80 protein-coding genes and 1 pseudogene are annotated in these 86346 nt (G+C 45.3%); 45 read left to right on the top strand and 36 right to left on the bottom strand.

The window, feature by feature from the left end:
* The first annotated feature begins 103 nt into the window (after positions 1-103).
* The 3 genes from QUA36_RS14170 to QUA36_RS14160 are packed head-to-tail and all read left to right on the top strand — an operon-like array spanning position 104 to position 1805.
* Positions 104-493 carry a type II toxin-antitoxin system RelE/ParE family toxin gene (locus QUA36_RS14170; RefSeq protein WP_333458126.1) on the top strand — a complete coding sequence of 130 codons (390 nt, stop codon included), beginning with the start codon at positions 104-106 and terminating at the stop codon, positions 491-493.
* Positions 486-815 (top strand): helix-turn-helix transcriptional regulator, encoded by a 330-nt coding sequence (locus tag QUA36_RS14165; RefSeq protein WP_333458125.1) that lies wholly within the window; start codon positions 486-488, stop codon positions 813-815. Before QUA36_RS14170 ends, QUA36_RS14165 begins: the two co-directional genes overlap by 8 nt.
* Positions 816-848: 33 nt before the next feature.
* Positions 849-1805, top strand: coding sequence for an alpha/beta hydrolase (locus QUA36_RS14160; protein ID WP_333458123.1), 957 nt, complete (start codon positions 849-851; stop codon positions 1803-1805).
* Between the two features lie 40 nt (positions 1806-1845).
* On the opposite strand, the gene QUA36_RS14155 is transcribed toward QUA36_RS14160, so the two are convergent.
* Together QUA36_RS14155 and QUA36_RS14150 are read right to left on the bottom strand one after the other, a co-directional pair.
* A complete protein-coding gene (locus tag QUA36_RS14155) occupies positions 1846-2130 on the bottom strand; it encodes a type II toxin-antitoxin system mRNA interferase toxin, RelE/StbE family (protein WP_333207244.1) in 285 nt (94 codons plus the stop codon).
* Positions 2127-2354: a hypothetical protein gene (locus tag QUA36_RS14150; protein WP_333458121.1), complete on the bottom strand. Its 228-nt coding sequence runs from the start codon at positions 2352-2354 to the stop codon at positions 2127-2129. The genes QUA36_RS14155 and QUA36_RS14150 overlap by 4 nt, the downstream gene beginning before the upstream one ends.
* A 111-nt stretch (positions 2355-2465) precedes the next feature.
* On the opposite strand from QUA36_RS14150, the gene QUA36_RS14145 reads away from it, so the two are divergent.
* Positions 2466-2654 (top strand): DUF433 domain-containing protein, encoded by a 189-nt coding sequence (locus QUA36_RS14145; RefSeq protein WP_333365724.1) that lies wholly within the window; start codon positions 2466-2468, stop codon positions 2652-2654.
* Between the two features lie 50 nt (positions 2655-2704).
* Here the strand turns inward: QUA36_RS14145 and cysS are convergent, their stop codons facing one another.
* Both cysS and QUA36_RS14135 read right to left on the bottom strand, forming a co-directional pair.
* Positions 2705-4213, bottom strand: a complete 1509-nt coding sequence (gene cysS, locus QUA36_RS14140) for a cysteine--tRNA ligase (RefSeq protein WP_333458119.1) — start codon at positions 4211-4213, stop codon at positions 2705-2707.
* 430 nt (positions 4214-4643) lie between these two features.
* Positions 4644-4775, bottom strand: coding sequence for a hypothetical protein (locus QUA36_RS14135; protein ID WP_333179782.1), 132 nt, complete (start codon positions 4773-4775; stop codon positions 4644-4646).
* Between the two features lie 236 nt (positions 4776-5011).
* On the opposite strand from QUA36_RS14135, the gene QUA36_RS14130 reads away from it, so the two are divergent.
* From QUA36_RS14130 to QUA36_RS14070, 13 genes and pseudogenes are all read left to right on the top strand, one after another.
* Positions 5012-6361: a DUF4912 domain-containing protein gene (locus QUA36_RS14130; protein ID WP_333166226.1), complete on the top strand. Its 1350-nt coding sequence runs from the start codon at positions 5012-5014 to the stop codon at positions 6359-6361.
* Positions 6362-7057: 696 nt separating this feature from the next.
* Complete coding sequence (locus QUA36_RS14125; protein ID WP_333450641.1) at positions 7058-8374, top strand: ABC transporter substrate-binding protein; 1317 nt, start codon at positions 7058-7060, stop codon at positions 8372-8374.
* 190 nt (positions 8375-8564) lie between these two features.
* Positions 8565-9458, top strand: coding sequence for a sugar ABC transporter permease (locus QUA36_RS14120; RefSeq protein ID WP_333458117.1), 894 nt, complete (start codon positions 8565-8567; stop codon positions 9456-9458).
* Positions 9459-9556: 98 nt separating this feature from the next.
* On the top strand, positions 9557-10420 hold the full coding sequence (locus QUA36_RS14115; RefSeq protein WP_333458115.1) for a carbohydrate ABC transporter permease: 864 nt from the start codon (positions 9557-9559) through the stop codon (positions 10418-10420).
* A 209-nt stretch (positions 10421-10629) separates the two neighbouring features.
* Positions 10630-11712 carry an ABC transporter ATP-binding protein gene (locus tag QUA36_RS14110; protein WP_333458113.1) on the top strand — a complete coding sequence of 361 codons (1083 nt, stop codon included), beginning with the start codon at positions 10630-10632 and terminating at the stop codon, positions 11710-11712.
* 333 nt (positions 11713-12045) lie between these two features.
* The gene (locus QUA36_RS14105) at positions 12046-12393 is read left to right on the top strand and encodes a hypothetical protein (protein ID WP_333450635.1); all 348 of its coding nucleotides are present in this window, start codon (positions 12046-12048) and stop codon (positions 12391-12393) included.
* 375 nt (positions 12394-12768) lie between these two features.
* Positions 12769-12912, top strand: a complete 144-nt coding sequence (locus QUA36_RS14100) for a hypothetical protein (RefSeq protein ID WP_333458111.1) — start codon at positions 12769-12771, stop codon at positions 12910-12912.
* 12 nt (positions 12913-12924) lie between these two features.
* Positions 12925-13062: pseudogene (locus QUA36_RS14095) on the top strand (DUF3574 domain-containing protein); the annotation flags it as partial.
* Between the two features lie 243 nt (positions 13063-13305).
* Positions 13306-13572 carry a hypothetical protein gene (locus tag QUA36_RS14090; RefSeq protein WP_333458109.1) on the top strand — a complete coding sequence of 89 codons (267 nt, stop codon included), beginning with the start codon at positions 13306-13308 and terminating at the stop codon, positions 13570-13572.
* A 331-nt stretch (positions 13573-13903) separates the two neighbouring features.
* Positions 13904-14416 (top strand): hypothetical protein, encoded by a 513-nt coding sequence (locus QUA36_RS14085; RefSeq protein WP_333229961.1) that lies wholly within the window; start codon positions 13904-13906, stop codon positions 14414-14416.
* A gap of 219 nt (positions 14417-14635) precedes the next feature.
* The gene (locus QUA36_RS14080) at positions 14636-16669 is read left to right on the top strand and encodes an ABC transporter ATP-binding protein (RefSeq protein ID WP_333458107.1); all 2034 of its coding nucleotides are present in this window, start codon (positions 14636-14638) and stop codon (positions 16667-16669) included.
* Between the two features lie 643 nt (positions 16670-17312).
* Positions 17313-20750: a PAS domain S-box protein gene (locus tag QUA36_RS14075; RefSeq protein ID WP_333458105.1), complete on the top strand. Its 3438-nt coding sequence runs from the start codon at positions 17313-17315 to the stop codon at positions 20748-20750.
* Positions 20751-20951: 201 nt separating this feature from the next.
* On the top strand, positions 20952-22253 hold the full coding sequence (locus tag QUA36_RS14070) for a cytochrome P450 (RefSeq protein ID WP_333458103.1): 1302 nt from the start codon (positions 20952-20954) through the stop codon (positions 22251-22253).
* Between the two features lie 158 nt (positions 22254-22411).
* Here the strand turns inward: QUA36_RS14070 and QUA36_RS14065 are convergent, their stop codons facing one another.
* A complete protein-coding gene (locus QUA36_RS14065; RefSeq protein ID WP_333458102.1) occupies positions 22412-23017 on the bottom strand; it encodes a chorismate lyase in 606 nt (201 codons plus the stop codon).
* Between the two features lie 185 nt (positions 23018-23202).
* Here QUA36_RS14065 and QUA36_RS14060 point away from each other — a divergent pair, with 185 nt between their 5' ends.
* Positions 23203-24822, top strand: a complete 1620-nt coding sequence (locus tag QUA36_RS14060; protein ID WP_333458101.1) for an NAD(P)/FAD-dependent oxidoreductase — start codon at positions 23203-23205, stop codon at positions 24820-24822.
* Between the two features lie 7 nt (positions 24823-24829).
* Here the strand turns inward: QUA36_RS14060 and QUA36_RS14055 are convergent, their stop codons facing one another.
* The 3 genes from QUA36_RS14055 to QUA36_RS14045 are packed head-to-tail and all read right to left on the bottom strand — an operon-like array spanning position 24830 to position 26126.
* Positions 24830-25168: a XisI protein gene (locus QUA36_RS14055; RefSeq protein WP_333458099.1), complete on the bottom strand. Its 339-nt coding sequence runs from the start codon at positions 25166-25168 to the stop codon at positions 24830-24832.
* Positions 25156-25572, bottom strand: a complete 417-nt coding sequence (locus QUA36_RS14050) for a XisH family protein (RefSeq protein ID WP_333458097.1) — start codon at positions 25570-25572, stop codon at positions 25156-25158. The genes QUA36_RS14055 and QUA36_RS14050 overlap by 13 nt, the downstream gene beginning before the upstream one ends.
* A 2-nt stretch (positions 25573-25574) precedes the next feature.
* Entirely contained in the window at positions 25575-26126 is a 552-nt protein-coding gene (locus QUA36_RS14045; RefSeq protein ID WP_333166191.1) for an acireductone dioxygenase, read from the bottom strand.
* Between the two features lie 226 nt (positions 26127-26352).
* Between QUA36_RS14045 and QUA36_RS14040 the strand changes: the two genes are divergently transcribed.
* The 5 genes from QUA36_RS14040 (at position 26353) to QUA36_RS14020 (ending at position 31179) form a co-directional block, all read left to right on the top strand.
* Positions 26353-27318, top strand: a complete 966-nt coding sequence (locus QUA36_RS14040; protein ID WP_333365655.1) for a M48 family metallopeptidase — start codon at positions 26353-26355, stop codon at positions 27316-27318.
* A gap of 260 nt (positions 27319-27578) precedes the next feature.
* The gene (locus tag QUA36_RS14035; RefSeq protein ID WP_333365652.1) at positions 27579-28004 is read left to right on the top strand and encodes a DUF4359 domain-containing protein; all 426 of its coding nucleotides are present in this window, start codon (positions 27579-27581) and stop codon (positions 28002-28004) included.
* A 227-nt stretch (positions 28005-28231) separates the two neighbouring features.
* Complete coding sequence (locus QUA36_RS14030) at positions 28232-28798, top strand: TerD family protein (protein ID WP_445299880.1); 567 nt, start codon at positions 28232-28234, stop codon at positions 28796-28798.
* A gap of 33 nt (positions 28799-28831) precedes the next feature.
* Positions 28832-29032, top strand: coding sequence for a hypothetical protein (locus QUA36_RS14025; RefSeq protein ID WP_333365646.1), 201 nt, complete (start codon positions 28832-28834; stop codon positions 29030-29032).
* Between the two features lie 173 nt (positions 29033-29205).
* Positions 29206-31179, top strand: a complete 1974-nt coding sequence (locus tag QUA36_RS14020; RefSeq protein WP_333365643.1) for a TerD family protein — start codon at positions 29206-29208, stop codon at positions 31177-31179.
* Between the two features lie 12 nt (positions 31180-31191).
* Here QUA36_RS14020 and hpsP read toward each other — a convergent pair whose 3' ends face one another.
* The 8 genes from hpsP to hisH all read right to left on the bottom strand — a co-directional run bounded on the left by hpsP (position 31192) and on the right by hisH (position 38416).
* The gene (gene hpsP, locus QUA36_RS14015) at positions 31192-32370 is read right to left on the bottom strand and encodes a hormogonium polysaccharide biosynthesis glycosyltransferase HpsP (protein ID WP_333458094.1); all 1179 of its coding nucleotides are present in this window, start codon (positions 32368-32370) and stop codon (positions 31192-31194) included.
* Between the two features lie 47 nt (positions 32371-32417).
* On the bottom strand, positions 32418-32597 hold the full coding sequence (locus tag QUA36_RS14010; protein WP_333458092.1) for a hypothetical protein: 180 nt from the start codon (positions 32595-32597) through the stop codon (positions 32418-32420).
* Positions 32594-32941, bottom strand: coding sequence for a hypothetical protein (locus QUA36_RS14005; RefSeq protein WP_333458090.1), 348 nt, complete (start codon positions 32939-32941; stop codon positions 32594-32596). Before QUA36_RS14005 ends, QUA36_RS14010 begins: the two co-directional genes overlap by 4 nt.
* Before the next feature lie 41 nt (positions 32942-32982).
* Positions 32983-34152, bottom strand: a complete 1170-nt coding sequence (hpsO, locus tag QUA36_RS14000) for a hormogonium polysaccharide biosynthesis glycosyltransferase HpsO (RefSeq protein WP_333458088.1) — start codon at positions 34150-34152, stop codon at positions 32983-32985.
* A 31-nt stretch (positions 34153-34183) separates the two neighbouring features.
* A complete protein-coding gene (gene hpsN, locus QUA36_RS13995) occupies positions 34184-35158 on the bottom strand; it encodes a hormogonium polysaccharide biosynthesis glycosyltransferase HpsN (protein WP_333458086.1) in 975 nt (324 codons plus the stop codon).
* A 186-nt stretch (positions 35159-35344) separates the two neighbouring features.
* The gene (gene glmM, locus QUA36_RS13990; RefSeq protein WP_333458084.1) at positions 35345-36805 is read right to left on the bottom strand and encodes a phosphoglucosamine mutase; all 1461 of its coding nucleotides are present in this window, start codon (positions 36803-36805) and stop codon (positions 35345-35347) included.
* A 255-nt stretch (positions 36806-37060) separates the two neighbouring features.
* Positions 37061-37603 (bottom strand): 16S rRNA (guanine(966)-N(2))-methyltransferase RsmD, encoded by a 543-nt coding sequence (rsmD, locus tag QUA36_RS13985; protein WP_333458082.1) that lies wholly within the window; start codon positions 37601-37603, stop codon positions 37061-37063.
* A gap of 177 nt (positions 37604-37780) precedes the next feature.
* Positions 37781-38416 (bottom strand): imidazole glycerol phosphate synthase subunit HisH, encoded by a 636-nt coding sequence (hisH, locus tag QUA36_RS13980; protein WP_333458080.1) that lies wholly within the window; start codon positions 38414-38416, stop codon positions 37781-37783.
* Here hisH and QUA36_RS13975 point away from each other — a divergent pair.
* The gene (locus QUA36_RS13975; protein ID WP_445301436.1) at positions 38406-38969 is read left to right on the top strand and encodes a pyroglutamyl-peptidase I family protein; all 564 of its coding nucleotides are present in this window, start codon (positions 38406-38408) and stop codon (positions 38967-38969) included. The two genes, hisH and QUA36_RS13975, sit on opposite strands and share 11 nt — an antisense overlap.
* A gap of 91 nt (positions 38970-39060) precedes the next feature.
* Here QUA36_RS13975 and QUA36_RS13970 read toward each other — a convergent pair whose 3' ends face one another.
* From QUA36_RS13970 to lgt, 4 genes are all read right to left on the bottom strand, one after another.
* The gene (locus tag QUA36_RS13970; RefSeq protein WP_333166147.1) at positions 39061-39543 is read right to left on the bottom strand and encodes a flavin reductase family protein; all 483 of its coding nucleotides are present in this window, start codon (positions 39541-39543) and stop codon (positions 39061-39063) included.
* A gap of 152 nt (positions 39544-39695) precedes the next feature.
* Positions 39696-40532 (bottom strand): dienelactone hydrolase family protein, encoded by an 837-nt coding sequence (locus tag QUA36_RS13965; RefSeq protein ID WP_333458078.1) that lies wholly within the window; start codon positions 40530-40532, stop codon positions 39696-39698.
* Positions 40533-40610: 78 nt separating this feature from the next.
* Positions 40611-41447: a precorrin-4 C(11)-methyltransferase gene (gene cobM / locus QUA36_RS13960; RefSeq protein WP_333458076.1), complete on the bottom strand. Its 837-nt coding sequence runs from the start codon at positions 41445-41447 to the stop codon at positions 40611-40613.
* Between the two features lie 120 nt (positions 41448-41567).
* A complete protein-coding gene (lgt, locus tag QUA36_RS13955; protein ID WP_333458074.1) occupies positions 41568-42461 on the bottom strand; it encodes a prolipoprotein diacylglyceryl transferase in 894 nt (297 codons plus the stop codon).
* A 349-nt stretch (positions 42462-42810) separates the two neighbouring features.
* Here lgt and rlmN point away from each other — a divergent pair, with 349 nt between their 5' ends.
* The 5 genes from rlmN (at position 42811) to QUA36_RS13930 (ending at position 50586) form a co-directional block, all read left to right on the top strand.
* Positions 42811-43920 carry a 23S rRNA (adenine(2503)-C(2))-methyltransferase RlmN gene (rlmN, locus tag QUA36_RS13950; RefSeq protein WP_333458072.1) on the top strand — a complete coding sequence of 370 codons (1110 nt, stop codon included), beginning with the start codon at positions 42811-42813 and terminating at the stop codon, positions 43918-43920.
* Between the two features lie 124 nt (positions 43921-44044).
* A complete protein-coding gene (locus tag QUA36_RS13945; protein ID WP_333458071.1) occupies positions 44045-45496 on the top strand; it encodes a DUF3375 domain-containing protein in 1452 nt (483 codons plus the stop codon).
* 13 nt (positions 45497-45509) lie between these two features.
* Positions 45510-46094, top strand: coding sequence for a DUF4194 domain-containing protein (locus tag QUA36_RS13940; protein ID WP_333089358.1), 585 nt, complete (start codon positions 45510-45512; stop codon positions 46092-46094).
* Positions 46087-49425: an SbcC/MukB-like Walker B domain-containing protein gene (locus QUA36_RS13935; protein ID WP_333458069.1), complete on the top strand. Its 3339-nt coding sequence runs from the start codon at positions 46087-46089 to the stop codon at positions 49423-49425. Before QUA36_RS13940 ends, QUA36_RS13935 begins: the two co-directional genes overlap by 8 nt.
* Positions 49426-49437: 12 nt before the next feature.
* Positions 49438-50586 (top strand): Wadjet anti-phage system protein JetD domain-containing protein, encoded by a 1149-nt coding sequence (locus tag QUA36_RS13930; protein ID WP_333458067.1) that lies wholly within the window; start codon positions 49438-49440, stop codon positions 50584-50586.
* Positions 50587-50704: 118 nt separating this feature from the next.
* Here QUA36_RS13930 and QUA36_RS13925 read toward each other — a convergent pair whose 3' ends face one another.
* From QUA36_RS13925 to QUA36_RS13915, 3 genes are all read right to left on the bottom strand, one after another.
* On the bottom strand, positions 50705-51814 hold the full coding sequence (locus QUA36_RS13925; protein ID WP_333458065.1) for a class I SAM-dependent methyltransferase: 1110 nt from the start codon (positions 51812-51814) through the stop codon (positions 50705-50707).
* Positions 51807-52478 carry a phosphoribosylglycinamide formyltransferase gene (purN, locus tag QUA36_RS13920; protein ID WP_333455721.1) on the bottom strand — a complete coding sequence of 224 codons (672 nt, stop codon included), beginning with the start codon at positions 52476-52478 and terminating at the stop codon, positions 51807-51809. Before purN ends, QUA36_RS13925 begins: the two co-directional genes overlap by 8 nt.
* A gap of 130 nt (positions 52479-52608) precedes the next feature.
* A complete protein-coding gene (locus tag QUA36_RS13915; RefSeq protein ID WP_333167253.1) occupies positions 52609-53184 on the bottom strand; it encodes a GNAT family protein in 576 nt (191 codons plus the stop codon).
* Between the two features lie 59 nt (positions 53185-53243).
* On the opposite strand from QUA36_RS13915, the gene QUA36_RS13910 reads away from it, so the two are divergent.
* The gene (locus QUA36_RS13910; protein WP_333455719.1) at positions 53244-54134 is read left to right on the top strand and encodes a sugar ABC transporter permease; all 891 of its coding nucleotides are present in this window, start codon (positions 53244-53246) and stop codon (positions 54132-54134) included.
* A 273-nt stretch (positions 54135-54407) separates the two neighbouring features.
* Here QUA36_RS13910 and QUA36_RS13905 read toward each other — a convergent pair whose 3' ends face one another.
* A complete protein-coding gene (locus QUA36_RS13905) occupies positions 54408-55001 on the bottom strand; it encodes a DJ-1/PfpI family protein (RefSeq protein ID WP_333458062.1) in 594 nt (197 codons plus the stop codon).
* 78 nt (positions 55002-55079) lie between these two features.
* Here QUA36_RS13905 and QUA36_RS13900 point away from each other — a divergent pair, with 78 nt between their 5' ends.
* A complete protein-coding gene (locus QUA36_RS13900; RefSeq protein ID WP_333458060.1) occupies positions 55080-55445 on the top strand; it encodes a hypothetical protein in 366 nt (121 codons plus the stop codon).
* Positions 55446-55740: 295 nt separating this feature from the next.
* On the opposite strand, the gene QUA36_RS13895 is transcribed toward QUA36_RS13900, so the two are convergent.
* Both QUA36_RS13895 and QUA36_RS13890 read right to left on the bottom strand, forming a co-directional pair.
* Positions 55741-55887 carry a photosystem I protein PsaX gene (locus QUA36_RS13895; RefSeq protein ID WP_333107338.1) on the bottom strand — a complete coding sequence of 49 codons (147 nt, stop codon included), beginning with the start codon at positions 55885-55887 and terminating at the stop codon, positions 55741-55743.
* Positions 55888-56013: 126 nt separating this feature from the next.
* A complete protein-coding gene (locus tag QUA36_RS13890) occupies positions 56014-56988 on the bottom strand; it encodes a lipoyl synthase (RefSeq protein ID WP_333458058.1) in 975 nt (324 codons plus the stop codon).
* 198 nt (positions 56989-57186) lie between these two features.
* Between QUA36_RS13890 and QUA36_RS13885 the strand changes: the two genes are divergently transcribed.
* A complete protein-coding gene (locus QUA36_RS13885) occupies positions 57187-57738 on the top strand; it encodes a response regulator (protein WP_333167264.1) in 552 nt (183 codons plus the stop codon).
* 286 nt (positions 57739-58024) lie between these two features.
* On the top strand, positions 58025-59116 hold the full coding sequence (locus tag QUA36_RS13880) for a PfkB family carbohydrate kinase (RefSeq protein WP_333167266.1): 1092 nt from the start codon (positions 58025-58027) through the stop codon (positions 59114-59116).
* 86 nt (positions 59117-59202) lie between these two features.
* Here QUA36_RS13880 and QUA36_RS13875 read toward each other — a convergent pair whose 3' ends face one another.
* The gene (locus QUA36_RS13875) at positions 59203-60957 is read right to left on the bottom strand and encodes a CapA family protein (RefSeq protein WP_333453910.1); all 1755 of its coding nucleotides are present in this window, start codon (positions 60955-60957) and stop codon (positions 59203-59205) included.
* Positions 60958-61863: 906 nt separating this feature from the next.
* On the opposite strand from QUA36_RS13875, the gene QUA36_RS13870 reads away from it, so the two are divergent.
* The 5 genes from QUA36_RS13870 to QUA36_RS13850 all read left to right on the top strand — a co-directional run bounded on the left by QUA36_RS13870 (position 61864) and on the right by QUA36_RS13850 (position 67227).
* Positions 61864-63054 (top strand): HEAT repeat domain-containing protein, encoded by a 1191-nt coding sequence (locus tag QUA36_RS13870; protein WP_333167270.1) that lies wholly within the window; start codon positions 61864-61866, stop codon positions 63052-63054.
* A gap of 107 nt (positions 63055-63161) precedes the next feature.
* Positions 63162-64238: a glycosyltransferase family 4 protein gene (locus QUA36_RS13865; protein WP_333458055.1), complete on the top strand. Its 1077-nt coding sequence runs from the start codon at positions 63162-63164 to the stop codon at positions 64236-64238.
* Positions 64239-64282: 44 nt separating this feature from the next.
* On the top strand, positions 64283-65044 hold the full coding sequence (gene map / locus QUA36_RS13860) for a type I methionyl aminopeptidase (RefSeq protein WP_190659689.1): 762 nt from the start codon (positions 64283-64285) through the stop codon (positions 65042-65044).
* Positions 65045-65349: 305 nt separating this feature from the next.
* Positions 65350-66279, top strand: a complete 930-nt coding sequence (locus QUA36_RS13855; RefSeq protein WP_333458053.1) for an LD-carboxypeptidase — start codon at positions 65350-65352, stop codon at positions 66277-66279.
* Positions 66280-66444: 165 nt separating this feature from the next.
* Positions 66445-67227 carry a hypothetical protein gene (locus QUA36_RS13850; RefSeq protein ID WP_333167276.1) on the top strand — a complete coding sequence of 261 codons (783 nt, stop codon included), beginning with the start codon at positions 66445-66447 and terminating at the stop codon, positions 67225-67227.
* 906 nt (positions 67228-68133) lie between these two features.
* Here the strand turns inward: QUA36_RS13850 and QUA36_RS13845 are convergent.
* The gene (locus QUA36_RS13845; protein WP_333458051.1) at positions 68134-68739 is read right to left on the bottom strand and encodes a YetF domain-containing protein; all 606 of its coding nucleotides are present in this window, start codon (positions 68737-68739) and stop codon (positions 68134-68136) included.
* A gap of 214 nt (positions 68740-68953) precedes the next feature.
* Between QUA36_RS13845 and hemE the strand changes: the two genes are divergently transcribed.
* The 3 genes from hemE (at position 68954) to QUA36_RS13830 (ending at position 73323) form a co-directional block, all read left to right on the top strand.
* Positions 68954-70018 carry a uroporphyrinogen decarboxylase gene (gene hemE, locus QUA36_RS13840; protein ID WP_333046489.1) on the top strand — a complete coding sequence of 355 codons (1065 nt, stop codon included), beginning with the start codon at positions 68954-68956 and terminating at the stop codon, positions 70016-70018.
* A gap of 279 nt (positions 70019-70297) precedes the next feature.
* Positions 70298-71263 (top strand): NAD(P)-dependent oxidoreductase, encoded by a 966-nt coding sequence (locus tag QUA36_RS13835; RefSeq protein ID WP_333455658.1) that lies wholly within the window; start codon positions 70298-70300, stop codon positions 71261-71263.
* A gap of 467 nt (positions 71264-71730) precedes the next feature.
* On the top strand, positions 71731-73323 hold the full coding sequence (locus QUA36_RS13830; protein WP_333458048.1) for a B12-binding domain-containing radical SAM protein: 1593 nt from the start codon (positions 71731-71733) through the stop codon (positions 73321-73323).
* Positions 73324-73423: 100 nt separating this feature from the next.
* Here QUA36_RS13830 and QUA36_RS13825 read toward each other — a convergent pair whose 3' ends face one another.
* The 3 genes from QUA36_RS13825 to vapB form a co-directional block, all read right to left on the bottom strand.
* Entirely contained in the window at positions 73424-73948 is a 525-nt protein-coding gene (locus tag QUA36_RS13825) for a hypothetical protein (protein ID WP_333167284.1), read from the bottom strand.
* 30 nt (positions 73949-73978) lie between these two features.
* On the bottom strand, positions 73979-74422 hold the full coding sequence (locus QUA36_RS13820) for a Tse2 family ADP-ribosyltransferase toxin (protein WP_333167286.1): 444 nt from the start codon (positions 74420-74422) through the stop codon (positions 73979-73981).
* 90 nt (positions 74423-74512) lie between these two features.
* Positions 74513-74734 (bottom strand): type II toxin-antitoxin system VapB family antitoxin, encoded by a 222-nt coding sequence (gene vapB / locus QUA36_RS13815; RefSeq protein WP_333167288.1) that lies wholly within the window; start codon positions 74732-74734, stop codon positions 74513-74515.
* 315 nt (positions 74735-75049) lie between these two features.
* On the opposite strand from vapB, the gene QUA36_RS13810 reads away from it, so the two are divergent.
* Positions 75050-75949, top strand: coding sequence for a M48 family metalloprotease (locus QUA36_RS13810; protein WP_333458046.1), 900 nt, complete (start codon positions 75050-75052; stop codon positions 75947-75949).
* A 157-nt stretch (positions 75950-76106) separates the two neighbouring features.
* On the opposite strand, the gene QUA36_RS13805 is transcribed toward QUA36_RS13810, so the two are convergent.
* A complete protein-coding gene (locus QUA36_RS13805; protein ID WP_333458044.1) occupies positions 76107-76310 on the bottom strand; it encodes a hypothetical protein in 204 nt (67 codons plus the stop codon).
* Positions 76311-76469: 159 nt separating this feature from the next.
* On the opposite strand from QUA36_RS13805, the gene QUA36_RS13800 reads away from it, so the two are divergent.
* Positions 76470-78932, top strand: a complete 2463-nt coding sequence (locus QUA36_RS13800) for an NACHT C-terminal helical domain 2-containing protein (RefSeq protein ID WP_333458042.1) — start codon at positions 76470-76472, stop codon at positions 78930-78932.
* A 127-nt stretch (positions 78933-79059) separates the two neighbouring features.
* Here the strand turns inward: QUA36_RS13800 and ftsH4 are convergent, their stop codons facing one another.
* The 4 genes from ftsH4 to QUA36_RS13780 all read right to left on the bottom strand — a co-directional run bounded on the left by ftsH4 (position 79060) and on the right by QUA36_RS13780 (position 83864).
* Entirely contained in the window at positions 79060-80928 is a 1869-nt protein-coding gene (gene ftsH4, locus QUA36_RS13795; protein ID WP_333458040.1) for an ATP-dependent zinc metalloprotease FtsH4, read from the bottom strand.
* Positions 80929-81158: 230 nt separating this feature from the next.
* Complete coding sequence (locus QUA36_RS13790) at positions 81159-81632, bottom strand: tryptophan-rich sensory protein (RefSeq protein ID WP_333451115.1); 474 nt, start codon at positions 81630-81632, stop codon at positions 81159-81161.
* 68 nt (positions 81633-81700) lie between these two features.
* The gene (locus tag QUA36_RS13785; protein ID WP_333451113.1) at positions 81701-82888 is read right to left on the bottom strand and encodes a transposase; all 1188 of its coding nucleotides are present in this window, start codon (positions 82886-82888) and stop codon (positions 81701-81703) included.
* 130 nt (positions 82889-83018) lie between these two features.
* On the bottom strand, positions 83019-83864 hold the full coding sequence (locus QUA36_RS13780; protein ID WP_333458038.1) for a M48 family metalloprotease: 846 nt from the start codon (positions 83862-83864) through the stop codon (positions 83019-83021).
* Between the two features lie 293 nt (positions 83865-84157).
* Here QUA36_RS13780 and QUA36_RS13775 point away from each other — a divergent pair, with 293 nt between their 5' ends.
* Positions 84158-85525 carry an ATP-binding protein gene (locus QUA36_RS13775; RefSeq protein ID WP_333458128.1) on the top strand — a complete coding sequence of 456 codons (1368 nt, stop codon included), beginning with the start codon at positions 84158-84160 and terminating at the stop codon, positions 85523-85525.
* Positions 85526-85698: 173 nt separating this feature from the next.
* A complete protein-coding gene (locus QUA36_RS13770) occupies positions 85699-86265 on the top strand; it encodes a hypothetical protein (RefSeq protein WP_333458036.1) in 567 nt (188 codons plus the stop codon).
* The last annotated feature ends 81 nt before the right edge of the window (positions 86266-86346 follow it).

The raw sequence follows: 86346 nt of genomic DNA, 5'->3' as shown, positions 1-86346 counted from the left end.
CAGATTGCACTCACTTTTTTCACTTCTCTATTTTATTGTGATCGCATTCCTCTTTAAAAACTGTCCGGAGTATTGATATGATATAAATAATATAATTAAGATTATGAATTCGCTATTAAAACCCGTTGAATGGATCGGCAGTTCCCGTGACGACTTGCGCGACTTTCCTGAAGATGTTCAGCAAATTATGGGTTTTGCTTTGTACCGCGCTCAACTGGGTAAAAAGCATCCTGATGCTAAACCGCTTAAAGGATTTAAAGGTGCTGGCGTTCTAGAAATTGTTGAGAATTTTGATGGAGACACTTACCGAGCGATATATACCGTAAAATTTGAAGGAATAGTCTATGTTCTTCATTCTTTTCAAAAAAAATCAAAGCAGGGAATTGCTACCCCCAAGCAAGATATAGATTTGATTGAATCTCGACTTAAGCGTGCCAAAGAACACTACAAAAAATATTTAGAACAGCAAGAATTGGAGGAACAAAATGACTGAAGAAATAAAAGTGCATTCCAGTATTGGAAATGTTTTTGCTGATTTAGGGCTACCCAATCCAGAGGAATTACTGATTAAGGCAGAACTAGCTCATCAGATTAGTGAATTAATTTCGGAACGCCAACTAACCCAGAACCAAGCAGCAAAGCTATTAGGAATCGATCGACCTACACTCTCAGCATTGATGCGCGGTAAATTATCCGAGTTCTCTACAGAACGCCTATTTCTTTTTCTCAACGCACTCGGCAGCAACGTAGAGATTAGGATTGCCCACTCGCCACCAAATGTTCAAGCTAAAACTCACATTGTCGTAGCATCATAAGTAAACAAACAAGTAAAAAATTAAAAGATTAATATGCAATCACCACCTTCAAATAAAGATTTGTCAACCATGTCGTCTATAAAATCACCAACGCTGTTTTACGAATGGCAAAATTATCGATGTGCTTATGATGTTTATAAACCAACTACTGCGACAGAAGATAGCATCCCTTTGTTATTAATTCATCCGATAGGAGTTGGTTTGTCAAGAATCTTTTGGCATAGATTTTGTGAGAGTTGGTACAAAGCAGGGAACACTAATCCGATTTACAATCCCGACCTTTTGGGCTGCGGCGATTGCGAAATGCCCGCTGTGGCTTGCTATCCTGACGATTGGGCAGCACAGTTGCAGTATTTCTTGGAAACTGTAGTCAAAAAACCTGCGATCGTCCTCGTACAAGGTGCTTTACTATGTGTAGCCTTGGCTTTAGCAAAAAGGCAGCAGGAAAGCGGCTCAAATTTAATTCGCGGCTTAGTCCTCGCGGGGCCTCCCGCTTGGGCGGTGATGAACAAACATTCGACAGAAAGACAGCAAAGAATTGTCTGGAATTTGTTAGATTCTCCCTTGGGAAACGCTTTTTATCGCTACGCCAGACGCGCTGAATTTTTGCGTTCTTTTTCTGTGAAACAACTGTTTGGCGATGCGGCAAAAGTTGACAGCGAATGGTTGGATGCTTTGCAGGCTGGGGCGGCAAATCCTGACAGCCGGCACGCGGTTTTCTCGTTTTTAGCAGGGTTTTGGCGGCAGGATTATAGCGGTACGATTCAAAAGTTCGATCGACCCGCACTCATTGTGATGGGAGAAAAAGCCTCAAGCATCAGTCAAGCGGGTAAGGAAGAGAAACCGGATGAAAGATTAGCGCAATATTTAGCCCATTTTCCCAATGCGGAAGGTTTATTAATGCCGGGGCGCAATGTTTTGCCCTACGAATCCACCGCAGAATTTGTCGCGGCTGTTGCCGAATTTGTGAACAAGTTAAATAAAAATTAAATCTCTTCCTGAAGTTGTCGTCTAATAATGACTGACACAGTTAATAGACCTCATCATGTGTCCCGATGTCGAGTAAAACAATGACTTCAGTATTTGTTTCCGTATCCTCTTCAATCGAGAACACGATACGACAATCATAGCCGCAAGAGCAGGACTGAAGACCGTCAAGTTTGCCGCCTAGTTTATGGGTACCTAAGTTAGGAAAAAATACATCTGCTTCCATTTGTTGAAGAGATTCTTCAATACGTTGCTGGAGCTCAGGATTTCGTTTGACCAACTTGCGAAATGCTCGTTTGAATTTGGGAGTCAGAACCAGTTGTCTCATGCTTCGGGCTCGTCCAAAGAGTGGCGTAATGTTGCAATAACATCCTCGGCTGACTGGTGTCGAAATTTGCCTGTACGGAAATCAGCTAAGGTTTGTTGGGCATCAGCAGCTATTTCCGCGCGGACACTCTCGCGGTGACGGTTTTGCAGGATTTTTATCAGCATTTCCTGCTGTTCGTAGGACAGTTGTAAAGCAGTTTCTAGCACTTGGTCGAGGGTATTCATAGAGTTAGGCTATTAGCTCCAAGGTTGAACAAATTGCGAAGTTGAGTAAATTGTATCGCTTATTCCAAGACTAGGCTACACTAAAAAAAATGTACTAAAGTCGGTCTTGTCATGAGCGATAACATCATTACGATCGAACCAGGTAAACGCAGTGGAAAGCCTTGCATCAGGCGAATGCGAATTACCGTTTATGATGTGTTGGGTTGGCTGGCTGCGGGAATGTCTCATGCACAGATTCTAGACGATTTTCCTGAGTTGACGGAGGAAGACATTAGAGCGTGTTTAGAATTCGGCGGTTGAAACCGCTTCTTGTCAAACAAAGTCTGCCTCCGCAGACTATGAATTTAGTTTCAACCCCGATGCCAGATCGTGGTACCATCCTTTTGATCGATCAAAGTAATCCCATTATCCTTAAGTTCGTTGCGAATACGATCGCCCTCAGCGAAATTCTTAGCTTTCCGGGCATCTTTCCGCTGCTGAATCATCACCTCAATTTCCCCATCACTCAAACCGCCAACAGCATCATTGCTATCACTTTCCGGCTGAACTTCTAAACCCAAAACCTCCGCCAAACTCACCAATGTCAGCCATTTTTGCGGCAACAAATCCGGCGCAGTTTCTGTTTTGCCTTGATGCACTAAAACATTGCCTTCCTTGCCCAATTCCTTGGCTAATTCAAACAGCACAGTCAAAGCAGCGGGAGTGTTGAAATCATTATCCATAGCTGCTTGAAATTGCTGGACTGATTTGTTATCTTCTCCAGCCAATTTATCAATTTTATCAACATCCCAACCCAGTTTAGAGCCGTGTTGACTGCCAAAAAGTAAGCCTTCCTTAAGAGTATGCCAGCCATTTTTAGCGGAGGCGATCGCCTCTTCGGTAAAATCAATTTGACTGCGATATTGCGCCATCAACACAAACAGCCTCACCGCCATCGGTTCCACCGCTTTTGACTTCTCGCTTCCTTCCAAAGCTGTATCACCCGACCAATTCCCCTCCAACAAATCGCGAATTGTAATAAAATTGTGCAAAGATTTCGACATCTTTTTGCCATTGACAGTCACAAAAGCATTGTGCATCCAATAATTAGCCAGGGACTTGCCCGTCGCGGCTTCAGATTGAGCAATTTCGTTTTCGTGGTGCGGAAAAATTAAATCGGAACCGCCGCAGTGAATGTCAATAGTTTCGCCCAAGCAATCGCGCACCATCGCCGAACATTCGATGTGCCATCCGGGGCGACCTTTTCCCCAAGATGAATCCCAAGCAGGTTCTCCCGGTTTAGCGCTTTTCCACAGGGCAAAATCTGACGAATCTTGCTTTTTTTGAGCTTCTATTTCTGCGGTTTCCAATCTACCGCTAGCCCCTGCCTGCATTTCTTCCAACTTGCGGCCGGAAAGTTTTCCGTAATCGGCAAATTGCCTCACGTTGTAGTAAACGTCGCCGCCGGAAGCATAGGCATAACCTTTATTTTCTAATTCGTGGATCAGCCGTTTAATGCCGTCCATTGTATGGGTGGCGCGGGGATATTCATCGGCCCTGAGAATATTCAGCTTGTCCATATCTGCAAAATATTCATCGATGAAGCGTTGCGCCACGGCTTCCATTGTTGAATTTGTTTCGCGGGCGCGATCGAGAATTTTGTCGTCAATATCTGTAAAATTCTGCACGTAGCGCACATCGTATCCCCGCCACATCAGATAACGCCGCACCATGTCCCACACAATGTAAGCGCGGGCGTGGCCGACGTGGCAGTAATCGTACACCGTAACGCCGCAGCAGTACATCCGCACCTTTCCTGGTTCGAGGGGTTCAAAAGGTGATTCGCGACGGGTCAAGCTGTTGTAAAGCGTTAAAGTCATTCGATTTTAGATTTTAGATTTTAGATTTTAGATTTTAGATTTTACAAGATTTACGCAGAACGTCTATGTGTAGGGTGTGCAGTGCCTCACCTTATCTGTATCAGTTGCGCGTCAAACCATTTTTGCGTTCAGGACTGTTGGTTTGTAGTTGCGATCGCCCGTTAACGAAGCTTGCACAAGAGGATCGCCCAACTGCCAGCCGAGGAAATTGGGTACTAAATCTCCTCTATCTATAGTACCGCCCCAGCCGACTCAATCTCACATCTAATTCATGTCAGGGAATCTTGACAATAATTTCCGGGACGATCCCCGTCAGCGCCGTTTTGTCAAGATTCCCTGACATATTGATCCCCAAAATCACGAAAATGCGTATAAGTACCCATAATTGAGGGAAAAGACCCCTTGACCCGATCGCAACTTGTCTGCAACATTAAGTCATGACAAAGCGATCCCAAAGAAATGCTTCGATTAAGCAGCCTTGGGAGTCGAATAGCGCGTGTGCTGCAAGCACAGCGTTGCTAGCAGCACCGATCGCACTCACAAAATCGATCTTGTCAATCAAGAATCGACAGATAAAGCTTTATTTAGATCGAACGGTGCGCGCAGAAGCCAATAAGTCCAAACCCCCGATCGCATGGGGACAAGACAAGCTAAAAACAAGCAAGGCTTCAAAGGTTGGAGAGATTTGGAAGCTCGATAATATGTAGATTTAAAAGAGTTTCTAACTCAAAAAATCAACACATTTGTGTTGCAAGAAAAAATCTAACCCGCCATCCTAAATTAGTGGAGAACAAACTCATGGCAAAAGAACGCCCACCATTAGAAGAGATGACTTTGCGACAACTCCGCAGAGTTGCTAGCGAATGTGGAGTCTCTCGCTACAGCCGGATGCGGAAATCGCAACTTCTGGCATCAATTCAAGAAATTCAACGCACCAAATTTTCCTACACCCCATCTCGCAAACTAGAGGCACAAGAAGCAGTGGAAGCAGCAAAGTTTGAACTCGGTCAAGAAGATAGAACAGGCGGTTCTTTGTCGTCTGTAGATGAAGGTTTAGCAGATTTGCCCAACGGCTACGGCGAAAGCCGGGTGGTTTTAATGCCCCGCGACCCTGAATGGGCCTACACTTACTGGGACATTCCCAACGATCGCAAAGAAGAATTGCGTCGCCAAGGAGGACAGCAACTCGCCCTGCGGATCTACGACGTTACAGATGTTAACCTCGACATTCAAAGCCCACACAGCATTCAAGAATATCCCTGCGACGAACTGGCGCGGGAATGGTACGTGCCAATCCCCGTGAGCGATCGGGATTATGCGATCGACATCGGCTACCGCTGTGCAGATGGCCGCTGGCTGGTATTAGCTCGATCGGCCCAAGTCCGCGTTCCTCCCGTCTATCCCAGCGACTGGATTGAAGATCAATTCATCACCCTCGATTGGGAAGAAGAGTTGCAAGGCAAAACCTTCGCCGAACTGGTTCCTCCGGCCAAGAAACTCGCACAAGCAGCCAATGGCGGTGGTTACAGCACCAGCAACGCCATCTACGAACAAATCTTCGGCATGGCAGAATCTGCTGAATCCCTGCGCGTAGCGGGTTCTGTCTTCGGTTCCATGCAGCACGTCGCCGGTTCCGTCCAGCAAGTCGGCATCCACGAACAAGCTCTAAGTTCCTACGTGTTCCCCTCCGGCGTCGGAATGTGGGCGGCTCCCACCATGTCCGGCCTCACCGCGTCGGGTGTCGGTATGTCCGGCCTCACCATGTCGGGTGTCGGTATGTCGGGTGTGGGTATGTCCGGCCTCACCATGTCCGGTTTCGGTATGTCCGGTGTCGGTATGTCGGGAGTTGGCTTCGCCGCCCCGATGCGCCCCCGCCAGTTCTGGTTAGTTGCTGATGCCGAACTGATCGTCTACGGGGCCACCGAGCCTGACGCTACCGTCTACGTAGGCGGACAGCCGATTAAACTCAATCCGGACGGCACTTTCCGCTTCCAGATGTCCTTCCAAGACGGCTTAATCGACTATCCGATTTTTGCAGTAGCAGCAGACGGCGAGCAAAACCGCGCCATCCACTTGAAATTCAACCGCGAAACCCCAGAACGGCGCACCAATACCAAGGAAGATGCTGTTGTGGAATGGTTGGGCTAATCGCTCGCGGTCGATCGAGCAACGGGCGATCATGCAGGTTTGTGCCAATTTTTTAACCATCACAAGGCATAGCCTCAACAGATCATGATTTGTTAAGGTTAATGCCAGACAACAACCCATAACACCCCCTATACACCGTTCTCCTGTTTTGAGGAGCGGTGTTTTTTGTATTTAGGACTTACTTAGAAACCGACGTTTTATAGCAGAATAGCTTGTGGAGCGGGCGAGCAAAAAAAGTTATACCCATTCTTAAAAGTAGGGATAAATATAGATGGGATGCCAGCATCTGTAGGCACTTAGACCAAGCCTAAGTCGGGCGCGGGACTCTCCGAATTTTAATAATTGGTATAAATTTGATGATGGTAGCAAGACTTTTTTAAATTGGTATAGCCGTTTTCAATTGAGTGAATTACAGATATCCGGCCCATGACACGACCTTGCCGTGCTCATACTTTATTGCATCCGATTGACAACTGCTAGCTTAGACAATTGTCTCAATATCTCTCTATAGATAGATGTCTACTTAACTCCCCTTCGACCTACTTAAATCAAAATTTGCATTCTGCACTCAAGCATTATTAAGTAAGCTAAAGTTTACTTAAACTTTTATTGCACAAACTCGCTAAATGCAGCGAAACAAAAGAAAGCGAGTTATGAGAGAAATAAGGCGATCGCACCGCCATTTCTCAAAAACAAATGCAAAAAATAAACTCCCCGCAGCAACGAAGCCAGAAGCGTCCCCGTCTTTTAGCGTTATTCGCTGCCACATTAACCGCCGTCTTGCTTTTATTTATTCTGCCGGCACTGACTCAACAGCCAGTCGTGCTCACCATGTTAATGCAAGGCCAAGACATTGTTAACTGGAGACCCTTTGTCAAAGAATTTGAACAGAAAAACCCCGACATTCGCATCAACCTCATAGAAGGGCCTTTTGACACCAACCTCATAGAAAATCTTTACACATCTGCCTTTCTTTTAGGCGAATCGCCCTACGACATCATCAACATGGATATTGTCTGGGTTCCCAAATTTGCAGCCGCAGGTTGGGTAAGGGATTTGACAGACAAAATTCCCCCCGAACAACTTTCCAAATTCATCCAAGGTAACGTCGAAGGCGGGCGGTATCGGGGCAAACTTTACCGCATTCCCCACGCTTCCGATGCCGGAATGCTTTATTACCGCAAAGACATTTTAGAACAAGCGAAAATTCCAGCCCCGAAAACCTTTGAAGAGATGGTAAAAATCTCTCAAAACTTACAAAAACAGGGAAAAGCAACTTGGGGTTATCTGTGGCAAGGCAAACAATACGAGGGAGTCTCTGCGATGTTTGTCGAAGTGCTCTCCGGTTTCGGTGGCTTCTGGGCAAACCCGCAAACTTTTGAAGTTGGGTTAGATAAACCGGAGGCAATTAAAGCAGTGGAATTTCTCAAAAATACGATCGCCTCCGGCATTTCTCCTCCGGGTGTCACCACCTACGGCGAAGAAGAAACCAGGCTGTTGTTTCAAAACGGCAAAGCGCTATTTTTACGAAACTGGCCCTATGTTTGGAAGCTGGCAAATGCCGAAGGATCGAATGTTAGAGGCAAAATTGCGATCGAGCCAATGCTCAGCAGTACGGGTGAAACAGGCGGTTCCTGCTTGGGCGGCTGGGGCTGGGGAATTGCCAAAACCTCAAAACATCCAGAACAAGCCTGGAAAGCAATTCAGTATCTTACCAGCGAGGAAACCCAGCGCAAATTTATTTTAGAAACTGGTTTAATTCCAAGTTACAAATCCCTATTTACCAACAAAGAAATAGTCGCCAAATATCCCCACTACCCGCAACTGCTAAAAGTAGTGGAACGCCCAGCGTTGCGCCCGCCCATAGCACAATACGCTCAAGCTTCTGATATTTTGCAGCGTTATTTGAGTTCAGCTTTTACCGGGAGAATGAGTGCAGAACAAGCAATGAAAGCAGCAGCTAGCGAAACTCGCAATTTATTAGGCAGTTTGAAACAACCCCAAGCTTCGTAAATTTGACATCTTGCCTCTGTCAGAAACAGGCTTTCCGGCCTGTTCCACAAAGAGTGAATTTTTATATTGTGGGGAGTAGGGGTTGGGCATCTTGTCCGCCCCAACAGGCATCTTGCCTGTTCCACAAAAAGTTAATTCAATTGTGGGATGGGCATCTTGCCCGCCCAAAAATAAATAAAAGCTGAACAATATGCAATTAGACAAGATGCGACAGCGCGAACAAAAAACCGGGTGGATATTAGTAGCACCAGCTTTGATAATTCTGATGCTAGTATTTGCTTACCCAATATTGCGCGCTTTTTGGCTGAGTTTATTCACCCAAAACCTCGGTACAGAATTAAAACTCGTTTTTTCCGGTTTTGCTAACTACAGTCGAATGTTAGGTGACGGGCGTTTCTGGCAAACTTTAGGCAACACCACAGTATTTACTGTCGCCTCTGTTTTACTGGAATTAATTCTCGGCATGGGCATTGCTTTAGTCTTAAATCAATCCTTCGCAGGACGCGGCATTGTTCGCACAATCTCCCTGCTACCTTGGGCGCTGCCGACGGCATTGATGGGAGTAGCTTGGGCGTGGATTTTTAACGACCAATACGGCGTTATTAACGACATTTTGAGGCGATTAGGATTGATTCAAAATAGCATTAGCTGGCTGGGCGCTCCGACTTTGGCAATGATGGCAGTGATTACAGCAGATGTGTGGAAAACTACGCCGTTTGTCAGCTTGCTTTTGCTAGCGGGATTGCAATCGATTCCCGGTGATTTATACGAAGCCCACGCCATTGACGGCGCGAGTAGCTGGCAGAGTTTCCGTCAAGTTACCGTGCCCCTGCTGATGCCGCAAATTGTGATTGCTGTGCTGTTTCGATTTGCCCAAGCTTTCGGCATTTTTGACTTAATTCAGGTGATGACGGGAGGGGGGCCGGCGGGGGCAACGGAGACGGTTTCTATCTACATTTACAGCACGGTAATGAGGTATTTAGACTTTGGGTATGGGGCGGCTTTGGTGGTGTGTACTTTTTTGATGTTAGTGGCAGCAGTTGCGATCGCCGCTTACCTGTTATCGAGAGCCCGCATCAATTGATTTTAGATTTTAGATTTTAGATTTTAGATTTGAGGATTGTAGATTGTAGATTTTAGATTGCTGAACGGTTTGATTTTTTCCTTTCATTGGTATAAATTATGTCGATCGCCCGCGAACAACCCACGAAAAAAGCCTTTAACATCCGGCAATTAATCTTGCCAATCTCGGCGATATTAATCGTCGCATATTTTCTCGCACCCATTATCTGGCAAGTGTTAACATCTTTCAAAGTAAATGCGGATATTTCAGCGATTCCGAACGTCTACATTCCCAAACGAATTACTTTCGAGCATTACCTGTCCCTATTCCAGCGCCGCCCCTTTGCACTTTACATTTTAAATAGCGCTTTTGTTTCCATTACTTCAACATTGCTGTGTTTAGCAGTAGGCGCTCCCGCAGCTTACGCTTTAGCCCGGTTGCGGCTGTGGAGCGAGAAAATCATCCTGGCAAGTGTGACCATTGTAACGCTATTTCCGGCGGTGCTGCTATTTTTGGGACTGCTGGAAATTGTCAAAGCTTTGGATTTAGGCAATAATTATTTAGCATTAATTATTCCTTACACCGCGATCAATTTGCCGCTGACAATTTTGGTGATGCGGAGTTTCTTTCAACAATTGCCAAAAGATTTGGAAGATGCCGCTAAAGTTGACGGATACAACACTTTTCAAATGCTGTGGCAAATCGTCCTACCGATGACATTTCCAGCCTTAGTCACAACTGGAATTTTAACATTTATTTCAGCTTGGAACGAGTTTATTTTTGCACTAACATTTATGACTCGCGAATCTTTAAAAACTATCCCCGTCGCAACTGCCCAACTCAGCGGGGTGTCAGTATTTGAGATTCCTTACGGGCCGATCGCCGCAGCTACCGTTTTGGGAACTTTGCCCTTGGTTTTGCTGGTTTTGGTGTTCCAGCGGCGCATTGTTCAGGGTTTAACAGCCGGGGCGGTAAAAGGATAAATCGATTTTAAATTTTAGATTTTAGATTTTAGATTGAACTGGTTCCTGGGCTCTGGCTGGGAACGAGTCAAACAACACAGTCAACAGTCAACAGTCAACAGTCAACAATCAACAGTCAACAGTCAACAGTCAACAGTCAACAGTCAACAGTCAACAGTCAACAGTCAACAGTCAACAGTCAACCGTCAACAGTCAACACTTTAAAAATCATGGCAAAATTGCAACTCAAAAACCTCAATAAAACCTACAGCCCTAAAGTAGTTCCCGTAAAAGACATTAGTTTGGATGTCAGCGAAGGAGAATTTCTGACCTTGCTGGGGCCGTCGGGGTGTGGAAAATCTACGACGCTGCGGTTAATTGCAGGGTTGGAACAGCCAACTAGGGGCGAGATTAGAATTGGCGATCGCAATGTCACTTATCTCAGACCGGGCGATCGCGATATTGCAATGGTTTTTCAAAGTTACGCGCTGTATCCGCACATGACAGTATACGAGAATATGGCATCGAGCCTCAAACTTCGCAAAATCTCCTCCGGTGAAATCAATCGGTTAGTGACGGAAGTTGCCACATCCCTCGGATTGACGGAATTAATCGATCGCAAACCCGGAAAACTATCAGGCGGACAGCGGCAGCGAGTCGCCCTCGGCCGCGCTTTAGTGCGCCAACCGGAAGTATTTTTGCTCGACGAACCTTTGAGCAATCTCGACGCATTATTACGGGAAAAAGTTAGGGCCGAACTCAAACAATTATTTTCCTCCCAAAAAGCTCCTGTAGTGTACGTAACTCACGACCAAACCGAAGCAATGACCCTTTCTACGAAAGTCGCAGTTCTCAACAGCGGCAACGTGCAGCAACTAGACCCGCCACACTTAATTTATACTCGTCCGGCAAATCAGTTTGTAGCTGGTTTTGTGGGCAGCCCGCAAATGAATTTGCTCGTGCTTAAATGCCAGGGAAATTTTGCGATTTTGGGCGATTTTCGAGTTCGACTACCAGATATGCCGACTGTGCCGCCAGAAATTGTGTTAGGAATTCGCCCGGAACACGTCGGCTTTACAGATGTAGAGGCCGGCAATATGTCGGCCCCAGAGGCAATTAAAGGTGAGGTTTTTTTAGTGGAAAACTTGGGGATGCAAAATTTAGTTAGCGTCCGAGTTAAAGGTTTGGAGTCAGTAACGGTGCGGGCTTTGCTGCCAAATGACGGCCACTGGAACTCAGAAATTGTAGAGCTGGTTTTTCCGCCTCAGTTGCTGCACTGGTTTGACGTGAAAACGGGCGATCGCTTGCAATAAGAATTTGCCCTGCATACCATGCTTGATTAAAAATTGTCTAACCATGTGTATAAAAATATGTTTTTTGCTTCTAACTAAGTTATGACTTTAGTTAGAGGTATAACTATTTGGCTGCTGTTAACGTGATATTCATGTGTAAAAAAGCTAATTGGCTGACACATAGGTTGCGTGTTTACCAGATTTTATCGCTAACCTATAACTCTATTTAGGTGGTTAATCGCAAGTTAAAGCTAAGTTGGCTTTCCCTCGCATTAGCTGCTAATTTTGGAGCGAGTCAATTAGATGAAAAAATGTTGAAAATTATCACCAATCAACTTAGGGAGTATTACTGAGATGAATTTGATTTCCACAGCCATTGCTCGCATCAGTTCCCTGCTTAAGGGCTTTCAAATCAAGAGTTTTTTGAGTGTTGTCCTAGTCGGTTTTCTGGTGCTGACAACCACTGTTGATTCGGGACGCACTAACAAAGGTTTTGGCACGCAAGCAAGCTCAAACTCTGAGCTAAACAATCCTGAAAGACCCCAAACAACGCGGGAATGGAGGCAAGAAGCTCGCGAAACCTCAGACTCTCCCGGCGAACGAGCTCAGAAGATTGGGCAAGAGGCAGGAGCAGCCGTGAAAGAAATGGGGGAGATGTACCAAGACACTGCTAAGAGAAGTATCCGCGAATTAAAGGATTAGTAGCTCCACCTAAAAAAATATAACACTTTGAGAAACCTGATTGCTTTCGGGGCGCAGCCAAGAGTGCTCGCCCTTCCAGGTTTCTGAACACCTGAAAAGTTTGACGTTTAAATAAGTTGAGCTACTTAATACGGCAGACGCAATCAAGTAGGCGAGCATAAATAAACTAGAACAGATGTTCAAAAACCCAGTTTCACCTGACAAACTGGGTTTTTGAGTTGGAAGTCTTTTATGTTAAATTAAATCAAATTCCGATTAAAAAACCGTTAATCAGACTCGGTGGTTAAAACTGAGATATTGCAGTATTCTCAATCAGCAGTTCAAGGGTACGCTAGCAACAACGGCCCACAATATAGAATTTTCCCGTAATTCCTGATGAATAAATATCTTAACAGTCTTTGCTTAACTGGCCTGCTGTTCATCCTGCCTGTTTGTCATGCGACAATTGCCCACGCTCAACTTCCCGAAACTTCGGATACTAATGCCAAGCAAACAAATCTCCTTAAAGATGAACTGTAGTTTGGCTTAACAAAACCGGGAGGCGAGACAATTTCTCAATCAGAATGGCAGGAGTTAGTCAAGGCAGTTATTACCCCTCATTTTCGGGAATGGCTAACCGTATTAGACGGCTCCGGGCACTTTCTAAACAGCTCGGGAATTCGGATTTGAGAAAACTCTAAAAGAGTTATTTTAATTTATGAAAGTAGTCATGAAAAAAATCAAGTTATTCATAAAGATATCGTAACTTACAAGCGCACTTTCCTGCAATAGTCAGTGCTGCGGGCTACCAGCGAAGTTAAGGTTTCTTTCTGATGCGGTCATCGAATCAGCGTATTTATGATATTATTCGTGGTAATCAAGGTCATATCCTCAAAGATAAGTAGGGTGCAGGTGCAAGAAAAATCATAATTTGTGGGTATCGATCGCAGATTGCAAAAAATCGCTAGAAAAACCTGCCCAGGAGAAAACAAAAACATGATAAACGATGGCAACCAAAAAGCTGAAGCGCCTGAAACCGAAGATGCACAAAATTTGTCCGCCATGGCGAAAGCTTTTCTTGTTAACGTGGCTTGGTCTTACGCAGAGTCATTGGAGCGCATGAAACGAGCTCGAAATCCACAGGAACCCGCGCCGGAATCTCCGAAAGAACAAGTCGAACCTGATCCTGAAAAAAATTAATGAAAGACTATTAATGCGAGCGATTTGCCCAACTATCTGGGGGTGCGATCGAACGCAATAGTCAATTAGCTGTTTTGAGTGAAGAACAATCTACTCAGAACAGCGAACTGTTCAGCTTAAGCCGAGTTTGTATTGGATTTTACAATAAACAAAAACTGAAAGCCCCGTGACGCTTCAACAAGCTCAGGAAAAGCTTTAGTCGGGGGATGACAACTGCGTTGCAGGTTGGAACCGCAACCTATATCTATCCATCAAAGAGATTTAAACTAAACAAAGTACGGTTTTACCGCTACAGTGTACAAAACAAATAACCAATTTTTAGATCGGTCTCATGTCTAATTCAAAAATGATTGGTAAAGCGATCGCAGGTAGCCTTTGCTTGGGCATCCTCATTAGCTTCAACGCCTCACTCGGCCCAGCATCCGCAGCAACACCAACAATTGCCCAAGAAACAGCAGCCCCGGCCGCTAGCAGCCTCGACCAGCAACTCCTAGGCCAATGGCAAGGCACAGTCCCCTCCGGTCAGTCTTTCACCTTCGTCTTTGCCCCAGAAGGCAAATTGTTTCTCATGGCTAAAGGCCCCGACGGAGCCGCCCGCGCCAAAGAAATGAGGTACAAAGTTAATCTCGGTGAAAAGCCGATGCACATTGATGTCGGCCTCAGCAGCACAGAAACCGTTGAGACTGTTTTTGAGTTGACTCCCGAAGGTCAAATGCGCCTTCAGTTGCAAGGCACTAATCCCGGACAGGCCAGACCTAATTCCTTAAACGAGCAGGCAACCGTGTTTAAAAAGGTTTCCGAGGCCACTGCACTGCCTGCTGACACTCAAGTCATCGGTTTTTAAGGAAAATTGCAGGCAGAAGGCACTCCAGTAGTTCTGAGTTTTGAGTTTTAAGTTATAAACAATTTAAAATTCAAAACTCACCCACAGCGAAGCGTTGCGAGGAATGTTAGCTTTGGCCATCTGTTATGCAAAGCAACCTTAAAATCTTCCCCGTGCCTTCTGCCTTCAACAGGCCCTGCTACAATCCACTTAATCTCCATTTAACTGCCATAGACTTCCATGAGTGAAACCGTCCTAGAAGTTCGCAACCTGCGGGTTCAATTTCAATCTGCGGACGCAGGCGATGCGTCTGCAACCGTCAAAGCGGTTGACGGCATTTCCTTTGAGGTCAAGCGAGGGCAAACTCTGGGCATCGTGGGAGAGTCGGGGTCTGGAAAATCGGTAACATCCCTGGCTGTTATGGGTTTGCTGTCGAGTTCGTCAACGAAAATCGATGGCGAAATTTGGTTTTCTCCGAGAAAAGACGGCGTTAGCAATGGGCCTGTGAATCTGCTGGAAATGCCGGACAGGGAAAAACAAACATACCGGGGCAGCCAGATTGCGACAATTTTTCAAGAGCCGATGAGTTCGCTAAATCCCGTTTATACGATCGGATTTCAACTCACAGAAGCCATTTGTTTGCACCAACAGGTGTCGCAGACAGAAGCGCGACGCCAAGCTGCTTCTCTGCTGCAAGAGGTGAAGCTGCTACCGGGCGACGATGAGATCAGGCAGCGGTGTTTGGCTTTGCGGCAAGAGCATTCCCGGGCTGCTGCGGGGAATCAAGCAGGTATGGAGGACGATCGCGATTTGATGCAGCTCGTCAACGGCCAAAAACAAGCTATGCTCGATCGCTATCCCCACGAACTTTCAGGCGGTCAAATCCAGCGCGTGATGATTGCAATGGCCATTTCTTGCAATCCAACTTTATTAATTGCTGATGAACCTACCACGGCTTTGGACGTAACCGTGCAGGCAACAATCTTAGCTTTGCTGCGGGAGTTGCGGGACTCTAGGGGCATGGCAATGATTTTTATTACCCATGATTTGGGCGTCATTGCTGAAATTGGCGATACGGTGGCGGTGATGTACCGAGGTAAGATTGTTGAGTGCGGTGCGATCGAACAAATTTTCAGCAATCCCCAACATCCTTACACAAAAGGTTTATTAGCTTGCCGCCCAACTCTCGATCGGCAAAGGCGTCGCTTGCCGACAGTTTCCGATTTTATGGATGTCACCACAAATGCTAGCGGCGAATTAGTAATTGTCGAGAAAAATGCCGATTTAGACGGCGACAACAGCGGGGGAAATCCCGCTTTTGCAACAGGAAAACCGCCTCGGCTGCCGCATATTTCCGAGCCTTTGCTAGCTGTTAATAACTTGCGCGTCGGTTTTCCAGTTCAGGGGATGTTTGGCGAAACTAAACGCTTTTTTATGGCGGTCAACGATATTTCTTTTGAGGTTTACCCGGGCGAGACTTTGGGTTTGGTGGGCGAGTCGGGCTGCGGCAAATCTACTTTGGCGAGAGCTTTGCTGCAATTAATTCCGACAGCCAGCGGTAAAGTGTTTTTTGAAGGTCAAGAAATTACGCCTCCTACGAGAAGTAGCTCGGCATCGCAGTGGATGGCTAATTATCGGATGAAAAAAGACTACGATCGCAAATTGCGGTGGCTGCGGCGCGATATGCAAATTATTTTTCAAGACCCTTTTAGTTCTCTCGATCCGCGCCTAAATGTTGGGGATGCGGTGATGGAACCGATGGTGATTCACCGCTTTGGTAAGAACCAGAAAGAACAGCGCGATCGGGCTGCTTATTTGTTGGATAGAGTGGGTTTAAATCCCGATTTTATGCGGCGCTACCCTCACGAGTTTTCGGGCGGACAGCGGCAGAGAATTTGTATTGCTAGAGCTTTGGCTTTGAATCCTAAGTTTATTATTTGCGACGAGTCGGTTTCGGCATTAGATGTGTCGGTTCAGGCGCAAGTTTTAAATTTGCTGAAGGAGTTGCAGACAGAGTTTGGGCTGACTTATATTTTTATTTCTCACGATTTGAGCGTGGTCAAGTTTATGAGCGATCGCGCGATCGTCATGAACAAAGGTAAAATCGAGGAAATTGGCACTGCTGAGCGCATTTACCGCCAACCGCAGCAAGCTTACACGCGGCAACTCATAGCTTCTATTCCTGCGGGGAATTTGGAGCGAATTCGCCAACAGCAACTAGGTCGCCAAGCTGCTTGGCCCCCATCGCCTGCGGATGAATCAGAACAAAATTGATATCTAGTGTTTTTAACTCGCATCAAGTACCAATTGCCTGTTACCAATTACCAATTACTAATTAGCCATTACGTGCGGACATCTCGTGCAAGGAAAAACTGCTACGAAGATTTTTTTCCTTTTATCGTCACAAATCAGCAGTTTATATTTATTTTAACTTCATAAGTTATGCTCAAATTCAACCTGTTTGAACTTGACTAATATTCCGGGCTGTTTAACCCACAGCCAGTGATATCCACGCAGTATTTTCGTACATCCAACGCGGTCATTCCTGGACGCAAAAAGTGGTATAACACACTACTATAACGCGGTAAGGAGCTTCATGTGCAGCGTACATAATTAGGTTCTGCGTTCAGGACTACCTAAATTAGGCTAAATGTCCAATGACTAACAACAATAAGTAGCGTAGTATTATAGATAAACTCTCTCTATGAGCCGGAAAAAGTAGAAAATGCCCACCCCAGCTAAAAAGAGATTGCTCCCTAATTCCGTAAATACACTTAATTATCTGGTAGGGTTGCGTAGATTTACGCAAAGTTTAAAAGGCTAGATTTCGCAAGCTAGGAAAGTTTTACAATATTTAAACATCTTTATTCTTGTAATTTTGGCTCATCAAAAGTAAAACGGGATCAAGAGTAAAAAAATGAAATCTTCTGTTCGTATCGAAGAATCAAAAAGCACTAAATTCTCGAACTTAATGCAAGTGTTGTGGACAAAAATTACGGCAGCAGTCACCAGAATAGAAAAGGCAGAAGGCAGCAAGGAGTATGAAAAAAAAATTAGCGTAGCGACGATCGCCCCTGGCAGTTTATTCTCAATTTTGATAATTGTACTGCTGGTGTTAAATGGGTGGCTCGTAGCTGGCAGCGGCGATAATTTCTATGCCCGCCAAGTCGCCCTGGGATTTTTGGTAATAGCAAATATTGTGTTTTTGGCGGTATCGGGGCGCTCAAAAGCTTCTGCTGTCGCAGCCCAAAACGATCGCCCATCCAGCGAACCCAACGGGGGCGATCGCTTTTTCAACCTCTCGCTAGATCTGCTGTGCGTCCTTAGCTTTGACGGTTATATAACACTCATCAACCCAGCAGCAGAAAAAATCCTCGGCTATTCCCCAGGAGATATGATTGGCCAACTCTTCATTGAATTCGTGCATCCAGACGATCGCGAAACTACTTTAAAAGAAGCTGAAAGTTTTGCTGCGGGGAATAATACCGTTGGGTTTGAAAACCGCTGGCGCTGTCGAAACGGCTCTTACAAGTGGATAGCCTGGACTGCTACCCGTTTTTGCGAGGAAGAATTGATCTATGGTGTCGGCCGCGACATTTCCGCTCAAGAACAAGCAGAAGCAGCGCTGCAAGAGAGTCAGCGTTTTGTTGAGCGAATTGCCAATACCAGTCCGAATCTTCTCTTTGTTTACGATGAAAGCGAGCAGCGAAATGTCTACAGCAACCGCGAAATCAGTGACATCCTCGGCTATACGAGCGCAGAAGTTGAAAACATGGGCAGCAATCTGCTGCCCACCATCATCCACCCTGACGACTTAGCTAAATTTCCCGGCTATTTTAAGCAATTAGAAAATGCTCCCGACGGCGAAGTTATTGAGTACGAATATCGGGTACGCGACAAACATAATTGTTGGCACTGGTTAGTCAGCCGGAATATTGTATTTAGCAGAACAAAGGAGGGAAAAATTCAGCAGCGTCTCGGTGCTGCTACGGACATTACAGAGCGCAAAATAGCAGAACAAGCTTTAGCAGAACAATTGAAACTTTCTTTATTCACAGCAGATGTGGGAATTGTTCTAACTCAAAACCAGGGTTTGCGTACAACTTTGCAATATTGCGCCGATGCAGTTGTGCGCCATTTGGATGTTGCCTTTGCTCGGATTTGGACATTGAATGAAAACGGAAGTGTATTGCAACTGCAAGCAAGCGCGGGGATATATACTCATATTGACGGCGCTCACAGCCGCATTGCTGTCGGCGAGTTCAAGATTGGTTTAATCGCCCTGGAGCGACAACCTCACATCACTAATTCTGTAAAAGAAGATCCCCGAATCCAGGACAAAAAATGGGCCTCACGAGAAGGAATGGTGGCTTTTGCTGGATATCCGCTAATTGTTGACAATCAGTTGCTGGGAGTAATAGCAATGTTTGCTCGCCAGGAGTTGAACGAATCAATGCTGATTGCTTTGGCGTCAAGTGCCGATACGATCGCCCTGGGAATTAAGCGCAAACAAACAGAAGAAGCTCTCGCCAGACAACAGCAAACTTTGAGGGCAATTATTGACAACGCTCCGATCTGGGTATGGCTGACAAATGCTAGCGGGCGGATGTTATTAATTAACAAAACTTTCTGCGAAGATGTGGCTATACCTGAATCAAGATTTTTAGCAGCATCTCACTATTCCGAAGTTTTGGGATTAGAAGCATCTGCTACGTGCATGGAATCTGACACGCAAGCGTGGAGCCAAGATATTCCCTGTTATACTGAAGAAGTGATGCAGCTTGCTGATGGTAAAGAATATTATTTGGAGACAATTAAAACTAAGGTCAAAGATGATTTTGGAAACGCTATCGGCTTAATAGGTTTGGGTTTGGACGTTACAAAACAAAAAGAATCTCAAAGACAGTTGCAAAAGTCGGAAGCAAGATTCCGGAAATTAGCGGAGCAGGAAGCGCTACTGAACCAGCTAGCTAGCAATATCCGCGAATCTCTAGATTTAGATACTATTTTGGCAACAACTGTGCAGCAGATTCGCGACTTGCTGCAAGTCGATCGCTGTGTGTTTATCTGGTATTTGCCCGACGCTTCGCCACCTGCTTGGGATGTCGTCCACGAATCTAAAAATGATGATTTGTTCTCGCTTTTGGGTTATTACCCTGCTGACATAACGGGTACGCTGCCGCAAAAAATCGCTAAGTTGGAAGTTTATCAAATAGATGATGTTGCAACTTTCAGCAATCCAGTAGAAAGGGAATTCTTTTTGCAGGTGGGTTACAAGTCTGTCTTGGATTTGCCGATTAAAAGTGCCGGAGGTTTAACTGGTGTTGTTAGCTGCGTTTCTTGCAGGGAGGTTCGTAAGTGGACAAAAGAGGAAGTGGAGTTAATGGAGGCAATTGGCGATCAATTGGCGATCGCCATCAGTCAATCCGAACTCTACACTCAAAGCGTCGATTCAGCCCGGATAGCGCAAGAACAAGCTGCCAAACTCGAAGTAACTCTGTGCGAACTCCAGCAAGCTCAAACTCAGCTCGTGCAGGCAGAAAAAATGTCGAGTCTCGGTCAGATGGTAGCAGGAATTGCCCACGAAATCAATAACCCGGTCAGCTTTATCTTCGGCAATCTTACCTACACAGAAGAATACGCCAGAAACCTGATGAAACTGCTGCAAATGTATCGAGATGAATACCCGGAACCTTCTCCAGCGATTCAGGAGGAAATAGAAGTTTTAGAGCTGGATTTTGTGCTAGACGACTTGCCGAAAATGCTGTCTTCTATGCAGGTGGGAGCTACTCGCATCCGGAATATCGTGCGGAGTTTGCGAAATTTCTCTCGCCTCGATGAATCTGACATGAAAAAGGTTAACATTCACGAAGGCATCGACAGCACATTGATGATTTTAGAACACCGTCTGAAAGTTCAGCCCGTTAATGTAGCGGCTACGGAGTACCATCGCCCAGCAATTCAAATCGTTAAAGAATACGGAAAATTGCCACTGGTGGAGTGCTACGCCGGACTATTGAATCAGGTGTTTATGAATATTATTGCTAACGCTATTGACGTGTTACAAGAACCGCTCGAAAATCCGGGAATTATCCGCATTAGTACAGAGGTAGAAGGTACTCTCGCTGTGATTAAAATTGCTGATAACGGTGCAGGTATTACCGATCAAGTCAAGCAACGGATATTTGACCCCTTCTATACTACCAAACGGGTCGGTTCAGGAACGGGGATGGGTTTAGCGATTTCCCATTCAATTATTGTAGAAAAACATAAAGGTGAAATTAAGTGTTTCTCGGTGGTGGGGAAAGGCACTGAATTTATAATCGAGATTCCGATTAAAAGGACAGACAAGTAAATTTATTTTTCGACGAAAATACTAAGGTGCATCAGTTGGAAAAACCATATTTTTTTGTACTAACCTTAAGAATGACGCACCCGACAGGCTACAAACAGAGAAAAGTTATTTTTCCATAAATTTGTCTGGTGCGTATTGCCAGCCCTCCAACTAAAATTGATATGATATTAAAAATCTAACATCTCAAATCTCAAATCTCAAATGGCATTACCTCCCGGCAGTTTCGGTTTACCCCTAATTGGCGATACCCTCAACTTTTTGCAAGATGCCCAATTCGCCAAAAAACGCCAGCAGCAGTACGGAAATATTTTCAAAACCCGCATTTTCGGACAGCCTACCGTGTTTATGTGTGGCCAAGAGGCTAATTTGTTTGTTTTAAGCAATGACAACCAATATTTTGCTGTGACTTGGCCTCCCAGCACCAAAGCGCTTTTAGGGCCGCTTTCTTTGTCGCTCCAAACGGGTGCTAACCACCAAAATCGCCGCAAGTTGCTGTACCAAGCATTTCAGCCGCGAGCTTTAGCCGGCTACATCGGCGGGATGGAAAATATCACTCAGTGCTATTTGGAAAAATGGGCCAAAATGGAAACGCTGACTTGGTATCCCGAACTGAGAAATTATACTTTTGATGTGGCGGGTAAGTTGTTAGTAGGGATTGATAATGGTTCGGAAACCGCGCTAGGACATTATTTTGAAACGTGGTGCAATGGTTTATTTTCGATTCCTTTAGATGTGCCTTGGAGTCTGTTTGGCAAGGCGAAAAAGTGCCGAAAGCTGCTGTTGGCAGAACTTGAAAAGATTATTCTCAATCGCCAGCAAGGAACCCCTAGTGGCAAGGATGCTTTGAGTTTGCTGATTTCGGCTCGCGATGACGAGGGAAATAGTTTGAGTTTGGATGAGTTAAAAGATCAAGTGCTGTTGCTGCTGTTTGCGGGACACGAAACTTTAACTTCGGCGATCGCCTCTTTTTGTCTTCTCCTAGCTCAACATCCCGATGTGATGGCAAAAGTGCGGGCCGAACAGCAGCAGTTCCCCGCAACTGAACCGCTAACCTTGGAACAACTCAAACAAATGACTTATTTAGAACAGGTGCTGCGAGAAGTGCTGCGGTTGGTTCCACCGGTGGGAGGCGGCTTTCGGCAGGTAATTAATGCTTGCGAGTTCGGCGGCTACGAAATTCCCAAGGGTTGGATGGTACTTTATCAAATCAATCAGACGCATCAGGATAGTGCAGTTTATCCCGAACCCGATCGATTCGACCCCGATCGATTTAACTCGGATCGATCGGCTAAACCTTTCAGCTACGTGCCATTTGGTGGAGGTTTGCGAGAATGTTTGGGCAAAGAATTTGCCCGGTTAGAGATGAAGTTGTTTGCGGCAAAGATTGTTCGGGAGTTTGAATGGGAGCTTTTACCTGATCAAGATTTGGATTTAATCAGAGTACCGACTCCGCATCCCCGCGACGGTTTGCGAGTGAAATTTCGTCGAACAACTATGAAATAAGTAGAAGCTTCAGTTTTACACCCTCCTTATTTTCCTCTTCTTCTTGAGAACAGGCTTTCCGGCCTGTTCCACAAGAGATGAATTTTATTGTGGGGGGTAGGGGTTGGGCTTCTAGCCCGCCCTGAAAGCCTGATTGATAATGGTGCAAGATCTCAGTCTCAATCAACATCCAATTGCATCGGCCCCAAATACTTAGTTAAATAAGGAGAAAAAACCTCATAAATCAGCGTCAGTGGCTTGCCGTGATGCCAAAACAAATAGTGTCGCCCCCAAAAAGGCCCCGACTGTTCAAAAGCTGACTCCAAAGCCACGGAATCACCGCAATAAATGCCCTGCACATCGCGATACAATTCTGTCCGCAGCCTCGCTAAACTAGCCCAAATTGGCAAAGATTTATTTTGTAAATATTCATCTACGTGGCTCGCTTCCCACCAAGAAGTAGCATAGGCCAGGCGCTGTCCCGAAGCTGTCCGCAGCCACACTTGGCGGCGCAGGCGCGGCCCCGGAACGGCGACAATTTGCTGGGGCGCGCCGTCTGCGTCTTCACCCACTAAAGACATATCGATGACATCAACTTCTGTGGGTTCCCCTGTCAGCAGTTGCAGGTGACGGGTGGGAGAACCGTCACCCAGGAGCAGTATTTGCCACGCCGGTGCGAGCTTGGCGTGGGGCAAACCCTTCTGTACTGCGTCTTCGGCTCCTTCCCACAGGGGGTTGAGAGCGTGCCAGGTGCGGCTGTTTTTGGGTGTGAATGTTGCAGTCAAGGGTCTTTACAAAACTTAATTTTTTGTTTATTATAACGCTTCTTCAATTATCCACTCAAAAATTAAAAATTGATCGACCGAGGACGATCGCCCGTAGGAGCTCCGGTTAAATAGTTATAATACTTCTGTTCGGGATTTTTATTCTTTCTTCTTCCTCTTTCCTTCTTCCTTCTTCCTTCCACTATATGTTACGAATAACAGAAATAAAACTCCCCCTAGATCATCCTCAAGATGCGATCGCCAGCGCCATTCTCAAAAAGCTGCAAATTCCCCCCGAAGAATTGCTCGGCTATTCCATCTTCAAGCGCAGCTACGATGCTCGTAAAAAAGCAGAAATTCTCCTTGTCTATATTGTGGATGTAGAAACGACACAGGAAAAGCAACTTCTTCAACGCTTCAAAAAAGATCCTCATGTAATGGTGACACCAGACACGAGTTATCGCTATGTAGCCAAAGCCCCCAGCAATTTGACGATTCGCCCCATTGTGATTGGTACAGGGCCGTGCGGTATGTTTGCAGGTCTAATGCTGGCACAAATGGGGTTTCGCCCCATCCTTTTAGAACGCGGAAAAGCAGTGCGCGATCGCACGGTTGACACGTTTGGATTTTGGAAGAAAAAAGCAGAATTCAATCCAGAATCTAACGCCCAGTTTGGCGAAGGTGGTGCGGGTACTTTTTCCGATGGCAAGCTCTACAGCCAAGTTAAAGATCCTCAACATTATGGACGGAAGGTGTTGACGGAACTTGTGAATGCAGGAGCTTCACCGGAAATTTTATATATTAATAAACCGCATATTGGCACCTTCAAACTGGTGGGAATTGTCCAAAGCCTACGCGCCCAAATAGAAGCATTAGGTGGAGAAATTCGGTTTCAAAGTCGTGTGGAAGATATCCAGATCGAAAATGGAAAAGTGCAGGGACTTACCCTCGCCAGCGGAGAATATATTGCTAGTAATTATATAGTTCTGGCGGTGGGACACAGCGCCCGCGATACTTTTGAAATGTTGTTTTCGCGCGGGGTTTACATCGAGGCTAAACCTTTTTCTATTGGTTTTCGGGTGGAACATCCGCAGACTATCATCGATCGCTGTCGTTTTGGCGATCGCGCGGGCCATAAGCTTTTGGGTGCCGCCGATTACAAACTGGTTCACCATTGCCAAAACAATCGTTCTGTGTATAGTTTCTGTATGTGTCCCGGTGGTTTGGTAGTGGCGGCTGCGTCAGAACCGGGGCGACTTGTTACTAATGGGATGAGTCAATATTCTCGCAATGAACGCAATGCTAACAGCGGGATTGTGGTGGGTATCACGCCGGAGGATTATCCCGGTCATCCCTTAGCAGGAATTGAGTTTCAGCGTCGTCTAGAAGAACGGGCATTTGAGCTAGGAGGTGGCACTTACAACGCCCCTGGGCAGCTTGTGGGTGATTTTTTGGCGAATCGCCCTTCCACGGCACTAGGCGCTGTGCAGCCGTCTTATACGCCGGGAGTTGTGATGACTGATTTGAGCGAAAGTTTGCCAGATTATGCGATCGCAGCCATCCGCGAAGCACTTCCGGCTTTTGATAAACAGATTAAAGGATTTGCGATGGATGATGCGGTTTTGACTGGGGTGGAAACGCGCACTTCTTCACCAATTCGGATTAAACGCAAGGAAGATTATCAGAGTTTGAATACAGAAGGCCTTTATCCTGCTGGGGAAGGTGCAGGATATGCGGGTGGAATCCTGTCGGCGGGGATTGATGGGATTAAGGTGGCGGAGGCGGTTGCTTTGAGTATTTTGCGATCTTCAAACCACAAAATTTGAGGCTGGATCAACCAACTGCAAATTCGGTGTATTGTCGGACATGAGGTGCGTGATAGGCTAGCACAATTTCCTGGGATGGGACGCCTCGTGCTACTAACTGATCGGCGATCGCTTCTTCAGTCCCGTCATGCTGCACCCAAATTTTCCCATCTTTAATATCTACATGAATCACACAGCCATAAATCCGAGTGCTACCGTTTTTCCAACCCACATTTACAAGTTGATAGCGATCGCTTACCCGATCGAAAATCGTCTCGCTGGAAACTGGATCGTTAGGCGATCGTCGCTGGGATCGTTCAGTTAGCAACTCCTGAATATATTGACGATACAAACTTACTTTATCCATTGAGAAATCTCCTCTTTTTCTGTATCGTAAACTAAAAGCGGAATTTGATTGCGTTCAATCACCCTTTGAATAAATGAGTAGTTGAAAAATCTAGTGTAAACATCTAAGGGAACTGCCAAGTAGAGAGTTCTCTCTGGATCGTCATATTCTAATGCAATCCGATAGTTAATAAATTGTCCCACTGCGGTATGAAATTCTGAAATCGTCGATGGTGCCAAAAACGTTTTGATTTCAACCGCAATTTTTTCATTATCCTTTGTAGCTGCTAATAACGGTTCTGCACCCAGATCGATATAAAAATCAACAAATCCCAGATCGATATGATAAGGATCATGAGTAATTGTCCAATCCTGATTTTGGAGGGCAATCTTGACGAGTTCATGAAACTTATCTTTAGCTGGCATATTTAAACAGCAGCTAAACGCGATCGAATTTCCGTATCGGTATACTCCGGCGTCCAGCCTTCTTTGGTGATAAAATAGCGCACCGCTTTAATTTTCCGGGCTGCTGTCAAATAAAACCAGTGTTCTGTATTCGCCGGCACGTTGATAAATTCTTCCGGCTGCACAGTGAGTTCGACTTGGCTGCCGTCGGGCCGCACAAAGCCGAAAATGCCCTCGCCTGCTACGATATAGCGGACTTCATCATCGACGTGGATGTGGCACTTGTTGAATTTGGACAACATGGTGTCGATGTTGGGGATGTCTGGATGCAGTACGATTAAGTCGCGATCCTGATAGCCTGCACTTTCGGACAACTGTTGAAAGTAGCCGTCGAGGGCTTGTAACACTTGCTCTTTTTGATTGTCGTCAAGAGCATCTTTAGCTAACAAATTTTGAATTTCAGGGCTGTCACCCACGGGCCAGCGGTTGAGTTGAATGTTTAAGGAAGCGAGTTCTCGGGTAATGTCGCTTTGTTGAGTGTAGGTTGTACCGTTTTCGAGTTGCAGGATAGCCATTTTTGCACGTTCCAATTTTTGGGTGAGGGGATACACAGGCACTTTGAAAGATGTTTGTCGATCGCGCCTGTACCAGAATCACAATTTTAACGCTAATTTGAACAGGCTTTCCGCCCTATTCCACAACAGTTGAATATTTGTCGCGATAATATTATAAGTTAGGCGCCAGCTAGCACCAGCAGCGATCGGCAATCCTGATATCTTGAATGTAACTTTTGCAACAACTATGCCTACTTATACGGGAATTTCTAGCGAAGCATTTCAGCATCCCCTCGATCGCCAAGCTGAGGAAGCGTTACGCAGCGTGCCTGGATTTGACTTAATTGCCAGCAAATTTGTAGAATTTGTCTACGAACGACCGCAATTCGTTTACCTAATGGGAAATAGCATTCAAGTCGGGCCACGCCAATATGCCAGCATTTATCATATATTTCGGGAGTGCGTGCAGGCTTTAGATGTTTTTCCAGAACCGGGTTTGTTTGTTTCTCAGAATCCCTCAGTTAACAGCTATGCCCTGGGAAAAAACCAACCTTATGTAGTATTAAACACTGGTCTTTTAGACTTGTTGGACGAGGCGGAACTGCGGGTAGTCTTGGCTCACGAGTTGGGACACATTAAATGCGGTCATCCAACTTTAAATCAAATGGCGATGTGGGCGATGAGCGTCGCATCGACAATTGGCGAGATGACTTTCGGGCTGGGAAATATGGTCGGTAGCGGTTTAATTTTCGCTTTTTACGAGTGGCGGCGCAAGGCTGAATTGTCGGCAGACCGGGCGGCTTTGTTGGTAACGGATGACTTGAACAGTGTGATGAAGACGATGATGCAACTGGCGGGAGTTAGCAGTAAATATGCTGACCAATGCAGTTTGCAAGAATTTATCCGCCAGTCTGACAACTATCAAGAGCTCGATCGAGACAATCTCAACCAAGTGTATAAATTTTTACTTTACAACGGTGGTCAGGGCGTGATGCTGAGTCACCCTTTCCCGGTGGAACGCCTGCGGTATTTGCGAGACTGGGCCAGTTCCGAGGAATACCGCCAAATTAAGCTAGGGAACTACAAGCGGGCTGTAGCTGAGGGTGCGGTTGATGTGAAGTCGCAAACGCCTAACAGTGAGACGGAGGCTTTGCGCCGTCAGATTGAAGAGTTGCAGCGGGAGATCGATCGGCAAAAATCAAAGCGAAACTAAGTTTAAATTCCTCGTTTCCAGGCTCCTCGTCCCCACGCTTTGCCTGGGAACCAGCTAAACCAGCTAAAACCAGCTAAATGTTTTGTTGAAGATTTACCGGATTTGAGGGAGGGGGAAACGTAAAAGGAAGGTAAACCAGTGAGAGACTTACTCGCAACTGGCCTCCAATCTAAAAACTGTCCCCTCCTTTCGGAAATCGGTTTCTGAAGAGGTGTAGTTTAAATCAAGAGAAGCTTATAAATCAACGGGGCTAAAAAAAAATGAATATTGATAACGCAATGAATACTAACAAGTCAACTTCTAATTTTTTCGGCAATGTGGGAAAAGTCGCGATGGCTCTGACTCTTCTAGCCGCCGGCATGGCATTTACGAATCCTGCGAGAGATCAATACCTAACTTATGCTTCCGGCGTACTCGAAAACGAGTTGGAAAGCACTGTGTGCAAAGATTCTCGCGTGCCGAAAGCTTTGGGCGGCATTACAGATACTTTGATCGGCAGTTGCAAGAATTTGCTGACTTCGCAGCGGGGCACGATCGAAAGCTTGCTAGACAATACAACGCAGCGTCAAAATTATGGTGTTGTCAGTATTTACACAACTGAATTAGGGAAAAAAAGCTATCAAACGGTTGGAGCTTTTGGGAATTTTGTGACCTTGCCACCTAGTTCAGAAAATGTTCAAAATTAGAGTCAAACTAAGTTCAATTGTTGAAACCGGGTTTTGTAGAAAGCCCGGTTTTTGCTTAGGTAATTCTCTATGAGTAAATCTCAATAAATTCGGAGAGCGGCAGCACATATTTTTAATGAGACCCGCTATTAGAGACAAAATATTAAGTTTTCTTAAAGAACAAAAGTAATTGTCTCACTTAATATTAACATGAACGCTATAAAGTTTGATGTTTAACAAATAAGCAGATGGTAATGCAATTAAGTAAGGGTGAGAGATTTAATATATCTAAAGAAGCGCCCGGTTTGAAAAAAATGGCGATCGCCCTCGGTTGGCAGGTGACAGAGGCAGGACAAAGCTACGAGATAGATGTCTCTGCCTTTATGCTAGGTGCTGACGGCAAAATACCTAACGATAAATATTTTATCTTTTACAATAATCTGCAATCCGGTGACAGTTCGGTACTGCAATTGATTCGGGATAAAAGCAACCGAAGTCAAGAGAATAAAACGATTTACGGCGTTATCTTAAAAAGACTTAATCCTGAAATTGAGGAAATAACTTTTGTTGTCACTATTCACGAAGCAGAAAAGATTAATGCAAATTTTAGCCATATAAAAAATGCTTTTATCAAGATTTACAATTTGGATACAGAAAACGAACTTGTTCGCTATGAATTAAAAGAGAATTTTTCGCGAGAGACTGCTGTAGAATTTGGTCGTTTGTATAGAAAGAATGGAGAGTGGAGATTTCAGGCGGTAGGAGCAGGATATCAGGCAGGATTGCAGAGTTTTGTTGACAAGTATTGCAGCTAAAATCGTAATAATATTGCTCCCATTACTCACGACTTGGCAGCGGGAACTGCCGATTATTTGCAGTTTCCGGCTGGGGAGTTGGAGGTGAAGCAAGAACCGGAAGCGGAACAGTCTCGTCTGGAGATTTTAGTAAATTTGTTACCTTGTTACCTAGTCCTGAAAATGCTCCAAACCAATGTCAAATTAAGTTCAATTGTAGAAACCGCTTGGGAATCAAGCCCGGTTTTCACTTAGGTAATTCTCTGTAAGTAAATCTCAATAAATTCAGATACAGGCAGCAGATATTTTTAATCAAGCCCGCGATTAGAGAAACTCTGTTAAATTTCATTAATTAAATAACTTATTGTGCCACTTAACATTAAGATTAGGAGTATAAAATTTTATGTTTAACAAATAAGCAGATGGCAATGCAATTAAGTAAGGGTGAGAGATTTAATATATCTAAAGAAGCGCCCGGTTTAAAAAAAATGGCGATCGCCCTCGGTTGGCAGGTGACAGAGGCAGGACAAAGCTACGAGATTGATGTCTCTGCTTTTATGCTAGGTGCTGACGGCAAACTACCTAACGATAAATATTTTATCTTTTACAATAATCTGCAATCCTGTGACGGTTCGGTACTGCAATCGATTCCTGACAAAAACAACCGAGGTCAGGAGAATAAGACTATTTACGGAGTTATTTTAGAGAAAATCAATCCTGAAATTGAGGAAATAACTTTTGCGGTCACTATTCACGAAGCAGATAAAATCAATGCCAATTTTAGCAATATCAAAAATGCTTTTATCAAAATTACCAATTTGGATACGGGAAGCGAACTGGTTCGCTATGAATTAAAAGAAAATTTTTCGCGAGAGACTGCTGTAGAATTTGGTCGTTTGTATAAAAAGAATGGAGAGTGGAGATTTCAGGCCGTAGGAGAAGGATATCAGGCAGGATTGCAGAGTTTGGTTGACAAGTATTACAGCGGAAATAGCCATAATATTGCTTCCATTAGTAGGGAGTTGACAGCGGGAACAGCAGCAGATGATTTGCAGTTGCCGGCTTGGGATTTGGAGGTGGATTCAGAACCGGAATCGCAACAATCTCGTCAGACTCGAAGGGTACAGCAATCACGAATTAACAATCAAGTTAATAATTCGCGAAGTCGCAAAATACCCGCAGCTTTATTAGCAGGTTTAGGGGTTTTGGTGTTGGGGACAGGTGTAGGGACGATCGCCTTTATGCGATCGGGAAATGAAACGCTGAAGCAAGCTAAAATACTGGCAGTTGAAACGCAGAATGCAGGGAAAGCCACCGATGTAAATCTGCTCAGAAGTTTCGATCGACGACTTAAAGAAACGATCGCCAATTTAGAGAAAATTCCTAACTTCCCCGGCTTTGGGTATCAGCAAGCTAGAGCAGATTTGCTGCAACTGCGCCCGAGTTTGGTTCCAGTAGCGCAAAATTTACAGGCGGCAGAAAGTCTAGCAACGGCTCAAAAATTGGCGATGGAAGCTGCTGTGGTTGTGCAAAAACCGCCTCATCCGATCGAAGTTTGGCAGCAGTCGCAAAGTAAATGGCAACAGGCGATCGCACTTTTAGAAGCGATCGATTCACGTACACCTGTTTATAATCTAGCTCAAAATAAGTTATCTAATTACCGAGCCAATCACGCTGTGATCAGTCAAAGAGTTGCGATCGCTCAAAAAGCTGCAAATTTCAGCAACCAAGGTTCTTTAAAAGTTCAAAAGGGAGATGTTCCGGGGGCGATAGCCAATTTTACTCAAGCTTTAGCGCTGAATCCGAACATACCTCAAGCTTACCTCGGATTGGGAATTGCTACTGGCCAACAGGGAAACAAGCAGCAGGCAATTTACAATTACGATCGAGCGCTGCAATTTAATCCTAACTTGGCAGAAGCTTATTTCGGTCGCGGTCAAGCATACTATGAATTGGGAAACAAGCAAAAGGCGATCGGGGATTACGAACAAGCTATTCGCATTAATCCTAATTATGGTTTGGCTTATTTGGAACGAGGTGCTATTCGCTGTATGTTGGGAACTAAATCGCAAGCTGTATCAGATTTTCAGCAAGCTGGAGAACTTTTCTCAAAGCAGGGAGACGGCAAGAATTACCAATTAGCACAAAGCTTTATTAATGATTGTCAAGAACCGATTGCAGAGGCGGCAATCTGCGATTATCGAAGGAAAATAGATTCCTTCGGCAGACCCTGCGGTCGCTCTGTTAATGTTCCGATTATAATTAGAAGAAAATCCGCGACTGCTACCTCAAACTCTGAGTCTACTGCTGTTAAAAGTAATAGCAGCGTTGAAAAAATCTCGCCTGCAAATTCTGATAGCAGCGGCACAAGAAGTCGAAGCAGGAGAAGAAGTAAAAGGTAAACGGCTGTTGCATTAGTTAAGAGATGACAAAATCTCCTGGTAAGCATCGATGGTTTGCTGGGCGATCGCATCCCAGTTATAATGCTTTCTTGCATACTCTTTGCCATTCAATCCCCGGCGTTGACGTTCCTGTGGATTCAGAAGTGCTGATTTGATTGAATTGGCGATCGCCTCTACTTCCAAAGGTTCTACCCAACCAGCTTCTGCTTGCTGTATGTCTTCCGCAATATGTATGCGATCGGAAATTACGACAGGTACACCGGCGGCCATCGCTTCTGCTACAGCAATGCCAAAGTTTTCGTAATAAGAAGGTAATACAAATAAGTCGGCTTTTTTCAATAGTTCAACTTTTAAATCACCACTCACAAAACCAGTTATTGTTGTGTATTTTACTAAGCTTGAATTATTAATTTGTACTTTAATTTGTGTTTCATAATCAGCATCTTGGGGATTTGAACCAGCTAAAATAAAGTGAAACTCTATGCCCGATCCTAAAATACTTTCTAATGCTGGAATTAGCAAATAAAGCCCTTTCTTAGGTGCAATTCTCGACATAAATAAGATGATTGGCACTTGAGATTCTCGCAATCTCTTAGGAAACAAACCTGCTGTCACCCCCAATGGAATCACCAAATCCCGTGGTACAGGCACCTTGTCTGTGCTGCCCAAACCAAATCTTTCTGAGATTTTAGCCTCTTCTTTACTTGTGAAATGAATTGCGGCGGCCCCTGCTAAATTAGGGCGTTCTAAAACTGCTGCATAAATCTGTTTCAAGCGCTTTTTTTTCTGCAAGTCGGCGGGGTCAAGCATACCGCAGGGACGGATAATGTACGGCAAATGATGATATCTTGCAATTGTAGCCGCCAGGGTAGTTACTGGCGAAAAAAGAGCGTGAATGTGAGCCAGGTCAAACTGTCGCGCATTTTCATTTAACCACTGCAATAAACTCAGAGAAAACTTATATCTGCGCCAGGGAGAACAGCGGAAATAAATAATTTGATAACCGCTTTGTTTTATTGGTTGATTTAGAGGAACATCTAAGGAAAGTTGACCGATATCTCCGTTAGAATCTGTGGTGATAATGGTGACATCAATGTTTTTTGCTGCGAGGGCCACAGAAAGTCCGAGTACCATTTGACTCGGCCCGCCGTAGACGAGGGAAATTGAGGGGATAATTTGGAGAATTCGCATGGGGGATAGTTATTTAAATCCACATACCAACATCTCCCATTACAAATTTAATTATCTGCAAAAGGCTTCCCATCTAGCTGTTCAGCTTCCTCTCTCTTTGTTGCTGTAATTTGAGTCTTGTGAGCCATTGTCTTGGAAAATTCATACATTTCACTGGCTTTTGCTTCCGCAGCTTTCACAATTTCAAGGATTTCCAGGAGTAGGCTTTCATCCGGTAATTTTTTCATGGCAATGCTTCTAATCTCTCAACTACTTTGTTTATCATAGTTCTAGATTCTGGAGCTATATGTAGCAAAGCTGCTAAATAATCTCCGGCTTTTTGAACATCTTCATCCGGCACACCAGCCATCAACACATTGCCCACAATGTGCTCTGCTTGTAAGCGAGTACCTGCTACGTTGAATTGAAAATTGGTTATGGAAGAAAAGTATTGCATCAGTATTTCATTCTGAGGAAAAAGAGACATTGCTCTTCTAAGTGCAAAAAGTCCCTGGGTTGCTTGGCGCTCGCTATCGTCTAGTACCTGGTAGAGTTCGTTAATCAAAGAGCGTATGTCGGGAGGAATAGACATTTACCACAGTTTTTATTTAACACTTGCATTATAGCTAAAAGTTACAACAATTCTTTGTAGAAGTCCAATAACTGCTCAGCTAAAGCTTTATTTGTATAATTGCTCATCGCTCTATGATAACCCCGATCGCCCAAATCGGCCGCCAACTCCTGCCGCTCCATCAATTTCTGCAAACACTCTCGCAAAACCCCAGCATTTCCTTCTGGGAATAATAAGCCCGCATCGCCGATGACGTGGGGAATTTCCCCGCAGTCGGAACCAATAACCGGAATGTGACAGGCCATCGCTTCAATTAAAACGTGACCGAATTGTTCTTTCCAGCCCACCGTGGTCAAAGTTTTGAATTTATAGCTGGTTTGCGAGGGCAATACCAAACAGTTCATTAAGTTAATGTAGGGGGGAATTTCTTCGTGGGAAACGCTTTCTACCCAGATTATTCGGTCGCTGATTCCCCATTCAATACATTTTTCGGCGAGGTGCCTCCGCAATTTTCCTTGTCCTACTAACAACCACTTCCAAGAGCTTTTTTTCAACCCTGCCAAGGCTTCAGCTAAAGTCAACAATCCTTTTTCTTCGACAAATCGCCCTACAAATCCTACTACAAAATCGGTCGGTTCAATACCGAACCTGCGCGATAAATCAGCGTCTTTACCAGTGCGGCAAAACAAAGCTTCATCTACTCCGAGTTGTGGCATTACTTTTACCGCACCTTGATAGCCCCGCTGCCGCAAAATTTTAGCTCCATCTAGGTTGCCTGCAATAATTCCGTCAGTGCGCTGAAGATTGTAATTTTCTAAGACTGAAACCGGCCAATTCAATTGATAAGGCAGATTCCACCAAGTAAATAATATATTTTTTGCTTGCAGTTTTAGCAGTTTATTTAGTAAAATTAACTGAGCGCAAGCGAGAGACTTTGCGCCTTGTTCAACTTGAATTATCTGCGGTTTAATTTCTTGCAGAAGTTGAATTAAATCTGTACCAAAAGTTAGCAAGCCTTGATTATTTTGACTAAAGTTGGAGACTGGGACTACTTTAAATGAGTCTTTTTGATAAAATTGCGTTTCTATAATTTTATTTTGTACGCCTCCGGGTTTCCAACGCTGCGGCACTACAACTGTTACTTCAATATCGGGTTCTAGGTTAGCTAATATCTTGAATTTTTCCCGATTAATGTCCACAATATAGGTGTGACTAGCCACGAGAATTCTCATTTATTGGGAAGGGCGAATGGGGAATAGGTAATTATTGATCGTTAATCTTGTCTTGATGGCTATAACTTTGTCCATCATTCCACAGAGATTGAATTACTGTATTTATAGCACTGAGAAAACCCAGGATATAAAAAGCAAATCTAGTTATAATTTTAATGGGCGAGGCGCTTTTATAACAAGGTGGATTTCCCAAAACGTGGCAGTCAAAAAGTTTGGCGAAAAATCGCAGGCATTGAAAGGCTGTTAAATTTTTCAATCCCATGAGGAAATGGTTGTGATAAAATGTGACTTGATATTCGATCGATCGCGTGCTGACATCGTGACAGCCCCCGCTCTCTTCCCCCAAGTGAACTAAACACGCATTGGGATCGTACCAAATTTTCATGCCAGTCGATCGCAATCTCAAACAAAAATCCGACTCCTCCCGCACCGCACTCCCTGCAAACCGCTCGTCAAACCTCAGCCCGCACTCGGCAAAAACCTGCCGGCGAAATGACATATTACAGCCTCTAGCCGAGAGTACCTGCTGCGGTTTTACTGTATGCACCAAATCGATAAAATACCAGGCAATGCTCGCATCCATCGCTTCTGAGGGCAAATATTCGATCGCCAAATCGCCTCCAGAATTATCCAGTTTCATTCTGTCAAAAACCCTGCCCGCCACACATCCCACATCTGGTTTTTCTAAATAATTGCCAGCGTGAGCCGCCAAAAAACCATCGGGCAATTGTACATCATCATCAATAAATAAAATAATCTCTCCAACTGCGCGCCGCACTGCATAATTTCGAGCAGCCGGCAAACTCGCCCAATCTACTCTAAACCAGCGAATTTTGCCAGCATTTGCCAATTCCTCTAAATAAACTTGAGTTTCTGATTCGTGGGTGCGAGTTTGATCGATTACCAGCACTTCAAAATTCGGGTAATTTTGCCCAATCGCATCAGCCAATGTCTCTCGCAGAGGTTGCTCGCGGTTGTAGGTGGGTATCACAACAGAAATCATCATCACACAATTGAGTGAAAATAAAGTTAAGGGTAGGCAGGATGCCTGCCCCCCTCGTTATTTTTGGAGAAGTTGATTAAAACTCGAAATTAATAGTTAGAAATTTTGATTTATGAATTTTGACTTAAAGGATTTCAACTCAAAACTCAAAACTCAAAATTCAAAAGTTTTAGCAATTCCCCATTTCCATCAGATAGCTATATGTTGCTGAACTGCTAAAACTAAATTTTCAGTCCAGAAATTAGCCAATTCGGCGCTGGCCGCTTCCACCATAACTCGGATTAGCGGTTCAGTGCCAGAAGCGCGAACCAAAACCCGTCCCTGTTCTCCCATTGCTGTTGTAGCACGTTCGATCGCACTTTGCATTGCCTCGCACTCGTGCCATTTTAGACGTTTTTCGCGATCGTCCACCCGAATATTTCGCAGCAACTGCGGATAAGTTTGGAAACTGCCACTTACCAATTGTGCCAAAGATTGCCCGGACTGGCGCACCAGCGAAGCCAAATGCAAAGCTGTCAGCAAACCGTCGCCGCTGACACCGTAATGCGGGCAAAGAATGTGTCCAGACTGTTCGCCGCCCAACATCGCACCAGTGCGCTGCATTTCAGCGTGAACGTACTGATCTCCGACGTTCGTTCTAGTTAGTTTGCCCCCCAATTCTTCCCAAGCTCGCTCGAAGCCGAGGTTAGCCATTACAGTAGAAATAATTAAATTGGACGGTAACTGTTCGGAGTCGCGCAACTGCCGACCCCACAGATAAAGAATGTAATCGCCGTCAATAGCTCGACCTTTGTTGTCAACACCCAAAACTCGATCGGCATCGCCGTCAAAAGCAAAGCCCAAATCAGCATTGTGTTCCAAAACCGCCGCTTGCAAACTTTCGAGATGAGTAGAACCGCAGTTAACATTAATGCGAGATCCATCAGGAGAGTCGTGCAAACAGATCACATCCGCTCCCATTTTCGCGAACACCGCCGGCGCCAAACCCGCGGCCGCCCCCCAAGCCAAATCCAAAACTATCCGCATTCCCTCCAAATTCATCTGTTGCAGCGAATCACAGAGGGAAGTGGCATAATCTTTAACCAACTCAGACCGATGGTAGTGGTGTCCCCAAGCCAAGCTAGCAACCGGAACCTTTGCCCCCCGGATTCCCGCTTCGATTTGTTCCTGCAACTGCTGCGACAACTTCGAGCCGTTTGAGTCGAAAAACTTAATGCCGTTGTCTTCTGGGGGATTGTGAGAAGCCGAAATCATCACTCCGCCGACCGACTCCGAAACGCTTGCCAGATAAGCAACGCAGGGAGTGGGACACAATCCCAAATTCCACACTTCCAAACCGGCGGCCGTCAAACCCGCTGACAGTGCCATTGCCAGCATATCGCTGGAATTCCTGCTGTCTTGCCCCAAAATCACAGGCCCCTGGTTGGGGGAATGTTGCCGTAGAACTTGTCCAGCCCAGAAGCCCACTTGCAGGGCTAAGGGTGCATTCAGCAATTCTCCAACTTTCCCGCGAATGCCGTCTGTGCCGAAGAGTTTGGTATTTGGCAGGGAGAGGCTATTTCCCAGCAGAATCGTATCCAGTTTGGCTGGCTGTGCCGAGTTAACAGCTTGAAAGTCGCTGCCACGAGGGCGCGAAGGTGTCTGAACCATATTCACTCCTTTAGGAATATTCACACTCACACTTTGGGTTCATGTTACAACTGAAAGCTTTATTTTCAGCCTAAACTCCATTTATTTCGTCGATTGCTAAGGCAACTTGCTCTGACAACCTACGCACAAAGCTTAACCTCATCGGAAAAATTTGTATTTTACCCAAGGGAAAAACTTGGAGTCCCGGGCGCGCCAACGCCATGAAACCCGGTTTTTTTCTGCCTCCAGGAGTGACGCTGCTGCTGTTTTAGCCTGTCAGGCACTGCGGGTATAGAAGGTTAATGCTGTATTGCCGTATATTTTATGGCGGCAAATTTCTAGGCCGGAAATCGGTTGTATCGATCGCTCAGGGCTGTGTTCGATCGCGATTTCGCCGTTTGGTGCTAGCATTTCTTGGCTGGCGATCGTGTTTAACACAGGCTCGTACAAGTCGCTGGCGTAGGGCGGATCAAAGTAGATGCGATCGAACTGCTGCCCCGCTAGTGCCGCCAATTTCGCCGTCGCGTTTCCCCGCAGTATTTGGAATGTTTGGGACGAGTCTGCTACTTGCTCCCAGTTTTCGCGGATAATCGCACAAGCTTTCGCCGACTGTTCGATGCCAGTGACACTCGCGGCTTGCCGACACAAAGCTTCTGCACCCATCGAACCGCTGCCGGTACAAATGTCAAGCCATCTGCAATCTGCGATCGTCCCTTGCCAAATATTAAATAAAGCTTCTCTGACTCGCGAAGGTGTAGGGCGAGTGGCGAGTCCCGGCAGGGTTTTGATTTGGCGATTGCCAGAGATTCTTAAACTCATTTAGGAAGAAGGAAGAAGGAAGAAGGAAGAAGGAAGAGGGAAGAAGGAAGAAGGAAGAGGGAAGAAGGAAGAAGGAAGAGGGAAGAAGGAAGAGGGAAAAAGGAAGAAGGAAGAACACTTTTAAAAATGTCAAACCCGGTTTCGGCAATTTACCGGGTTTTTCAATATTCATGCCACCTAAGCAGGTACTTTTTCCCGAACCAGACTGACAAAATTTGACAGCATTTGCAATCCCGTACTCGAAGACTTTTCCGGGTGAAATTGCACGGCCATCAGATTGTCTTTAGCTATAGCCGCCGTCACGTTTTGACTACCGTGAGTCACAATTGCAGATCGCACTTCCAAATCCACCGGATCGACATAATAAGAATGCACGAAATAAACCCAAGGATCAGACGGTAAATTTTGCCACAGCGACAAATCCGGCTGAGTAAATTGCAATTGATTCCATCCCATGTGGGGAATTGTCAAACCCGGTTCCGAGCGAAATCGGCGCACTTTTCCCGCAATAATGCCCAATCCCGGTTCTACACCTTCTTCGGAACTTTCAAACAGAATTTGCAAACCCAAACAAATGCCTAAAAAAGGTTTTCCCGAGGCGATCGCCCTTTTTATCGGTTCTATCAAATTGCGCGATCGTAAATTCTGCATTGCCGGGTCAAACGAACCAACTCCCGGCAAAACCACCGCATCAGCCTGCTCGATTATAGCAGGAGAATCTGTAATTTTTGGCACTGCACCCACATTTTCCAAGCCTTTACAGACCGAGTGCAGATTGCCCATGTCATAGTCTACTACTGCAATGACAGACATTGACTTACTTGCCTTATATTATCAATATCAGTATTATTGCACAAATATGACGGCGAAAATCCTGCTAACTTCATTTGATACTTGGCTTCCCCATCAGCAATCTAACTCTTCGGACGACTTATTAGCCAAGATTTCCCAGATCAAATCTTTGCCGGATTCCCTGACTTTTTTGAGGAAACTGCCAGTAGATTTCCAGCTAGCACCTAATTTAGCGATCGCCGAAATCAACCATATCCAACCTGACACTATTATCTGCTGTGGCATGGCCGAAAGCCGGCAAAAATTAACCATAGAATCTTGCGCTTGCTGCGATCGCGACATTCTGAAAACAGCAGTTAATCTCGAACCGCTAGTCGCTGATTTAGCTGCAACAGAAATCAGTCACGAAGCCGGAAAATTTGTTTGCGAAGCCCTGTATTATGCGGTTTTAAAACACCTTGCACATTCTAAACTTAGCACCAAATGTATTTTCGTACACGTACCAATTTTAACTGATGAAAACACCGACAAGATTGTCGCCGATTTTTTATTAATTTTAACTCGCCTCCCTTAACAACTGACAACTAACAACTAACAACTGACAACTGACAACTGACAACTGCCAGTTGCCAACTGACAACTGCCAGTTGCCAACTGCCAACTCTTTAGCCGCCGTAATTCCAACCCGTGCTTTCTAGCAGCAACGGATTGCCTTCTCGGTGGACGCCTGCAGCCACAACTTCTCCCACATAAACCGTGTGATCCCCGTGTTCCACAGCGCCGACAACTTTGCACTCGATGTAACCCAGAGAATCCGAGATAATCGGACAACCAGTTTCCGCGCCCGGATAAAATTCTACATCCTCAAATTTATTGCCAACGCGGCGCTGCTGCTTAAAGAATGTCTGGGCTAACTCTTTCTGTCCCGCTTCTAGGAAACTCAAAGCAAAGACACCGCTGGCTTTGATCATGGCGTGGGATTTGGAGTCTTGCTTAACGCAGTTGACAACTAAGGGAGGGGTAAAGGAAGATTGCATCACCCAGCTAGCGGTGAAACCGTTGACTTCCTCCCCGTCTTTGACACCGCAGATGTACAATCCGTGAGGGATTTTCCGCAAGATGGTCTTTTTAGCTTGTTCGTCTAGCACGGGCTTACCTGTTCGATCGATAATTCTACACCGCTCAGTTTACCAATGTCGGGCCCACAAACCCACCTGTCTTAAGGGCTATTCGCTAATATTGCCTTTTGCGATCCCAAACTTGACACCAGTTTTAAGTGAAAATTAACAACTCACAACTATTATGAAACTCCATACTTTTTAAACCAATCTTGCATCCGTTTCCAAGCATCCTGAGCTTCTTTTTCCCGGTAACTGGGCCGATAGTCAGCGTTAAAACCGTGCGGCGCATCTGGATAAAGCACAATTTCGGAACCGCTGCTGCCAGTTTTGAGAACTTCCTGCATTTTCTCAACTGTATCGTTGGGAATTGACTGGTCTTTGCCCCCGTAAAGCGCCAATACGGGCACTTTCAAACTGGCTGCAATGTCGATCGGCTGTTTGGGAGTTAAAGCCGTAGAATCGCCAACCAAACGCCCGTACCAAGCCACTCCAGCTTTGACTTTTGGGTTGTGAGAAGAGTACAGCCAAACAATTCTGCCACCCCAGCAAAATCCTGTAATTCCCAACTTATTAGTATTGCCTTTTCCTGACTTTTGTGCCCACTCTACGGTAGCATCTAAATCGGACATAACTTGCTCGTCAGGAACTTTCGAGACAACTTTACTAATAATTTCTTGAACCTCGGTGAGTTTAGAAACATCACCTTGACGGGCAAACATTTCTGGGGCGATCGCTAAATAACCTAATTTTGCCAAACGGCGGCAAATATCTTGAAGGTGCGCGTGAACTCCGAAGATTTCTTGAATTACTAAAATTACTGGAAAATTGCTGCCGCTGGCTGGCATGGCTCTGTAAGCTGGAATTGAGCCGTCTTTTACAGGAATTTTTACCTCACCTGCAACTAAACCAGCAGCATCCGTATTGATAACGGCAGCCGCAATAGGATGAACTGCTAAGGTAAATCCGGCGCTTAATGCGGTGACAATGATAAATTGTCTGCGAGTTAAATCAGTCATGGCGATTTTAGATTGTAGATTTTAGATTTTAGATTGGGGAATTGAGAATTGGTAATTGGGAATTGGTAATTGGTTATTTCATAATTGCTCCTTCTTCCCTCTTCCTTCTTCCTTCTTCCTTCTTCCTTCTTTCTTCGAGGGTCGGAAAAGCCGATCGTGCTCTGGATGGTACAAGCGCGATCGTCCTTCTGCTGATTTTCCCAACGCCGGACTAATCACATACATTGTCGTTCTGATCAAATTATTTTCGCGCGTAGCAACGGCCATTTTGTCAAGGGGAACTAGCACAATTTTTTCATCGGGCCAGCCCAACCGATAACAAATCGCTACAGGCAAATCCGATGGATAATGTTCCATCAATTTAGCTTGAGCTTTTTCGACATGGCGGGCGCTCAAATACAGACACAAACTCGCTTGATGAGCCGCTAAACTCGCCAATTCTTCGCGTTCCGGTACTTCTGTTCTGCCGCTAATTCGCGTCAAAATAATTGTCTGCACAACTCCCGGAACTGTCAACTCAATTTTAAGTTTAGCCGCCGCAAGTTGGAAAGCGCTAATTCCCGGGATTACCTCAAAAGCAATTCCTGCGGAAGCCAAAGCTTGCATTTGTTCGCCCACGGCCCCGTAGAGACAGGGATCGCCCGAATGCAGACGGACGACGCTTTTTCCGTCGCGCACTCGTTCCACCATCAAAGGTACAATCTCTTCGAGGGTCTTATCCGCAGTTTGGATCACTTCAGCATCTGCGCGTACCCCCTGCAAAATTTGCTCTGGGACTAGCGAATCAGCAAATAATATGACATCGGCAGCAGCCAGTAATTTTTGAGCCTTAACAGTCAACAAATCCGGGTCTCCCGGGCCTGCACCTACAATGTATACCCCTGGAATTAGGGCTTCAATCTCTGTCAAACTCATGGCTGCTAAAAAATTTGCTAAATTTACGGACGCTTCCGGATGTACCTATTTTGATTGGAAGTAAGGGATGGTAGATGCACCCTGGTTTTGAACCCTAGAGACTAACCTCTCTGGGGTTTTTTATTGATCCTCTGGCAATTTCGGAGTGATCTTTGCCCGATCGCTATTCGGGGAGACAACATCGGGTAAAGGTCGATCGAGCAAATAAAGCCAAGCTAACCCGCCCAACCCTAAAACAATCCCAGTCAAGCTTACCATCTGTGCCGTCCGCAGCGGTCCGAACATCAAACTATCAGTTCGCAACCCTTCAATCCATACTCTACCGGAACTGTAAGCTGCGATATAAACCAAAAATAAAGCACCTGTTTTCAAGCGAATTTTGCCCTGCAAATCGCGGAAAAATAAAGTCAGAAGCAACCCAAATACTGTCAGATTCCACAGGGATTCATATAGAAATGTGGGGTGGAAATATTCAAAATTAGCGTAGGCGGGCGGGCGGCTATTTGGCGGAATATATAGTTTCCAAGGCAAATCAGTAGGACTGCCAAAAGCTTCCGAATTAAAGAAATTTCCCCAGCGTCCGATCGCCTGACCAAGAATTGCCGAAGGCGCGATTAAATCTGCCAATTGCCAAAAAGAAACTCGCTGAATTTTAGCAAAAATTAAAGCTGCGATCGTGCCACCCAAAATCGCCCCGTGAATGGCAATTCCGCCTTTCCAAATCGCAATAATATCTTCAGGTCTCTGGGCGTATTGCGGCCACTCGAAAGCCACGTAATAAATTCGAGCACAGGGAATAGCGCCCAGAACCAGCCAAATTGCCAAATCACCCAGCAATTCCGGGTTGACGCGGCGTTTTTGGGCCAAGTATTGGGACAGACTGACCCCAATCAAGACGGCAGAAGCTATCAACAGCCCGTACCAGCGGATGGTGACGGGGCCGAGTTGAAAGATAATTGGGCCCGGCGATGTAAATTGAAAGCCTAAAGGCAGCGCAAGAATATTTAGCACCATAAAAGTTGCATTAATTGTGATGGAAAGCTGTCAAATTTGCATACCCTTTAACAAACTCCAGAGTTTATTTTAGGTGGCTGCGGTCATTTACACGCAATATTTGGGGAATTTTGCCAAAAATTAACTTTGTTGCGGACATTGGTGTCTGGACTTTTCTTTGTGAGTCCACAATAAGATACCCCCTAACCCCCTTTCAAAAAGGGGGAACCGGATTATTCTCAAAGTCAACCCCTACTCCCCTTCTTAAAGGGGATTTAGGGGGATCGAGACTTCGCCTTTTTGAGGATTAACGGCAGTTTTGGTCGATAAGTTTTAATATGGAGGATGGCTTTAAATTTTCTGATGACCTATGTCTCCTACTTCCGTTTCTCAGGTGTACTCTTCTGGTAATTCCAAGGGTGCGAATCAGTCTCGCAAGACTGCTGCTTTGGCTGTTGAGTCGGGTAAAATTCCGCCCTTGTTGGGGGCGAGTTTAGCTGAGTTAACGGAGTGGGTGCAGCAGCAGGGACAACCGGCTTATCGCGGAAAGCAATTGTACCAGTGGATTTATGAGAGAGGTGCGCGATCGATCTCTGACATTTCTGTATTCTCGAAACAGTGGCGCGAGACTGTTGCTAAAATTCCGATCGGGCGATCGACCATTCATTATCGATCGGTCGCACCAGACGCCACGGTAAAGTATCTCTTAAAATTGGCAGACGGTCAAATCATTGAAACAGTAGGCATTCCCACCGATAAACGCCTGACTGTGTGCGTCTCAGCCCAAGTGGGCTGCGCGATGGGATGCGACTTTTGCGCTACCGGAAAAGGCGGTTTCAAGCGCAATTTAGAAAAACACGAAATCGTCGATCAAGTCTTGACTGTACAGCAAGATTTCGGCCGCAGAGTCAGCCACATCGTATTTATGGGAATGGGCGAACCCCTGCTGAATTTCGATAATGTTGTAGCTGCTGTCAAGTGTTTGAATCAAGATGTAGGAATTGGACAGCGAAACATCACCATTTCTACAGTAGGAATTCGCAATCGCATCAGCCAACTAGCCGAACATCAACTGCAAGTTACCCTCGCCGTCAGCCTCCACGCTTCCAATCAAAGATTGCGCGAAGAGTTAATTCCTAGCGCCCGCCCTTATCCTTTGGGTGAGTTAATCGCAGAATGTCGGGAATATGTGCGATCGACTGGACGCAGATTGAGTTTTGAATACGTACTTTTAGCAGGTGTGAATGACTTACCGGAACACGCAGCCGAGTTAGCAACTCACTTGCGCGGTTTTCAGTGTCACGTCAATTTGATTCCTTACAATCCGATTCAGGAAGCTGAATATCAGCGACCGACTCCCAATCGAATTAACAGTTTCGTTGCGACTTTGAAGGAAAAGAAAATTGCAGTTAGCGTGCGGTATTCTCGCGGCTTAGAAGCAGATGCAGCCTGCGGACAATTGCGGGCATCCGAGGTTTAAGTTTCAAGAGTTATGAGTTATGCAGTGTGCGGTAAAATAAATTTACTAGCACTCATAACTCATACTCGTAAATACTGAATTTCAAGCTTTAAGACAATTAAATTGTTAATATAATCCTTTAAATATGGAACATGACAGCATAGAATATGACTTAAAAAATGAGCCTAGTCTCAATCTTTTAAGAATTGACAATGCACCATTAATTATTAGTTTTTTATATCTACAGTTCAAGTCTTCAGATAAGATTACCGTTTTCCAATCAGAACTCGTAGAAAAACTTGAAAATTATTTAGAGAAGCTGCGCGAACATGAACCAGAACGATATTGTAGGAAAGCACAGACTTACCTGGACACCTGGTGCAATAGCGATCATCAGTTCTTGAAGAAATATTATTTAACAAAAAATGACGATCCAGTTTTTGAACTTGCACCGGGTACTAATCGGGCGATTGGTTGGCTGGAAGATTTGAAGAGGAGAGAGTTTATTGGCACTGAATCCCAGTTTTTAGAGATATTTGCACTGCTCAAAGAAATTGTCACTAAAAGTACAGAAGATCCAGCAGTGCGTTTGGAGGAATTAGAAAAACAAAAAGCAGCCATTCAGAAAGAAATCGACACCATCGAACAAACTGGTGAGGTTGAGCGCTACAGCGAAGCTAAGCTCAAAGAGTGGTTTCTTAAAGCTAATGATGTGGCGCGTCGGCTGCTTGCTGACTTTGGAGAAGTCGAGCAAAATTTTAAAGCAATCACGGACAAAGTGAAAAAGGCACAGCTAAAAGAGGAGGGGGGAAAGGGTTTAGTTGTCGCACAGGTAATTGATGCCGATGAAGAAATTAGAAAATCCGATCAGGGGCGCAGCTTCTATGCCTTCCGAAATTTTCTGGCAGATCCTTCCAAACAGGAAGAATTGGAAAAAATGATTGATGGGGTATATGGCTTGCCAGAACTTCATGATTTGGGTAAAAAAAATCCCATACTACGAATAATTAAACGCAGTCTAATTAAAGCTAGCGACAAAATTATTAAATCAAATTATCGTCTTGCCGAACAGTTGCGAAAAACGCTGGCAGAACAGCATATCGCAGAGAACAGGCGAGTGAAAGAACTGATTGCCCAAATTAAAAAATTAGCACTTACCGTGGTGGAGAATCCTCCAGAAACTGAGGAATTTATCTGGATAGAAGGCGACCCGGAAGTGCAAATGGTGATGGACAGACCGAGATGGAAACCCACAGAAGAGCGAATATTTAAAAGCTACAATTTTAGCGAGGAAAATGGCGATTTATCGAGGAAGAAACTTGAGGAACTCCGAAATTATTGTTATGTGGATGAGGAAGTATTGAAGCAGCGGATTGCTGCAATGTTGGAAAGTCAACATCAGGTAACGCTAGCTGAAATAATTGAGAGGTATCCGGTGGAAAACGGTTTACCTGAAGTTATTGCTTATTTGGCGATCGCTTCGGGCGATCGAAAACACGCGATCGATGACTCCGCGAGCGATCGCATAGACATCGCCAGTTACAATAAGGAAAACCTCATGCACCTGACACTGCCGCAAGTTATTTTTAAAAGATAAGCACAGCAAATTTATGATAGAAAACGACCTTATAGCACCCTACGCACCAGCAATCATCAAATTACTACAAGGTATTCTGTATGAGGATGACAGTGATTGGGGTCTGCTATTGAACAACGAACGAAACGTCAAAGAATACTTCGGGAAAATTGGCGTGACAGTTTATTTAGATGAAAAAGAAGGGTATGCTTATTTACAGCAGCCCGATCGCGAGGATGACGACGAGCAAGCAAAAACACTTCCCAGGCTGGTTAGGAGAGTTGCCCTGAGTTGGGAAGTTACGATACTATGTGTTTTATTGCGCGAGGAATTGCTAGAATTTGAGGCCAGCACCTCTAATTCCACTCGCTGCATTCTGTCTAAATATAAAATTCACGATTTAATGCGTCCGTTTTTTCAAGAGCAAACTAATGACGTACAGCTTGTGAAAAAATTTGACAGTACGATCGATCGAGCCGTCAAGTTGCACTTTTTAAAAGAGTTAAAGGGTACAGAAGGCGAATATGAGGTTCGCCGCATCCTCAAAGCTAAAATTCCCGCTGACAAATTGAAGGAAATCAAAGAAGAGTTAAAAGCACATGGCAAATCTAATGCTTGAATTTGAACCAGACAATTCCAAAGCTGGATACCGCTTGCATCGGCTTGAAGTATTAAACTGGGGAACTTTTAGTCAGGGTACGATCGCCCCATGCGGTTACACTTCCTTGCTCACGGGGGCTAATGGTTCGGGTAAATCGACGTTGGTTGATGCACTGCTGACATTGCTGGTGCCCAGTAGAAAGCGGAATTATAACTTGGCTTCAGGTTCGGAAAAGCGAAAGCGAGAGCGAGATGAAAAGACCTATGTACTCGGAGCTTACAGCACAATTAAAAGTGAAGATGACCACAAATCTAAACCGAAGTACCTGCGTACCAAAGATGATTATTCAGTTTTACTCGCTTATTTCTATAACAAAGGATGCGAACAGAAAGTCACCTTGGCTCAGGTTTTGTGTGTAAAAGAGAAAGTTGAAAAGTTGTTTGTGGTTGCTGCTGGTAAACTCAGCATCGCCGAGCACTTCAATAATTTTGAAAACTTCCCAGAATTAAAAAAGCAATTAGCCTCTTTATTGCAACCAAAGATAGAAATATTTGACACATTTGTTGACTACAGCAAACACTTTCGCAAAACCTTTGGTGTGGAATCTGAAAAAGCTTTCGATTTATTCAATCAGACAGTCAGCATCAAAGAAATTGGAGAATTAAATGAGTTTGTGCGCGGTCATATGCTGGACAAAATTAATCTTGAGGAGGAAATACAAAAGCTAACTAAATATTATGAAGATTTAACTTGTTCCCATGAAGCAATGCAGAAAGCAAAGAAACAGATAGAGATTTTAAGACCGCTAATTGCTGATTCTGACAACTACGAAAATGTCAAGCGAAATCTGGATCAAGTGAAGGAAGTATTACGAGTTGTTCCTGCCTATTTTGCTCAGCGTAAAATAGGTTTGTTGCAAACAGTAATTGTAGACAAACAACAGGAACATACTCAAGCAAACCAGGATTTAGTAGAAATAAATGGGGCTTTAAAACGCTTGCGACAGCAAGAGCTAAATTTAAAATTAGACATTGAAAATGACGATAAAGGACGGCAAATAAAAGATTTAGAACAGGCAATTAAGACTTTAGAGGAACGGATCTATAATTATAAAATAGCAGCCAAAAAATATAATCAAATTGCTGAAGGTATAGGATTTCCAGCTTACAGTGACCGGGATACATTTAATAGTTCTGCAATCCAGGCGGAGGAAAGGCAAAAAACTGTTACCGAAGAAATCACAAAATTAAGAAGTCAACGCGATGAGGAAACAAGTAAGAAGAAACAACGTGAAAATATTTACACTGAGTTAGACAAAGAACTGCAATCTTTAAAACAGCGAAAAAATCAGATTCCCGGTGTAAACGTCCAACTAAGAAAAAAAATATTAACTGCTTTGGAAATTGCTGAGGCGGAAATTGCTGAGGAAGAAATTCCTTTTGTCGGCGAACTGCTGAAGGTAAAGGATGGAGAAGGCGAGTGGGAAGGGGCAATCGAAAAACTGCTGCACAACTTTGGACTGCGACTCCTAGTTCCTGAAAGGCATTACCATAAATTCACTAAATATGTCGATCGAACTAATCTGGGTCGTCGCGTAGTTTATGAGAAACTTTCCACTAAAAATTTACATCAGGAAACTAGAAACTTAGATAAGAATTCCTTGTTTAATAAATTGGACATTAAACGTGATAATGAATATATTACTTGGCTGACTAATGATTTATTAAACACATTTGGTAGCTGCATCTGTTGTGAAGATTTAGATAGGTTCGAGCGGGAGAATTATGCTATTAGAAAAAATGGCTTGATAAAAAAGGGGAATAGACATGAAAAAGACGATCGCCATCGAATCAACGACAAAAGTCAATATATTTTGGGATGGGACAATTCTGAGAAAATCAAGGATTGTGAAGCTAAACTGAATGAGCGTAAAGCAGAGATTGATATAGTAGAAAAAGCGATCAAGGAGATTGAAACAGCACAAGAAGAGTGCGACCATCAAAAGAAGCTGCTAGAAAAGTTATTGGAATTCAATGATTTTTCTGCGATCGACTGGAAACCGGAGGCTAGCAAGAAGCAAAAGCTAGTAGAGCAAAAGCAGGAGTTAGAGGAAAGTTGCGATCGCCTAAATGACTTGAAAAGAACACTAGCTGCTGTCAGCGCTGACATTCAGAAAAAGGAAGCAGATAAAACTGGCGCTGACAAAAAAATTGCTAATCTCGATCGCGATATCGACGCTTACCAACAACAGAGGGATGAATGCGACAGGCGATCGACATCATGCACATCCGAAAAGATTCAGACTTATACTCCTAAAATTGAAGAGAGTCTCAAAAATCAAAGTCTGACCCTCGCTAACATCCATCCTTCGGAATCTGAAGTAAATGAGTCTTACCAGAGTCACATAAACGACGCAAATAGCAAGTTAACTTCTTTGGAAAGAAGCATTGACAAACAGATGGATAGTTACAAGCGAGAGTATCCCGAAGAAACTGCCAATGTTGACGCATCATTAGAAGCGATTCCTGAGTTCAAAAAGATGCTACAAAGGATAGAAATAGATGGTTTACCCGCACAGGAACAAAAGTTTAAAGAACTGCTAGATCGGAAAATTAGTGACGCTATTTCTAATTTTAAAGAGGCGTTAGAAGACTGGGAAAGTGAAATTAAACAAAAAATTTACGAGATAAATCAATCCTTAAAAGTGATTGAGTATACAGACTCGACTTATATACAAGTCCAATCGGAAATTAACCGAGACACCCAAATTAAGGAATTTAAAAATCAATTGAAGGCGTTGTGCTATCGTGATGTAGGCGTTGAGCAAACTTCTGAAGCTGACGAAGCTAGCTTTAAAAAAATTAAAGAGCTGATCGATCGCCTCAAGTCAGATGAGCCGTGGAGAGCAAGAGTCACCGATGTGCGTAATTGGCTTAATTTCTCAGTCAGCGTCAGAAATAAAGATGACCACACTCAGAAGGAATATTACTCCGATTCCTCTGGAAAATCGGGCGGGCAAAAGGCTAAATTAGCCTACACCATCCTAGCGTCAGCTATTGCCCATCAATTCGGATTAGTACAAGATAAAACAAAATCTGAGTCATTTCGTCTGGTGGTCATTGATGAAGCTTTTAGCAAGTTAGATGAAGAAAATGCAAAGTATGCAATGGAGTTATTTAAACAATTAAATCTTCAGCTTCTGGTAGTTACGCCCAAAGACAAAATCTACGTTGTTGAGGATTATGTAGGCTCTGCTTACTATGTTGAAAACAGCCGTGAAGAGAACGACTCCAAGGTTTATAATATATCCCTAGAAAAGCTGCGTCTAAAACAAATGGCTTCAAATTAACTGTGTCTGTTTATGATTACACCCGACGAAATCAGAAAGAAAGCCGATCGACTATATATTCCCTTCCTGCAATCCTTGCTCCAGGCAGAACCTTTTTTCCCGCGAGATTTTACGGCAGGTCGCACAATTCCCGACGACTTCCAGAAGCTAAGAGATGCTGTTGAGCAACTTAAGAAAGGCTCAAAACATTGCGTTGGGTACGGGTATCAAGTTGAGTCGATACGGCGGAAAACTCGCTTTGATATGCAGTCGTTACCATCCAGAATTATATTTGAAACCGAGACAGATTATCTCAAATTCGTGAATAAGGAATCCGAAGTGGCGGATTTTAAAAAAGCTGTAGCAAGGATGAGAAATGAATTCCCTGAATTGAATATCTGGCTCAGTCAAAATCCTAAAAAAGTAATCAAGCACTTAGGAAAGTGGGATAATTTATTGCGCGTATGCCTGTATTTCCAAAACAATCCCAAACCCCACCTTTATCTTCGCGAACTACCGATAAATGTTCACACTAAGTTCATCGAACAAAATCAAGGTATTCTAAATGAATTGCTGTCAGCTATCCTGCCAGATGATGCTATTAATCAAGAAGAAAATGATTTTGAAAAGCGATTTGGTTTGCGATATGCTGAGCCATCGGTAACTATCAGAGCTTTGGATCAAAACCTACAGGTGAAGTATGGCATTAGCACCTCGGAGATGAGCATACTCATTTCGGATTTTGAACGTCGCAATCTTCAAGGATACCGCTTTATTATTACTGAGAATCTGATGAATTTTCGCACATTACCTGATTTAAGCAACAGCTTTGCGCTGTGGGGAGAGGGCTTTAAGGTAGCTATTTTAAAAGATGTTGAGTTGCTAATGCATTGCCAAATAATTTACTGGGGCGATTTGGATGCCCAAGGGTTCCAGATTCTTGCGAAGTTAAGGTCTTATTTTTATCAAACAATTTCTGTTATGATGGATCGAGAAACTTTCGATACATTTCAGGAATCTGCTGTGCCGGGAACATTGTGCAAGGTTGCTAACTTATCTTACCTGACACCGGAGGAGCAGGATTTATTTGCTGATTTATCCAAGCAAACAATTCGTTTAGAACAGGAAAAGATACCGAAGGATTTTGTAATTTGTCGGTTGAATAATTTGACCGCTCGGTAATATCGTTTCCGGTGGCATCGGAATCATATATTTGGATGAAATCGCGTGAGCCCCGCTCGCATTACATAATTCCGATGCTACCGGAGATGATATAAGCCCACATAAAAGAAACAGCTCTTTACAAGCGTTTAACAAGTATCCACCGCAACTCTAACGGCGGTGTTTCTTGCACCGAAAATAAATCGCGCCCGCTAGCCCAACTGACAAACCAAGGTGTCGGCGGCCACGCAGAGTCAGGCAAATGTTTTTGTTCGTATTCAATCACAGATTCATCTGAAATAATTTCTAACGGCAAACCCTCTATTGCTGCTTGCAATTCTTCTCTGGTAATCAGATAAGACCAACACAATTCAGACATTTGTTTTGCCATCTCGTCGGGTTCGTACCCATCTACAGCTAAGAAAGTGCTGAATAAGATAAACCCGCCGCTTAACACAGCATCAGACATTTTGCCGAGGAACAGGCGGATTTGTTCGCGGTAGCGGAAATGAGAGAGAACTTCAGTAGCAATGGCTAATTTGTACCGATAAGTTTTCATCCTCAATAATGGGTCTAAAACGTCGCCTTGGGTGACATTTATCGGTAAGTTTTCGGCGGTTGCTGCTGCTGATAGTTTCTCGGCAAATATGGGTGTTAGTTCGATCGCATCCACGGAATGACCTAACCTTGCTAAGGGCAAACTATTGCGCCCTGGGCCGGCACCAACATCTAAAATAGGTGCTTTTCCCGGTTCGCCTAATTCGGCGGCAATGGCGATGACTTTGGCATCGGGATGGCTGCCGAATAAAGGTTCGGGGCGAATATCCGGCCAGCTATGATATTTCTGGGCCATCGATTCGACTTGAATCTTGGTATTCAGAGTAATGCCGCCGGCTAAACCGCTTTGGGAATTGGCGGGAAAATATGAGACTATTAGATTAGCGTGGGGGGAATTTTTGAATCCTTCTGCTAAGGCGTTGGCGATTAATGTTCGCAAGTTTTCGGCTTGGGCAGCGTCGATGTTTTGTCCAAGAATGTTTAAGAAGTCGGACAGCAATTTAAGATAGTCGTCTAGCATTGATGGCAAGCAAGGCAGATAGAATTCTCCCTTGAGGCCGATGTTCTTTTTGAGCCTTTCTTTGAGAATTAATTTCAGGCGATTGGAGTCTATCAGCGGCGGCCCTGTTTCGGGTGATTCGCTGACTGGCAATTCGGGGATAGATGCGGCACTGGTAAGGTTTTTAGTCACAATCTTTTTGATTAGATTCAGCAATAAGTGCGATCGCACCGAGCATAATCTTGTGCTCTTGCACCTGAATTCGAGCGTGCAGGGTTTCTGCGGTATCATCAGGCAATACCGGCACCGCAGCCTGCATTAAAATCGGCCCGCTGTCTACTTCTAAACGGGCAATATGCACCGTACATCCGGTGATTTTAACCTTAGCGGCCAGTGCTTGCTCGACGGCGCGAATTCCTGGGAAACTCGGCAGTAAGCTGGGGTGAATGTTAATAACGCGATCGGGAAAAGCATCAAGCAAAACTTTGGTAACAATTCGCATCCAACCCGCCATCACTACCCATTCTACATCATATTCTTGAAAAGTTTTGACAATTTTTGTATCTAATTCTTCGCGGCTTTTGCAGTCGCGGTGATTGAGCAGAATCGAGGGAATGCCGTATTTTTCTGCTCTGGCTGCGGCTTTGGCTTCGGGGTTGTTGTAAATTAATACTGGGATTTTAGCGTTGAGTTCTTTGTTTTGGATAGCTTGGGCAATTACCTCGAAGTTGCTGCCGCTTCCAGATGCTAAAACTCCTAATTTTAATGGAGGATGGGTCGGAGCGAGCGCACTTTTGCCAATCTCAGGAGAAATCAGGCAGGCATTGGAATTAACAGATACTGGATTAGCGGTCATAAAGATAAAAACTATTCACTCGTCTTCTACAATACAGGTAAAGGGTAAGATGTGCTTCGGTGCACTCTACATGGAGATATTGCCTAAGTCCTAAGTATATTATTTTTTTCCCTGATCTACTGATTCACTCCTATTCTACAATATTCTCAAAAAACTCTTCCCTGATAATAGAATAAAGTTTTAAATCCCAATATCGGTCTTTCACAAATAGGTGCTGTCGCAATACCCCTTCCAATTGCATTCCCACTTTCTCCATCACCCGCGCGGAAGCAATATTGTTAACTTCACATCGAGCCATAATTCGATTCAGCGACATCTCCCGAAAGCCAAATTCAATAACTGCATTAACAGCCTCGCTCATGTATCCTTCTCCCCAATATCTCCTAGAGAGTGCGTAGCCAATTTCCGCGCGGCTGTGCGTCATGCTCCATTCCACAAATCCGCAAGTTCCGATAAACTTTTTCTCGGTTTTATGAACGATTCCCCAATCTACAAGCTCTCGTCTTTTGTACATTTTAGTAAGTGACCTGAGAAAGTATTTAGTGTCTTCGATCGAGGTGTGAGTTGACCACATTGTGTATTGTGATACTTCGGGATTTGAGGCATACTCAAACATATCGCTTGCATCGTCTAAAGTAATTTTTCTTAGCAGGAGCCTTTCAGTTTCTATAGTGGGTAAATTAGCTAATATATCGAGAAGGTTCATTGTGACAGTGACCTATATTGTGATACCATTTAAAACTAAAAGCTAAAATTTACAAGCCAATGGTTCGGATTAAATTTGGGCGTTTTAACTGGTTGGATAATGATGCGATCGCAGCTTGGACTTTCCTGGCCCCAGCTTTGCTGTTTCTGGGTACTTTTTTGATTTGGCCGATCGCCTATTTATTTTACCTCAGCTTTACCAGCGGCAGCTTTACCCAGTCGGGAGTGCGTTGGATTGGCTTCAACAACTACTGGCGTCTAGTCACAAACCCGGATTTCTGGCAAATTCTCCAAAATACGCTCTATTTTACTACTGCAACAGTCATTCCCAGTTTAGTGATTCCATTGGGCTTAGCAGTTTTGCTAAATCGCTCGTTTGCTTGGCGAGGAGCTCTCCGCACCGCTTATTTTATTCCTTCGATTACCTCTTTAGTTGCAGTAGGCTTGGGTTGGCGGTGGTTGTTTCAAACCGAAGGCCCGGTGAATAATGCCCTAAGTGCGATCGGCTTAAATCCAATTCCTTGGCTGAGTAGCACAGTTTGGGCAATGCCCGTGATCATTCTGCTCAGTGTTTGGAAACAATTAGGCTTTAATATGGTAGTATTTTTAGCAGGATTGCAAGCAATTCCGGTAAATCGTTACGAAGCCGCAGAATTGGATGGAGCTAATGCTTGGCAGCAATTTTTGTACATCACTTTACCCGGTTTGCGACCGACTTTAGTATTTGCTACTGTCACTACTGCTATTTTTACCCTGCGGAGTTTCGAGCAAGTTTATGTCATCACTGGTGGCGGCCCTTTGAACTCTACTAATTTGCTAGTTTATTATATTTACGAGCAAGCTTTTTCGCAATTTGATTTTGGCTATGCAGCCGCAGCGGCAACTTTCCTGATGGCTATAGCTTTGCTATTAGTTTATTTACAACTAAAAGTTTGGGGCGAAGATGCTTGATTAGCTAGGGGTATGGACACGGCAATGCCCATTGGTGTTAAGTTAACGTCCAAATTTACCAGTCTTTTGTCCATCTAATAAGCCTCTCGATCCCCCCTAACCCCCCTTAAGAAGGGGGGAAAAAGAGCGTCAAAGTCCCCCTTCTTAAGGGGGATTTAGGGGGATCTAATTTCGGCTATAAACGAGAGATACAAAGGATTTGAAACTTAAATTGACACTAAGGGTTCATGCCGTGTCCGTACAAATAAAATGTGCAATTAACTAGATTCACCATTACCGATTCCCAATTTTATATTCCATGTGATTGGCTGTTTGTTCAGCTTGTGCTGTACCCAAAAGTTTGCCGACAACGTGCAAAGACATATCAATTCCCGCAGCAATTCCCCCAGAGGTGATGATTTTGCCATTATCTACAAATCGCTGATTTTCGATAATAGTTGTGTTGGGAGCTAATTCTCTCAATAAATCCAATACTTGATGGTGTGTAGTTGCTTCCAAACCTTCCAACAAGCCAGCTTTTGCCAAAAGCAGCGAACCCGTACAGACGGAAAGCACTAATTCTGCTGTTCGCGCACAATCTTTTATCCAATCAATAACTGCTGAATTATCGATTAACTTTCTAGTACCTTGGCCTCCCGGTACAATTAAAATATCCGGTGGCGGACAATCGGAAATGGTGCAGTCGGGATTTACACTCAAACCATTGCGGGCGTTGACAGCACCGGGATGTTCGGCTACGGTAGAGACTGCAAAAGGTCGATCGCCTTTATTTAATTCTGATGTCACCGAAAACACTTCAAAAGGGCCTGCAAAGTCCAGTACCTCGACATCATCGAACATTAAAATAGCTACGTTCCTAGTTGTCATAAGACCTACTTCTGATAGAGGCAAAAAATCTCGGCGATTTGTTATCGTAGAACTGGTATAATTTAAATTATTAAAGCTATGCCGAAAAATATTCGCCATCGCGCCGTAACAATCTGTCTTTTATGTCTGGCTTGCGCCTTAGCGATTGCTGTTGCGCCAATTGTCACGCCCGCTCAATCCACAAGTCAATTAGAGTTTCGCATTACTCAATTAGAAGGGCAAATTTCTGAACTCAGGGGACAATTCTACAGTTTGCAGAACCAAAGTTCTAGAGTTAACCGACCTCAGTCTCCTTCCCCTTCAGGTTCGGGTCGCACAAATCCTAGAACGCTGTCGGGAGACCCGATGTTTGATAATTTAGCAACTTTGGCAATTGAAAACAAGCAAGATATTATCAAAATTCAAGAGCGGTTGTCAAAGCTAGAAGCGTCGAGAAATCGCTAGAGAAGGAAGAAGGAAGAAGGAAGAAGGAAGAAGGAAGAAGGAAGGGGCGACCCGGATACACGGATTAATTATTGAGCAAAAGTAGGGAGTCAGGAGTCATTAGTCATTAGCCAGAAGGAAGAGGGAAGAGGGAAGAAGGAAGAGGGAAGAGGGAAGAAGTCAGTAGTCATTAGTTAGAAGGATGAAGTCATATTCTCGCCAACTCAAAACTCAAAACTCTCCCCCTCTCCTTCTCTCCCACTCTCCGACGTTGAGGTCGAGAACAGTAGGGTCTGCTAAAAGTTAACTGGCAGAACTATTCAATGATATGGAAATAAAAGGCTGCAACCACAAAATTGATTGCTAACAGCAACAGAAACCAGCCTGCGCGAAAGGTGTAAGGGAATTTGCCCGTTTTCATCACGGACTCGGATTTTAATTGGTTCTTCGCTATCTCTGCCATAGGTAAAGCTCCTAATTCATAATGTCACTCTATTTACAAATAGCAGAGAGCGTCGCACTTATGCACAATCCTCTAGAGTTATTTTTTGTAACAAGGAGTTTATACCGCGTTGAATTCAAATTAGTTTCAATCGCTCTCTCCGGCGTGGTAGGAACTGCGGACGAGAGGCCCCGATCGCACGTGCTCAAACCCCATCTCCCGCGCGATCGACCCGAAACGGTCAAATTCGGTCGGCGTCCAGTATTTACGCACTGGGAGGTGCTCTAGAGATGGTCTCATGTATTGACCGAGGGTGAGCCGATCGCACTTGGCGTCCCGCAAATCAATCATCGCTTCGACTATCTCGGCTTCTGTTTCCCCGTGCCCCAACATCAAACCGGATTTTGTGGGAATAGTTGGGTCATATTGCTTAACAATACGCAGAACGTCGATCGAGCGATCGTACTTAGCCCCCCTCCGCACCGGCCCTTGCAAGCGACGCACCGTCTCAATATTGTGGTTGTAACAAGCCGGTTTAGCCTCCACCACCGTGCGAATCCGGTGTCGCTGCAACTCATCGAGGCCGGAATTCTCCCCGTCGGGGGCGGGCACAGGGGCACCGCCCCTACCCGTTCCCCCCCAAAAATCCGGCGTCAGTACCTCAACTTCAGTATGCGGGTTGAGAATGCGAATTTGGGCGATCGTCCTTGCAAACCAACCCGCACCCCCATCCGGCAAATCATCCCTCGCCACCGAAGTCAGCACCGCATACCGCAAACCCAACAACTGCACAGCCTCGGCCACCTTTTGCGGTTCCTCCGGGTCTAGGGGCATCGGAGAATGACCTTTATCTACTTGACAAAAAGCACAAGCGCGGGTGCAAGTCGGCCCCATCAACAAAAAAGTCGCCGTTTTTTGCGCGTAGCACTCGCCCCGGTTGGGACATCTCCCCTCCTCACAAATCGTGTGAATTTGCCGCTGTTTGATAATTTTTTGCACTTGGGAAAGTTCGCTAGCTTTGCCAACGGGCCTACGCAACCACTCCGGCATCGCCTCGATTTCACCCCGCATTTGGGCGGCAACTGCTTTGACAGTAGGAGTTTTAGGAGTTTGGGGCGACATAAAATTAAGTGGCGATTGAGTTAATTCCTTCGATCGTATCCGAAATCAAAGCCCCTGAACTTGTAGGAGTATCACCCGAAATCAGAATTGCGCCGAGGTGCAACAAAACTAAACTCGCCCAGAATTATGGGTAGAATTCTGTTAGGGATATACTGAAGGTTGCAAATCATCACTCATTCATTACTGAAGGAGTCAGTCGTGGCTGGTCAAAAAATCTTGGTAATCGATGACAGTAAAGTCATCCGCGTCCGAGTCCGAGAGATGTTGCCTCAGGGTAACTTTGAAGTTCTAGAAGCAAAAGACGGCGAAGAGGGACTCAAACTGATCCGTCAAGCCCGGCCAAATCTAATTATGTTAGATTTCCTACTGCCCAAAGTCAGCGGTTGGGAAGTGTATCAAAAAGTGCAAGCCCATCCTGAGCTTTCTAAGATACCTTTGGTGATCATGTCGGGCCGCGAAGAAGAGGTGATGGAAAAAATTCCGAAACCCTTTGAGAAGCATTTTTTTGCATTCATCGCCAAACCGTTTGAGAAGAAGCAGCTAACCGAGGCAATCAAATCGGCGATGGTACTGGCCAAAAAGAAACCAGTGCCGGAAGCCCCAGCCGCTGCGGCTGCAACCACCTCTGGAGCGGGCGCCGCCGAAATTCAGGCGATGACTCAGAAAATGGCGAAAATGCAAGCGGAAATTGATGCACTCAAAAAACAAATGAGTCAGGTGATTACGATCATCAAGCAGAAATTGAAATAATTCTGCTGTTTTTTGAAGGCACTTATGTAGAAGGAAACTTCCACACCGTGAAACTTTCAGTTGAATCTCAAGGGCTGCGATTTTATCTGCATCTTTTTGCCAAATTGTTTGAGCGAGTGCGCTCGCCAACAGCCTGCAACTGGTTTCTCAAAATCCCAGTGAGAAAATCAATTAAAAGTTAAAAATAAAACAAGGGAGGAAATTAATTATTAATTTATATTAGGATTTTTAATTCCCGCTCGTTCCACACTCAATTATCAACTCCTCAGTCTCATTTTTTTGGTTAATGACTAACGACTATTCCGATTTTTTGCCTCAACTGCGTGCCTCCACAGAGCAATTATTGAAAAGATTAGACTGCTTCGATCAAGCGCAGGTATTAGCGATCGGAGATTTGACCTTGGACGAGTTTCTTACCGGACAAGTAGAGCGAATTTCCCGCGAAGCACCTGTGTTGATTTTGCGCTACGAAAATACTCAGCAAGTACCAGGAGGTGGCGCAAATGCTGTCTATAATTTAGCCAAACTGGGAGGCAAAGTAAAAGTTGCTGGTTTGGTGGGAAAAGACGACCAGGGAAAGGCTTTGTGCGGTATTTTTGAGGCGGCGGGAATTGATACGGGTGGGATTTTAATCGATTCGCAGCGTCCAACTGTCACCAAAACTCGAATTTCCGGGCACGCGCGGCAGTCAGTGACTCAGCAGATTGTCCGAGTCGATCGCAAATCGGACGAGTTGCCGGATTTAGATTTGCAGTTGCAACTGGCAGACTACATCCGGCAGCAAATACCGACAGTAGATGCAGTGGTTTGTTCCGACTACGGCGACGGAGTTTGGACGAATTTGGCGATCGAATCGGCAGTGGTTCCCGGCAAAACAATTGTAGACGCTCAAATAAATTTGCAGCGATATTCTGGAGCAATGTTATTTACTCCGAACTTGCCAGAAGCCGAGCAAGCCGTCGGATATGCTATCAAAAACCCTCAAACTTTAATGCAAGCAGGACGCGATTTATTGAACTTAACTCAAGCTCAAAAAATCCTGATTACTCGCGGCGAAGAAGGGATGACTTTGTTTGAAAGGGCCAACGGCGAAGAAATCAAAAATTCACCCCCTCCAACATCCATTTGTGAAAAGGGGGAATTTGCCCTTCAAAGTTGGGACATTCCCCCTTTTAACAAGACTGATGTATTCGACGTAACCGGTGCTGGAGATACAGTTGTAGCAGCAATGACTTTAGCTTTGTGCGTCGGTGCATCTGGTTGGGAAGCGGCAGTTTTGGGAAATTTGGCGGCTAGTATTGTCGTGCGTCAATTCGGTACGGCAACGACGACAGCAGACGAAATGAAAGAAGCTTTGAAAGAAATGAGCAGTCAGTAGGCAGTAGGTAGGGGCGGTGCCTGTGAGTGCCCGCTACCAACTGACTAATGACTAATGACTACTGACTAATGACTACTGACTAACGACTACTTACTCTTTTTCAAAATTTGCCCCTTGTCATCAATTGTCAAACCGCTATTGGGAAAATCGCTCTTTGTCAAACGGTTAATCAACCCCACAGTCCTAAATTTGTTATCAACAGCCGGAATACCTCGCCCGTCAAGTTGGACGGGGATAATCTTACCAGAAACAAAATCCCCTTGCGGAGTCATTTTCACATCCAAAATTAGAGATTGACCGAGTGCTCCTGCTGAAGACAAAGTGCGATAACCCAAAAAATTTCCCAGGGAATAAGCAATCAATTTACCTTTATAAAGCTCCATAGCTCTGGTAACGTGCGGGCCGTGGCCCAGAATCAAATCGGCTCCCGCATCAATCATCGTCCGCGAAAACAAAACCATATTTCCCCGGTTTTCTCCGTAAAAGAATTCAGTTTTATTTCTCACATTCAGAGCTCCCGTTCCTTCAGCTCCAGCATGAACTGATATCACTACAATATCAGCGTTTTGCTTGGCTTTTTTGACAACTTCGGCTCCCGCTTTCAGTTCCAGCAAGGAATTGTGAACTTCGCCGTAGTTGCTGAAACCGATAAAGGCAAAATTGACGCCCTTGACATTTTGATACACAATTTGATCTCTTTTACCAACAGCCTTCATGCCATTGCTGTCGATGTTTTTAATTGTGTCATTAAATCCCTGCTCGTTAAAATCGTAAGAGTGATTGTTGGCAACATTCAAAATATCAAAACCAACATCTTTGAAAATTTTGGCATAACTCGGAGGCGTCCGAAAGGCAAACAGCATTCGTCCGCCGCCTGCTTTGGAACTGTAAGGATAATCGGTCATCGTGCTTTCAAAATTGCCAAACAGAATATCAGCTCCTTGGAGGTAGGGTTTTACCGACTCTAATAACATCTCTTTTTTTGCCGGCAGTTTGTTGTAGGGATAATTTGTGCCGGGGATCATGTCACCAACTGCTTTGATGCTGACAGTGGCGGGCAAAATGGCAGGTTTTTTGGCTGCAGGGGAGGGCGGTTTTGGAGGTGGAAGGGGTTTGGCAGAGGCTGCTGGTGCTGGTGTCGCTCTCACTTCTTGTACCGCAGGCTTTGACGTTAGAGGGTTATTAGTAGCGGTGGTTGAGGATTTGTAAAGTTGAGAAGCCAGAACAAAGCCGGATATCGGCACGAGAATTAGACTCGCAGCACCGACTGACACCCCTGATTTTTTAGTTTTAGTGCCTGCTAATTCTGGCTGCGGTGATGGCTTTTGCTGCCTTTGATTTGGGGATTTTCGAGTTGGGATTTTAAGGGGTTGGGGCGGAGATTTTTCTAATGTTTGAGTGGTCGCAGTTGTGACATTTTGAGTTTTTTCTAGCTTGGGCAAAGTCACAGGAATGGGAGAAGCTGCTACACTAGCGGCTACTGCTGCACTCGCAGCTACTGCTGCATTCACGGCAACTAATGCACTCACGGCTGCGGGAGTCGGGCGTTTTTTTAATTCTACCGTCTGGGTCCAAGCGGGCAATTGCTCGCCGCCGCGCCGCCCGTAAACTGTCACTGAGTAAAGGTTATTTGGTTGCAGCCGCTGCAACCCTTTGACTGCGACTCGGAGACAGGCTTCTTCTGCAGGCAAATGTTCTGCTTCCAGCAGCAGGTGCAGGGTGTCATTTTCCCGGCTGGCTTTAGCCGTGACGCCGAAGCTTTGGAGTGCTTGGCTGATCAGAAATGCGATCGCCCTGGCATCGCCTTCTTTTGCTAAATTTAAAATATCTTGTTGGCTCACAAATGCCTCTACTCTCACACTAGAAATTTAGCTCGATCTTATATCAAATTTGGCGGCACAGCATTAAATACCGATTGATTTAACTTAAGTAAGTGGGTACAAATAAACAGAACGTTGGCAGAGGGCGCCTGCGTGAAACGGTCTACTCGCTCTCACTATAGCTCCTAACTAAATCCGACCCTACTTTTACAAGATAGTATGATTTTTGGCGCTTGCTAACTGACTACAATATTTCCTAACGGTTATCTTAGTCGATCGCCCAAACACTTCTATCCGGCATAATTGTCCCCTTCAAATTAACATCGGTCAAATCAGCGCTCTCTTTCTTACAGCATTTTTGGTAAATAAAACTGGTTTATGAGCGTCGAGAGTGCATCCTGGAATGTACGGAAAATATGCGGTTTAGCAGCGAAGAATTAACGAAAAAACCAAGTTTCTCCTTACCAGTGCCAATCCCCCTGTCCCACTTGGGCCCAAATTCACACAAAAACGATCCACCCGCAGGCTCGGAAGCTTGTTAAACTTTTGGTCATGCCACGCTATTAGTAAGAAATCGACAGCTAGCCACGATCGTCTGCTAGCGCCCTCGCAGTGCTGTGCTGCGGGGCCTGCACTGCACACTGCACGTAGGTGAGATGAGCTGCAATCAACTTTCGGGATGCCGCTGTTAAAGTCGTGGCCGCCGATGTAGTGGTTCGTTTTAAACTAATTATTTAAAGGAGTTGCACGTCAATGACACAATTGTGCTTATAAGATCTGGCTCAGTGCCCTCTCAAACCAGGGTTTTTAGCTAGTCTGGTGGTATTTGTAAGTTAGTTAAGCCCATAGCAGCTAGGATCGAGCTAACTCAAGGTTAAACTAAAGCTCGTCATGCGGCGTTGCCTCTCAAAACCCGGATTGAGTCTTATGGCGCATTACCGCTCCTCTGTATGTTTGTTCACCTGCATTGCCTGTCTGGGCGCTGCGTTCAGTCCAAGTGCCGACGAAGGACACCAGGTACTCAATGCCTCCTACCGGGCTGTTTCCGAAGAAATTGCTCAGGCGAACTCTCCCCCGGACGATCGCCAGGATTCCAAGCCTCCAAAACCGTCTCCAGCGCCCGATAAAAACAAATCTCAGCCGTCCAAAACATCCAAATCTAATTCTAAGATCCCGAAATCGGTATCCAATTTGATCGTCATTTTGTCTCGTCAGCGGGGGTTCTTAATGTTGGGTTTGGCAGCAGTTGTCGTTACGGCAGCGGCAGTATTTATCATGCTCAAATTAGTTAGCAGTGACGAGTCAAATTATCCTAAGCGAAGACGGGGAAGATTAGAGCGCCACAACCAAAAAAACTCTCAATTTACTAATCCCGACTCTCCTACAAACTCGCACGCAATTACACAGCAAGAGGGTTCTTTTGGGCGATCAAAACCGCTGTCAGCCTTTCCTTACCCTTTGGATTTGCCAAAAGACAACAGTCTCGAAAGCAGCGATCGACCTTTTAGCAAGGAATCCGGGGAACCAGAATCCGAGGATGCAGCAGTCGAGGGCGATCAAATTAATTCCGACACCTCGCCCTTGGAAACTCACAGCAATGGGTACAGCAGTACAGGTTTCAACATTCCCGAAACAACTAATCAAGGCGATTCCCTAGCGAAGAAGAAAGGTATTGCCCTTCCCGAAACGGATGGTAGACCTAAAGTTGATATTATTGAAGCACTGATTGAAGATTTGCAGCAGCTAAATCCCGCAAAGAGGGGCAAAGCAATTTGGGAACTAGGCCAGCGGGGAGATTCCAGAGCAGTTGAGCCGTTGCTCGATTTGCTACCAAATTCCGACTCGAAGCAGTACAGTTTAATTTTGGCAAGTCTCTCGGAAATTGGCATTCGCACGCTCAAACCCATGAATAATGCCTGGTCAATTTCCCTGCAAAATGAAAATCCCGAAGTGCGTAAAAATGCAATTCGGGACTTGACGCGGGTTTACGAATTGGTGAATCAAATCAGTTACTTGTTGCACCGTGCGACGGACGATCCCGATCCAGAAGTTCAGGAAACTGCTCGCTGGGCAATCAATCAGTTGAACCGCCTCCGTCCGCGTTCTGGGATGGATTAATAAATGTAGCAATTTTTAAATAATTTAAAAATAGAGATTTGAGATGGGATAATTTATAATTTAGATTATGTTAACATTAGTGAATGCTGACTAATGACTAAGGACTAATGACTAATAACCATTTAAAACTATTGTTCCTGTCAACTTCTGTCGGTCAACTAGGTTCGGGGTTGGGTGGCGGTGTCGAACTTACAGTCCTTAACATTGCTAAAGAATTGCAGAGTCGTGGTCATAAGATAGCAGTTGTAGCGCCCATAGGTTCAGTCTTAGAATCAATTCCAGTAATCGAAATAACTGGTGATTTGCAAGTAACCGCCCAAACACAAGATTACAATGATCCTATTGTGATGCCCGCAGATTCTGTGCTGGCGAATATGTGGGAATATGCTCGCCAAGTTCAGGATGAATGGGATGTCATTGTTAATTTTGCCTACGATTGGCTGCCGTTTTATTTGACACCATTTTTTAGGACTCCGATCGCACATTTGATCAGCATGGGATCCCTTTCCGCAGCCCTCGATCGCATCGCCGGACAAACCGCCCTCAAGTTTCCTAGTACGATCGGAGTTCACACCGCTTCTCAAGCCAAAACATTCGCCTTTGCCGATGAATGTCAGTTGTTGGGAAATGGCATAGATTTATCCCTGTACAAATTTTGCGACAAACCGCAGTCTAAATTAGCTTGGCTAGGCCGCATCGCCCCGGAAAAAGGCGTAGAAGATGCAGTAGCAGCAGCGAAAATTACAGGCATTCCCCTGAAAATTATGGGCAAAATGCAAGATGAGGATTATTGGCAAAAAATTTGTGCTGATTACCCGGATGCTCCGGTAGAATATTTAGGGTTTCTGACAACAACTCAAATGCAAGAGCAAGTCCGAGAGTGTCAAGCATTGTTGATGACACCACGTTGGGTGGAAGCTTTCGGAAATGTCGCGATCGAGGCTTTAGCGTGTGGTGTGCCTGTGATTGCTTACGAGCGCGGGGGGCCGGCGGAAATTGTTAGAGACGGACTGACGGGCTTTTTAGTGGCTCCTGATAGTGTAAATGGGTTGGTAGGTGCGATCGCCCGCTTAGACCAAATTGACCGCAGCGCTTGCAGGCGACAAGCAGAGGTAGAATATTCTTTAGCAGCTTTGGGCGATCGTTGTGAACACTGGTTCAAATCTATTCTCAAATTGAGTTAAATAAACTCTTAAGCGACCAGAAAAAAAGGAAACAGAAAAAAACTATGGCAACCGAACGTTTAGTGCTTTTATCCAGTAGAGAAATCGAAAAAATGCGCCAAGCAGGCCGTTTAGCTGCCGAACTTCTGCTACATCTCGAACCAATGGTTAAACCGGGTGTCAGCACTTTAGAAATTAACGACGAAGCCGAACGTTGGACTTTGGCACACGGAGCCAAAAGCGCTCCGCTAGGCTATAAAGGATTTCCCAAATCTCTGTGTGCAAGCGTCAATGAAGTAGTCTGTCACGGCATCCCTAATGCGAAACAAATTCTTAAAGAAGGGGATATTATTAATATTGATGTAACGCCTTTAGTTGATGGTTATCATGGCGATACTTCCAAGACTTTTTTTGTCGGGAAACCTTCACCGGTAGCGAAAAAGTTAGTTGAAGTAACCGAGGAATGTTTAAGAAGAGGAATTGCGGAAGTCAAACCGGGTGCTCGTACCGGTGACATCGGTGCAGCGATTCAAGAATATGCTGAAGCACAGGGCTTTTCGGTAGTGCGAAATTTTGCGGGACACGGGATTCACCGAGTCTTTCACACTGAACCGGAAATTCTGCACTACGGCAAGCGGGGCACGGGAAAGAAGCTCAGACAAGGCATGGTTTTTACGATCGAGCCGATGATTAATGAGGGTACTTGGGAAGTGGAAATTCTCGCCGATGGTTGGACATCTATCACTAAGGATGGAAAGCTTTCGGCTCAATTCGAGCACACTCTGGCTGTGACTGATTCTGGGGTTGAAATTCTAACTTTGCCGTAGCAATCATTAACAAATAATCTCAAAAACTCACTCCTAAATCAATAATCAACGAGATCCGGTAGGGGCGGGTTTTACCGACAATATCTAACGATAATCAACAATCTAGATAAACCCGCCCCGCCACAACCGATAACCCAAATCAACCTGAAATTTGCATCGAATCCGAAAATGTAGGTTTGTATTTATGGGGGGGTGGGGGCGGGTTTTCGAGATAGTCTGTTTTAGTCATAAATTGTCTGTAAAACCCGCCCCTATAGAATTACGCTCGATTCACCAAACACGATATAACTAATAACTAATAACAAATGACTGACCTAAAATTTCTGCAACCAGGAGATTTGCTCAAAGTAATTGCCCCTAGTGGCACTTTGCGAGAATCAACCAACTTTGAAAAGGGTGTAGAAATTTGGAAATCTCGCGGCTATCGAGTTGAATTAACACCGGGTTTTGACGATCGCTGGGGCTATTTGGCAGGTTCCGATGAAAACCGCGTCCGACAGCTAGCAGAGGCCCTCAATGACCCGAATTGTCGCGGTATTCTGTGTGTTCGTGGCGGTTTCGGCAGCACTCGACTTTTGGAAAAAGGAAATGTGGGAAAGGCGGAAAATTCCCAATTTCCAACTCCTGATTCCCATTCGCCGAAATGGTTAATCGGCTTTTCAGATATTACTGCTTTGCTGTGGAATCAGGCTAAATTGGGTGTTTGGGGCGTTCACGGGCCGATGCTGACAACTTTGGCGGATGAACCGGATTGGTCTGTCGATCGACTTTTTGACTGCATAGAAGGTCGTCCCTTACAATCTTTGCAAGGGAAAGGATGGGGCAGCGGGAAAGCCACCGGGCGGCTGTTTCCGGCGAATCTGACGGTAGCTTCTCATTTGCTCGGAACCCCGTATCAACCGGATTTGACCGGGGTTATTCTCGCATTTGAGGATGTTTCCGAGGCTCCTTACAGGGTCGATCGAATGCTGACTTTGTGGCGGATGGCGGGAGCTTTCGCTGGGGTGCGGGGCATTGCTTTGGGGCGCTTCAGTCGCTGCGAGATTGAGCCGAGTATTCCCAGTTTTAGCATTGAAGAGGTTTTGCGCGATCGGCTGGGGGACTTGAATATTCCGATTGTCTCGGATTTGCCCTTCGGGCACGAGGGAGTTAACGCTGCTTTACCGATGGGAATTATGGCGAGTCTCGACGCTGAATCGGGATTGCTGATTTGTGGCGATCGATCGCAACTTTAGATTAGGGATCAACGTCTATAACTTTAACATGAGATTTTGCACCAGCTAAATAGCCGGGTTGGGTGAGGTTGACACGGTTGGCAGAAATTACATTTAAAATGGATTGTGTATGCAAATGTCGGCACAAAAAAAGCAAAAAGATTTTAAAATTTTCGAGAGGTTGATATGAGAACTCACAACTTGTTAAACAGTATTGCTGCCGCTGTGCTAGTTGCAGGATTGGCACTCACTGGCATTTCGTCTAGTGCAGTTGGCGAACAGATACAGAATAACGATCGCATTGACGGAGTAATTCGCCGTACTTCTCCGATCTACCGTTTTCGGAATATGTGGACACCAGGCTCTCCGACAGAAGAATTGCGTGGCCAAGAATACACATTCAACGCTCGGGAAGGCGACAACATTGAAGTGTTTTTAGATACAGATAGAAGTCGCGGTTTTACTCCCGTGATGGTGTTGTTTTACGGGAACAACAAACAAGTCGCTTTTACGCAAGACCGTTCTTTTAATTATCAAATTCCCCGTAGTGGCGATTATAAACTGTTAGTGTTAGCAAAAGATGCAGCCAGAGGCGGTAGCTACACGCTGGAAGTTTCGGGAATTGATGGGGGCGACAGACGATCTCGCAATTCGCGGGACGATTGGTATACGAGGCGAGATAACGATCGAAATGACGGTCAATATGACAGAGCACAGCTTCTGCAAGATGATTTTGACTTGCGGTCTGTTGATTGTCGCGAGAGACGTTCTATGGTGAGAGTAAGGTTTGACGATGGAAATCAAGACTCGACTTACTGCGCTGTCCCGACTAGAAGGTTTCCGGCGGGAGATTATTACTACAATTCGCGGACTAGAGATTTAGATTCGGCGAGGCGGAATGATAATAGATTCGATGCGGGCCCAGATCAATGTCGGGTAGTGGTGGGCGGAGTCTGCGTGACTAGGTAAGTTGTTTCTTCTCAATGCGAGGACTATTTCTTGTCATTGCGAAGACTGTTTCTTGTCATTGCGAGGAACGAAGCAATCGCAGGATTTGTGCTTCATCGGTTCTATATTTTGGACTATAGCGCGGGTTCATCAACCCGGTTTCTTGGTAGAAATCGGGTTTCTTTGCCTCGCTAGTGTCCATTCAATTAGTTTCCTCAGCGAGTGGAGAGTATGTTCGTGGTGCCTCTGGATCATGTCCAGAGGCATCAATCCTGTTAGCACTATCCTGGTGAACAAGGAGATGATATGGTAGTCAAGTGCTTAGGTTTGTTTGTAGGTATAATCCTTGGCTTGTACCTTGCGTACTGGTTAAAGGTACGCCTGAATATCAATTTAAATGTAGCAGGAAATGAACACTTCCCCTCCTTCATCGAAAGGAAGTCTCATGGGTTAGTTAAGTGTAGGTGGTTCCCCAACAGCCATCACTGTAAGTAGATAATGTTTCCATTCAATTAGTTTCCCCAGCGAGTGGGGAGTCTGTAGAGTAACACCTATACCACGCTCCATGAGGGGGTTTCCATTCAATTAGTTGCCCCAGCGAGTGGGGAGTGATAATTTCGATGCTTCTACAATGGAAGCAGTCAGTTTCCATTCAATTAGTTTCCCCAGCGAGTGGGGAGTGAAGCTCTCAATCTTTTTGGAGAAGATACTGTGCTGTTAGTTTCCATTCAATTAGTTTCCCCAGCGAGTGGGGAGACCTCCATCAGACACCCTATACAGCGCAAGATGTCCAGAGACCATTTGCGAGGGTTCCCAAAATATCCGTCAAAACTCCTTCAACCCCGCAAAAAAAAATCGCTGAAACCCTTGCCCAGCAATGCTGCGAGGGCATCGATGAAATACCGTCGTTCCAGCGATTTTTCATTCCTAAGCTACATCTTGGAGAGCCGATCGCGAATTGTTCGGAGATTTTTTGATAACGCTCATGCTGCCGTCGGTTTCTAGCACGACTGCTTCGATTTCTTCGATCGACGCGCTGCCCGTCCCCCGAATCGCCGCCCGAATTTCCGATTCACTCACGCGCTGCTGCCGCATCGCCACAGGCAGAAATTGGCCTTGGCTGAGCAGCATAGTAGGTTCGGCTTTGATGAGATTTTTTACCCACTTTACCCGCACCGCAAGCCACGTGACGATGAATTGCAGCCCGATGAGTAAGCCGAGTCCGAAAACGCCCTCGACCAACGAAACGTCTTTTGACATGATGACAGTCGCCAGCGTCGAACCAAGCGCGATGGTAACGATGAAATCGAAGGCATTCCACTTCGACAGAGTTCGCTTGCCGGAAACTAGCAGCAAAAAAATCAGCGCGGCGTAAGCGGAAACGCCGATCGTCAAAATCCGAATTATTTCAAACCAATTGTCAAAAAACATATTTTTATCTCGCCGTGCTGATTTTGGGCGCTTTGCTGCTGCAAAGAGTGCTAGATGCTTCGTCTGCTTGAGGTCGCGGTCGCGGCTTCTGTTAGTTTGCATTGTCATTGTAGCAGAAGGGTGGATGTGAAAATTCCCTATTAACAAGAGTTTCAGCTATTAAGAATTCCTTGACCGTGCCAGAAGGTTGCTATCGAACTCAGCCACTCCCCTGATCTCCCTCCCCGCTGACAGATGAATTTTTTGTCAAAAAGGACGATCGCACAGTGGTAAGCTACCAAAGGCATTAAAATACCTAAATCAGAGAAAAGTTAAGATGTCAGCATTAAATGAAGTTCCCTTGTTGTTGCGGGCAGCCCGCGGCGAAACCCTAGACCGCCCGCCCGTGTGGATGATGCGTCAAGCCGGCCGCTACATGAAGGCTTATCGAGATTTGCGAGAAAAGTATCCCTCGTTTCGCGAACGTTCCGAAATTCCCGAAGTTGCGATCGAAGTTTCCCTCCAGCCGTGGCGCGCGTTTCAACCCGACGGCGTAATTCTGTTTTCCGATATTGTCACCCCCATGCCGGGTTTGGGCATCGACATGGACATCGCCGAAGGCAAAGGCCCGATTATCCACGCACCCATTCGCACTCAGCAGCAAATCGACAACCTGCAACCGCTGAACCCGGAAGAAAGCTTGCCGTTTATCAAAACAATCCTCAAATCCCTGCGCGAGGAAGTCGGCAACAAATCCACCGTGCTCGGTTTTGTGGGCGCGCCGTGGACGCTGGCGGCTTATGCGGTTGAGGGCAAAGGTTCTAAGGATTATGCCATCATCAAAAACATGGCATTTTCCGATCCAACTTTACTGCATCAGTTGCTGTCGAAATTCGCAGATGCGATCGCCGTTTACGTGCGCTATCAAATCGACTGCGGCGCGCAAGTAGTGCAAATGTTCGACTCCTGGGCCGGCCAACTGTCCCCGCAAGACTACGACACTTTCGCTTTACCCTACCAGAAACAGGTGTTCGAGCAAGTCAAAAAAACCCATCCCGACACCCCGCTAATTTTGTTAGTCACCGGTAGTGCGGGCCTCCTCGAACGCATGACAACATCCGGCGCGGATATCATCAGCGTCGATTGGACGGTTGACATGGCCGACGCGCGCCGACGTTTGGGCCCCAATATGAACGTTCAAGGAAATCTCGATCCGGGCGTGTTGTTTGGTTCTCAACCGTTTATTCGCGATCGAATTCTTGATACAATTCGCAAAGCTGGTCATCGCGGACACATCCTCAATTTGGGACACGGCGTATTACCGGGAACTCCCGAAGACAACGTGCGTTTCTTCTTTGAAACGGCAAAACAAGCGGACAAATTGCTTGCAGTTGCTGCTTAATTTGATTTGGTTTCGATTATATAATCGGAGCGAATTCGGTTTAACTGGTTCCCAGGCTCTGCCTGGTGAACCCATATCCAGAGGCTCTGCCTCGCGTAAAATGGAGGCAGAGCCTCCGGATATGCGTTACCAAGTCAGAGCCTGGTAACGAGTAACAACAACACACAATATTTGTAGGGACACGGCAATGCCGTCTCCAACCGTGAAAAAAGGATACGGCAATACCGTCTCCCTACCGCCCTTAAAAGCGTCAAATCCTCCCTCTTCCCCTGCGGCAAAATGAACTCAAAAAAAATTTTTGTGACGGGTGCAAGTGGCTGTATCGGTCACTACATGGCCGAAACTTTGATTCAAGAAACAAACCACGAACTTTACCTATTAGTTCGCAACCCAGAAAAATTAAAATTTGACTGGACAGCCCGCCCCGGCATCCATATATTACAAGGCGATATGCGAGATATCGAGCAACACGCCGAACTTTTGCAAACAATTAATGTCGCAATTTTAGCTGCCACTGCTTGGGGAGGAACTCAAGAAGTGTTTGACGTTAACGTAACGAAAACTCTCCAGCTAATTCAACTACTTTCGCCACAGACTTGCCAACAAGTAATTTATTTTTCAACGGCCAGCATTCTCGGTCGAGACAACAATTTGCTCAAAGAAGCCGGGGCACTGGGAACAGATTATATTAGCTCCAAATACAACTGCATGGTGCATTTGTCAGCTTTGACTAATGTGCCTCCAATTACGGCACTTTACCCGACATTAGTATTGGGAGGAGACGCGGAAAAACCAGTTTCTCACTTGTCCTCTGGCCTGCCACTTGTCGCTAAATGGATTGGTTTGATTCGCTGGTTTAAGGCAGATGGCAGTTTTCACTTCATCCACGGCGCAGATATTGCGACAGTAGTTAATTATTTAGTTGAGCATCCGCCGGCTTCCGAGGAACCGCGACATTTTGTGCTAGGAAATCCGGCGATTACAGCTAACGAAGTGGTAGAACAAGCTTGCCAGTATTTGAATAAAAAAATATTTTTTCGGGTGACTCTTTCAGCTTGGCTAGCCAATTTCTTTATTTGGCTGTTCCGAATTCAGGTGGCTGCTTGGGATAGATTTTGCATCAGCTACCGCCATTTTACTTATCAAAATCTTGTGAATCCCGAAAGCATAGGAATGCCGAGTTACTGCGGCACAGTTGCCGATATGTTAAGAACTAGCGGGATTCCCGGCAAAGATTCAAATTAGGGAAGAAGGAAGTTCGGCAGCGGATTTTGTAACGGATTTAACGGAGGTAACGGATTTAAGGGATAAATGTTGAGGAAAAAGGAAGAGGAAATGTACATCAAACTACTAATGTAGGCCGCACCATAAGCACTTTACCAGATATATGTAGGGTGCGCCGCGGCGCATTTTACAAATAAAGTAAGTTTTTCAAATTCTTTTTTGCCTTAGTCCCATGCTTTTTAAATGCGATTATCGTCAATTAAGGGTCAAATACGATAAGATATCAGCATTTGCACACTTTAACAGGGAACTGCAAGCTAAAAATTGCGCTCAATTTGTTGGTTTTAGGGGGTGTCACCCCTCGCCAGATATTCGATCGAGTGCAAGATCGTAATTTTAGCCTTAACATGAAGTCTTGAGAGTCGATCAAACTTTCAAACACGCCAGCCCGATCGCAAGTTGTTTACTGATGTGAGGTTTAACATATAATGCGAGTTCTTCTAGTTTACCCGCTGTTTCCGAAAACATTTTGGTCTTACGAGAAAATCCTAGAATTAGTTGATCGTAAAGTGCTGCTGCCACCGCTGGGTTTGGTAACAGTAGCAGCTATTTTACCCCAAGAGTGGGAATTTAAGTTAGTCGATCGCAATATCAGACAAATCACCGAAGCAGAATGGGAATGGGCAGAGCTCGTTATTCTGTCCGCAATGATTGTCCAAAAAGAAGATTTGCTAGACATAATTCGCGAAGCAAAACGGCGCGGTAAATCCGTAGCTTGCGGTGGCCCCTACCCGACTTCCGTACCAGAAGAACCTCAAGCAGCAGGCATAGATTACCTGATTCTCGACGAAGGCGAAATCACCTTGCCGATGTTTGTCGAAGCAATAGGGCGCGGCGAAAAAAGCGGAATTTATCGATCGGACGGCGTAAAACCCGATGTTACCACAACCCCGGTTCCCCGCTTCGATTTGCTGGAATTAGACGCCTACGACTCGATGTCAATTCAATTTTCCCGAGGCTGTCCCTTCCAGTGCGAATTCTGCGATATCATCGTCCTCTACGGCCGCAAACCCCGCACGAAAGAACCACAACAATTGATCGCAGAACTAGACTGTCTCTACAACTTAGGCTGGCGGCGCGGCGTGTTCATGGTAGACGACAACTTTATCGGCAATAAACGCAGCGTCAAACTGTTGCTAAAAGACTTAAAAGTCTGGCAAGAAGAACACAAATTCCCGTTTACTTTCAACACAGAAGCATCCATCGATTTAGCCCAAGACCAAGAATTGATGGATATGATGGTAGCGTGCAATTTTAATGCAGTGTTTCTAGGGATTGAAACTCCCGATGAAGAAAGCCTGCAAATGACGAAAAAATTCCAAAATACCCGCAATTCCCTGATCGAATCCGTAGAGTTAATTGCTAAATCAGGTTTGCGAGTAATGGCCGGATTTATCATCGGATTTGACGGCGAAAAACCCGGTGCCGGTCAGCGGATTGTCCAGTTTGCCGAAGCAGCAGCAATTCCGAGCACAACCTTTGGAATGTTGCAAGCTTTGCCGCACACGGCATTGTCCCACAGACTAGCAAAAGAAGGGCGGTTGCGCGACAAATCTGGCAACCTCAATCAGACTACTTTAATGAACTTTATCCCGACGCGGCCTCTCGAAGATATTGCCCGCGAATATGTCGAAGCATTTTGCGAAGTGTACGATGCTGAGAAATATTTAGACCGGACTTATCGCCATTTCTTAATGTTGGGTGCACCTACAGCAAATATACCTGCAAGAATTCCCAGTTGGATAGACTTGCGAGCACTGCTAACTGTGGTTTGGCGGCAGGGAGTCAAGCGCAAAACTCGCTGGAAGTTTTGGCATCATTTGTTTAGCATTTTCAAGCGCAATCCTGCGGTTTGGGATCATTATTTAACAGTGTGTGCTCACAACGAGCATTTTCTGGAATACCGCCAGATTGTACGGGATGAAATTGAAGCTCAATTGGCTGACTTTTTGGCTAATGAGTCTCAAACCGTCTATCAAGAACCTGTTCCTGTTGAGGAAAAGCAAGTGCAAGCGGTTTAGGGTTCGAGAATTCTACCTAATAGCCAGATACCCGACTTCTTAAACAAGTCGGGTATCTAAATTGCTTGAACAAAAATATCCTCTGGGTGATTGAAGAGATTTACCCCACACTCAACAATTCATCAAACTTGTTCTTTAGGTCAGGCGATGCGATTAGTGGTCTATAAGTTTCACCTTCATAGGGCTTCCAAACATATCCAAGACTGAAGGCTCGAAAAACCGAAGATGATCCAGTGGCTTGCCAAACAGCTTCAGCTAAAACCAAGCCTGGAAAAACCAACGCAGACTCTTCGATCAATTCGCTGTAGGTTCTAAATTCATCTACTTCCACACCAACTAAAGCATACCGAAACGGTGGAGCAAACCGCAAACTCTGATACATAAAAATACCTATTTCTGTCATTAAATAAGCACTTTCGGGAGTATCAATCCCAATTTCACTAATGCCACTTGGACAAACTCTACACCACCAATTTTCTTCTATATCCTGAAAAGTTTCTGCCCGACATTGGGAATGTCTACCGTTTGAAATCACCCAGGAAATTTCATTGAAATATTGAGCAAATTGCTGTGCTTCAGATTGCTTTGTGCCACATTCAGCCGATAAGCTAAACACCCATGCCATTGCTGTTCTCCCGTTGACTAAATTAAACTATCAAACTTTCTCCCATTCGTTCTGTGTCTGGGCCAGGGCTGCTTCATATTTCTCTAAAAGCATTGTAGCGCTTGGCAAAATACTCACATGAGTTGGACTATCTTGCACAGCTTCAATATCTCCGAGGATCTTGCTGTCGTCAATCTGCCAAAGAGGATCTTTTCCTGTTCCGCCAAATTTTGGGGGTTTGCGGAATGGTGGTAAGCCTTCGATAGAGAGGGATACAGACATTCCTTTTGTGTTTCTAATAACTACAGTGACAGACTCCTCTGAAGATTTGCGTTCTGTTTCTGGTAGTAAATAACCTTGTTCATCCAACCAGTCTTTGGGCACTTGCTCAACATCAATGTCAATACTGGGTCTGACTCCCAGTAGCCTCGCGTTGCGTCCCATTTTGGGTTTACCGTTTTCTTCTGCCATGCCTCGATAATAGAGTCTTGCCATTAGCCTTTTATCAGCCCAACACGATCGCCATACCAATCATAAGATAGTTGCTGCAACAGAAAGGCATCAGTATTTCAAAGGGATTCCATGTTACATATATTCCTTTAAATCTTCCAGCGGTAGATCGAAATCATCAGACATAACGATCTGACCGGCCCAACTACCATAACCATGAGGTTGTCCAAGTTGTTCTTGAGATGATTCAGTTTTTGCGTGTTTTTCAAGTAAATATTTTGCATAATGCAATATCTCTTGTTTGAGAGATTCTGGCATCTTGACAACAGTTTGAAAAATCTCTATATCGATAGTCATGATTTATGTGAAATTTTTACTATGTCATATTAACCAATTATACGGTAATTGCAGTTAAAGGGTCTTTAGAATGGTTATCTCGTTTAATCTCGTTTCCAAGCAGAGCCTGGAAATGTCATATCCTGTGGCTCTACCGCCTCTTGAGAGCAGGCGAGATATCCTCCCGATCGGCCTTCCCAGTGTCTGACTGAAAAAGTGAAATACTACTATTGGCGGCAGCAGTTATTTCGGCAGGTAGAGGCGCGATCGCCCCCAAATATGAAAATCTAATTAGAAGCTCAAAAATATCAAAATATCGATCGCCCTCAACCCGCCATGTTAGGAACAAATCAACTCAGAACAGCCGCTCTCTTAGGACTTCTAAGCGGCCTTCTCGTTTTAGGAAGTTATTATTTAATCGGCAACGAGCAAGGACTTTACATCGGTTTAGCGCTAGCCGCCTTCTCAAGTTTTAGCTCTTGGTACTATTCCGACACGGCTGCGTTAATGGCTTACCGCGCTCAGCCGATCGCCCGCAGCGAAGCACCAGAAATCTACGATATGGTAGCATCGCTGAGCGAAAAAGCCCAAATTCCGGTGCCGAAAATATTTCTAGTTCCCACTCAATCTCCCAACGCATTCGCCACAGGAAGAGACCCGGAACACGCGACAATAGCAGTTACTGAAGGCATCATCAAGCTGCTTTCCCGCGAAGAATTGGAAGGCGTTATAGCGCACGAACTCACCCACATCCGCAACCGCGACACCCTCACTCAAGCAGTTGCAGGAACAATTGCCGGTGCAATTACATTTGTGGGGCGAATTCTGACTTTTGGAGCACTTTACGGCCCGGTAACGCGGGATAGCAGACAAGGCGCGAATCCGTTTGGTTTGCTATTTTTAATCATTTTAGCACCGCTATCAGCAACCGTAATTCAATTGGCGATTTCTAGGACGAGGGAATTTGCAGCCGACAGCGGTGCGGTGGAAATTACCAATAACCCGATCGGTTTAGCAAACGCGCTGCAGAAATTGGAGAAAATGGGTCATGAAATTCCGATGCACGGCAATCCTTCTATGTCGCCGCTGCTGATTGTGAATCCTTTTTCGACTAAAGGTTTGCAGTCACTTTTCCGCACTCACCCGCCGACAGAGGAGCGGATTCAACGCCTTTTGGAAATCGCGCAGCAGCAGCAGCAAGGTTCTCCAGTTATGGCTTACGTGCCCGGAATTTAATCGTCGAAAATGCAGCAACAATATTTAGAAACCCGGTGTTTTGAAGCAGCCGGGTTTCTGTTTGTTTATAATGCTCGCTGTGGTACGAGGGAAAAACGAATAAGAAGAAATTTGAGTATCAGGGAGAGTACCCTGTGATTGCTCTCCCTTCATACGATTACTGGCGATCGCACAAACGCGGGTTTGTCTGTTTGCCCTTGTCTGTTTCAGTCGGCTCATCTTTCTGCAACGCTGTCAGGATTTGAAAGCACAGCTTGAGCAGAAACAGTAACCCGCCTGCTGTTGGATCGCACAAAGTTGCAAAGCCAACCACCGCAAACTCGATTACTTGGAGCCATTTCTTTTTGTTAAATTTAGACATTAGCCTTAGCTTTTTTGAATGATTAACTCCATTGGAACAACTAGATTTCAGAGTTAGTTAAGCTGACTTAGCTGACTTAGCTGACTTAGGCTGATTTAGCCTGACATAGGGAAAAAAAGTAGCTATACTAGGCCTGTAGCCTTCACTGACTCACGTGCAATGCTCTTTTCTAAGGAATTTTTGACAGAAATCGCTAACGAAAAAACTCTCACCGATAAGCAGAGAGATGTTTTTGTGTTGCTATTTGGTGAAGATAAAAATAAAGTCCAAATCGCGAATAAGCTTGGGACAACTGAAACGGTTATTAGTACCCGACTAACTGAGATATACAAAAAGTTTGGAATTAATGATCCAGGCCCTGTTAAGGAAAGGCAGTTACGGCGTTATGTGGAGAATTGGCAGAAACGTCAACCACCGAGTTCACTCTCAGATCAGCCTGCCGAGAGCAAGAAAAATGACATTGATGCGTTAGTTCAGCAGGTACGATCGCGCCTCCATGATGATATCCAACGCTTACATGGCACGATGCCACTTTGGGGTGTCGATGGTTGGGTGCGGTTGGGTGATTTGTTTGTGGATGTCAATATTCTGGAGAAACTGAGCAGTAGTCGTAAGTCGGAATTCCATGATTTGTGCCAAGATTTCAGCAACAATCCCAGCTATCGCAGTTTAGATCGCATTGGCTTGGGCAGGGAACAGGAACGAGTGTCAGGCTTAGAGGTGGTGGCGAAGAATACAAACCTGATGGTGGTGGGCAAACCGGGTTCGGGAAAAACCACGTATTTGCAACGAGTGGTGACGCAGTGCAATGCAGGAAAATTACAAGCGCAGCGGATTCCGGTTTTGATTAGGCTGCGGGATTTTGTGAAGGATGGACGTGAGGTAGCCTATGCCCTAAAGCCTTATTTAGAGAAGTGTTGGCACTTATCAGATGCAGAAAGCCTAATAAAGCAAGGTCGGGTGCTGGTTCTGTTGGATGGCTTAGATGAGGTGACGGGGGAGGATGGAAAGAATATCACCAACGAAATTAAGAAGTTTGCTCGTGACTATCCGCAGGTGCAAGTAATTGTGACGTGTCGAACGCAGAGTCAGGAGTCGCGGTTTGAGCGGTTTGATTATGTGGAAGTTGCGGATTTTAATGAAGGTCAGGTGCGATCGTTTTCAGAACATTGGTTTAAGGCAGTGATAGGGGATGAGTTGGTGGGACTGACGAAGGCACAGGAGTTTCTGGAGCAGCTTTTTAGAGAAGAGAATAAGTCGATTCGGGAGTTGGCGATTACTCCGATTTTGCTGAGTTTGACCTGTGCAGTATTTCATGAGACTGGGAAGTTTTACTCGAAGCGATCGAAGCTTTATGAAGAGGGCTTGGAGTTGCTACTGGAGCAGTGGGACAAGTCGCGGGAGATTGAGCGAGATGAGATTTATCGAGATTTGTCAGTGGAGCGAAAGTTGGAGTTACTGAGTTATCTAGCGGTGAAGAAGTTTGAGCAGACGCAGTATGTGTTGTTTGAGCAGACGGAGATTGAGGAATATATTGCGGAGTTTTTGGGGATTGGGGAGCGAGATAGTCGCGCGGTGTTGAGGGCGATGGAAGCACAGCATGGGTTGTTGATTGAGAGGGCGCAAAAGGTGTGGTCGTTTTCGCACCTTACGTTTCAAGAGTATTTGGTAGCTAAATATGTTGTGGATAATAGAGCCACACAAGAAGAAGTTTTCCAACAGTTAGAAGTTTACATTACAAAATCTCAGGGGCGAGAAGTCTTTTTATTGACATTACAGTTATTAGACAATGCTGATAATTTTTTGCAGGCGATGAAATGCAAGATCGATTCTCTTCTTGCCAAAGATTCACAACTTCAGCAGTTTCTTAACTGGGTCAATGAGAAATCTCAGTCGGTGTCACATCTTTATAAAACTGTGGCTATACGTGCTTTTTACTATGCTATAGCCTATGATTCACCCGGCTACTTCTTTCAGATAAATAGAGATCAAATGACCAGTAATTCTGTCTTTGATCTTGATTTAGCGCTTGTTACCGCTCTTTTCTTTGCTGAAGCGCTTACCTCTAACCAAAACATAATCAATGCTTTCCGAGGTAACTTTGACAAAACCAGAACCCTGGCAATTAAACTTGGATTTACTCCCGGATTTCAAGTTGGAGGAACAAATAGGGATGACCATGAAAATTTGCTAGCCAAGGGTATTAGTGATTCTCTCAATCGCGCTTGCATCCATGCCGCCAATTTTAAACCTCAGCTAGAGAAACCTCTGAAAGAACTTCTAGAAGATTTACATAAATTTGATATAGTTCCCGATCTCCTTAATTTTTTAGAAACCGAGAGTAAAATAGATGCCCGTCGAGAGTGGTGGCGGGATGAAGGAAAAGCATGGACTGATCAGCTTAGAGAATTAATAGTCAAACATCAAAATGTGGGTCATAACTGGGGCTTCAATCCTGAACAAAAAGAATTACTTGAGTGTTACTGCGATGCCAATAAGCTATTAATAGATTGTCTTAATAGCAGTTGTGGGGTGAGTAATGAAGTGAGAGAGGCAATTGAAAATACGTTGCTATTACCGATCGCCGAAATCGAAAAACGCCAACGTGAAAAAACAGATTAGGGCAATTCTGGGACGATCGCCCTGTGCTATCATAGAATACAAAACTTATTGAGTCGAATTAATCGCAAAACGCAGATGATTTGGAATCATCTGCGTTCATCTGCGGTTCAATTAAACCCTATTAAACTCAAGCCGCAACTTTATCTAAAGGCCGCACTTGACCGAGGAATTCGCGAAGTGCATCACCTTCCACCACTTCAGTTTCCAACAGTTTCTGCGTAATTGTTTCCAACAATTCCCGATTGGCTTTCAGAATATCCAAAGCTTGCTGGTGTGCAGTTTCGACAATTTCCTTCACTTCTTGGTCGATCGCCTCCGCAGTTTGAGCACTTACCGCACGGCGGGCATTTCCCATACCGTCATTGAGGAACATTGATTGTTGACCTCGATCGTAAGCAAGAGGCCCCAAAACCTTACTCATCCCGTAAGTTGTCACCATCCGTTCAGCTAAATCAGTCGCCCTTTGCAAGTCATTTGAAGCGCCAGTAGTAATGCTACCAAACACAACTTCCTCAGCCGATCGCCCTCCAAGCAGTGTAGCAATCTGACCGCGCAATTCCGATTCATCCAACAAGAAACGGTCTTCAGTGGGTACTTGCAACGTGTAACCCAATGCAGCCATACCGCGCGGGACGATCGAGATTTTTGACACTTCGCCGCCGCCCGTCATCGCAGCACCCACCATCGCGTGCCCGACTTCGTGGTAAGCCACAATCTTTTTCTCTTTTTCATTGAGCACCCGGCTTTTCTTTTCCAAGCCAGCGACAACGCGCTCAAACGCCTCATAAAAGTCTTCCTGCGCCACAGTTAGTCGCTTGTTACGAGCGGCTAACAAAGCAGCTTCATTGACCAAATTTGCCAAATCTGCGCCCGAAAAACCGGGGGTACGAGTGGCGACGGCCTTCAAGTCAATATCCGGGCCCAACTTCACTTTTTGAGAGTGAATGTTCAAAATTGCTTCGCGGCCGGATAAGTCGGGGCGATCGACTAAAACTTGGCGATCGAAACGGCCAGGGCGCAACAAAGCAGCATCCAAACTTTCCGGGCGGTTAGTTGCAGCCAGCACAATTACCGTAGTATTGCCCGCTGCAAAACCATCCATTTCAGTTAACAGTTGATTCAGAGTTTGTTCGCGTTCATCATTCCCCCCGAAGCTAGCGTTACTGCTACGAGATTTGCCGATCGCGTCCAATTCATCTATGAAAATAATACAAGGAGCCTGTTTCTTAGCCTGCTCAAATAAATCTCTAACTCTTGCAGAACCAACACCTACAAACAGTTCCACAAACTCCGAACCGGAGATGCTAAAAAACGGTACGCCAGCTTCACCAGCTACTGCTTTAGCTAACAGAGTTTTGCCAGTTCCCGGAGGCCCGACTAACAGCACGCCTTTCGGAATTCTCGCGCCAATTGCTGTAAATCTGTCGGGAGTTTTCAGGAATTCAACAACTTCGACTAATTCAGTTTTAGCCTCTTCTACTCCAGCCACATCAGCAAAAGTAATTTTCGCCGATTCGCCTTCTACATAGACCTTAGCTTTGCTTTTGCCCAGCGACAGCGCGCCCTGCGGCCCACCGCCCTGTCTGTTCATGAAAAATTGAAAAATCGCCACAAAAATCAGCGGCGGAACTACCCAGCTTAAAACACTGCCGATCCAGCCATTTTTGGAAGGAGGAGTTGCCGCAAATTCAACGCCTTTTTCTTGTAAAAGTTTAGGTAATTCCAGGTCAAAAATCGGCGTAGTTGACAGCACTTGACCGGGTTTGTCGCCTTCACCTTTGAGTTGGTAGCGAATTTCATTTTGACCTACCGAAGCTCGGACTACATCTTGTTCTTGTACTTGATGGACGAACAAGCTGTAAGGTACTTGCGGAATTTGAGGGCCGAACAAATTCGGTAAAAAAATGTTTGCCAGCAAAAACAAACTTGAGAGCAATAACAAAATATTGCTAATTTGGCGAAAACGAGGTGCTTGGGGCTGGTCTTTAATAGCCATTGATAACTGTCATCCTTTGATTTAAAGCAGTTTTATTCATCTATTTTCTCATCAAATACCCACACACTGTTAAGCGGATTTCCTCACTTTCTCGGGTGGGTTAACCCGCTAGCACGGATTTGCTATTATTAACAATGTTTTTTTAACGAACCGCGAAGACTCTAAGGATATGAAGGAAGAGAAGAAAAGAGCGTTATAGTATGTAGGGTGCGCCGAAGAACACCGAATATTTATGCAGCTTCCGGGTTTAACTGAATCATTTCCCAAGTGGTATAAGTGCCGATCGCACCCCAAATCACGTAAGGCAAAAGTAACAAAGCGGCGGTTTGAGAAATTGGCAAAACAGCCAACGCCAACACAGATCCCACAATCTCGCCAGCCCCTCCCAAAATCGTCCCTACTTTGAGACTTTTGGCTCTGAGAGTAGCAGGAATATAAGCAACTGTTACAATTTCTAAAAGCAAGTACAAAGCCATCAGCAGCCAGGTTTTGAGACTACCGGGTTCCTGTTCCCACACGAAAGTAGCGCTGCCGGCCCCGCAAGCAAAAATCACTGTCCAAATTAACGGAATAGCAGGCTCAAAAAACATCCAATCCGGTCTTTGAAGTTTGACAGCCCAGTTAATATCGCGCAGTTTAAAAAACAGAGTGCCGAAGGCGACTGAGAAAGTCACGCCGCCGATAATCATCCAAGATTCAATCATGGTTTTCAACTTTCCAATTGCTCGATCGCTCATTAAGTCGATCGTGCCAACTTAAAGCCAAACTTAGATCAGCCTTTAGTAATAACTTTTTTGACATACTCCCCGGCAATCAGGCACGGGGATTCTAAGGTCAAACAGCAATTGCAGGCTCTCGCCCGTCTGACATCGCCTAACTTAGCGGTTGATGCCCCAACCGCACAAATATTTTTGGCGGCATTTTCATCCCGCCCATTTAGCAATTGGCAGGACGGACAACGCCATTCTCTCACTGATAAATCTAGGTTTTCCAGAACATGACTGCAATGAAAGCAAGTCTTGCTCGATGGATACCAACGGTTGATAAAAATGATTTGTTTACCTTTCTTCGTCGCCACCCATCCCAGAATTTGCAGGAATTCCCCAAATGCTAAATCTGAAATTTTCCGTCCCCAGAGGCGTTGCATTCCCTTCAGGTTCAACGTCTCAAAGCACAGCACGTCAAACTGATCTGTTAGTTTATGTGCCAGCTTCCAGAACCAGTCAGAGCGCCGATTCACCACATCCTCATGCTGGCGAACAAGATGCTTTCTAGCGCGTTCCCGATTGGCTGAACCTTTCTGTTTATGAGAGTGCTGGCGACTCGCTTTCTGGATGGCATTAAGCGACTGTTTGAGGAATTGAGGCGATTCGATTTTGGCAGCATCAGAGACGGTGAGGAACGTTTTTAAACCAAAGTCAAATCCAGCGATTCTACTCGTCTCGAATTTGCTTTCTGACTCCGAAACGCTATCAACAACCACAACCATAAACAACTCACCTAATGTCGTGCGTTTAATGGTTAAAGTTTTGACTGTTCCCTCAATTTCTCTCGATTTCCAATATTGATACACTTTCTGCCCAATCTTGAGCCGATTGCCACCTAAAAACTTGTATCCAGCCTGTTTTAAGGTGAAAGACTTATATTTCTTTACTTTCTTGAATCCCGGCGCCCTCACTCCTTTTTGATGATGTTTGAAAAACAACTGGTAGGCTTTCTCAATGCGCTGGCAGATATCCTGCACAGCTTGAGATCCAACCAACTGCCAGAACGGATTGCGCTTCCGCAGTTTGGCAATATGAGCCTGAAGTTTGGCGCAGTTCAAATGCTTAGCCCACATCCGGTAGTACCGTTTATGGAGTGCTATACAATGGTTATAAATTAGCCCGGCAGCATTGATGGTTCGCTTGAGGTATTTATTTCGCTTATGATTGTATAGTTTGAACTTCAGAGTCTTCATACTATTATTGTATAGTCAAAATGTTCTGATGGGGGACTCAGAGGAAATAAAATACAATAAAATAAAAAGCCGTCCTAGAAGGACGGGGCTTTAGACCCATTAATTTCGGTAAAGCCCAATGCAATTATTGCTAACCGCCCGACACATTCTTAGCAAACTCATCGCGTCCAGACACCAAATTAGCTGGAACGCCGTTAGGGTAATTTTTCGTGATTAAAGCTTGCAACTTTTGAACTCGGTTTTCAGGGTTGGGGTGAGAACTCAAAAACTCCGGCGGCGCTTCGCCCTTCCTAGCGGCACCGAGGATTTTCATCACCTCAACAATACCTCTAGGATCGTAACCCGCCTCCGTCATAAACCGAAAACCGAGCTGATCGCTCTCAAGTTCATCCGATCTACCGTACCGCAAACCGACAACTTGATTGACAGCTTGAGCAATTAATGCTGCCTGCTGACCACCCCCGCGATCGTCGCTAGTAGCCACCCCAACCGCCGTTACCAAAGACCTGCCGAACTGCTGTTTTGCCAAGTGTTCCGCACCGTGACGCGCCACAACGTGACCGCTTTCATGCCCCAGTATAGCGGCCAACTGAGCCTCGGAATTCAGCCGCCGCAGTAGCCCCGCAGTAATGAAAACTTGTCCCCCCGGTAAAGCAAAAGCATTGACTGTTTGGGCGTCTCGCAGCAGGTGGAATTCAAACGGATAACCCGCTTGTTTCGCGGCCGAACCGTTGACTACTCGTGCTCCTACTCGATCGACATACTGTTGAATACTCTGGTTGGGATAAAGCCCCCCGTGCTGGGCGGCCATTTTATCTCGCGCCTGCAATCCCAAAACTATCTCTTGGCGGGGAGAAAGCTGCACCCGCTGTCTCTCTCCAGTTACCGGATTTTCTACGTCGTTTGTAAAATAGGTGATTGCTCCAAAAAAAGCCATTAATAGCCCGATCGCGGCTCGAAATAAAAATTTATTCACAGGCTTTTACCTAAAAAGTTTCGCGATTAGAATACTATGGTGACTGCTCTCTCGACATCTGTCTGAAGTATCAAGAAAGGAAAGTTGTTAGAGTTTTTTGAGATAATTTGCCAACAAGGCTTTTTTTTAACGAACCGCGAAAGCGCGTTAGCGAAGTGGCGCGTTAGCGCTAGGGCACGAAGGAAGAGAAGAAGAGAAGAAGAGAAGAAGATAATAGAAGAAGGTTATAGTTATTAAATCGGTTAAATCTATTGAATCCATTACACAATCCGTTGCCGAACTTCTTTCGCAATATGTTCCAAGCTACCCGCCGCCGCCTCGCTATTTGGTACACTGCCGTTACTGCTGTATTGTTACTTGTATTCGCCACTGGTTTCTATTTCTACGTCCGCAATACTTTGATCGATCGCATAGATGACACCCTCAATCATGTTGTCGAAGTAATAGAGCGAACTCTCGTTATCGAACAACCGCTAACTTTGCCTACTACCAAAGATAAAAATAAATTGCAAGTTAATATTCAAGCCAGTTTTCGAGATAGCACCGATGCAGTAGAAGATGACCACATTGATTTAGAATGGTTCAGTCCTACGGGCGAATTGCTGTGGTCTACATTATCGGAACCGCTGAATATTCCCATTCACGCTAACCGCACCGGCGAAACAGTTTGGATAATTAATAATAAGTTGCAGTCCGATCAAAACTATTCCCTCAGACAAGTAACGCAGCGAGTAGAAACCGGCCGCCAAGTTCTGGGATATTTGCGAGTCAGCCATCCTTGGTTTGAAGTGACAAAACCCATCCGCCAATTAATTCTCGATTTGATTTTGGGCGCGAGTTTAACTCTAATTTGCGTTGCAGCTATTGGCTGGCTGCTGTCGGGATTGGCGATGGCACCGATACGGGAGTCTTACGGGCGTCTCAAACAGTTTACCGCTGATGCTTCTCACGAACTCAGAAATCCGATCGCCACTATTCAAACTAACGTCCAAGTAGCTTTGGCGGAACCGGATATCGAACCGCAACAACACCAACAGCTACAAGTTATCGAACGCCTCACCCGCCGTTTGGGGCGCTTGGTTGACGATTTGCTGTTTTTAGCAAGACAAGACAGCGGTATCGTGCAGCAGCAGTGGATTGAGGTTCCTCTCGATGCTTTGCTGATGGAGGTAATTGAAGAACAACAGGCGATCGCCACAACCCAAAATCTCTCTCTTTCTTTAGAAATTGTCGATCTGCCCAACGCTGAGGACAACTTTACACTGTTGGGCGACTGGGATCAACTAGCCCGACTGTTTACTAATATCGTCAGCAACGCCGTGCAGTACACGCCCTCTGGCGGCGAAATTGAAGTAGAATTGCAACTTGCAGCTAAAAACAAAAGAAATTCGCCGATGTTAAATCCAGCGCTGCAAATCAAAGTAACAGACACCGGCATCGGAATTTCCGCAGAAGCCCTGCCGCATTTGTTCGATCGATTCTACCGCGCAGATCCCGCCCGCACCCATCGCAGCGCCGCTGGTTCCGGTTTAGGATTAGCTATCGCCAAAGCAATTGTCGAAAATCACCGCGGCCAAATCCGCATTGACAGCCAAGTCGATCGAGGTACCGCCGTTACCGTCACCCTCCCCGCCCACAAATCAGAAGCATCCCACCTCTAAAACTTCCCCTCCTCCTCTGCGCCCTCTGCGCCCTCTGCGGTTAAAAAAAAATCTCCCCCTCAAGCCTGATTCTTCTTACCTATGGCCCCAAGCAAGCTATTAAAATTCAATTCCCGCATAGATTAACATGAACTTTGTTGGACAACCTCGATCGAACTTGTGAGGAGTTATTTATGTTTCGCCACAATCTACCGTTAAAAAAAATCAGCTTCCTAGCAGCCACCTGCGGAGGTTTACTCGTTAGTCTCGCAACACTTTCCCAGGCCGGCGGCCCACCGCCCCAACAAGGAAAACCCGTTTCCCAACCCGCAGAGACTCCCGCAGCCACTGAAGAACCCGTCAGCGAACCAACTCCGGCTGCGAGTCCGGACCTCAGGGGGATTCCCTCTACACCAACAGACGCGCCTGCCCGCTTCCCGATGCCCAGTGCGCGAGTTACGCCTAGCGAAGGCATGATAGTAATTAAACTGGTGAATACCACCAATGCTGTCATCAATTATCAAATCGTAGGCGTCACCCAGCCGCGCACTCTGGGGGAACAATCGGAAATTGTGCTTAAAAGCATCCCAGTGCCAATCACCCTCACTTACCAGCGCCCAGACGGCGGATTGCTGCTGGTTCGCCCCCAAGCAACCGCGATGCCGGGAATGTTGCAAGTCAGTTTCGGCGCGACAACTGAGTTGGAAGCTGATACAAAATCGCTGCAAATTCAGGAAGATGGCAAGGTAATTTTGAATTAGTTTAACTGTTGACTGTTGACTGTTGACTGTTGACTGTTGACTGTTGACTGTTGACTGTTGACTGTTGACTGTTGACTGTTG

Origin of the sequence: Microcoleus sp. Pol10D4 (genome assembly GCF_036701555.1) — a bacterium.
Lineage (GTDB): Bacteria > Cyanobacteriota > Cyanobacteriia > Cyanobacteriales > Microcoleaceae > Microcoleus.
Note: the sequence above shows the minus strand (reverse complement) of the source record. Positions and strands in the feature narration are given on the sequence as shown.

What these genes read in the sequence shown, in the direction of transcription:
- QUA36_RS14170 (WP_333458126.1), top strand. Translation starts at nt 104, where the DNA reads ATGAATTCGCTATTAAAACCCGTTGAATGGATCGGCAGTTCCCGTGAC.
- QUA36_RS14165 (WP_333458125.1), top strand. Translation starts at nt 486, where the DNA reads ATGACTGAAGAAATAAAAGTGCATTCCAGTATTGGAAATGTTTTTGCT.
- QUA36_RS14160 (WP_333458123.1), top strand. Translation starts at nt 849, where the DNA reads ATGCAATCACCACCTTCAAATAAAGATTTGTCAACCATGTCGTCTATA.
- QUA36_RS14155 (WP_333207244.1), bottom strand. Translation starts at nt 2,130, where the DNA reads ATGAGACAACTGGTTCTGACTCCCAAATTCAAACGAGCATTTCGCAAG.
- QUA36_RS14150 (WP_333458121.1), bottom strand. Translation starts at nt 2,354, where the DNA reads ATGAATACCCTCGACCAAGTGCTAGAAACTGCTTTACAACTGTCCTAC.
- QUA36_RS14145 (WP_333365724.1), top strand. Translation starts at nt 2,466, where the DNA reads ATGAGCGATAACATCATTACGATCGAACCAGGTAAACGCAGTGGAAAG.
- cysS (WP_333458119.1), bottom strand. Translation starts at nt 4,213, where the DNA reads ATGACTTTAACGCTTTACAACAGCTTGACCCGTCGCGAATCACCTTTT.
- QUA36_RS14130 (WP_333166226.1), top strand. Translation starts at nt 5,012, where the DNA reads ATGGCAAAAGAACGCCCACCATTAGAAGAGATGACTTTGCGACAACTC.
- QUA36_RS14125 (WP_333450641.1), top strand. Translation starts at nt 7,058, where the DNA reads ATGCAAAAAATAAACTCCCCGCAGCAACGAAGCCAGAAGCGTCCCCGT.
- QUA36_RS14120 (WP_333458117.1), top strand. Translation starts at nt 8,565, where the DNA reads ATGCAATTAGACAAGATGCGACAGCGCGAACAAAAAACCGGGTGGATA.
- QUA36_RS14115 (WP_333458115.1), top strand. Translation starts at nt 9,557, where the DNA reads ATGTCGATCGCCCGCGAACAACCCACGAAAAAAGCCTTTAACATCCGG.
- QUA36_RS14110 (WP_333458113.1), top strand. Translation starts at nt 10,630, where the DNA reads ATGGCAAAATTGCAACTCAAAAACCTCAATAAAACCTACAGCCCTAAA.
- QUA36_RS14105 (WP_333450635.1), top strand. Translation starts at nt 12,046, where the DNA reads ATGAATTTGATTTCCACAGCCATTGCTCGCATCAGTTCCCTGCTTAAG.
- QUA36_RS14100 (WP_333458111.1), top strand. Translation starts at nt 12,769, where the DNA reads ATGAATAAATATCTTAACAGTCTTTGCTTAACTGGCCTGCTGTTCATC.
- QUA36_RS14085 (WP_333229961.1), top strand. Translation starts at nt 13,904, where the DNA reads ATGTCTAATTCAAAAATGATTGGTAAAGCGATCGCAGGTAGCCTTTGC.
- QUA36_RS14080 (WP_333458107.1), top strand. Translation starts at nt 14,636, where the DNA reads ATGAGTGAAACCGTCCTAGAAGTTCGCAACCTGCGGGTTCAATTTCAA.
- QUA36_RS14075 (WP_333458105.1), top strand. Translation starts at nt 17,313, where the DNA reads ATGAAATCTTCTGTTCGTATCGAAGAATCAAAAAGCACTAAATTCTCG.
- QUA36_RS14070 (WP_333458103.1), top strand. Translation starts at nt 20,952, where the DNA reads ATGGCATTACCTCCCGGCAGTTTCGGTTTACCCCTAATTGGCGATACC.
- QUA36_RS14060 (WP_333458101.1), top strand. Translation starts at nt 23,203, where the DNA reads ATGTTACGAATAACAGAAATAAAACTCCCCCTAGATCATCCTCAAGAT.
- QUA36_RS14055 (WP_333458099.1), bottom strand. Translation starts at nt 25,168, where the DNA reads ATGGATAAAGTAAGTTTGTATCGTCAATATATTCAGGAGTTGCTAACT.
- QUA36_RS14050 (WP_333458097.1), bottom strand. Translation starts at nt 25,572, where the DNA reads ATGCCAGCTAAAGATAAGTTTCATGAACTCGTCAAGATTGCCCTCCAA.
- QUA36_RS14045 (WP_333166191.1), bottom strand. Translation starts at nt 26,126, where the DNA reads ATGGCTATCCTGCAACTCGAAAACGGTACAACCTACACTCAACAAAGC.
- QUA36_RS14040 (WP_333365655.1), top strand. Translation starts at nt 26,353, where the DNA reads ATGCCTACTTATACGGGAATTTCTAGCGAAGCATTTCAGCATCCCCTC.
- QUA36_RS14035 (WP_333365652.1), top strand. Translation starts at nt 27,579, where the DNA reads ATGAATATTGATAACGCAATGAATACTAACAAGTCAACTTCTAATTTT.
- QUA36_RS14030 (WP_445299880.1), top strand. Translation starts at nt 28,232, where the DNA reads ATGGTAATGCAATTAAGTAAGGGTGAGAGATTTAATATATCTAAAGAA.
- QUA36_RS14020 (WP_333365643.1), top strand. Translation starts at nt 29,206, where the DNA reads ATGCAATTAAGTAAGGGTGAGAGATTTAATATATCTAAAGAAGCGCCC.
- hpsP (WP_333458094.1), bottom strand. Translation starts at nt 32,370, where the DNA reads ATGCGAATTCTCCAAATTATCCCCTCAATTTCCCTCGTCTACGGCGGG.
- QUA36_RS14010 (WP_333458092.1), bottom strand. Translation starts at nt 32,597, where the DNA reads ATGAAAAAATTACCGGATGAAAGCCTACTCCTGGAAATCCTTGAAATT.
- QUA36_RS14005 (WP_333458090.1), bottom strand. Translation starts at nt 32,941, where the DNA reads ATGTCTATTCCTCCCGACATACGCTCTTTGATTAACGAACTCTACCAG.
- hpsO (WP_333458088.1), bottom strand. Translation starts at nt 34,152, where the DNA reads ATGAGAATTCTCGTGGCTAGTCACACCTATATTGTGGACATTAATCGG.
- hpsN (WP_333458086.1), bottom strand. Translation starts at nt 35,158, where the DNA reads ATGATGATTTCTGTTGTGATACCCACCTACAACCGCGAGCAACCTCTG.
- glmM (WP_333458084.1), bottom strand. Translation starts at nt 36,805, where the DNA reads ATGGTTCAGACACCTTCGCGCCCTCGTGGCAGCGACTTTCAAGCTGTT.
- rsmD (WP_333458082.1), bottom strand. Translation starts at nt 37,603, where the DNA reads ATGAGTTTAAGAATCTCTGGCAATCGCCAAATCAAAACCCTGCCGGGA.
- QUA36_RS13975 (WP_445301436.1), top strand. Translation starts at nt 38,406, where the DNA reads ATGACAGACATTGACTTACTTGCCTTATATTATCAATATCAGTATTAT.
- hisH (WP_333458080.1), bottom strand. Translation starts at nt 38,416, where the DNA reads ATGTCTGTCATTGCAGTAGTAGACTATGACATGGGCAATCTGCACTCG.
- QUA36_RS13965 (WP_333458078.1), bottom strand. Translation starts at nt 40,532, where the DNA reads ATGACTGATTTAACTCGCAGACAATTTATCATTGTCACCGCATTAAGC.
- cobM (WP_333458076.1), bottom strand. Translation starts at nt 41,447, where the DNA reads ATGAGTTTGACAGAGATTGAAGCCCTAATTCCAGGGGTATACATTGTA.
- lgt (WP_333458074.1), bottom strand. Translation starts at nt 42,461, where the DNA reads ATGGTGCTAAATATTCTTGCGCTGCCTTTAGGCTTTCAATTTACATCG.
- rlmN (WP_333458072.1), top strand. Translation starts at nt 42,811, where the DNA reads ATGTCTCCTACTTCCGTTTCTCAGGTGTACTCTTCTGGTAATTCCAAG.
- QUA36_RS13945 (WP_333458071.1), top strand. Translation starts at nt 44,045, where the DNA reads ATGGAACATGACAGCATAGAATATGACTTAAAAAATGAGCCTAGTCTC.
- QUA36_RS13940 (WP_333089358.1), top strand. Translation starts at nt 45,510, where the DNA reads ATGATAGAAAACGACCTTATAGCACCCTACGCACCAGCAATCATCAAA.
- QUA36_RS13935 (WP_333458069.1), top strand. Translation starts at nt 46,087, where the DNA reads ATGCTTGAATTTGAACCAGACAATTCCAAAGCTGGATACCGCTTGCAT.
- QUA36_RS13930 (WP_333458067.1), top strand. Translation starts at nt 49,438, where the DNA reads ATGATTACACCCGACGAAATCAGAAAGAAAGCCGATCGACTATATATT.
- purN (WP_333455721.1), bottom strand. Translation starts at nt 52,478, where the DNA reads ATGACCGCTAATCCAGTATCTGTTAATTCCAATGCCTGCCTGATTTCT.
- QUA36_RS13915 (WP_333167253.1), bottom strand. Translation starts at nt 53,184, where the DNA reads ATGAACCTTCTCGATATATTAGCTAATTTACCCACTATAGAAACTGAA.
- QUA36_RS13910 (WP_333455719.1), top strand. Translation starts at nt 53,244, where the DNA reads ATGGTTCGGATTAAATTTGGGCGTTTTAACTGGTTGGATAATGATGCG.
- QUA36_RS13905 (WP_333458062.1), bottom strand. Translation starts at nt 55,001, where the DNA reads ATGACAACTAGGAACGTAGCTATTTTAATGTTCGATGATGTCGAGGTA.
- QUA36_RS13900 (WP_333458060.1), top strand. Translation starts at nt 55,080, where the DNA reads ATGCCGAAAAATATTCGCCATCGCGCCGTAACAATCTGTCTTTTATGT.
- QUA36_RS13895 (WP_333107338.1), bottom strand. Translation starts at nt 55,887, where the DNA reads ATGGCAGAGATAGCGAAGAACCAATTAAAATCCGAGTCCGTGATGAAA.
- QUA36_RS13890 (WP_333458058.1), bottom strand. Translation starts at nt 56,988, where the DNA reads ATGTCGCCCCAAACTCCTAAAACTCCTACTGTCAAAGCAGTTGCCGCC.
- QUA36_RS13880 (WP_333167266.1), top strand. Translation starts at nt 58,025, where the DNA reads ATGACTAACGACTATTCCGATTTTTTGCCTCAACTGCGTGCCTCCACA.
- QUA36_RS13870 (WP_333167270.1), top strand. Translation starts at nt 61,864, where the DNA reads ATGGCGCATTACCGCTCCTCTGTATGTTTGTTCACCTGCATTGCCTGT.
- QUA36_RS13865 (WP_333458055.1), top strand. Translation starts at nt 63,162, where the DNA reads ATGACTAATAACCATTTAAAACTATTGTTCCTGTCAACTTCTGTCGGT.
- map (WP_190659689.1), top strand. Translation starts at nt 64,283, where the DNA reads ATGGCAACCGAACGTTTAGTGCTTTTATCCAGTAGAGAAATCGAAAAA.
- QUA36_RS13855 (WP_333458053.1), top strand. Translation starts at nt 65,350, where the DNA reads ATGACTGACCTAAAATTTCTGCAACCAGGAGATTTGCTCAAAGTAATT.
- QUA36_RS13850 (WP_333167276.1), top strand. Translation starts at nt 66,445, where the DNA reads ATGAGAACTCACAACTTGTTAAACAGTATTGCTGCCGCTGTGCTAGTT.
- QUA36_RS13845 (WP_333458051.1), bottom strand. Translation starts at nt 68,739, where the DNA reads ATGCAAACTAACAGAAGCCGCGACCGCGACCTCAAGCAGACGAAGCAT.
- hemE (WP_333046489.1), top strand. Translation starts at nt 68,954, where the DNA reads ATGTCAGCATTAAATGAAGTTCCCTTGTTGTTGCGGGCAGCCCGCGGC.
- QUA36_RS13835 (WP_333455658.1), top strand. Translation starts at nt 70,298, where the DNA reads ATGAACTCAAAAAAAATTTTTGTGACGGGTGCAAGTGGCTGTATCGGT.
- QUA36_RS13830 (WP_333458048.1), top strand. Translation starts at nt 71,731, where the DNA reads ATGCGAGTTCTTCTAGTTTACCCGCTGTTTCCGAAAACATTTTGGTCT.
- QUA36_RS13825 (WP_333167284.1), bottom strand. Translation starts at nt 73,948, where the DNA reads ATGGCATGGGTGTTTAGCTTATCGGCTGAATGTGGCACAAAGCAATCT.
- QUA36_RS13820 (WP_333167286.1), bottom strand. Translation starts at nt 74,422, where the DNA reads ATGGCAAGACTCTATTATCGAGGCATGGCAGAAGAAAACGGTAAACCC.
- vapB (WP_333167288.1), bottom strand. Translation starts at nt 74,734, where the DNA reads ATGACTATCGATATAGAGATTTTTCAAACTGTTGTCAAGATGCCAGAA.
- QUA36_RS13810 (WP_333458046.1), top strand. Translation starts at nt 75,050, where the DNA reads ATGTTAGGAACAAATCAACTCAGAACAGCCGCTCTCTTAGGACTTCTA.
- QUA36_RS13805 (WP_333458044.1), bottom strand. Translation starts at nt 76,310, where the DNA reads ATGTCTAAATTTAACAAAAAGAAATGGCTCCAAGTAATCGAGTTTGCG.
- QUA36_RS13800 (WP_333458042.1), top strand. Translation starts at nt 76,470, where the DNA reads ATGCTCTTTTCTAAGGAATTTTTGACAGAAATCGCTAACGAAAAAACT.
- ftsH4 (WP_333458040.1), bottom strand. Translation starts at nt 80,928, where the DNA reads ATGGCTATTAAAGACCAGCCCCAAGCACCTCGTTTTCGCCAAATTAGC.
- QUA36_RS13790 (WP_333451115.1), bottom strand. Translation starts at nt 81,632, where the DNA reads ATGATTGAATCTTGGATGATTATCGGCGGCGTGACTTTCTCAGTCGCC.
- QUA36_RS13785 (WP_333451113.1), bottom strand. Translation starts at nt 82,888, where the DNA reads ATGAAGACTCTGAAGTTCAAACTATACAATCATAAGCGAAATAAATAC.
- QUA36_RS13775 (WP_333458128.1), top strand. Translation starts at nt 84,158, where the DNA reads ATGTTCCAAGCTACCCGCCGCCGCCTCGCTATTTGGTACACTGCCGTT.
- QUA36_RS13770 (WP_333458036.1), top strand. Translation starts at nt 85,699, where the DNA reads ATGTTTCGCCACAATCTACCGTTAAAAAAAATCAGCTTCCTAGCAGCC.